We start from the raw sequence: 114,318 nt of genomic DNA, 5'->3' as shown, positions 1-114,318 counted from the left end.
TCCGCTGGAAGAGGCCGAACGGCTCGGCGACGTGCGCATAGAAGGGTGGCACCGCTAAAGCAATTCCAGGAAACGTGTGTACGGTTTTGCGTCCGGAATTGCGTGATGGCCCCAGCAGCGGTGAGTGGGTTTCACGGCAGACCACCCGAAGTTTGGAGCGCAGGCCGCGGCCTGATAAATCTGCTGCCGTGATTCGCACGACTCGGAACCATGCATGAACCGCCTGGCCGGCCGGATAATTCTGTTTTGGGGTTGGCGGCGTGCGCTCGTGGCGTTCCTCGCGGGCGCCCTGGCGGTGCTTGGCCAGGCGCCGTATGATTTCTTTGCCGCTTGTTTCATTTCGTTTCCGCTGCTGGTCTGGCTGCTCGACGGGGCGACCGGTGAGGCCTCGGGCAGCCTGTTTGCGCGGCTGCGGCCGGCCTTTGCCGTCGGCTGGTGGTTCGGCTTCGGCTATTTCCTCGCCGGTCTGTGGTGGATCGGCTCGGCGCTGCTTGTAGAGGCCGACAGTTTCGCCTGGGCGCTGCCCTTCGCGGTGGTCGGCATCCCCTTTGCATTGGCCTTCTTCTATGGCTTTGCGGCCATGGTCGCCCGGCTCCTGTGGAGCAACGACATCGGCCGCATCGCGGCGCTGGCCGCCGCCTTTGGGCTGGCCGAATGGCTTCGCGGCTTCCTGTTCACCGGCTTTCCCTGGAATGCGATCGGCTACGCGGCGATGCCGGTGCCCCTGCTGATGCAGAGCGTCTCGGTCACCGGCATGGTCGGCATGAACGTGCTCGCCGTGTTCGTCTTCTCGCTGCCGGCGCTGCTGGCGGCGCGCACCCATCTTCGTCTTGGCGTCGCGCTGCTTGTCGTGCTCGTCGCCGCTCATGCCGGCTTCGGCTATCACAGGCTCAACGCTCCGGCCGCGCCTGCGGCCCGCACCATCGATGTGCGCATCGTCCAGCCCGCCGTCGACCTCTCGGAAAAGTGGGACGCCTCGGTACGCGACCGCATCTTCGCCACCCTGATAGGCCTGTCGGCCAAGGCGCCGGACCCCGGCCATGAAAAGCCGAAACTGATCCTGTGGCCCGAAACCTCGGTCCCGTTCCTCCTCACCGAGCGGCCGGACGCTTTGACCGCACTGGGCGACATGCTGGACGCCGGCCAGATGCTGATCGCCGGCGTCGTGCGCGAGGAAGGCGGTCCGGCGGCCGGTGCCGGCAGCCGCTACTACAACTCCGTGGTGGCGATCAACGACAGGGGCGAAATCGCTGACGCCGTCGACAAGGTCCATCTGGTGCCGTTCGGCGAATACCTGCCTTTCGCCGACCTGCTCGACCGTTTCGACATCGAACAACTGGTCGCTGGCCCGGTGACCTTCACGGCAGGCAATGAGCGGCATGCGATCACGCTGCCGGACGGCGTCCGCGCCTTGCCCTTCATCTGTTACGAAGTGATCTTTCCCGAACTGGTGGCGGTTGACGCAACGTCAGCGCAGCTTATTGTCAACGTTACCAACGATGCGTGGTTCGGCGATACGCCGGGTCCTTATCAGCATTTCAGGCAGGCTCAGATTCGCGCAGTGGAGAACGGGTTGCCCTTGTTGCGTGCGGCCAACAACGGCATCTCGGCGGTTGTCGACCCACGCGGGCGCATCATCGATGCGCTGGCCATCGACGCGCGCGGGGCCATCGACGTCCGTGTGCCAATCTCGCGGCAAGCGGTCGTGTCCGCCAGCCAGCTGCGCATTAACGGAATGCTGATCATGTTGCTGTTTGCCCTGGCTGCCGTCCTGTTCAATGTAAGGCAAAGGCTACGGGTGAATTGACAGTCGACACATTAGAAACTCATACTGTAACGCCTGAAAATTTCTCGAAGTCGGTGGATCGTTCTGTTGGGGCAGTCGCCTCCGGCTTTGTTTGGGTAGGAAAAAAATCACAAAGCCGAAAAAATTCGGCGAGGAAAAAATGACAGAAGATAACAAGAAGAAACCGAATCCGATCGACATCCATGTTGGAAGTCGCATCCGGCTTCGCCGCAATATGTTGGGAATGAGCCAGGAAAAACTGGGCGAGAACCTCGGCATCACATTTCAGCAGATACAGAAATATGAAAAGGGCACCAACCGTGTCGGCGCAAGCCGCCTGCAGGCGATAGCATCCATACTCGGCGTGCCTGTCGCCTTCTTTTTCGAGGATGCGCCGGGCCAGGAGAGCCCGGCCGGCCGCGGATTCGCGGAGGATGCTTCGATGGCTTTCGCCGTGGAATTCTGCGGCAGCCCGGAGGGCCTTCAGCTCAACCGGGCCTTCGTCAAGATCGCCGACGTCAAGGTGCGTCGCAGGATCATAGACCTGGTGAAGTCGCTGGCGTCCGAAGATTCCGACTGATCCGCAACAGGACTCGAACCGGCGGCATTCCGGCCGCTGGTGGTACAAAATATCGACATCGACATTCATGCCAGAAGGGCGGCGCCGCTTGACGAGCGGCGCTTCGCCCCGCTAACACGTGGCGCGCCAAATCGGCAGCCTGCCGATCGTTTTTTCAAGAGGGGACACCCGTGACGCGGCAGAACTACTTCTTTACCTCGGAATCCGTTGCCGAGGGCCATCCCGACAAAGTCTGTGACCGGATCTCCGACGAGATCGTCGACCTGGTCTACCGTGAGGCCAAGAAGACGGGCATGGACCCGTGGAAAGTCCGCGTCGCCTGCGAGACGCTGGCGACCACCAACCGCGTCGTCATCGCCGGCGAGGTGCGCGTTCCCGAGACGCTGCTGAAGAAGGACAAGGAAGGCAACATCCTCAGGGATGCCGCCGGCCATCCGATCGTCAACCCGGCGAAGTTCAAGTCGGTCGCCCGCAAGGCGATCCGCGAGATCGGCTATGAGCAGGCCGGCTTCCACTGGAAAAAGGCCAAGATCGACGTTCTGCTACATGGCCAGTCGCCCGACATCGGCCAAGGCGTCGACAATGCCTCCGACCGCCAGGGCGAGGAGGGTGCCGGCGACCAGGGCATCATGTTTGGCTATGCCTGCCGCGAGACTCCGGACCTGATGCCGGCGCCGATCTACTACAGCCACAAGATCCTCGAACTTCTGGCCGCCGCCCGCCACCAGAACAACGGCGATGCCGGCAAGCTCGGGCCGGACGCCAAGAGCCAGGTTACCGTCCGCTATATCGACGGCAAGGCCGCCGAAGCGACGCAGATCGTGCTGTCGACCCAGCACCTCGATGCGAGCTGGGATTCCAAGAAGGTGCGCAAGGTCGTCGAGCCCTATATCCGCGAGGCATTGGGTGACCTCAAGATTGCCGACGATTGCATGTGGTACATCAATCCGACCGGCAAGTTCGTCATCGGCGGGCCTGATGGCGACGCCGGGCTGACCGGCCGCAAGATCATCGTCGACACCTATGGCGGCGCCGCACCCCATGGCGGCGGCGCCTTCTCGGGCAAGGACACCACCAAGGTCGACCGTTCGGCCGCTTATGCGGCGCGCTACCTGGCCAAGAACGTCGTGGCGGCGAAGCTCGCGGACCGCTGCACCATCCAGCTTTCCTACGCCATCGGCGTCGCCCAGCCGCTGTCGGTCTATGTCGACCTGCACGGCACCGGCAAGGTCGACGAGGCAAGGCTCGAGGAGGCGCTGCGCAGCGTGATGGACCTGTCGCCGTCCGGCATCCGCCGCCACCTCGACCTCAACAAGCCGATCTACGCCAAGACCTCGTCCTACGGTCATTTCGGCCGCAAGGCCGGCCGCGATGGGTCCTTTTCCTGGGAAAAGACCGATCTCGCCAAGGCACTCAAGGATGCTGTCGCTGCCTGAGGGCGGCGACAGGACCTGATCAGCCGATGAGTTCCGGGGGCAGGCCAAGCCGCGCGACAGAAGCCTTCTTCGGCCGTCGGCGCGGCAAGCCGGTTCGCCCGCAGCAGGCGGCGGCCCTGGAAAGCGGCCTCGACACCTATCGGCTCGATCTGACGACCGAGACGCCGTCGGATCTGCGGGCTCTGTTCGAAGCCGATGTTTCCGCCTTTCGCCTCGAAATCGGCTTTGGCGGCGGCGAGCATCTCCTGCATCGCGCGACCGAAGCGCCGATGACCGGCTTTATCGGCGTCGAGCCCTTCGTCAACGGCATGGCCAAGATGATGATGGCGGTGCGGGAAAAGCCGCTGGCCAACCTCAGGGTCTACGACGACGACGCCACGCGGCTGCTCGACTGGCTGCCGCAGGCCTCGCTCGATGGCATCGACCTGCTCTATCCCGATCCGTGGCCGAAGAAGAAGCACTGGAAGCGCCGTTTCGTCAGCCCGGTCAATCTCGAGCGTTTCGCACGCGTTGTGAAGCGTGGCGGCGAATTCCGTTTCACTTCCGACATCGACACCTATGTGAACTGGACCCTGTTGCATTGCCGCGCGCATGGCGGTTTCGCCTGGCAGGCTTCAGAGGCCGCCGACTGGCATCGCCCCTACGATGGCTGGCCAGGCACCCGCTACGAGGCGAAAGCCGTCCGCGAGGGCAGGCGGCCGGCCTATCTTACCTTCATCAGGACCTAGGCATCGGGATTTGGGCGCCCCTCGTGTGTGGGCGATCTTCAATTGTTGCGGGGACACAGAACTCGAATGTCGCCCGTTGGCCGGAGTTCAGAAACGGCTGATCTTGTCGAAAGCCGTCGGATCCATGCCGAGCCTGCGCAGATCGTGGGCGCGCGGCTTGCGGCCGGCTTCCACCGCCCGCGACGCGGCTACGGCGCTGCCGAATGTGGTGAAGAGATCGCCTATGGCGGAAAAAACCTTGCGGCTGTTCATTGTCATGTCCTTTCGCGTGCGGTGACGCGCTATCGCTATCGTTTTGTGCAATGCAACGTAGATAGGAGCGCGGCTTGAGAACCAACAAGGGCCGTTGCCGCATGGATGGCATGCACCTGGCGCAAGCCCAATGCACCGGACATGCGCGCAGTTGGGACGGCGGGCTTGAAACACCGTGCCGGATCGTTTATATCAGCCTCAAATTCTTGGTCGGTATGACGAAGAGTGGGTCCACCCGGTCCCGCTCTTTTTTATTACCTGCCGACGGCTAGAGAATGATCGACAGGAATCGAATGACGTCAACGGCAAGCGAGAGCGACGATCGCATCATCCGCGAAAGCGGCATCGATGCGCGCATCGCGCTGATCATCCAGCCGGTGCTGCGCGGCATCGGCTTTCGCCTTGTACGCGTGCATCTGTCCGGTCAGAACGGGCTGACGCTGCAGATCATGGCTGAGCGCGAGGACGGCACCATGACCGTCGAGGATTGCGAAGAGGTGAGCCGTGCGGTGTCGCCGGCGCTCGACGTCGACGATCCCATCGAGAAGGCGTATCATCTCGAAGTCTCATCGCCCGGCATTGACCGGCCGCTGGTGCGCAAATCGGATTTCGTGACCTGGACCGGTCATCTGGTGAAGATGGAAACATCGGTCGTTGTCGCGGATCGCAAGCGCTTCAAGGGCAAGATCGCCGAAGCCGGTGAGAACGATGTGCTGATCGAGCGCGACAAGGCGGCCTACGGTGAGGAGCCGACAGTGCGCGTGCCCTACGACGCCATTGCCGAAGCCCGGCTGATCCTGACCGACGACCTCATCCGTGATGCGTTGTCGAAGGACAACAGGGCGCGCAAGGAAGCCAAGAAACGCCGCGGCGAACCGGACGACGACGTACCGGAGGGTACGGAATCGGGCGCTACGGAAGAACACGAACAGGAAAGTTGATTGAGCTGCCAGGCCCCAGGGCCGGCAAACAGGCTCGGGAGAAAAAACATGGTTGTAAGCGCCAACAGACTTGAACTGCTGCAGATTGCCGACGCGGTCGCGCGCGAAAAGTCGATCGACAAGTCGATCGTCATCGCCGCCATGGCCGATGCGATCCAGAAGGCGGCACGCTCGCGTTATGGCCAGGAGACCAACATCCGCGCCGACATCAACCCCAACACCGGTGAGATGAAGCTGCAGCGACTGATGGAAGTGGTCGAGAAGGTCGACGACTACGCCACGCAGATTGCCATTTCCTCGGCGCGCGAGCGCAATCCCGACGCCCAGCTCGGCGACTTCATCGCCGAACAGCTGCCGCCGATGGATTTCGGCCGTATCGCCGCCCAGTCGGCCAAGCAGGTCATCGTGCAGAAGGTGCGCGAGGCCGAGCGCGACCGCCAGTATGATGAATACAAGGACCGCATCGGCGAGATCGTCAACGGAACCGTCAAGCGCGTCGAATACGGCAATGTCATCGTCGATCTCGGCCGTGGCGAAGCGATCATCCGCCGCGATGAGCTGATCCCGCGCGAAAACTACAAATATGGCGATCGCGTCCGCGCCTATGTCTACGACGTGCGCCGTGAGCAGCGCGGCCCGCAGATCTTCCTGTCGCGCACCCATCCGCAGTTCATGGCCAAGCTCTTCACCATGGAAGTGCCGGAAATCTATGACGGCATCATCGAGATCAAGTCGGTCGCCCGCGATCCCGGTTCGCGCGCCAAGATCGCCGTCATCTCGCGCGACAGCTCGATCGATCCGGTCGGCGCCTGCGTCGGCATGCGCGGCAGCCGCGTCCAGGCGGTCGTCGCCGAATTGCAGGGCGAGAAGATCGACATCATTCCGTGGTCCCCCTCGGCCGCATCCTTCATCGTCAACGCGCTGCAGCCGGCGGAAGTCGCCAAGGTCGTGCTCGACGAGGACGCCGAGCGCATCGAAGTGGTGGTGCCGGACGACCAGCTCTCGCTGGCCATCGGCCGCCGCGGCCAGAATGTGCGCCTCGCTTCGCAGCTCACCGGCTGGGATATCGACATCCTGACCGAGGCCGAGGAATCCGAGCGCCGCCAGAAGGAATTCGTCGAGCGCTCGGCGCTGTTCATGGAAGCTCTCGACGTCGACGAGATGGTCGGCCAGGTGCTTGCCTCCGAAGGCTTCACCAGCGTCGAGGAAGTCGCCTATGTCGATGCCGGCGAAATCGCCTCGATCGACGGCTTCGATGAGGATACCGCCTCGGAGATTCAGACCCGGGCCCGCGAATATCTGGAGAAGATCGAAGCCGAGCACGACGAAAAGCGCAGGGCGCTGGGCGTCAAGGACGAGCTGCGCGAAATCCCGGGCATCACCACCGCCATGATGGTGACGCTTGGCGAGGACGGCGTGAAGACGATCGAGGATTTCGCCGGCTATGCCGCCGACGACCTCACCGGCTGGAAGGAACGCAAGGACGGCGAGACCAAGGTGTATCCGGGCGTGCTGGCCGATCATGGCGTTTCGCGCGCCGATGCCGAGCAGATGGTGCTCGCGGCCCGTCTCAAGGCCGGCTGGATTTCCGAAGACGAGCTTGCAGCCGAAGAAGCGCCGGCTGACGAAGCCGTTGGTGCGTGAGGTGAAACCGCATCGCACAGAACCCGCCCTTGGACGAGATGAACGATCGCACCTGCATCGTCACCCGCAAGCAGGCCGAACCGGATGAACTGATCCGGTTTGTCATCGGCCCGGATTCGGCCGTCGTTCCGGATCTCAAGAGAAATCTGCCCGGCCGTGGTTGCTGGGTGAGCGCCGACCGCCTACATATCGACAAGGCGGCGGCGAAGAACCTCTTCGCCCGCGCCTTCAAGGCACAGGTGGTCGTGCCGCCCGACCTCGGCGGCATGGTCGATGGGCTGCTTTCCAGATCCGCCCTTGGCATGCTGGGTCTCGCTCGCAAGGCAGGGGCGATCGCGCTGGGCGCCACCAAGGTGGAGAGCGCGGTGCGCGGTGGATTGGCGCTTTTCGTGCTCCACGCGACCGAAGCCTCAGACGATGGTGTGCGCAAGATCAGCCAGGCGCGGCGGGCGACCGTCCATATTGGCGGCCCCTCCATCCTTGCCTACAAACTTTTCTCCGAGGCTGAGTTGAGCTTGGCATTGGGGGGTACAAATGTGATACATGCTGCCGTCCTCGCGGGAGACGCGGGTAAGGCGGTCCAGAAGCGCATGGTTGCGCTCGACCGATATCGGGGCGGTACCCCGGACGATCTGGCAATGCTTGCGGCCGTTGCTGACGAAGATGAGGCCGCAGAGGATATGGAATGAGCGATACGAAATCGGGCGACGACAAGACGTTGAGTGTTACGCCGAAGAAGACCTTGACGCTGAAGCGCCCCGGCATGGAACAGGGCACAGTGCGCCAGAACTTCTCGCACGGCCGCACCAAGTCGGTCGTGGTCGAGACCAAGAAGCGCAAATTCTCGCTGCCCGGCGACAAGCCGGAGCCGGCGGTGGTGGCCCCCGTGTTCACCCCGAAGCCGGCGGTCGCGGCGGCTCCCGTCGTGCAGGAGGCACCCAAGGCACCGCCTCCACCTCCGCCGGCACCGGTCGAGCGTAGCGGCATGGTGTTGAACGAGCTGTCGCGCAGCGAAATGGAAGCGCGCCGCAGGGCGCTCGAAGGCTCCAAGGCGCGCGAGGTCGAGGACCGCCAGCGCGCCGTCGAGGAAGCCAAGCGCCGCGCCGAGGATGAGGAGCGCCGCAAGCGCGAGCGCGAGGAATCCGCACGCCGCCAGGCCGAGGAAGAAGCGCGGTTGCAGGCCGAGGCCGAATCCCGCCGCCGCGCCGAGGAAGAGGCACGCCGCCGCGCGCCCCAGGCCGCCGAACTGGCGACCGCCGACGAGGAAGAAGAGGTCAAGCCGAAGCGGACTGGCGCCGGTGCGCCGGTGCGCCGTCTGGTGACGCCCGAAGTGGCGCGTCCGGCCAAGCCGACCAAGGGCGAGGAAGACCGCCGTCGCGGCAAGCTGACTTTGAACTCCGCGCTTTCCGACGAGGATGCGCGGGCCCGTTCGCTGTCGTCGATGCGCCGCCGCCAGGAAAAGTTCAAGCGCGCGATGCACAATGAGCCGCGCGAGAAGGTTATGCGCGAAGTGATCCTGCCCGAAACCATCACTATCCAGGAACTGGCGCAGCGCATGTCCGAGCGCGCTGTCGATGTGGTCAAGTTCTTCATGAAGCAGGGTCAGATCCTGAAGCCGGGCGACGTCATCGACGCCGACACGGCGGAACTGGTCGCCACCGAATTCGGCCACACGGTCCGCCGCGTCGCCGAGTCCGACATCGAGGAAGGCCTGTTCAACATCGCCGACCGTCCGGAAGACCTGGTGTCGCGGCCGCCTGTCGTGACCATCATGGGCCATGTCGACCACGGCAAGACCTCGCTGCTCGACGCGATCCGCAACGCCAATGTCGTCTCCGGCGAGGCCGGCGGCATCACCCAGCATATCGGCGCCTATCAGGTCGAGAAGAACGGCCAGAAGATCACCTTCATCGACACGCCCGGCCACGCCGCCTTCACGGCCATGCGCGCCCGCGGCGCCCAGGCCACCGACATTGCCATCCTGGTGGTGGCGGCCGACGACAGCGTGATGCCGCAGACGATCGAATCGATCAGCCATGCCAAGGCGGCCGGCGTTCCGATCATCGTGGCGATCAACAAGATCGACAAGCATGACGCCGATCCGCAGAAAGTGCGCTCCGAGCTGTTGCGCCACGAGGTGTTCGTGGAATCGATGGGCGGCGAGGTGCTGGACGTCGAAGTGTCGGCGACCAAGGGCACCAATCTCGACAAGCTGCTCGAAGCGATCCTGCTGCAGGCCGAAATCCTCGACCTCAAGGCCAATCCGGACCGCACCGCCGAGGGCGTCGTCATCGAGGCGCAGCTCGACAAGGGCCGTGGCCCCGTCGCCACCGTGCTGGTGCAGACCGGCACGCTGATGCCGGGCGACATCCTTGTCGCCGGCAATGAATGGGGCCGTGTGCGCGCGCTGGTCGATGATCGTGGCGAACACGTCAAGGAAGCGCCGCCGGCGATGCCGGTCGAGGTGCTGGGCCTCCAGGGCACGCCGCAGGCCGGCGACCGCTTCGCGGTGGTCAACAACGAGGCCCGCGCCCGCGAGATCACCGAATATCGCCAGCGTCTGGCCCGCGAGAAGGCGGTTGCCCGCCATGCCGGCCAGCGCGGTTCGCTCGAACAGATGATGTCGCAGCTGCAGACGAGCGGACTGAAGGAGTTCCCGCTGGTCATCAAGGGCGACGTGCAGGGTTCGATCGAGGCGATCAACGCGGCGCTCGACAAGCTCGGCACCGACGAGGTGCGTGCGCGCATCGTCCATGCCGGCGCCGGCGCCATCACCGAAAGCGACGTGTCGCTGGCGGAGACGTCGGGTGCGGCGATCATCGGTTTCAACGTCCGCGCCAATGTGCAGGCACGCGCCGCCGCCGCGGCCGCGGGCATCGAGATCCGCTACTACTCGATCATCTACAACCTCGTTGATGACGTGAAGGCGGCTCTGTCAGGTATGCTCTCGCCGGAGCGTCGCGAGACCTTCATCGGCAATGCGCAGATCCTCGAGATCTTCGACATCACCAAGGTCGGCAAGATCGCCGGCTGCCGTGTCACCGAAGGCAAGGTCGAGCGTGGCGCGGGCGTGCGCCTGATCCGCGACAACGTCGTCATCCACGAAGGCACGCTGAAGACGCTGAAGCGCTTCAAGGACGAGGTTTCGGAAGTCCCGGGCGGCCAGGAATGCGGCATGGCCTTCCAGAACTACGAGGACATGCGCGTCGGCGACATCATCGAGTGCTTCCGCGTCGAGATGGTAACCCGCACGCTCTGAGTTCGTATGACGTCCGTCATGCCAGGCGGTGGCCGAGAGGCCGCCGCCTGGCTAATATTTGAGACATGAGGCACGGTCCTATCCCGTGCCCCACGCTTTCAGGATCGAGAAAAATGCCCCGTTCGACCACATCAGGCCCATCCCAGCGCATGCTGCGCGTCGGCGAGCAGGTGCGCCATGCGCTGTCTGAAACCTTGCAGCGCGGCGAGATCATCGATCCGCTGGTCGAGAATGCCGTGGTTTCGGTCTCGGAAGTGCGTATGTCGCCCGACCTCAAGATCGCAACCGCCTTCATCTCGCCGCTCGGCGCCACGGACGCCGGCGCGGTGGTCGAGGCGCTCAACAAGCATGCCAAGTTCATCCGCGGCCGTGTCTCCGGCGCGCTGCGGCAGATGAAGTACATGCCCGAGTTTCGCTTCCGGCTCGACACCTCCTTCGATAATTTCGCCAGGATCAACGATCTCTTGAAATCGCCGGAAGTGTCGCGCGATCTGGATGCGGACGACGACGATAAGGACAGCGAATAATGGCGCGCCGCGGCAAGAAGAAGGGCCGGCCGGTCTCGGGCTGGGTGGTGCTGGACAAGCCGGTCGGCATGGGCTCGACCGAGGCCGTCTCCAAGATCAAGTGGCTGTTCCAGGCGGAGAAGGCCGGCCACGCCGGCACACTCGATCCGCTCGCTTCCGGCATGCTGCCGATCGCGCTCGGTGAAGCCACCAAGACCGTGCCCTACGTTCAGGACGGCGCCAAGATCTACCGCTTCACTGTCGCCTGGGGGCAGGAGCGCTCGACCGACGACCTCGAGGGTCCGGTGACGAGGGACTCCGATCGGCGTCCCGCGGAGGCCGAAGTGCGGGCGCTGCTATCGAAATACACCGGCGTCATCATGCAGACGCCGCCGCAATTCTCGGCCATCAAGATCGCGGGCGAACGCGCCTATGATCTCGCCCGCGACGGCGAGACGGTCGATATTCCCGCGCGCGAGATCGAAATCGGCCGCCTCGACATCGTCGAGCAAGGGGCCGATCATACGGTTTTCGAGGTCGAATGCGGCAAGGGCACCTATGTGCGCTCGCTGGCCCGCGATATGGGCCGCGATCTCGGCTGCTTCGGCCATATTTCTGAACTGCGCCGGATCGAGGTCGAGCCGTTCACTGCCGAGGATTTCGTCACCGTCGCCGAACTGGAGGCGGCGCGCTTCGGCGAGCAGGGTCATGGCACACAGGAACCGTCCCCCGATACGATAGAAGCGGCGATCGATTTTGGCGCGATCGATGCACTGCTTGTCGACACCTCGGCAGCACTCGACTGCCTGCCGCAGATCGCCATCAGCGACGATGCGGCGACGAAGATCCGCCTCGGCAACCCCGTCATCATCCGCGGCCGCGACGCGCCGGTGGAGGCCGAAGAAGCCTGCGCGACCGCGCGCGGCAAGCTGGTGGCCATCGGCGCCGTCGAGCAGGGCATGTTCAAGCCCAAACGGGTTTTTGCCGGGTGAGAACCCCTCATCTGATCTCTATGCGATATCTATCCGAGGGACCGCATGGCAAAGGTTGAGGCGATCAAGACACGGGCGCCGTTCAGGACCAGGCGGCCGCCGGTAGGCGCATCTCCCGGCACGCTGATCGCCGATCCCGCGGCGCGACGCTCGGAACTGCGGCTCACCCTGATCTCGCCGCAAAAGTCCAAAACGATCGACAATGCCAGCATCGACGACGTCAATGCCAATTGCGAAAAGTGGCCAGTCATCTGGCTGGACTGCACCGGCCTCGCCAATATCGAGCTGATCGAGGAGATCGGCCGCATCTTCAACCTGCATCCGCTGGCGCTGGAAGACGTCGTCAACACAGGCCAGCGGCCGAAGGTGGATTTCTTCGAAGATCACGCTTTCGTGGTCATGCGGGTGATCGACGACGTCGCCTCGCACCGCTACGAGCAGATCGCCGTCTTCCTTGGCAAGAATTTCGTCGTCACCTTCCAGGAGCGTGAAGGCGATCCGTTCGATCCGGTGCGCAAGCGCATCGAAAGCTCGGCGCCGAACCGGCTGCGCGCCCGTGGCGCCGACTATCTCGCCTATGCGCTGATCGACGCCATCGTCGACAGCTACTTTCCGCCGATCGAGGCGGCCGGCGAACTCGTCGACAGCATCGAGGACCAGATGCTGCACGCGCCGCACAAGCATCAGATGCAGCAGCTTCATGGATTGCGGCACGACGCCAATGTGCTGAAGGGGGTGCTGTGGCCGATGCGCGACGCGCTGGCGACGCTGATCCGCAACGACGTGTCCTATGTGAAGGCTGAAACCAAGGTTTTCCTGAATGATACGCTCGACCACGCGCTGCGGCTGATCGAGTTGGTCGAGAACCAGCGCGACATGCTGACCGGCCTGATCGAGATGCATCTGTCGCTGAGCCAGGCACGCACCAACGAGGTCATCTCCTATCTGACGATCGTGTCGGTCATCTTCATGCCGCTCACGTTTCTGGTCGGCGTCTGGGGCATGAATTTCGATCCGGAGACGTCGCCCTGGAACATGCCGGAGCTGAAGGCCTATTACGGCTATCCCTTGTCGCTGTTGTTCATGGCCGTGGTCGCGATTGGGCTGATTGCCTTCTTCAAATGGAAGAAATGGCTTTGACGGCGATAACTTGCCGTTTTGGCGTGAAAAGCCGGCTTCGTGAATTGGGCTGGTGTTTTCTTGGGAATTGCACTATATGCGCCGCAGCTTAGCGCTATGACGCTCTGCTTTGCACCGGCCCCTGCTGGACGACATCCCGGCTGAGGGCGACCCGTTTCCTCGAACAGATAAGGAAAAACACGATGTCGATCACTGCCGAGCGCAAACAGGAATTGATGACTGAATTCGCAACCGCCAAGGGCGACACCGGGTCTCCGGAAGTTCAGGTGGCCATCCTTTCCGAGCGCATCAAGAACCTGACCGACCATTTCAAGGACCACAAGAAGGATAACCATTCCCGCCGTGGTCTGCTCGCTCTCGTCTCCCAGCGCCGCAGCCTGCTTGATTATCTCAAGCGCAAGGACGACACGCGCTACCAGACGCTGATCGAGAAGCTCGGCCTGCGCCGTTGACGAATTGACCGGCGGGCCCTCGCAAGGGCCCGCCGGTCGCGCATTTGAGCACCGGACCAATCCGATCTCGAATGCAGGTACTGGAGCGCCGCGCACCCATCCGGATGCCGGACGGACGCTCCAACAAGTTGAGTTTGCGCGTGACGCATTCCGCAAGCCGCTGCTTGTGGGGTCATGCGCAGGGCCAGTCGGATCGATTGGCCAAATCCGGTTTCGAGCGTGCAGAGGGCCCCCTCGAAGCCACCCCATGGACGGTCATGGGGCAGGATTGCAGGACGCTCGTGCGGCCATCCGGCCGACATGGATCGAGCTTCCCGTTGTCTTGCCCGTGGCTGCCCGAGAAAGGAAGCCAGGGGAAAGGGCACCCGCGCACGCTGAAACGGCGCGGCCTTTTCCTCATATGAAGGACAAGACATGTTCAATCACCACAAAGTGGAAATCGAATGGGGCGGTCGCCCGCTCATCCTCGAAACCGGCAAGATCGCGCGCCAGGCCGACGGCGCCGTGCTCGCCACCTACGGCGAGACCAAGGTTCTCGCCACGGTCGTTTCGATGAAGGAGCCCAAGCCGGGCCTCGACTTCTTTCCGCTGACCGTCAATTACCAGGAAAAGACCTACGCCGCCGGCAAGATCCCAGGCGGCTATTTCAAGCGTGAAGGCCGTCCGAGCGAAAAGGAAACGCTGGTTTCGCGCCTCATCGACCGCCCGATCCGCCCACTCTTTGCCGACGGCTACAAGAACGACACGCAGATCGTCGTCACCGTCGTCCAGCATGATCTCGAGAACGATCCGGACATCCTGTCGATCGTCGCCACCTCGGCGGCCCTGACCCTGTCGGGTGTGCCCTTCATGGGCCCGATCGGCGGCGCCCGCGTCGGCTACATCAACGGCGAATACGTGCTCAACCCGCATGTCGACGAGATGCAGGAATCCAAGCTCGACCTCGTCGTCGCCGGCACCGCCGACGCCGTGCTGATGGTCGAGTCCGAAGCCAAGGAACTCGGCGAAGACCTGATGCTCGGCGCGGTCATGTTCGGCCATCGCGGTTTCCAACCGGTGATCGACGCGATCATCAAGCTGGCCGAGGTCGCCGCCAAGGACCCGCGCGACTTCACCGCGCCGGACTATTCCGCTCTCGAAGCCGAGATGCTGAAGATCGTCGGCGACGAGCTTCGCGACGCGTACAAGATCACCGACAAGCAAAAGCGCTATGCCGCCGTGGACGCCGTCAAGGCCAAGGTCAAGGCGGCCTTCGCTCCGGCCGAAGGCGAAGAGCCGAAATATTCCTCCGAGCAGATCGGCAGCGTATTCAAGGAGCTCCAGGCCAAGGTCGTGCGCTGGAACATTCTCGACACCGGTTCGCGCATCGACGGCCGTGACCTGAAGACCGTGCGCAAGATCGTGTCCGAGGTCGGCGTCCTGCCGCGCACCCACGGTTCGGCGCTGTTCACCCGCGGCGAGACCCAGGCGCTGGTCGTCGCCACGCTGGGCACCGGCGAGGACGAGCAGTATGTCGATTCCCTGACCGGCATGTACAAGGAGAAGTTCCTCCTCCACTACAACTTCCCTCCCTATTCCGTCGGCGAGACCGGCCGCATGGGCTCGCCCGGCCGCCGCGAGATCGGCCACGGCAAGCTCGCCTGGCGCGCCATCCGCCCGATGCTGCCGACATCAGACCAGTTCCCCTACACGCTGCGCGTCGTCTCGGAGATCACCGAGTCCAACGGCTCGTCGTCGATGGCAACCGTCTGCGGCACCTCGTTGGCGCTGATGGACGCCGGCGTGCCGCTGGCAAAGCCCGTCGCGGGTATCGCCATGGGTCTGATCAAGGAAGGTGAGCGCTTCGCCGTGCTCTCCGACATCCTGGGCGACGAGGATCACCTCGGCGACATGGATTTCAAGGTCGCCGGCACCACCAACGGCATCACCTCCTTGCAGATGGACATCAAGATCGAAGGCATCACCGAGGAGATCATGAAGATCGCTCTCGACCAGGCCAAGGACGGTCGCCAGCATATTCTCGGCGAAATGGGCCACGCGCTGTCCGGCGCGCGCGCCGAGCTCGGCGAGTTCGCGCCGCGCATCGAGGTCATGCACATCCCGACCGACAAGATCCGCGACGTGATCGGTTCCGGCGGCAAGGTCATCCGCGAGATCGTCGAGAAGACCGGCGCCAAGATCAATATCGAGGATGACGGCACGGTCAAGATCGCTTCGGCGAACGCCAAGGAGATCGAGGCGGCGAAGAAATGGATCCACACCATCGTCGCCGAGCCGGAAGTCGGCGAAATCTACGAAGGCACGGTCGTCAAGACCGCCGACTTCGGCGCCTTCGTCAACTTCTTCGGCCCGCGTGACGGCCTCGTCCACATCTCGCAGCTTGCCAACGACCGGGTCGCCAAGACTTCGGACGTCGTCAAGGAAGGCGACAAGGTGTGGGTCAAGCTGATGGGCTTCGACGAGCGCGGCAAGGTCCGCCTGTCGATGAAGGTCGTCGACCAGGCTACCGGCAAGGAAATCGTTCGCGACAAGAAGGCCGAGAGCGAAGAAAACGCCGCCTGAACGGGCTGACGGAAAAATCGAAGCGGGCGCGGCTCATGTCGCGCCCGCTTTCGTTTATGGAGCAAAGGCATGTCCGCTGAAGCGCTGAAGACGCTGTTCCATCCATTCGAGGCCGAGGCGGTCGCCTTGCCGCGAAAGGGCGAGCGCATGCTTTTTCTCGGGGCCGAATCCGGCTTGCGGACACCGCGGGACTTCGACGCCGAGCTGCACGTGGTGCAAGGCTTCCGGCCACACTTTCGCGCGCTGCAAGCTGCGGGGTTCGCCGTGACCGCGCAACCGGAGGGTGATGGCTTTGACGCCGCGCTGGTGCTCGCGGGCCGCCATCGCGGCCAGAACGAGCTGCGCATCGCGGAAGCGCTGGAGCGCGTCGCCGAGTGCGGATTGATCGTCATTGCCGGCGGCAAGGATGACGGCATCGCCAGTCTGCGCAAGCGCATGGACGAGCTTGTGCCGCTCGAAGGCCATCTGCCCAAATATCACGGCATCGCCTTCTGGCTTCGCCGGCCGGCCGGGACGGAGGCGGCGGCAGCGCTGCGTGCCGCCAATCCCGCCGGGCTGGTCGACGGCCGCTTCAGCACGGCGCCCGGCATGTTTTCCTTCGATCGTGTCGATGCCGGTTCGAAGTTGCTGGCGGACCATCTTCCGGCAGACCTGCGCGGCCATGTCGCCGATTTCTGCGCCGGCTGGGGCTATCTGGCGGCGGAGATGGAAGCGCGTTCGCCCGGCATCTCGGCACTTGATCTCTATGAGGCGGATTTCGCTTCGCTCGAAGCCGCCAAAGCCAATCTTGCCACGGCCAGCCAGTCGGTTGCGAAAGGTTTCTTCTGGACGGACCTGCAGGGCGAGCCGGTCGAGCGTCGCTACGACGCGGTCGTCATGAACCCGCCCTTTCATCGCAGCCGCGCGGCTGAACCGGAGATCGGCGCCGGCCTGATCCGGGCAGCGGCAAAGGCGCTGAAGCCGGGAGCACGGCTGTACATGGTGGCGAACCGCCAGCTACCTTACGAGCACGTGCTGGCCGCTGCCTTCTCCAGCCATGCCGAGCTCGCCCGTGACGGCATGTTCAAGGTTCTTTCCGCGCATCGCTGACACGCAACGGCTTGGCACTCAGTGCAGATTGGCGACGCGCCTCGAATCCTCGACGACATGTCCCTCGCCGGCCATGACTGCAAGCGGCGCGGGCCGGCCGAACAGATAGCCTTGCACCACCTCGCAACCGGCAGCCCTGAGCAGTGTCGCCTGGTCCTCTGTCTCGACACCCTCGGCAATGATACTGACGCCGAGTGCTCGCGAGAGGCCGACAATGGTCGATACGACGGCGCCGGAGCTCGAATCCGTATCGATGCGGCTGACGAAGGAGCGGTCGATCTTCAGCTTGCCGAAGGAGAAATCGATCAGGTAGCTGAGATTGGAATAGCCGGTCCCGAAATCGTCGACTGCAACCGAGATGCCCATGTCGGCAAGCTCTTTCAGGATGGCGGCGGCGCGGTCGCGGTCCTGCATCATGGCCGTCTCGGTGACTTCCAGCTCCAGCCGCGACGGCTTGATGCCGGTGGTCCGCATCGTGTCGCGCACGAGGCCGATGAAGTCCTTGGTCATGAACTGGACCGGCGAGATGTTGACGGCGACGAAGCAGTCGTCGGGCAAATGGCGGGCGTCGCTGCATGCTTTGCGCAGAACCCATTCGCCGATCGGATTGATCATGCCGGTTTCCTCGGCGATCTGGATGAACTCCAGAGGCGGGATCATGCCGCGTTCTGGATGGTTCCAGCGGATCAGCGCTTCATAGCCGACGATGCGGCCGCTCGGCAGGTCCAACTGCGGCTGATAGTGAAGGTCGAAATCACCGCGCTCGAATGCGATGTGCAGCTCGGATTCGACCCATTGGCGATGATCGGCGACCCGCCCCATCTCGGTATCGAAGACCGACCAGTTGCCGACTCCCCTGGCGCGCGCATTTTGCAGCGCCAGGTTGGAGCGGCGCAGGATGAGGACTGGGTCGATACCGTCCTTGGGCATCGCCACGATGCCCACCGACAGGCTCACCGATTGCTGGTGGCTGCTTAGCTCATAGGGCTCCATCATCTCGTCGATGAGCCTCTCCACCATAGCTTCCATCGTGCCGTGGATCTGATGATCCGGAAGCAGCACCGCGAACTCGCCGGCGCCGATGCGCCCGATCAGCACGCGCTCGGGCACGCAGGCCTGCAGCCTCTTGGTGAAGGCGCGGATCAGTTCGTCGCCCTGGCTGTAGCCGATCGCGTCGTTGATCTGCTTGAACCGGTCGATGTCGATGTCGATGAGGAACATCGGGGCCCCGGTGCGGCTCGTCGCGCAGGCTGCCTCGGCGATTTTGCCGACCATTGCCGGACGCGCCAGCAATCCGGTCAGCTTGTCGAACTGGGTTTCGTTGAAGACGAAATCAGCCGATTCATCGACGCCGGCGAAGAAAGACATCGCGGCTCCCGCCGCCGCCAGCGCGCAAAGGGCAGCCATGATCGCCACCATCACGTCCGCCGGCATGCCGGCAAAGCCGTCGCCAAGCGCGTGCTTCAGGCCCCAGATGCCGAGGATGAAACTGCCAATGCCCGAACTGGCTATGGTGATCAGCCGGAACACCGGTGTGCGGTTCGGGTTGCTGACGGCAGGCATTGAAAGTCCCCAAATTGCGGGACTTTGTAGCGGATAGGCCCTTAAAATGAGTTTCCGCGAATGCATCCAATTTTATTGGAAGGGAATTATTTCTTCACAGGAGAAAAGACCATTTCGCGAAATGGCCTATTCGCTCGCGCGATCCGTCTGCTTCAGCTCCTCGAGCGTCGGCATGGAAACGATATGATAGCCTGAATCGACATAGTGGATTTCGCCGGTGACGCCGGAAGCGAGGTCGGATAGGAGATAGAGAGCCGAGCCGCCGACCTCGTCAATGGTCACGGTGCGGCGCAGCGGAGAATTGCGCTGCTGGTAAGAGAACATGTGGCGCGCATCGGAAATCCCGGCGCCGGCAAGCGTTCGCACCGGTCCCGCCGATATGCCGTTCACCCTGATGCCGCGCGGGCCGTAATCGTTGGCGAGATAGCGCACGCTCGCCTCGAGGCCGGCCTTGGCGACGCCCATGACGTTGTAGTTCGGCATGACGCGCACCGAACCGGCATAGGTCAGGGTGATCATCGATCCGCCATCCTGCATCAGGGCCGCGGCGTGGCGCGCGACCTCGGTGAAGGAGTAGCAGGAGATGACCATGGTGCGGACGAAATTGTCTCGGCTGGTGTCGGCGTAGAGGCCCTTGAGCTCATTCTTGTCTGAAAACCCGATGGCATGGACCACGAAGTCGAGCCCACCCCAGGCCTTGCCCAAAGTCTCGAAGGTGGCGCGGACCGAGGCGCTGTCCTCGACGTCGCAGGGAACCACCAGCGCCGCGCCGAGCTTGTCGGCGAGCGGTTTGACTCGGCGGCCGAAGGCGTCACCCTGGTAGGTGAAGGCAAGTTCGGCCCCATGTTCGGACAGTTTCCGGGCTATGCCCCAGGCGATCGAATGATCGTTGGCGACGCCCATGACAAGCCCGCGCTTGCCCTTCATCAATCCGTCCATGATCGCCAATCCTCGTGGAAAAAACGTGGCCTTATGCGGAATAGCGCTGGAAAACCAGCGTTGCGTTGGTGCCACCAAAGCCGAAGGAATTGGACAAAACGGTGTCGATCCTGGCGTTGTCGATGCGCTTTCGCACCACCGGCATGCCCTCGAATTCGGGGTCGAGAGTCTCGATATGGGCGCTTTCGCCGATGAAGCCGCCTTGCATCATCAGGATCGAATAGATGGATTCCTGCACGCCGGCGGCGCCCAGCGAATGGCCCGTCAGCGATTTGGTCGAGGTAATGAAGGGCATCTTCTCGCCGAACACCTCGCGGATCGCGCCCATTTCGCGGGAATCCCCCACCGGCGTCGAGGTGCCGTGGGTGTTGATGTAGTCGACCGGGGTGGTGACGGTCGCAAGCGCCTGCCGCATGCAGCGGACGGCGCCTTCGCCCGAGGGCGCAACCATGTCGAAGCCGTCCGAGGTGGCGCCGTAGCCGACGATCTCTGCATAGATCTTGGCGCCACGCGCCTTGGCATGCTCCAGTTCCTCGAGCACCAGCACGCCGGCGCCGCCGGCGATGACGAAGCCGTCGCGATCGACGTCGTATGCGCGGGAAGCGGCCGATGCCCTGTCATTGTACTTCGACGACATGGCGCCCATGGCGTCGAACAGGTCCGACATCGTCCAGTCGAGATCTTCGTGGCCGCCGGCGAACACCATGTCCTGCTTGCCCCACTGGATCAGTTCGTAGCCGTTGCCGATGCAATGCGCCGAGGTCGAACAGGCCGACGAGATCGAATAGTTGACGCCGTGGATCTTGAACCACGTGGCGAGCGTCGCCGACGCGGTCGACGACATCGCCTTCGGCACGGCGAACGGGCCGATACGCTTGGGGCTGCCGTTCTTGAGCGTGGTTTCGGCCGCCTCGACGATGGTGCGGGTGGAGGGCCCGCCCGAGCCCATGACGATGCCGGTGCGCTCATTGGTGATGTCGCTCTCGCCAAGGCCGGCATCGGCGATCGCCTGGTCCATGGCGACATGGTTCCAGGCCGCACCCTGGCTCAGGAAGCGCATTGCGCGGCGATCGATCATGGCGCTGGGATCGAGCGTCGGCGCGCCCCAGACCTGGCAGCGGAAACCGTGCTCGGCGAAGGAGTCGGAGAAGCTGATGCCGGATTTGGCGTCATGCAACGAGGCTTGCACCTCGTTGGCATTGTTGCCGATCGACGACACGATGCCGAGGCCTGTGACTACGACACGTCTCATTCGCAACTCCTTCCAGGAATGCTGGCCACGAGGTCAGGGCGACGGTCAAGCGACCGCCGACTGCTTAGACAGACCGACTTTCAGGTCCGTTGCCGCGTATATGGGTTCGCCGTCCGCCTTTAGCCAACCATCGGCGATGCCCAGCACCAGCCGGCCACGCATCACACGTTTGAATTCCACGCCATACTCGACCTTTTTAACCGAGGGCGTGACCATTCCCTTGAACTTGACCTCGCCGGTCGACAGCGCCATGCCTTTGCCGGGTTCGCCCAACCAGCCGAGATAGAAACCCGTCAGCTGCCACAGGGCATCGAGGCCCAGGCATCCAGGCATGATGGGATTGCCGATGAAATGGCAGGCAAAGAACCACAGGTCCGGCTTGATGTCGAATTCGGCGCGGATGAAGCCCTTGTCGAAAGCCCCGCCCGTTTCGCTGATCTCGGTGATGCGGTCGAACATCAGCATCGGCGGGTAGGGCAACTGGGCATTGCCCGGTCCGAACAGCTCGCCGCGGGCGCAGGCCAGCAATTCTTCGTAGTCGTAGCTGGATTTCGAACCCGCCATCAATCTCGTTCCCATATGTCCCGGGCGCTGGCGCGCCCTTGTCGTTGGTGTCCTAACACAATCTGTTTCAGGCCGGAAACCGGCGTTTGCGCTTAACCCGCCAGTCTTGCCGGGTCAATGCGCGCTATTGATCGCATCCGGACGACAGAATATATGTCGGAAGGGGTCCGGTTTCGGCAGACATCCGTTTTTTTGCCATTCTGGACGTGTCTTGAGGCGGAACTGTGAGCTTGGACGACCAGATGGACCGGGGCTGCCGGAAGGAAAATGTCGCTGTGGACAAGCGGGTTCGTGAAGCCGGCCTGAGGCCGACACGGCAGCGCATTGCGCTTGCAGACCTGCTTTTCGCCAAGGGCGACCGCCATCTGTCGGCCGAGGAACTGCACGAGGAGGCCGTCGCCGCCGGCGTGCCGGTGTCGCTGGCCACCGTCTACAACGCCCTTCACCAGTTCACCCAGGCGGGACTGCTGCGTATTCTCGCTGTCGAGGGCGCCAAAACCTATTTCGACACCAACACCTCCGATCATCATCATTTCTACATCGAAGGCGAAAACCGGATTTTCGACATCGCCAACGGTCCGGTAACCGTCACCAACCTACCCGAACCACCCGAGGGGATGGAGATCGCCAATGTCGACATCGTGGTGAGGCTGCGCCCCAAACGCGCCGAATGACCGAGGGCCAGGCACCTATGAACGGCCGGGCACGTATCAACGGCTGGGAATGAAACCCCTCGATCTGGCTATCCGGTTGGAATGGTCCGCTGTCGCGGTGTCCGCTATCGTCTTTTATGCACTCGCCGGTGCGTCCTGGTGGTTGTTCGCCTTGTTGATCCTGGCGCCTGATCTGTCCATGTTCGGCTATCTCGCCGGGCCGCGCGTCGGCGCCGCCTGCTACAATGCCTTCCACATCTTGGTCCCACCGGTGTTTTTGGTGCTTGCCGGCAGCCTGTTCGGCAATGCAACCGCTATAGCGATTGCATTGATCTGGATCGCCCACATCGCCATCGATCGTGCGCTGGGCTACGGCTTGAAGCTGTCGAGCAGCTTTCAGGATACCCATCTCGGCCGCATCGGCCGCTAAACGGTCCGGCCTGCGGTTCAAACGAATCGGGGCAAGGCCAAAAATCAGTCCTTGACCCGTTCGCCGGGATAGGCGCCCCAGACGACGGATTGGGCGAGCCAGCCGGTATGGCCATCGAGCGTCATTTCGCACCACTGGCCGTCGCAGGATTTGATCGTGCCCATGACGCCCGGCTCGACGATCGCCACCACGCTGGCGTCCTTTTCGGGGCTCCTGAGGAGATTGATCTGGGCGCCCTTGCCGCGCTGCCACGGCGCCACGATCGCCGTGCGCCGGCCCGAAAGCAGCGACTGGTTGATCCAACCTTCCGAGCCGTCGGCGTCGCGCACGCGGCGCCATGTGTCGAATTCCTGGATGATCTCCATCGGCAAGCCTGCCTTCAGGTACATCCAGTCGACCGAGTAGTTGGCGCCCGGCCCGACACGCGAATTGACGCGGCCGGATTTCAGGCTGACGAATCGTGGCAGCGGCAGGCCGCTCGGCCCGAGCGTGACGACGCTCTGGGCGGGGGCCGCTGCACCTTGCGCGCACAGTTGGGGTGAATAGAGCAGAGCGCCGAGAAATGCTGCGCTGAGGGTCAGGCGAAGCGACGCGAAACCAGACACTTTCGTTCCTTTCGGCGCTGGCCTGCCGGCCCCGGCGCCCCTTTTTCTTTGTCTTCGGCGGCACCGCTTGGTACATGGGTAAATCGGCTACCGCGACCGGCTTCCAGTTTCGCCGGTCTTGGTTAAAGAGGTCTCAACGAGGGAAACAATGGCAGGCAAAAAGAAGCCTCTCGTGGTCATCACGCGAAAACTGCCCGACCCTGTCGAGACCCGCATGCGCGAGCTGTTCGACGCAAGGCTGAACGTCGAGGACAGGCCGATGACGCAGCCGGAACTGGTCGCGGCGGTCAAGGAGGCCGACGTGCTGGTGCCGACGGTGACCGACCGCATCGACGCGGCATTGATCGCCCAGGCCGGCGAAAACCTCAAGCTGATCGCCAATTTCGGCAATGGCGTCGACAAGATCGACGTCGCGGCCGCGGCCAAGAAAGGCATCACCGTCACCAACACGCCCAACGTGCTGACCGAGGATACGGCCGACATGACGATGGCGCTGATGCTGGCGGTGCCGCGCCGGCTGGCGGAGGGCGCCAATGTACTCACCGGCGACAAGAAATGGGCCGGCTGGTCGCCGACATGGATGCTTGGCCGGCGCATCTGGGGCAAACGGCTCGGCATTGTCGGCATGGGGCGTATCGGCACCGCCGTTGCCAGACGTGCCAAGGCCTTCGGCCTCTCCATCCACTATCACAACCGCCATCGCGTGCTGCAGGCGGTTGAGGACGGGCTGGAGGCGACCTATTGGGAAAGCCTCGATCAGATGCTGGCCCGCATGGACATCATCTCGGTCAACTGCCCGTCGACGCCGGCGACGTTCCATCTGCTTTCGGCGCGGCGGCTGGCACTGCTCCAGCCCACCGCCTATATCGTCAACACCGCGCGCGGTGACATCATCGACGAGGAGGCGCTGGTCAAGCTGATCCAGGATGGCAGGATCGCCGGCGCAGGCCTCGACGTCTACGAGCACGAGCCCGCATTGAACGGAAAACTGCTCAAGCTCGCGACCAAGGGCAAGGTCGTGCTTTTGCCGCATATGGGGTCGGCGACCCTCGAGGGCCGCATCGACATGGGCGAGAAGGTGATCATCAACATCCGCGCCTTCGTCGACGGCCACCGACCGCCGGATCGCGTGCTGCCGCTCAGGACCTGAGCGGCTTCGCAACTGAATGTAAGTAAAATCTTACGAAAAAGTCTTGCGCATGGTGACCGAAGTCGGCCGCGCATACCCTTCATGCGCCGTTCTCACGATCTCGCGAAAACCGAGCCGGGCAAAGGCTGCCTGGTTCCCAGCCAGCTCGATTCGCGTCTGCAGCTCGATTGCGGCCTTGCCGCGGCTGCGGGCAAAATCCTGGACGGCTTGCATCAACAACCTGCCGATGCCCTGGCCCTGACAGTCCGGCGTGACGGCGAGCTTGCCGACATAGAGGTGGTCGGTTCGTTCCAGGGCGAAGATGCAGCCGACGATCCTGTTGCCGCTGAGCGCCAGCAGGCCGGTCTCGCGGCGGGCTTTGTCGCGCAAAGTTTCCGCGGTGAGCAGGTGCGCCGAGGACGGCGGGTCGATGATGCCGTCCATGAAGGCGAATGCGCGCAGGATCAGGGCGAGCACTTCGTTCCAGCCGTCGAAATCGGCCGGAATCCGGGTGATGATGATATCGGCAGTGCGCTTCAACGTCAGTTTCGTCTCTTGTAGCGGATGGTCTCGAAACGCGCGGCCAGCGCGTCATAGAGCAGCAGTCGTCCGATCAGCGGCTCGCCAATGCCGGTGATCAGCTTGATGGCTTCCATGGCCTGCAACGTGCCGATCACCCCAGTCAGCACGCCAAGCACCCCGGCCTCGGCACAGGACGGCACCAGACCCGGCGGTGGGGCCTCCGGGAAGAGGTCGCGGTAGCCGGGGTTGGAGGCGCCGTCCCTATCGGCTTGGAACGGCATCAGCACGGTCACGGAGCCATCGAAACGACCCACGGCGGCGTGCACCAGCGGCTTGCCCTCCGCCGCGCAGGCATCGGCCACGACATAGCGCGTCTCGAAATTGTCGGACCCGTCGACGACCACGTCGTAACGGGCGACGAGGGCTTGGGCATTGTCCGCGGCGAGGCGCAATGTGTGGGTTTCGACAGCGGTGTTGGGATTGATGCGGGCGATTGCCGCCTTGGCGCTGTGGGTTTTCAGCATGCCGACAGTGTCGGTGCCGTGAATCACCTGCCGCTGCAGGTTGGAGAGCGAAACCGTGTCGTCGTCAATCACGCCGAGCGTGCCGACGCCGGCTGCGGCAAGATATTCAAGCACTGGTGCACCCAATCCGCCGGCGCCGATGACCAGCACCCGCGCTCGCTTCAGGCGCTGCTGGCCGGCGCCGCCAATTTCGGGCAGCACGATGTGGCGGGCGTAGCGTTCGAGTTCTTCGTCGGTGAGGGCGGTGGCGATCATGGCTCGACCATATAACGGGAGAAAAACCTTGTCAGGTGTTCACACAGCCATCGGCGCGACCGTGCCGTGATCCACGGTCAGGAACTGCGCCCGGCCCCCCAGGCTGGAAAACAGCGCCGCATCGGTTCCCGTCATGAAAGCCTGGCAGTTCAATTCCTCGAGGATCGAGAACAGCGCCGCACGCCGGCCGCCATCGAGATGTGCCGCGATCTCGTCGAGCAGCAGGATTGGCGTCAAGCCGGACATCTCGCCGGTCAATCTGGCATGCGACAGGACAATGCCGACAAGCAAGGCTTTCTGTTCGCCGGTCGAACACAGCGCCGCCGGCATCGCCTTGGGTCGGTGCCGGACCACGAGATCGGAGCGGTGCGGGCCGTCGAGCGTGCGCCCGGCAGCGCGGTCGCGGTCGCGGCCCCCGGCGAGCGTGCGGCGGAACCACTCCTCGACGTCGACAGCCGGCGTGGTGGCGATCTCGGCTTCCAGATCGCCCGACAGGCCGATATCGGCCTGCGGAAACGGGCCGCTGTCGGGCAGCCTGTCGATCATGGCGGCCAGAAGGCGCACCATTTCGGCGCGCGCCGCGGCGATCGCCACGCCTGTCTCGGCCATCTGCGTCTCGATCGCCTCGAACCAGCTCAAATCCCGCGAACCTTCCGTCAGCAACCGGTTACGGCCGCGCATCGCCTTTTCATAGTCGAGGGCGCGCTGTCCGTGGCCGGGATCGATCGCCAGCACCAGCCGGTCGAGAAAGCGCCGGCGGTCCGCGGCCGGTCCGGTGAACAGAGCATCCATGGCCGGCGTCAGCCACGTGACGCGCAGCCATTCCAGCATGTCCTCGGCGGATCGCGCCGTGGCGCCGTTGATGCGCACCCGCCTGCCGCCCTCGCCAAGACTGTCGCCACCCGAAATGCCCGTCCCTATCTCGACTTGGCCGTCAGGTCCGTCGAGCCGTGCGTGCAGCGCAAAGCCGCCGTCGCCGCCCTCCCGCGCGACGTCCGCGTAAGGCGCGCGGCGCAGGCCGCGGCCCGGCGTCAACAGGGAAATCGCTTCCAACAGATTGGTTTTGCCGGCGCCATTGTCACCGGAAAACACCACCGCGCCAGGCTCAAGCTCGATCGACAGCGCCGCATAGTTGCGGAAATTGGTAAGTGTAAGCTTACTTATATGGGTTTGTGCCGGCAACCGCTGCTGCTCTACACCCGCATCGGCATCAGCACGTAAAGCGCGGTTTCATCGGCCATGTCGTGGATCAGCGTTGGCGAACCGGCGTCGGCCAACATGAATCGGGCCTCTGAACCGGTCAATTGTGCGGCAACGTCGAGCAGGTACTTGGCGTTGAAGCCGATCTCGATCGGGTCGGCCGAATAGTCGGCGGCCAGCTCCTCGGTGGCGCTGCCCGAATCCGGATTGTTGACCGCAAGCGTCACCTGGCCCTCACTGATCGAAAGCTTCACCGCGCGGCCGCGTTCGGAGGAGATGGTCGAGACGCGGTCGACGGCGGCCGCGAAGCTCTGGCGGTCGATGATCAGCTTCTTGTCGTTGCCGGTGGGAATGACCCGCTGATAATCGGGGAAGGTGCCGTCGATCAGCTTGGAAGTCAGGATGACGCTGCCGATGGTGAAGCGGATCTTGGTGTCCGACAGTTCGGTGGTGACCGCCACGTCGGGATCATCGACCAGCTTCTGCAATTCGCTTACGGTCTTGCGCGGGATGATGATGCCCGGCATGCCTTCGGAACCCGCCGGCGCGTCGATCTCGGCGCGCGCCAGGCGATGGCCGTCAGTCGCCACCGAGCGCAGCTTCAGCTTGCCGCCGACCTCATGTGTGTGAAGATAGATGCCGTTGAGATAATAGCGCGTCTCCTCGGTGGAGATGGCGAACTGGGTCTTCTCGATCAGCCCCTTGAGCGCGACCGAGTCGAGCCGGAAGATATGCGAGAAGGATCCGGCCGAAAGCTCGGGGAAGTCCGATTGCGGCAGGCATTGCAGGCGGAAGCTCGAGCGGCCGGAGGTCACCGTCATGGCGTTGCCGTCCTCGTCCGTCTTCAGCATCACCTCGGCACCGTCGGAAAGCTTGCGCACGATGTCGTAGAGCAGATGCGCCGGAACCGTCGTCGCGCCACCCCGCTCGACCTTGGCGGGCGTCGCTTCCGTCACCTCCAGGTCGAGGTCGGTGGCCTTCATTTCCAGGCTGGCGCCTTCGGCGCTGAGCAGCACGTTGGACAGGATCGGTATGGTGTTGCGCCGTTCGACCACGCGGTGGACGTGGTTGAGCGACTTCAGGAGATTTGACCGTTCCAGGATAACACGCATGACGAACCAGGCTCGCTTGAATGAATGAGCGGGTCTCCGGCTGGCGGCGTCCCGCGAAAGGTCTGAACAGGCTTCAGAATCTGCGTAAACTGACAGGAAAAAACCAGCAAACGCAAGCCCGCGCGACCGGTTCGGGCCGGCTACGCGGGCTTTCTGGGGATAAAGGCGGCGAAGCACGCCGCCAGGCGTTTTCGAACGGCTCAGGCCTGGTCGTTGATCAACCGTCTCAACAATTCCAGTTCCTGCGCCAGCGTGTTGTCGCCGCCGGAAAGATCCTCGATCTTGCGCACGGCGTGCAGCACCGTTGTGTGATCGCGGCCGCCGAAGCGCCGCCCGATCTCGGGCAGCGAGCGCGGTGTCATCACCTTGGACAGATACATGGCGACCTGCCTCGGCTTGACGATAGTGCGCGTGCGTCTGTTGGACAGCAACTCGGTCTTCGACACATTGTAGTGCCGCGCGACGATGCGCTGAATATCCTCGATACGGACCCGCTTCGGCTCGCCGGTGCGGTAGATATGGCCGAGGATCTCGTCGATGCGATCGATGGTGATCTGCGGCTCGAAAGACTGGCGGAACAGGAGTTGATTGAAGGCGCCTTCCAGCTCGCGGCCGCTGCCGGTCACCGTGCGGGCGACGTGATTGAGGATCTCGTCGGAGATGTCGAGGGAAGCGTCGTCGTGCCTGGCGGTGGCGAGGCGCAGCTTGAGCATGCCCAGGCGCATGGCGAAATCGGGGGCCGACATTTCGAGCGCGACGCCGCCATTGAGGCGCGAGCGGACCCGCGGTTCGAGGGATTCCAGTTCTGACGGGGGCCGGTCGGCGGCGACGACGACCTGCTTGGCGCTGTCGAGCAGCATGTTGATCAGGTGGCAGAATTCGTGCTGGATCGACTTGCCCTGCAGGAATTGCATGTCGTCGATGATGAGCAGGTCGATGTCGCGAAGCTGTTCCTTGAGCGTCAAGGCATTGTTGTCGCGGATCGCGGTGGCGAAGCGCCACATGAAATATTCCGCCGTCAGGTAGACGACGCGCGATTTCGGGTTCTGCTTCAGCGATTCCGCGGCGATAGCCTGCAACAAATGGGTCTTGCCGAGGCCGACCGTCGCGTGAAGGAAGAGCGGGTTGAAGCGCACCGCGCTCGACTGCGATTCCGCCACGGCCTTGGCCGCGGCGAAGGCCACCCGGTTCGACGGCCCTTCGATGAAAGAGGCGAACGTGTAACGCGGATCGAGCGGCGATCCCAGCACATTGTGGCGGAACTCGCTCTCGGCCGGCATGCCCGGGCGCGGCGCCGGAGCCCGCTCCAGCCTGCTGGGGCTTACGGTGCCGGCGGCCAGCGCCGTCTGCGTTTGTCGCGTCATCTTGCGCGCCGGCGCCAATTCCGGTTCGGCATGGCTGCGTCCCTGGCGGGTGGCTGTGCGCACGATGATCTCGATCTTGAGGATCTCGGGATCCTCGTGCTTCCAAAGCTCGCAGATAAGATCGAGATAATGGCCGTTGATCCACGAGCGCAGGAAGGCAGTGGGCACCGAAATGCGAACGATGCCCTTTGAAGCCTCCGCGACCTTCATGCGCCCGAACCAGCTCGAATAGACCTCGGTTCCCAAGCGCGCCTTCAACTGGGCCTTGACCCGGTCGAACTTCTGTTCCGCGTCGCTGGAAGCCGCCATCTCATCAGCTCCGATCAGATTTCCTGAAAATGGGATGTCATTGGTAAGCTCCCTTTCGACGCCGCTCTGCATGATCGAGTTCCTTGTCTCTGTACCTGTTTTTCCGCCGGGGATGCGCCTCCTGCATCCGTGTTCCAGCGACTGCGCTTTGCTACGACGCCCGCTGCCGCCGCCGGCAGATGAACGTCGCCCATTATCCAGGGAACCGGTGCCGGCCCATGGAAGCCAGTCCGTGTTGGGTATGTCAGGGCAATGCAACACCGTCCGGCGAAAATCGCCGGCGCTGTCGACCTGCCATGTATAGTTACGCCAGTCCCCTACCGTATCGAAAAAGAGCAAACCAAACCTGTCCGCGGACTTGATCCGCGTCACAAACCCCGCCAATTTAAGCTGGCCCATTCAGGCTGGGTCAGGGCCACCCGGCCCATCCCTTTCGATGGACCGACATTACCGAAATCGCTGTGGATAGGGCAAGGCCACGTCTAACGGATTTTTAAGGAATCTGGTTAGGTCCGGCGCGCCGAAGCGCCATGCGGCAGCACTATAGTTTGACAAAGCCATTGTGATTCAAACCCTTTTCCGGCGAATATGAAAAAGCCGGGCTGGCGCGAAATTTTGTGAAATAAATCGCTTGACAGCCAGTTGTTCTCCTGGCGCCTCGCCACGTTGTGGACAACGTGTGGATGACTATCTGTAACTAGCTGGGAAATATTGATTATTTCTGCGGAGGGGGAATTTTTTAGCCGACACTTTTCAAGTATCTGGACCATCAGCCGGCACGCATATGCCGGCAAAGCATTTCGGACCGCGGCCCCCGCTTTCGATGCCGTTTCCGAGTATTCTTTTTAAGTGCTTGCCGGCAAACGAAAAAACCCGGCACTATCGGCCGGGTTCTCAGAAGATCAGTCCGGAAAGGGACGTCAGGCCGACAGCACCTTGAGGCGCTGGGCCAGCCGCGAAACCTTGCGGGCCGCGGTGTTCTTGTGGATCACGCCCTTTGTCGCAGCGCGCATCAATTCCGGCTCGGCGGCCTTGAACGCTGCCTGCGCGGCGGCCTTGTCGCCGGAGGCGAGCGCCTCCTCGACCTGGCGCACATAAGTGCGGACGCGCGAGCGGCGGTTTTTGTTGATCGCCGCGCGGCGGACGATCTTGCGCGTTGCCTTTTTGGCCGAGGATGTATTGGCCATGATGCCTCTCTTCTGATCTGGTCGGCGCATGCGGCATGCCGCAGGGCACAAAAAACAAACGGGCAGCCACAGGGCCGCCTCGGTTGGTGCGGCTTATAGTTCAGCTTTCCCGGCGCGTCAACGCTGGCTGGCGTTCTTTTTGGCTGTCGTCGCGCCGGAGCATTTTTTCAGCCACACCGAAGCACTTGGCGCCCCGGAGGTGCGCTGTCAGCGATTGGTGAAATTCGGCTTGCGCTTCTCGGCGAAGGCCGCCATGCCTTCCTTCTGGTCGTCGAGCGCAAACAGCGAATGGAACAGCCGGCGCTCGAACCGCAGCCCCTCGGCGAGCGTCGTTTCATAGGCTCGGTTGACGGCTTCCTTTGCCATCATCACCGACGGCAGCGAAAAATCGGCGATCTTGGCCGCTGCCTTGACGGCCTCCTCGACAAGCTCGCCGGCAGGCACGACGCGCGAGACCAGACCGGAACGCTCGGCCTCCGCGGCATCCATCATCCGCCCGGTCAGGCACATGTCCATCGCCTTCGACTTGCCGACGAACCGGGTCAGGCGTTGCGAGCCGCCCATGCCGGGAATGACGCCGAGCGTGATTTCGGGCTGGCCGAATTTTGCCGTGTCGGCGGCGATGATGAAGTCGCACATCATCGCCAGTTCGCAGCCGCCGCCCAGCGCATAGCCGGCCACCGCCGCGATGATCGGCTTGCGCGCCCGGGTCAACTCTTCCCAGCCGACGAAAAAGTCCTTGATGTAGGCATCGACGTAGGAAATCGACTGCATTTCCTTGATGTCGGCGCCTGCGGCGAAGGCCTTCTCGGAACCGGTGACGACCATCGCGCCGATGCCGTCATCTGCCCCGAACACGTTTACCGCGGCCACCAATTCCGCCATGACTTGGGAATTCAGCGCATTGAGCGCCTTCGGCCGGTTCAAGGTGATCAGCCCGACCTTGCCCCTGGTTTCAACGACGATCGTTTCATAGGCCATGGCTTCGGCTCCTCTTCCAGGCAATTGAAGATCGATCTAGCTCACCGCTGACAGGTCCGGCAATAGAAGGTCGAGCGGCCGCTCTGCGTGATGCGCTCGATATGGCCGCCGCAGCCAGGCTTGGAACAGGGTTCGCCCTCCCGGTCATATACCGCGAAGGAATGCTGGAAATAGCCCAGCGAACCGTCGGTGTGCATGTAGTCGCGCAGCGACGATCCGCCGGCCGCAATGGCATCTGCGATGACCGAGCGGACCGCCACGGCAAGTTCCCGGCTTTGCTCACCCGCTTTCTTGCCGGCTTTGGCGATCGTGCCGGCCTCGCGCAGCGGCGACAGCCCGGCGCGCCATAGCGCCTCCGAGACATAGATGTTGCCGAGCCCGGCTATCAGTCTCTGGTCGAGAAGAGCGGCCTTCAGCGGCGATTTCCGGCCCTTCAGCAGCGAGGCCAGCAGCACTCCGTCAAGCGCATTGCCGGTGGGTTCGACGCCGAGCCCCGCCAGCATCGGATGGGTGTCCGGCGGCCCTTCGCAAAACAGCATGAAGCCGAAGCGGCGTGGATCATTGAAAACCACGCGCGAGCGGGTGCCGTCCCGAGAGGCGACGTCGAAGATGACATGGTCGTGCGTCGAACTCTTCGACCGCTCGTGATGGAACACGCCGGGCATTTCGGCGGCGTCGGCCGTCTCGATGCGAAACGAGCCCGACATACCGAGATGGCAGATCAGGGCGGGACCGCCTTCGAGATCCATCGTCAGATATTTGGCCCGGCGTCCGAGCGCCGTGATCGCCTTGCCGGTCAGCCGCTCGGCGAATTTTTCGGGGAATGGAAAACGCAGGTCCGGCCGGCGTGCCTCGGCGCGGATGATGCGGGCACCTTCCAGAACCGGCTCCAGCCCGCGCCGGACCGTCTCGACCTCGGGCAATTCAGGCATGGCCGCCCATATCCGGGTAAAAGGAAGTGCCGTAGCGGCCGTGCGCCAACCCGAGATGTTCGGCCACGGTTTCACCAATGTCGCAGAATGTCGTTCTCAGCCCGATGTCGCCGCCCGTCAGACCCGGTCCGATGCCGATCACCGGAATGCGTTCGCGTGTGTGGTCGGTGCCGCGCCAGGTCGGGTCGTTGCCGTGGTCGGCCGTCAGGATCAGCAGATCGCCCTGTCGCAATCTCGCGAATGCTTCCGGCAATCGCCGGTCGAAGGCCTCGAGCGCGGCGGCATAACCTGCAACATCGCGGCGATGGCCGAACTCGGTGTCGAAATCGACGAAATTGGCGAAGACGAGATCGCCGTCGCGGGCCGCATCCATTGCATCAAGCGCCTGGTCGAACATGGCCATGTTGCCCGCGGCCTTGCGCACTTCCGAAATCCCCCGATGGGCAAAGATGTCGCCGATCTTGCCGACGGCGATGACACGGCTGCCACGCGCCGTCAGCCGGTCGAGCAATGTCGGCTCGGGTGGCGGCACGGCGTAGTCGTGTCGGTTGTAGGTCCGCTCGAAAGTGGCTGCCGTCTCGCCGACGAACGGTCGCGCGATCACCCTTCCGATCCTCAACGGATCAACCAGGCGACGCACCACCTTGCAGAATTCGTAGAGCCGCTCCAGGCCGAAATGGACCTCGTGCGCGGCGACTTGCAGGACTGAGTCCACGGAGGTGTAGCAGATCGGCTTGCCCGTGCGGATGTGCTCCTCGCCGAACCGTTCGATGATCTCGGTGCCAGGCGCGTGGCAGTTACCGAGAATGCCTGGTACCTTGCCTTCGCGGATGATGGCCTCGGTCAGTTCGGCGGGAAAGGCCGGGATCGTATCGGGAAAGTAGCCCCAGTCGAAACGCACCGGCAGGCCTGCTATCTCCCAATGGCCGGATGGCGTGTCCTTGCCGCTCGAAACCTCCTGGGCGGCACCGTGGAAGGTATTGGCGACGAGATCCGTCCCGAAAGCGGCAAAGCCCAGCCCCGTCGCGGTCTCGGCAGCCTTGCCAAGTCCGAGCGACGCCATGTTGGGAACAAACAACGGTCCCTGGCGAAGTCCTTCGCGATCGGCGCGGCCTTCCGCACAGGCCTCGGTGATATGGGCGAAGGTGTTGGCACCGGCATCGCCGTAGCGTTCGGCGTCGGCGGCGCCGCCTATGCCGAAGGAATCCAGGACGAAGAGGAAAGCACGCGCCATGAGGTCATTGTTGCCGGTTTGAGCATCCAGACATAGGGTTCCACGGCGGCATTGGCAATTCGGAAACCAAACGGCAACCGCTCGGCGCGATAGTCCGGAACCAATTCACTGACGGATCGCAGGACCGGGTCTCCCATGAAAGCTGCCCTGAAGACATGCGCTGCTCTCATCATCGCGCAAGGCGCGGTCTGGTCCGGCTCGGCGCGCGCCGACTGGCGCGACGATATCGGCACGTTTCGCATCGGCATCGTCGCCGAACCCGGCGCAGGCAATACCGTTCCAGGCCTGGCGCGGTTGACCGAGGCCTTTACCAACGCGCTGGGCATGAAGGTGGAGTTCGTCGTTGCCCGGGACTATGCCGCGTTGATCGATGCGCAGGCCAATGCCCGCATCGAATATGCCGTCTACTCGGCGACCGCCTATGCAACGGCGTCAAGACGCTGCGAGTGCGTCGAACCGCTTGTGGCACCGGTCGATTCAGATGGCGCGGTCGGCATCCGCGCCGTGCTGCTGACGAAGGATGGCAAGGTGCCCAGCCTGGCGGCGATGGAAACCCACCGGATCGCCATGCCGCCGGCGGACAGCATTGGTTCTCTTTTGCCATTGGCGGGACTGGCCGCCGAGCACGTCAAGATCGCAGAGGACGCATCGTTTCTGGTTCACGCCGGTTCCGCCTCGGCCGCGGAAGGAATGCTGGTCGATGGCCAGGCCGATGCCTTGTTCGGCTGGGCGACGGCGGCGGCCGACGGCGAGCCAAGACTATCGGGCACGCAGGCAAGGCTCGAAGCCGCCGGGCTTTCGGCGACCGCCCTTCAAGTCGTATGGACGTCGGGCTTGCTGAGATACGGTCCCCATGTGGTGCGCAGGGATCTCGACCCGGAAGCCAAGCGCCGGTTGACCGTCTTCCTGACCAATCTCAAATCGACGACGCCCGATCTCTACGATTTGCTGGAATCGAAGCATTCCGGCGGTTTCGCCACCGTGGTTCCCAAGGATTACGAGATGGCGCACGCCTTCGTCCGCCTGGTGTCGGACGATGGCGTGCGGCGATAGATCTCGTCAGCAGTCGCCGCAGGGGATCGTCAGGCTTCTGCGCGGACGCAGATAATAGGTCTCGCCCATCGATATATTGTTGAAGACCGTCGTCAATCCGGCCGTCTGTGAGCTGTCTGCGGACCAGGTGATGATCGGTTTGTAACCAAGTTTGCTTTCGACCCGGATGAGAAAGGTGCCTGCGACCCTGAGCGTTGCCGGAACCGTAGTGGTTGCGGGCAGGGCGGTGCCGATGCTGTAGACGCCATTGACCACCTTGCGCGACCACACCACGTTCACCCTGGGCGGCGTGTCGGTTGTGACCTGTATTGCCGTGATGGTGATATCCGGCGTCGAGCGATTGTAGGGCTGCAAGGTGGAGGTGCCGATTTTCATGATGGCATCCAGGTCCGCCTTGACGATGGTCGGCTGCTGCGTGACCAAATCCGCGACCATGCTGCCGATGCGGCTGACCTTCTTGCTGGTCTCGATGGCTTGGGAGGCCTCCATTGTGATGAAATACATGATCAGCAGGATGGGAACGATAAGGGCGAACTCGACCGCCGCGATGCCGCGGCGATCGCGTATGAGACCGACCCACTTCCCCCAGCGTCCTGCCATTCCTGGATGTGCCCCCGCACGCATCATGCCCGTTGCCCTTTTTCTTGGCTTTTTGCTTCCGCCACGAACTCAGTTGTCGAATGGCTCGTTCTGCCAGGTCACCGATGCAAAATGCAGTGTCTTGTTGCCCCCCATCGACTGAGCCAGAAGATCGGTCATGACGGGCCATTTGTAGAAGACCCGCAGCATGTTCTTCGATTCCGCCAAGCCTGGCGTGGTCGCGAAGGGCTGCGAGTTGGTGCCTTGCATCAAAATGATGTTGCCGTTGTCGATCTTGAAGCTAGCCGTGGCCGCGTCGGCGAACGTCGGATATTCGCGAAGGTCCACGTCCAGTTGATTGGGGCAATCCTGCGAGACGATGATCTCCAGCCTGTCGCAGATCATGGTCTTCAACTTGTCCCCGGCGACGTCGGCCGGCCTCAACTGCCCGGTGCGCAATTTGCGCGCGATGTCGTCGGTGATGTTGGCCATCACTTCCTGGCCGGCAAATGAGATGCAGCTTTCAAGGATGGCGAAGACAAGAACCGCGAACGGCAATGCGAGCAGCGCGAACTCCAGTGCCGTACTGCCGCGGCGATCGCCGGCGAAGCGTGCGAAAAACCGTGCCCGTCTTGCCTTGCGATCGCCTGTCGAGACGAATTCGTTGCTCATGCTCTGATCCTGCCCATCCCCAGACGGTCTCGGCAGGTGTATTAGTGCAAACCAATTGAAGTCCGGTTTGAATGATCGTTAAAGTCGCCGCGGGCGTCTTAACCACCCGCTAACCCGGACCGCGTGCCTACCGGCTGACGCTCATCTCGGCTTCTGAGGATTTTTCGGCTTCGCTCTTGTAGGAGCTTTCGCAATAGGGCGTGCAGGACATGGTCTGAACTTCAGCGCGCCGGTAGATGCGCACCGACGAGGCCGCCTGCCGCACGACGGTGATCTGTTCATCGATGATCGGGCTGCCATCCTGGTCGAGGACGACGAGGTTGGTGACGCCGAAGCCCTTGCCAGTCAGCACGATCGTCGAGGCGTCCTGCACGGACGCGTCGGCGATTGCCGGGTTACCGACCACGATCGTGTCGGCAGGGCGCGACAGTTTGACGATCTTGGCCTGGTTCATGGTGACCTCGATGCCGGTGTCGGCCCTGGCGGGCATGACAAAGCTCACGGCGGCAAGAAGCACGGCAATCAGGATCGACGATTTCGGCTCGGCCATTGAGGCGCTCCAGGCGGGCGGACTGTTCAACGGAACATGAACGAGATTGGTGAACCAACGGTTAAGCAGGCCCGGGCGCCATGTGCCGCGATCGTCATACGCGCCGGCCACACCCGGTTCCTGTCGCGGATTGTGGTCGCGGAGCTATTTCTTTTGCGGCTGCTTGACTGGGAATTGCGCCTCGGCCGGCGCTTAGCCCATAGTTAACCACGCAATATGTTCCAACCGCGAAAGGAATCGGTAAGGCTGTTTATTAAGTCGATCGAAAGAGCTTCTCCCTAGGTTGGCAGCATCCGATCAACCATCACAGAAGTTGACGGAAGTGCTGTAACACGTGGAGTAGGAGCTCTCGAATGTCTAATCTCATTGCACGTTTCGTAAAGGACGAATCCGGCGCGACCGCTATCGAATATGGTCTGATCGCCGCCCTCATCGCGCTTGCCATCATCGTCGGCGCCGGCGCGCTTGGCAACGCAATCAACGCCAAGTTCGAAGCTATCGGAACATCCCTGAACAACGTCCCGACGCCCTGAACGACGTCAAGTATATTGAGCGCTCGGATTGCGTTCTGGACAAGGGCCGCCACCTGGCGGCCCTTGTTCTATTCAATGTCTTTTTGCTCTGAGCCTCATCAATCGTTAATCGAACATGCTTAGATTGAGTGCGGCTTAATCCGATAATAGGCACAGCGCCGATGCTTGAAGCCCTGATCTTCGTCGTCTTCCCGTTCTGCATGCTGTTCGCCGCTATCTCCGACATGCTGTCGATGACGATCGCCAATCGCGTGCCGGTGCTGCTCATCGTCGTCTTCGCACTGGTTGCGCCGCTGACCGGCATGGAATGGGCGGCCTATGGCTGGCATTTCGCCGCCGGCGCTCTGGTTCTTGCCGTAACGTTCGGCCTCTTCGCGATGGGCGGCATGGGCGGCGGTGATGCCAAGCTGCTGGCCGCGACCGCCGTGTGGATGGGACTCAACATCCAGCTCGTCGAGTATCTCGTGGTCTCGACCTTTATAGGCGGCCTGCTGACGTTTGCCATTCTCGTCTACCGGAAGTCGCCGCTTGCGGTTTTTACCGGCCGCAATCCGTTCCTGCGTCACTTCGCGGATGAGACAACCGGGGTTCCCTACGGCATCGCACTCGGTTTGGGCGGATTGCTGACCTACCCGGATTCGCCCCTGATGGTCTGGGCGCTGGCCAGGCTTGCGGCCTGACCTTACCGATCATTCCTTGGCTGTGTTGCGGGCTGGCTCTGCGGAGCCGGCTGGCTGTTTGTCGCTGACCGCGCAATACAGCTAATTTATGTAAACCTTAAATTAATCACGATCGTAAGCATTACATTAACCTTGTTTTGACGATTGCCGCTGCAAAGTCCGGCCTGGCTAGGTGGTTTGCCAAGGCGAGGGTTCGGACAGATGCCAGCATCCCGATTGATTATTCTGAGCGTGGCGGTCGCCGCGGCGGGTGGTGCTGGCTATGTCGCGAAGAACATGGTCGCCGCGCCGCCACCGCAGATCGTCGAGTCCGGTCCAGCGGCTCCCGCCGTGGCATTGCAGGACGTGCTTGTCCTGTCGGGCGATGTCACCATGGGCAGCCAGCTCGAGAACAACATTGCCTGGCAATCCTGGCCGGCTGACGGCATCAACGCCAATTTCATCACCAAGGCCACTGCTCCCGATGCCCTGGAGAAACTGAAGGGGTCCATAGCCCGTGTGCCGATGTATGCGGGCGAGCCGGTGCGGCGTTCCAAGCTGATCGGCGAGGGGCAAAGCTTCATGTCGTCGATCCTGCCTTCCGGCATGCGGGCGGTCGCCACGACGATATCGGCCGACACCTCTGCCGGCGGCTTCATCCTTCCGAATGATTTCGTCGACGTCATCATGACCCGCCGTGCCGATGCCAACAGCGGCGGCTCCGGCTTCAACACCGAAACCATCCTCAAGAACATCCGCGTCCTGGCGATCGACCAGACCATCCAGGAGGACGAGGAAGGCAAGAAGACCAGGGTGGGTCAGACCGCCACGCTGGAACTGACGCCCAAGCAGGCGGAGATCATCACCGTCGCCCAGCAGATGGCGGATCGCCTGACGCTCGCGCTGCGGGCGATCACGGACACCCAGGAAAAGAATGTGGATGAGGCCGACTATCTCGTTTCCGGCAATGGCCGCAAGGGAACGGTGAGGCTGATCAAGTCGGGCGAAGTTTCCGAAGTGGGGGCAAGAAAATGAGGCTAAGCGGTAAACTGCCGGCGATCATGGCAGCGGCTTTCGGCCTGCTGCTCATTGGGACAAACGTGCAGAGCGTGGTCGAGGCCAAGAGTGCCCAGGTTTCGGCTTCGGCGGCCACCCAGCGCGTCAAGCTCGGCCTCAACAAGTCGGTGGTCATCGACCTGCCGAGTGATGCCTACGACATTCTTGTCGCCAATCCGACCGTCGCCGACGCGGTGACCCGTACCGCGAGACGCATCTACCTGTTCGGCAAGGCGGTTGGCGAGACCAACATCTTTGTGTTCGGGCCGAATGGCGAACAGATCGTCAGCCTCGATCTGGCCGTCGAACGCGACGTCGCAGGCCTGGAGGATTATATCAAGCGCTTCATCCCGACATCAGCCATCAAGGTCGAACTGCTGAACGACAACGTCGTCTTGACGGGAACCGTCGACACGCCGCTGGACGCCAAACGCGCCGTCGACCTGGCGACGATCTTCGTCTCGGGCGGTGAAGCGACGACGGGACAATATTCGCAGACCGCGGCCGGCGGCTCGGCCCAGAGTGGTGTCGACATCAACAATCCGGACCAGGAACGCCGCGTCTCCAAGATCGTCAATCTTTTGCAGATCATCGGCGACGACCAGGTCACGCTCAAGGTGACGGTCGCCGAAGTCAGCCGCTCCGTGATGAAGCAGCTTGGCGTCAACATGGTGGGCAGCGGCGGTAGCAACGGTATCAGCTACGACGCGATGAGCACCCCGGCATACGGGCTTGGGAAACCGCTGTCGCAATTCTCGGGAGCTTCGATCGGCACCTCGGCGCTTCAGGCTTATCTAAACGCAATGGAGCAAGGCGGCGTCATGAAGACGCTGGCGGAGCCGACCCTCACCGCCGTCTCGGGTGAGAAGGCAACATTCAAGGTCGGTGGCGAGTTCAATCTCATCACCAGCCGTACGAACAATGTTTCAGACGACAACAAGACAGGGCAGGTCACATACACCAACGATAAACTCGAATACGGCATCGGCCTGGAGTTCCAGCCGGTTGTGCTGTCGGCCGGTCGGATCAGCCTCAAGGTCCGGACGTCCGTGTCGGAGCCTACTGCCGAAGGCGCCACCACGCTGGAAGCGGCAGGCAGGTTGCCCGGAACCACGCTGTTGTCCATCCGCAAGAGACTTGCCGACACCACCGTCGAATTGCCGTCAGGTGGTTCGATGATGATCGCCGGCCTCGTCCGCGATGACGTCAGGCAGGCTGTCGCCGGCCTGCCCGGGCTGACAAAGATCCCGGTGCTCGGCACACTGTTCCGAAGCAGAGACTTCGTGCGCAACGAGACCGAGCTGGTGATCATCATCACCCCCTATCTGGTGAAACCGGTGGCACGGAACGACCTTGCCAAACCTGACGACAATTTCAACGCCGCCAGCGATGGCGCCGGTATGTTCCTGGGCCGAGTCAATCGTGTCTACGGCACAATGCAGACGGACAAGCCCAGCGGCCGTTATCACGGCGTCGTCGGCTTCATCTACAAGTGAACGGGGAAGCGGACATGTCTCAGTCAGCATTGCAGGCAAGGACCATCGCCATGACCACGCGCTCCGGCCGTTCGCGAATTCTCCAGCGCGCCATTCCTGCCCTGGCGGTGGCGATGGCGGCGTTGCTGGGCGGCTGCGCCCAGCGCGACAGTGTCACCGTCGGCGCCATTCCAGACGACTACCGCACCAACCATCCGATCGTGATCGCCGAGAAGAACCAAAAGATAGACCTACCTGTCGGCGCGGGTGACCGCGGCATGACCGGCTCGCAGCGCGACACGCTCCTGGGTTTCCTCGACGGCTATGACAAGAGTGCTGCCCCGACGCTGACGATCCAGGTTCCGAGCGGCTCGGCCAACGAGGTCGCCGCCGCCGCCGCAGCGCGCGATTTCGCCCGGCTCGCGGTTGCCGCCGGCGTCAAGCGCAGCCGGATCGTGGTCGTCTCGTATCAGGCTGCCTCGAGCGAGACATCCGCCCCGATCCGGGTCGCCTATATCGCGGTGAAGGCCCAGACCGACAAATGCGGACGATGGCCAGATGACCTGCTGGAGACGTCCGAGAACAAACACTATGCCGATTTCGGCTGCTCCTATCAAAACAATCTCGCCGCCCAGATGGCCAATCCGGCCGACCTGATCGGGCCGCGCAAGCAGACCACCATCGACGCGGAAAATCGTGGCGCGGTGATCGATGTCTACCGCAGCAGGGATATTTCGGACGAGTTCCTCGGCAATTCTGAAGTGACGTACTGAGCCGCGCCCTAAGGAAAAGAGAAGTCACGGAAAGATGACCATGAGCAACCTTGCCTATGACGCCCCCATGGACGGCGGTGAGACCTCGCCGCAGGACATCGCCGCGATGCAGGCGCTGCGGCCGGTTCCGCGTATCTCGATCCAGGCATTCTGCGAGACCGAGGGTGTCGCCAATCCAGTCGAGCGCGCCGGCGAGGACCGCCGCATGACCAAGGCCCATCTCAAGGTCCATATGGGCGGCGTTCCCACCGCCATAGAATTCTACCAGTCGGCGCCGACGCCGAACCTGATCCTGCTGGAGTCGCGCAGCGAACCCAAGCAGTTGCTGGAACAACTCGCGCAGCTCTCGGAATATTGCGACCCGTCCTCCAAAGTGGTGGTAATCGGCCACTACAACGATGTCGGCCTCTATCGCGAACTCATCCGCTCCGGCATTTCCGAATATGTCATCGCGCCGGTGTCGATGGCCGACGTCGTCAGCGTCATATCGTCGATCTTTGTCGATCCGGAAGCCGAGCCGCTCGGCCGCTCGATCGCCTTCGTCGGTGCCAAAGGTGGCGTCGGCTCTTCCACCATCGCCCACAACGTGGCTTGGGCGATGTCCTCCCTGTTCAAATCCGAGGTGGTCGTCGCAGACCTCGACCTCGCTTTCGGCACGGCCAACATCAATTTCGACCAGGATCCCGCGCAAGGCATCGCCGAAGCGGTATTTTCGCCCGAGCGCATCGATGAAGTCTATCTCGACCGGCTGCTGACCCAGTGCGCCGAACACCTTTCGCTGCTCGCCGCGCCCTCGACGCTCGAACGCGTCTATGATTTCGATCCCGACGCCTTTACGCAGCTTGTCGACACCGCGCAGCGCACCGTGCCGCTCCTGGTGCTCGACGTTCCCCATGTCTGGACGGGTTGGACCAAGAACACACTGATCAAGGCCGATGAAATCGTCATCACGGCGACGCCGGAACTGGCCAATTTGCGCAACACCAAGAATTTGGTCGACATGCTCAAACGGCTTCGTCCCAACGACTCGCCGCCCAAACTGATCATCAATCAGGCCGGCGTGCCCAAGCGTCCGGAGATTTCCCCGTCCGATTTCGCCGAGCCGCTCGGCTTGGCCGCGATGGCGATCATTGGCTTTGACCCGCTGCTGTTCGGCAACGCCGCCAACAATGGGCGCATGCTGGGCGAAATGGATGCCAAGAACCCGGTTGTCGCCACGATCAACGAAATTGCCCATGTGCTGACCGGCCGCAGCGAAATCCGGGTGAAAAAGAAAGCGGGTCTCGGAAACCTGCTCGGCAAACTTTCGCGCAACAAGAAATGATGCTTCTTCAGTGGAATCGGTAGTCGATCATGTTTGGTAAGAGAGGCAGCGACGACGGCAACCGGTTCAAGCCGGAATTCCGCCAGCCGGCACCGGCGCCGACCGCGCCAGCCGTCGCGGATTCGGCCGATACGGCGGTTCTTGCGAGGCCGGCGGCCGCACCTGCGTCGAGCACTCCTGTTGCACCGCCGGCCCGCCGCGCGGTCGAGGCGCCGCCGATAGCTCCGGAGCCGAAGCGGGCGACGCGCGAAAAGAGCGAAACCTACTACGACACCAAGAGCCAGGTCTTTGCCGCCCTGATCGACACGATCGACCTGTCGCAACTCGCCAAGCTTGATCCCGAAAGCGCGCGCGAGGAAATCCGCGACATTGTCAACGACATCATCGCGATCAAGAATTTCGCGATGTCGATCGCCGAGCAGGAAGAACTGCTCGAGGATATCTGCAACGACGTGCTTGGCTATGGACCGCTCGAGCCATTGCTCGCCCGCGACGACATCGCCGACATCATGGTCAACGGCTCCAAGAACGTCTACATCGAGGTCAACGGCAAGGTCGAACAGACCGGCATTCGTTTTCGTGACAACCAGCAGCTTCTCAACATCTGCCAGCGCATCGTCAGCCAGGTCGGCCGCCGCGTCGATGAATCCAGCCCGATCTGCGATGCGCGTCTTCCCGACGGTTCCCGCGTCAACGTCATCGCGCCGCCGCTCGCCATCGACGGCACCGCGCTCACCATCCGCAAATTCAAAAAGGACAAGCTGACGCTCGATCAGCTGGTGAAGTTCGGCGCCATCTCGCCGCAAGGAGCCGAGGTTCTCAAGATCATCGGCCGTGTTCGCTGCAACATCGTCATCTCCGGCGGCACCGGCTCGGGCAAGACGACGCTGCTCAACTGCCTGACCAACTACATCGACCGCGAGGAACGCGTCATCACCTGCGAGGACTCGGCCGAACTGCAACTACAGCAGCCGCATGTCGTCCGTCTGGAAACCCGCCCGCCCAACCTCGAAGGCGAAGGCGAGGTGACGATGCGGGATCTGGTCAAGAACTGCCTGCGCATGAGGCCCGAGCGCATCATCGTCGGCGAAGTGCGCGGACCCGAGGTGTTCGACCTTCTGCAGGCGATGAACACCGGCCATGACGGTTCGATGGGAACGATCCACTCGAACAGCCCGCGCGAATGCCTGAATCGTATCGAATCCATGATCGCAATGGGCGGGTTTTCGCTGCCGCAGAAGACCGTGCGCGAAATCGTCGTCGGCTCCATCGACGTGATTATCCAGGCTGCACGCCTGCGCGACGGCTCGCGCCGCATCACTCACATCACCGAGGTGATTGGAATGGAAGGCGACGTCATCATCACGCAGGACATCGTCCTCTACAACATCAAGGGCGAGGACGCGAATGGGCGGCTGCTGGGAGAGCATGTTTCGACCGGCATCGGTCGCCCCCATTTCTGGGACCGCGCCCGTTACTATGGCGAGGAGCAGCGCCTCGCAATAGCGCTTGAGGCGATGGAGAAACGCGCTGACTGACGCTGCTGCAGGCGTAAGGGTTCTGACCGATGTTTGGAATTGACGGCACCGTATTGGCGTTTGTCGTGCTCGCCGGCTTCAGCGCCGGCGCGGTCGCCTATGCATTCCTGTTCACCCGGATCACCAACGAAAAGCAGGCCGGCAAGCGGCTGGAAACGATCAAGACCGCGGAGACGGATCGCTCCGTCGTCAAGGCCTCGCGCGATCGCGTGGCGGAGGCGGCCAAAAGACGCAAGTCGGTCCAGGATTCGTTGAAGGAACTCGACGAGAAGCAGAAATCCAAGGACAGTGCGGTCAAGAAACCGCCGCTGAAAGCCCAACTGCGCCAAGCCGGCCTGAAGGTTTCCATCGAACGCTTCTATATCTATTCCGCCATTTGCGGCCTAGCCCTGACGATCATCGCCTTTGTGGTGGGGGCGCCGCTTTTTGTTTTGCCTGGCGTGCTGCTGGCCGGTGCGCTCGGCCTGCCGCGCTGGTTCGTCTCATTTCGCCGCGCGCGGCGGGTCAAGGCATTCCTCAATGAATTTCCCAACGCGCTCGACATCATCGTGCGCGCGGTCAAATCCGGCCTGCCGCTGAACGATGCGGTGCGCCTGATCGCCAATGAATCCCCGGAGCCCGTCAAGGCCGAGTTTCGCCGCATCGTCGATTCGCAGCAGATGGGCCTGTCGATCCCGGATGCCACCTTGCGCATGCCCGAAACCATGCCATGCACCGAGGCGAGCTTTTTCGGCATCGTCATTCAGATCCAGTCGCAGGCCGGCGGCAATCTCTCCGAGGCGCTGGGCAATCTTTCGCGCGTGCTTCGCGACCGCAAGAAGATGAAGGCCAAGGTCCAGGCACTGTCGATGGAAGCCAAGGCGTCCGCCGCCATCATCGGCGCGCTGCCTTTCATCGTCGCGTTTCTCGTCTATCTCTCCAGCCCCAACTACCTGATGCCGCTGTTCACCACGAGCATCGGTAACCTGATCCTGGGGGTTTCGGCCGTCTGGATGTCGATCGGCATCTTCGTGATGCGCAAAATGATGAACTTTGAAGTCTAGGGCCGCGGCATGACCGAACAAGTCGTCAAATCACTGACGGATCCCGGCCTCCTGATCGCGCTGCTGGTCGGCATCGCCGTGTTCGCGACGGTCTTCACCTTGCTGCCGGCATTTGGCGGAAACCAGCTCAAGGCGCGCATGAAGTCGGTCGCGCTGGAACGCGACGAATTGCGCGCCAAGCAGCGCGCGCGGCTTGCAAGCGAGGCGGATCGCCGCCGCAAGGGCCTGCGCGAGGAACAGTCGATCGGCATGCGCAACATCGTCGACCGGCTCGACCTGCGGCGCGCCCTCGCCGACGAGGGTACCTTGCAGAAGCTCAAGGTTGCCGGCTTTCGTGGGCAGAACCCGCTGACGCGGTTCCTCTTCTTCCGCCTCGTGCTTCCGTTTGTCGGCTTCGCACTTGGCGTGATCTACATATTCGTGCTCGGAGGACTGCCGCAGCAGCCGCTGTTCATCCGGCTGTTCGTCTGCGTCCTCGTTGCCTATGGCGGCTTCTACGCACCGGTCGTCTACGTCAACAACCGCGCCACCAAGCGCAAGCAATCGATCCAGATGGCATGGCCGGACGCGCTTGACCTGATGCTGATATGCGTCGAGTCTGGTATGTCGGTGGAAGCTGCACTTCGCAAGGTCGCCGACGAGATCGGCGCCCAATCGGTGGCCCTGGCGGAAGAATTCATCCTGACGAACGCCGAGCTTTCCTATCTGCAGGAGCGCAAGCAGGCCTATGAGAACCTCGCCAGCCGCACCGGCCTGGAATCCGTCAAGTCGGTGTCGCAGGCACTTGTCCAGGCCGAGCGTTATGGCACCCCTGTGGCGCATGCGTTGCGCGTGCTCGCGGGTGAAAGCCGGGACCAGCGCATGAACGCCGCCGAGAAGAAGGCCGCCGCCTTGCCGCCCAAGCTCACCGTGCCGATGATCCTGTTTTTCCTGCCGGTGCTGTTCGCCATCATCCTCGGCCCTGCCGGGATCCAGGTCAGCCAGCGCGGCATCTTCGGCCAGGCGCACGAAACCAGCAGCCAGTAGGTTAATCTGGCCGATCCAAAGAAAAACCGCGCGGCTGACGCAGCGCGATTCTCTTATGCATGGTTCGGTGGCGGGGTGTCGCTCAGTTGGTCGCGGCTTTCGCCTTGTCCTGGTCCTTGAGCTGGCTCCAGGCATTTTGCTGAGCCAGCATCTGCCTGAGATAAGCGACATTGGCCTGCGCCTGTTCGGGTGACAGCTCCTGCGAGGCGATCTTCTCGGCTTCGTCGAAGCGGCCCTGCAGGCCGACGACCAGCGCCAGGTTCTGGCGCACGCGGCTGTCGGCATTCGGCTGCTGTGCGGCCGAGCGCATATAGGTTTCGGCGGTGCGCAGATCGCCTCCCAGCACATAGGACATGCCAAGGTTGGATAGCACCGAAGGTTCGTTCGGCTTGAGCTCCAGCGCCTTGCGGTAGAGTTGGCGCGCGTCGTCCTTCTGGCCGAGCTGGTCGAGGATGGCCGCTTCCGCCGACACCAGCTTCCAGTCGGGATATTCCGGCGTCTGCGCCCGGCGCACGGCGTCAAGCGCCGCCTCGAACTGGCCGTTGGCGGCCAGCGCCTTGCCGTAGGCGGCAAGCACGTCGCGATCCTTGGGATAGGCGATCGCCAGCTTGCGCATCACGGCAAGCGACTGGTCGGCATCGCCGTCCATCTGCAGCGCCGCGGCGAAGTTGGTCGCTATCCGCTTGTCGTTGGGATTCCTGGAATAGGACTGGCCAAGCGCTGCCGTCGCATTGTGCAATTCTCCCGCCGACATGGTCTCCAGCGGCTTGCCGCTGGTGCGTCCGATCGAGCCTGTGCTGATCTTGTCGGTTCCGCAGCCGGCAACGCCTGCGGCCAACGCGAGCATGAAGGCCGTGGTGATGAGCCGCCTTCCGGTGGTGTTCATCGTGCGGTTCGTCGGCATCGGCACCCTGGGCCTCCATTCATGCGCGCGGCCATTGCGTGGCCATCTTCCCTCTCGAAGAAATATTCTGTTAACCCTAACGGACAGTTAAGAAGCGCCGAATCGACGGACGTCGGCAGGAGAACATCGAATGTCAGTGGAACTGGTCGAGAACAAGCTGAACAACCCGCTTCCTGTCCACCTGGTGGCCAAGGACGGTCTGGAGACGGCCGGCCTGGCGTCATCTGCCGTGGCGTGGGCCAGGGCCAACGGCTTCTCCGGCGAAGCGGGCAAGACGCTCATCGTGCCTGCAGAAAACGGCGCGCTCGGCGGTGCCTTGTTCGGTATTGGCGACGGCGAGGGCGCGCTGGCCGTTGGCGCGCTGGCGAAAAGCCTGGCGGAGGGCGACTGGCATTTCGCCTCCTCGCCGGCCCGGCCGGAACTGGCGGCAATCGCGCTGGCCCTCGGCGGCTATGTCTTTACCCGCTATGGCAAGAAACCGGGCAAGGCGCTGCGCTTCGAATTGCCGGCCGGCGTAGAGGCAAAACGCGTTCGCCGCATCGTCGAAGGCGTCTTCCTGACGCGCGACCTTGTCAACACGCCGACCAGCGACATGGGGCCGGACGAGCTGGAGAAGGCGGTTCGAGCCCTGGCCGAAATTCACAAGGCCGAAGTGTCGGTTATCAAGGGCGACGACCTCATCAAGCAGAATTTCCCGATGATCCATGCCGTCGGCCGGGCTTCGTCCAGTGCGCCGCGCCTTATCGACATGGGCTGGGGGCCAAGGAGCGCGCCGAAAGTGACGTTGGTCGGCAAGGGCGTCTGTTTCGACACTGGCGGTCTCGACATCAAGCCGTCGTCCGGCATGCTGTTGATGAAAAAAGACATGGGGGGTGCCGCGAATGTGCTGGGTCTGGCCTCGATGATCATGGCCTCCGGATTGAACGTGCGGCTGCGCGTGCTGATCCCGGCCGTCGAGAATTCGATCGCCGGCAACGCCTTCAGGCCTGGCGACGTGTTGGCGAGCCGCAAGGGCATGTCAGTCGAGATCGGCAACACCGATGCCGAGGGAAGACTGGTTCTGGGCGATGCGCTGGCGCTGGCCGACGAGGAGGAGCCGCAATTGCTTGTCGACATGGCGACACTGACCGGCGCTGCTCGTGTCGCGCTCGGTCCGGACCTGCCGCCCTTCTACACCGGCGACGAGGCATTGGCCTCGGAACTGGCGGCCGCCTCGCTGGCGGTCGAGGATCCGCTGTGGCGCATGCCGCTGTGGCGGCCCTATGATGCGAAGCTGTCGTCGAAGATCGCCGACATCAACAATGTCACCACGGATGGGTTCGCCGGTTCCATCACCGCGGCGCTGTTTCTCAAGCGCTTTGTCGAGAAGACGGCAAGCTGGGCGCATTTCGACATCTTCGCCTGGAACCCCTCCGATCGTCCGCACGGACCTGCCGGCGGCGAGGCGCAAGGCATCCGGGCACTGGAGCACGTCATCTCGAAGCGTTTTGGCTGATGTGGCGGCGACTTTCAGGGCGGCAGATTGCCGAAACTGAAACGGAACCGAAACAATTTGCCGTCATTCTCGTGCGATGTCGATTTCGATGCGCCCGAGCCAGGCCTTGCGATTGTGGCAGCAGGTGATGCTGTCGCAGGTGCGCGACGACGCGCCCGACCTCACCATGCGCCAGACGGCTATCCTGTTCACCATCTATCTCGATCCGCCGCCGCACACGGTGCGCGGGCTGGCGGCCCGTCTCAACGTCACCAAGCCGGTCATCACCAGGGCGCTCGACACGATGGGCGCGCTCAAACTGGTGTCGCGCCATCGTGACGAGCTCGACAAGCGCAACGTGCTGATCAAGCGCACGGTCGAAGGTGCGCTCTTTGTCGAGCGCTTCGGTGATGGTATCATCGCCAAGGCACAAGAGCTGCCTATCTGACGACCAGCCGCTTCAATGGATAACTGATTTGACCGCCAGGGATGCCCGCCTCCACGCCTTTCGGCCCGATCTTGCCGATGCGAGATTAAAAGGAGAGGTCGCTGCCGACCGCTTTGTCGCCGGCCGGCCTGCGCGGATTTCGATCCCGGTTGCCAATATCCGCAAGGCTCCGCGTCCAGACGCTGGTGTCAACACGCAAGCCCTATTCGGCGATGACGTGCTCGTTTTCGAGGACAGAGAGGGCTGGGCCTGGATCCAGGCCGAACGGGACGGTTATGTCGGCTATGTCGCCGACACCATGTTGGGCGGGCGGGATCATGCGCTCACCCATATCGTCTCCGTGCCCCGAACTTTCCTCTATCCCGGCCCGGATCTGCGCCTTCCGATCACGGGACAGCTGTCGATGGGGTCCACCGTCACGGTGACGGGGTCCGCCGAAACGCGCGGCACCCACTATGCTGTCCTGCCCTCCGGTGAGGCAATCATAGCGGGTCACCTGCGACCGCTCAGTAATGTGGCCGCCGACTATGTTTCGGTGGCCGAGACCTTTCTCGGCACGCCCTATCTCTGGGGTGGTGTCTCCGGCTTCGGCATCGATTGCTCCGGCCTCGTGCAACTGGCGATGCGCATGGCCGGCGCCGATGTCCTGCGCGATTCCGACATGCAGGCGCAGAGCATCGGCGAGCCGCTCGATCCGGGCCTGGATTATTCCGGCCTGCGCCGCGGCGATCTGGTTTTCTGGAAAGGCCATGTCGCCATCATGACCAATGCCGAGACCATGATCCACGCCAACGGCCACACCATGCTGGTGTCGCGCGAAGGCCTGAAGGAAGCCGTCGCCCGCATCGGTTATCTCTACGGCGGGCCGACGGGGTTCCGGCGGCCGTAGCGCCGATCCTCCCTTCCCCCCGGGGAAAGGAGACTGCTCGATCACCTTTTGTTCCGATTGTTCTTGGCGTTCGCGCGCCGTCGCGCTACCTCTGACGCGTGACAGAGAAGCCGCGCCTTGCCGACCAGAATGCCGCCGTCGTCCTGCCCGAGCCATTCCTCAGATGGTTTGGCGAGAAGGGCTGGGCGCCGCGCGCGCACCAGATCGAATTGCTGACGGGGGCTCAAGCAGGGCAGTCGGTACTGCTGATCGCACCGACCGGCGCCGGCAAGACGCTGGCCGGGTTCCTGCCTTCGCTGACTGAACTGGCCGTCAGGGCCAGGCGAAAGCCGGGGCAGGCCCATCGCGGCATCCACACGCTCTACATCTCGCCCCTGAAGGCGCTGGCTGTCGACATCGAGCGCAACCTCGGCAAGCCGGTGGAAGAGATCGGGCTCTCCCTCACCATCGAGACCCGCACCGGCGACACGCCGGCGCACAAGCGCCAGCGGCAGAAGCTGGTGCCGCCCGACATCCTGCTCACCACGCCCGAGCAGCTTGCGCTGCTGATCGCGGCACCCGATGCCAGGCGTTTCTTCGAGGACCTGCGCTATGTCGTGCTTGACGAGTTGCATTCGCTGGTGATTTCGAAGCGGGGTCATCTCCTGGCGCTTGGTCTGGCGCGGCTGCGCCAGTTCATGCCCGAGCTTCAGACCATCGGACTTTCCGCCACTGTGGCCGAACCGGACGAATTGCGCCGCTGGCTGGTCGGCCAGAATCCACCCGGCGATATGGCCGAACTGATCGTCGTTACCGGCGGCGCAAAGCCCGAAATATCCATCCTTGACTCGGAAGAGCGCGTGCCCTGGGCCGGGCATTCGGCCCGCTACGCGACGCCCGAGATCTACCGCGAGATCAAGCGCCACAAGACGACCCTGCTGTTCGTCAATACGCGCAGCCAGGCGGAGTTGCTGTTCCAGGAATTGTGGCGCGTCAACGAAGATACCTTGCCGATCGCGCTGCATCACGGATCGCTCGATGTCGCGCAGCGGCGGCGGGTCGAGAAGGCGATGGGCGACAATGCGCTGCGCGCCATCGTCGCCACCTCGACGCTCGACCTCGGCATCGACTGGGGCGACGTCGACCTCGTCGTGCATGTCGGCGCACCGAAAGGAGCGAGCCGGCTGGCACAGCGCATCGGCCGCGCCAACCACCGCATGGACGAACCGTCCAAAGCCATCCTCATTCCGGCCAACCGCTTCGAGGTGCTCGAATGCCGGGCAGCGCTGGACGCCAACTATCTCGGCGCGCAGGATACGCCTCCACTGGTCGATGGCGGGCTCGACGTGCTGGCGCAACATGTCCTTGGCTGCGCTTGCGGCGCGCCGTTCCGCGCGGACGATCTTTACGAGGAGGTGCGGTCGGCCGCTCCCTATGCCGGCCTCGATCGGCCGACATTCGACCGCGTCGTCGATTTCGTCGCCACGGGTGGCTATGCCTTGAAGAGCTACGAACGATACGCCCGCATCCGCCTCAACAAGGATGGGTTGTGGCGGGTATCCAATCCGCGCGTGGCCCAGCAATACAGGCTGAATGTCGGCACCATCATCGAGGTGCCGGCGCTCAACGTGCGTTATGTCCAGGCCGGCAACAAGGGTTCCGCGTCGCGCGGCGGCCGGGTTTTAGGCAAGATCGAAGAGGCTTTTCTCGAGACGCTGACGCATGGCGATACGTTCATGTTTGCCGGCAAAGTTCTTCGCTTCGAAGGCATTCGCGAGAATGAGTGCTTCGTCTCTAACGCGCCCGGCAGCGACGCGAAGGTGCCTTATTATGGCGGCGGCAAGTTCCCGCTTTCGACCTATCTCGCCGAACAGGTCCGCGCCATGCTGGACGATCCGCAGCGATGGAAGAAACTGCCCGAGCAGGTGGCCGATTGGTTGCGCTTCCAGGCCGACAAATCGGTGCTGCCCAAACGCGACGATCTGCTGATCGAGACCTTTCCGCGCGGCAACCGCCATTATCTGGTGGCCTATCCCTTCGAGGGCAGGCTGGCCCACCAGACGCTCGGCATGCTGCTTACCCGCCGTCTCGACAGGGTCGGCGCCAGGCCGCTTGGCTTCGTCGCCACCGATTATGCCTTGGCCATTTGGTCGCTGGGCGACATGGGCGCGATGTTCAAAGCCGGAAAACCCTCGCTCGGCGCGCTTTTCGACCAGGACATGCTGGGCGACGATCTGGAAGCCTGGCTGGCCGACAGCTGGCTTCTCAAGCGCACCTTCCGCAATTGCGCGCTGATTTCGGGGCTGATCGAAAAGCGTCATCCCGGCAAGGAGAAAAGCGGTCGTCAGGTAACCGTATCGACGGATCTCATTTATGACGTCCTGCGCAGCCATGAGCCGGACCACATACTGCTTCAGGCGACGCGAGCGGATGCGGCGGCGGGCCTGCTCGATGTCAGCAGACTTGCGGACATGCTCTCGCGCATTCAAGGTCGAATCATGCATAAGAACCTCGAACAGATATCGCCGCTCGCCGTGCCGATCATGCTCGAGATCGGCAAGATGCCGGTTCACGGCGAAGCCGACGAGACGCTGCTGATGGACGCGGCGACGCTGGTTGAGGAAGCCATGGGGCCGGAGATGGCTGAAGAATGAATTTTTCGCTGGCACGCGCATCGTTGATCGGCGAGGCCGATCTGGTCGGCATCGCCGGCGAAGGTGCGGTCTGCGATCCGCGCGGCGTGCTCTATTTTCCCGAGCTCAAGCTTCTGGCCGTTTCCGATCTGCATCTGGAAAAAGGCTCATCGCTGGCAAGGCGCGGCACGCTGCTCCCGCCCTATGACACCGGCGCGACCTTGCTGCGATTGCAGGCCGTCATCTCGGACTACCAGCCGGCAATCGTGATCAGCCTGGGCGATTCCTTCCACGATGGCGGCGGCGCCGAGCGCATGCATCGAAGTTTCCGCGAACGGCTGCAGGCGCTGATGGCCGGCCGCGACTGGTTCTGGGTGGCCGGCAACCATGACCCGGAGGCGCCGGCCGACCTGCCGGGCGAAACGGTGCGCGAACTCGCCATAGGCTCGCTGCTGTTCCGGCACGAGCCGTCGAAGCTGCGCGTCGAGGGCGAGATATCGGGCCATCTCCATCCCTGCGCCCGCATCGTGCAGCAGGGCCGTTCCGTGCGGCGGCGCTGCTTCGCGGGCGATGGCGGCCGCATGATCATGCCCGCCTTCGGCGCCTATACCGGCTCGCTCAACGTGCTCGACCGCGCCTATGCCGGCCTGTTCCGCCTGGAATCGCTGATGGCCTATATGCTCGGCACGGACCGCATCTTTGCGATTTCGGGCTCGATGCTGAGGCCGGGCTGAAGCCGCTATTTCCCGTAGTAGAGAGTGACCGTGTGCTTCGCTTCGGCGAAGAACAGCCAACGCTCGACCAGCATGCCGGCAAACTGTGTGACCGCGGCGAACGCCGATGCGAGCGCCGCGAAAGGTGACGGCAAGGCGAAGGCCGCAATCAGCAGCAAGGCGGGCAGCGCGAAGCCCAGGAGCTGGGTGATCCGCCGCAGCTTCGCGCTGTGCTTGCGCGCGATGCGAAAACCCATTTCCTTGAGCAAATAATTTTCCTCGGTATGCGGCCATTCCAGCGACCTAACCGTCCCCCCGGCAAGCCCGGTTGCGGTGTTGGCGTTGGTGGGGATTTCCAATTGGTCGTTGTACCGCAAGGTCGCAAGCTTCCAGGCCCAACCGAGCAGGGTCAGCAGTACGCAGGCCGCCAGAAGCATTTTAGAACCGACGGCAAAGCCTTGGCATAGCGCGGCCAGAAGCACGCTGCCGCTCATCGCCGAAAAGATGAGATAGCCGGGCAAGGTGTAAGGGCTGTGCCACTGAGCGATGGGTTTCAGCGAGGCATAGATCATGCCGGTCATGCAGACGGTGATGATGGCGCCAATCGTTGCCAGAAGTCCGGCGGCGGAGACCCAGCCATCGGTGCGGCCAAGAATGACCCAGCCAATGCCGAACAATCCCGCCGGGACGAAGGTGGCGACCGAGGCGACGCCCTCGCGCGACAACCAGGAACTACGCCATTGCGAGAAGGCACGCCAGGCGCGTTCGGGGCGGCCGAGATGGCCGGTCGACGACAACAGGCCGGCGGTGATCAGGCCGAGCGCCAGTCCCATGCTGATGAAGCCCAGCCAGAAATCGGGTGCGATGACGCCAAGTGGCACCAGCACGCCGAGCAGCGCCAGCAGGCCGTAGCCGGCCCCGGTCGCGGAGGTGAAGAAGACGACGGAGAAGGCTGGATGCATGGTGGTCAGTTCGAAAGCATGTGATCGACCCAGCCGAGGAACCCACCCTCGGCCCGCACCGGCTCCAGGGTTGGCGCAGAAACCTTTGCGGCGCGTTGGGTATGCGCGCGCGGCGGCAGGTATTTGTTGGTCGGGCGGTAGCCGAGTTCCGGCATCAGGTCGATACCGCCACGCTCCTCAACCAGCTGCGACACTGCCGAGGCGGGGTCGCCGAGATCGCCGAAATGCCGGGCGCTGGTCGGACAGGCGGCGACGCAGGCCGGCACGCGGTCCTCCTCGGCCAGATTGTCATTGTAGATGCGGTCGATACAGAGCGTGCATTTCTTCATCACGCCGACATCGGTGTCGAACTCGCGCGCACCATAGGGGCAGGCCCAACTGCACAGTTTGCAGCCGATGCACTTGTCCTCGTCGACCAGCACGATGCCGTCGGAGGCCCGTTTGTAGGAAGCCCCGGTCGGACACACGGTGACGCAGGCCGGCGTCTCGCAATGCAGGCAGGAGCGCGGGAAGTTCACCGTGCGGCCGCCCATCGCGGTGGTGTGCTCGTAGCTGTGCACACGATTGAACCAGACCCCGTCGACATGGCCGCCATAGGGATCGATGTCGGTCAGAGGCGCCATGTGACCGCCGGTGTTCCATTCCTTGCAGGCGGTGACGCAGGCCTGACAGCCCACGCAGGTGTCGAGGTCGATGACTAGGCCCAGTTTTTTGCCCGTATGGGCGGGGACGCAGGTCATTTGGCGGCTACCCTGTTCATGCGGAATTCGGCGCCAAAGCGAAGTGTGTCCGGCGATGGCTGGAATTGCGGCGGCTGGTGGAAGCGCTCGAATTGCGGCTCGGTGAACCCGGCCTCCTCCGCCGCGCATTTGACGATGCGCACGCGCAGGTCGAACCACGCCGCCTGGCCGGTCACCGGATCGGAATTCGAATACCGCCTGCCGTTGGTGTCTGCCGTGGTCTGGTCGCCGATGATGTGGTTGAGCAGGAAGCCGCGATTGCTCTCGGCGGCATCGTCCTTCAGCCCCCAGCTGCCGCGCCTTTTGCCGATGGCGTTCCAGGTCCAGACCGTGCTTTCGTTCACGCCGTCGACCAGCTTGATCTGTCCCTTGACCTTGCCATTGGTGCTTTCGATCCACACCCAGTCGTCGTCGGCGAGGCCGAGACCTGCGGCGGTCTTCTCATGCACGAACAGCCGGTTCTGGCTGGTGATTTGCCTCAACCACGCATTCTGCGAACCCCAGGAGTGGTACATATGCATCGGCCGCTGCGTCAGCGCATGCAGCGGATATTTTTCGGTGTCGACGGCCGCTTCTTCGAACGGCACGTACCAGAAGGGTAGCGGGTCCATGTAAGTCTCGATGCGCTGGCGTTCGCTCTCGGGCGGCACGGCCCGACCATGGCCGCGGGCGGCGAGACGAAAGCGCTGCAAGGGTTCGGAATAGAGCTGAAAGACGACTGGTTCGGCCTTCGGGATGAAGCCCATCTGCACCGCGAAATCGAGATAGGACCGGTTGGCCATCTTGTAATAGCGCTGGTCCTCGGCGAAATCGTGGTGCCAGAAGCCGCCATTGCCGATGTAGCGCTGCAACTGGTCCGGATTTGGCTCGCCCTTGCCGGTCGAATTGCCGTCCTTGCCGCGCCAGCCGGCAAGCGGGCCGATACCGGGCGTGCGCTCGTGATTGACGACGTAGTCGGCGTAGTCGGCATATTTGGCCGCCCCGTCTTCCCTGACGAAACCCGGCAGGCCGAGGCGCGCGCCGAGTTCGATCAGCACCGATTGGAACGGGCGCACGTCCCGGTCCGGCTCGACCACGGGATGGCGTATGGCATCGCCCGGTCCGTCGGCATGGCTGATCGGCCGGTCGAGCAGGCTGATGCAGTCGTGCCGTTCGAGATAGGTTGTGTCGGGCAGCACGAGGTCAGCGAACGGCACGGTCTCGGAATAATAGGCGTCGGAATAGATGATGAAAGGGATCTTGTAGTTGCCCGCCTCGTCGAGGTCGGTCAGCATACGAATCGTCTCGACGGTGTTCATCGAGGAATTCCAGGCCATGTTCGACATGTACATCATCAGCGTGTCGATCTTGTATGGATCGCCGGCCCAGGCGTTGCGGATGACGGTGTGCATCAATCCGTGCGCAGCGAGCGGCGCCTCCCAGGAATAGGCCTTGTCGATGCGGATCGGCACCCCTGCCTCATCGACCAGAAGGTCGTCAGGCCCGCAGACGAAGCCGAGCGGCATGCCGTCCAGTGGCGTCATCGGCCGGACGTTCTTGCCGGCAGGCTTCGGTCCTGGCGGCGCGCAACGCGGATAGGGCGGTTTGAAGCGGAAGCCGCCCGGGACGTCCACCGTACCGAGCAGCACCTGCAGAAGATGAATGGCGCGGCAAGAATGAAAACCGTTGGAATGGGCTGAGATGCCGCGCATCGCGTGCATCGACACGGGCCGCCCTTTGATTGTCTCGTGGCGGCGGCCGGCCCAGTCGGTCCACGCCACCGGCAGTTCGATCGTCTGCTCAAAGGCGACATGAGCGAGCTCGGCGGCGATCCTGCGGATCGTGTCGGCGGCAATGCCGCAGCGCTCCGCGACCGCATCGGGCGAATAGCTCTCATCGAGATATCGATCGGCGATCAGCTGGAACACCGGAACGCAGCGACGACCGTCGACGGTGAAGCTGCCGGTCAATGCCGCTTTCGCGTTGGCGTCGGCGGCGCGGACAGGCACTTTCGCCACCCTGTCCCAGGCGAGCAGGTTGCCGGCGCTGTCGCGGACAAACAGCCCGTCATCGGCCGCACCCGGATCCTGGATGACGAGCACATGGGCGTTGGTGTAGCGCAGGAGATAGTCGAGATCGACGCGGCCGGCCTTCAAGAGCTCGTGGATGAGGGCAAACACGAACAGGCCGTCGGTGCCCGGCCGGATGCCGATCCAGTCGTCGGCGATGGCGTTGTAGCCGGTGCGGCATGGATTGACCGACACCACCTTGGCGCCGCGCGCCTTGAGCTTGCCGAGGCCGATCTTGATCGGGTTGGAATCATGGTCCTCGGCGACGCCGAAAAGCATGAAATATCGGGTGTTGTCCCAGTCGGGCTCGCCGAACTCCCAGAACGAGCCGCCGATCGTATAAAGCCCGCCTGCGGCCATGTTCACCGAACAGAAGCCGCCATGCGCGGCGAAGTTCGGGGTGCCGAACTGGCTTGCCCACCAGCCGGTCAGGGACTGCGACTGATCGCGGCCGGTAAAGAAGGCGAGTTTCTTCGGGTCGCTGCGGCGGATATTCGACAGCCGCTCGGTCGCGATCGAAAAGGCCTCCTCCCACTCGATCTGGCGGAATTCTCCCGAGCCGCGCGGGCCGGTGCGCAGCAGGGGCTTTTTCAGCCGGGCAGGGCTGTAATGCTGCATGATGCCGGAGCTGCCCTTACCGCAGATCACGCCGCGATTGACGGGATGATCCCTGTTGCCGTTGATGTAGCGGACCTTGCCGTCCTTGATGTGCACGTCGATGCCGCAGCGGCAGGCGCACATATAGCAGGTCGTCTTGGCGACGCGGTCGGAGACGGCGGGCGAGGTGTCGACGCCATCGTCCTCGTCGGGCGCGTTCGTGTCGGCGAGCGGGCGTTGGGACGGGGCGGAATTCGCGCCGCGCAGGGGTCCTTGGGTCATGATTCCCGAGCGCTTTTGCGGTTCGTGGCTTTGGCCCTTGTTTTCGGCCCGGGACCGCGCATGTAATGCTCTTCCGGATGATAGCGATCGCCGGCCAGCCGCCGCCGCAGACCGCGGGTCCAATGCGCGAACAGGGACTTGAACCGCCCGATCATTTCATTCTCTGTCAATCGGTAGCGAATTTTTGCTAATGTCGATTGAAAACTTAGAATAAAGCTATCAACCCGTCTAATCAATTGTTCTTGTAAATTCGATCGATATTGGTTCTTAATGCCTTATGACACTTGACCAGTTGCGGATATTTGTCGCCGTCGCCGAGCGCGGCCACATGACCAAGGCGGCGGAGCTGTTGGGCATCTCCCAATCGGCCGCGTCGGCCGCCATCCGCGCGCTTGAGGAACAGCATGGCGTCCATCTGTTCAACCGCGTCGGCCGCAACATCGAACTTGCCCAGACCGGTCACCGGTTCCTGCCAGAAGCCAAGGCTGTACTGGAACGAGCCGCCGCAGCACGCAATGTGCTGGAACATGTCTCGCAGACGGTTGCCGGCAGCCTTTCCATCGCCGCCAGCCTGACGATCGCCAGCTATTGGCTGCCGCGCCGGCTGGCGTCCTTCCACGAAGCCTATCCTGCGGTCAGGCTGAGCGTCAGCATCGGCAACACCCGGCAGGTCGAAGCCAGCGTGCTGGATGGAACCGCCGATCTCGGCCTGGTCGAGGGGCGTACCGAGTCCGACTTATTGCGCCGCGCCAAGGTCGATATCGACCGCCTGATGCTGGTGGTTGCTAGTTCTCATCCCGAGATCGCCGAAAACGCGCCGGGCCGCCCCGACATAAAAGGGCTGCGCTGGATCATCCGCGAGGGCGGTTCCGGCACGCGCGAGGTGCTGGAGGATCTGGCGCGCCGCGAAGGGATTTCGCTTGACGATCTGCAGATATTTCTGGTGCTGCCGAGCAACGAGGCGGTTCGCCAGGCGGTCGAGGCCGGTGCCGGAGCCACCATCATTTCGGAGCTCGTCGTCGGACGCGCCATCGCCGAAGGCAGCCTGCGGTCCGTGCCGCTCGAATTGCCGAGACGCGACTTCGCCATGATCACACATCGCGACCGCCAGGCAAGCCTGGCCCAGATGGCGCTCAAGACGCATTTGGGGGCCGACGAAAAGGCGTCCCCGCGTTCGTGAATTGTCCGGATATCAGCCGAACTTTCGCTGCGCGTCCAGCGCAAGGCCAAGGCCGACCGAGCCGAACATGTCGCCCTCGATGATCGAAGCCTGAGGCACCAGCGACAGGATTTTTTGTCTCGCCAGCGGGATCGCGGTGGATCCTCCGGTCAGGAACACGGCGGTGATGTCGGACGGCCTGACCCCGGCGTCGCCGATGGTCTGGCCGACCGTGGCGGCAACGCGCTCGATGTCCCTGGCGATCGTGGCGTCCAGCGCCTCCCGGGTGATCTCGGCGGCGAACTGGACTTTCGGCAGCTTCACCTCGACATCGGCCGAGAGCTTGTCGGTCAGCTCGATCTTGGCCCTTTCGACAAGAGCGGCCAACGCGTGCCCGTACCGGTGCTCGACGATATGGATGAAGCGGTCGACGAGATCGGCGCGCTCGGCCTCGTAGCGGATCTGGCGCAGATGCGTCATCGCCTTGGCCGTGTAGACCAGGTTGATGCGTTGCCATGTCGCAAGATCGATGAAGTAGCTGGCCGGCAGGTTGCGCTTGCCGTCCTTGGTCGGGCTGAGGTGGCCGAGTTCCGGCATCACATGCGCGATGCTGAGCAATCGGTCGAAGTCGGTGCCGCCGATATGGATGCCGCGGCTGGCCAGGATATCGTCCTTGCGGTCAAGCGAGCGGGCACGCTGCGGCGAGACCCTTACGATCGAGAAGTCCGACGTGCCGCCACCCATGTCGATGATCAGCGCCAGTTCCTCGCGCGTCACCTTCTGCTCGTAGTCGAGGGCCGCCGCGATCGGTTCGAACTGGAAGGCGATATGCTTGAAACCCTGGGCGCGGGCGGCTCCTTCGAGCTCGCTTTGTGCCCTGGCATCGGCCTCGGCATCGTCGTCGACGAACTGCACCGGCCGGCCGAGCACCACGCTCTCGACGGCGCCGCCGGCATCCTCCTCCAGCCTTTTTCGCAGATGGCCGAGGAACAGGCCGACGATCTCCATGAAGCCGATCGATCGCGCCTTGATGCGGGTCTTTTCCTGCGCGAGCGCGCTGCCGAGCACGCTCTTCAGCGAGCGCATCAGCCGGCCTTCGACGCTGTCGGTGTAGTTGGCGATGGCCTGGCGGCCGAAACAGGTACGGTTGTCCTCGAAGTTGAAGAACACGGCGCTTGGCAGCATGACCTCGCCGCCTTCCAGCGCGACGAGGTGCGGCTGACCGCCCCTGACCACGCCCACGGTGGAGTTGGAAGTGCCAAAATCGATGCCGGCGAATGCTGGTCGCATCGCAGCCTCCTGTCATCTCTGCCTAGGCAGTGGTTCGGCGCCGCCTGTGAAGCGTGCGCTCTCCGTCGTCCGGGATGGCCGGACCGCTCTGCCGAATTGAATTGTGCGTGTTGCCCGGGGGGCCGGGAGGTGGCGGTCTATAGCATGATCCGGGAAAGGGAAACCCCTTTGCAGGAGCCTTAGTCCTTGCGGAAGATCAACCTTCCGAGCCAGCCCGTCACCATGGCCAGCGATATGGCGAAAACGCCATAGAGGAAGGAATAGTCGTGGGCGGCACGGAAGATCGACTGTTCGAAACCGGATTTGCGGATTTCGAGCTGGGCCGAGCTCTCCTTGATGAACAGGCCGCTCTTGAACAGGAACGCGCGCGCCTTGTGGGTGCCGACCGGAACGTTCGGCGCCAGCCGCACCGTGGCGCGGAACAGGTTCTGTGACAGGAACTGGACGCCGCCGACATTCTCGCTGTAGAGACCGGTCGCGGCCTTACGTTCGCGCAACGCCGCGGTGAATTCCTCGATCGTGGCCGGGCTGTCGCCGGCATCGGCCGGCTGCATGTAGAGATTGGAGGCGCCGAGCGACAATTGCCTGTAGCTGTTCGGCTCGGTGATGTCCTGCAACGGCCGCGTCGTCGCCACCGAATAGGACACCGGCACGTTTTCGAAGGTCTCGGATTCCAGGTTGACCCAGACGCCGAGCACCCGGTCCTTGCGGCGCACCACCACCGGCTTGGGTGGACCTTCGAGCACGACGATGATGTCGTAGCGGCCTTGGCGCGCCACCAGCGGATCAGGATTTTCCAGCGAGCCGAAAATGGTCAGGTCGGCCCCGGAAAAGCCGGCGGTGATCGAGACTTTGTCGGTGGAAAGGCCGATCTGGATGCTTTCGGTCGGCGGCGTCTGCGCGTTCGCGGGTGCAGCGGCGATCAATGATAGAAGAGCGGCGGTTGCGAGCGCTTTCAGGCCATTCATCAGTTGAAGCCCGCGCCGGACAGCGAATAAAGATTGGGCGGCGTGACGAAGAGGTCGATGGCAAGCCTTATCGCCACCGCCAGCACCAGCATCGCCAGCAGCGCTCTCAACTGCTCGCCGCGCAGCCGCTGGCCGGCCTTGGCGCCATATTGCGCGCCGGCGACACCACCGGCCATCAAAAGAAAGGCCAGCATCACGTCGACCGTCTGGTTGGTGGTGGCGTGGACCAGAGTGGTGTAGGCCGAGGTAAAGATGATCTGGAACAGCGAGGTGCCGATGACGACGTTGGTCGGCACTTTCAGGAGATAGATCAGAGCCGGCACCATGATGAAGCCGCCGCCGACACCCATGATAGACGACAGGAAGCCGATGGCCGCGCCCAGCCCAAGCACGGGGATGACGCTGACAAACAGCTTCGAGGCCCTGAACCGCATCTTCAGCGGCAGGCGGTGGATCCAGTTGTGCTGGCCGGATTTCTTCAGCACCGGTGCCGCGCCGCTGCGCGTGGCGCGTAGTGCGTTGATGCTTTCGACCAGCATCAGCCCGCCGACGGTGCCCAGAAGCACGACATAGAGCAGCGAGATGAACAGGTCGAGCTGTCCCAGCCTGCGCAGGAAAGCGAAGACGTAGATGCCGCCGGTGGAGCCGACGATGCCGCCGGCAAGCAGCACCCCGCCGAGCTTGAAGTCGAGCGTGCCGCGCTTCATATGCGACAGCGCGCCGGAGAAGGATGAGGCGATGACCTGGTTGGCGCCCGTCGCCACCGCGATTGCCGGTGGGATGTTGTAGAAGATCAGGAGCGGCGTGATGAGAAAACCGCCGCCGACGCCGAACATGCCCGACAGAAAGCCCACCGCAGCGCCCATGGCCAGCAGCACGAAGACGTTGACGGAAATTTCCGCAATCGGGAGATAGATGCCCACCCGTCGGTCTCGATCAGTTTGTCAGTCGGCGAATACAGCCGTTGCGGAGAGTATCGCACCGAAAAGCCAATTTTTCCTTGCGCCGAAGCGGGGGCGGGGTCAAAACCCCGCCGCCGCGCCGAAACAAAAAACATCTCAATCAGTTAACAGGCAAATGTGTGGCGGGAGCGTCGCGGATACGACGCTTCTGCCGCTATTTGCGCGCCAGCAACGCCTTGACCAGCTTTTCGTCGACCGTACCGGTCGCGGGGAGCTTGTTGTCGGTCTGGAACGCGACGATCGCGTTCTTGGTCTTCGCGCCCATCACGCCGTCGGCGCCGCCGGCGTCGTAGCCGTTCTTGTTGAGGATGAGCTGGATGTTCTTGACCGCCTTCTTCATATCGATGCTGGCCGTCGTCTGCGGTGTGCCGTCTTGCCAGGATTCGGGAATGTCGGCCGAATTGGCAGCCTGATCGAGCGGCTTGGCCTTCCACAATTCGGTGGCGGCGCGGGCACGCTCGAGTTGCTCGGGCCGCAGCGCGTTGGCGATCTCGTCGCGCTTGGCGGCAGCGTCCTTGTCGCCGGTCTTGGCGACGAGCGCGAACCATTTGTAGGATTCCTCCAGGTTCTGCTTCATGCCGACGCCCTTGGCGGCGAGGATGCCGAGATTGAACTGGCTGTCCTTCACGCCGAGATCGGCGGCCTCCTGGAACCAGTGCGCGGCCGATTCATTGTCGGTCACGCCGTCAGCGGCCATGGCGAACAGCACGGCCAGATTGTGCATGGCGCTGGCGTTGCCCTGCTCGGCGGCGAGCTGGTACCAGGTCTTCGACTTCTTGATGTCGCGCGGAACGCCGATGCCCTTCTCGTAGAAATTGCCGATGCGATACTCGGCCGGAGCGAAGCCGAGTTCCGCGGACTTTTCATACCATTTGGCCGCGGCCGCCATGTCTTCCTTGACGCCGCGCGCCTCGGAATAGCGCGAGCCGATCTCGAACAGCGCCTTGGCGTCGCCGGTGGCTGCGGCGTCGCGCAGGGCGACCGGGCCTGCGTCGGCGGGAATATCGAATTTGGCCGTGGCCGCGGGAGCGCCGGCGGGCACGACGGCGCCGGTGGTGTCCTTGGCCATGGCCGGTGCAGCCACTGTCGGTTGGATACCGTTCTCCGCATCCCTCGTTTGCGCCCCGCCGGCGGCAGCGGAAGGTGCCGGAGAAGAAGGAGCCGCAGCAACGGGATCGGCGGAAGCCATCGCGTCGGGGCCTGCCGCACCGGCGCCGGCAGGCATGACGGGAGCCGTCGCCGGAGCCGGTTCCGCCGTCGGGCCGGCGTTCGTCGGCCCATCGCCATCCGACGGCATGGCGAGCGCGGTCTGCGCCACCATGTCGTCCTTGACCGTCGGAGCGGAGGGCTCGGCCTGCCTGACCTCACGGGCCGGTTCGCTGTTCGCTGCCGCCAACTGGGTTTCCGGCCTGGGCGGGCTCGCGGCGTCGACGGATGCGGTTTGCAGCGGCTGCGAGGCAACGGCCGACGCGTCATTGTTTGCTACCTGGGCGGGATCGGCGAGGAACGCCTTGCCAAGCTGCAGGCCGGCAAGCGCCAGCATGATCGCGGCGGCCGCCATCAGAATCGGCTTGCGCCGCGCCTTGAGCAGGTCGCCGATCCTGAGCGCCTTCACCGGTCCCTTCATCGTCGACTGGCGTTTCAAGGCGTCGGCCTCGGCGGCGGCGGCCTGCGCCGCGCGGCGGGCAGCCGCGATGAAGTCCGATTTCGCGGCATCGCTGTCGCTGAGCTTTGCCGGCTGCCCGCGCTCATCGCGTACGCGCTTCATGATGGCGTTGAGGTCGGGCGCGCCGGAGCCGGGCTCCAGTGGCCGGTTGGCCATTTTCGGGTCGAGCGGCTCGTCGAGATCGACGTTCGGGATTTCCGGGCCCGGCACCGAGCCCGCCAGCGGCGGAACGTCTGCTTCCTTCTTGCCCTTGAAGGCGCGCGCCAGGCCGCCCAACATCGATTTGCGGCGGCCTGCCGGCTCGCCCTTCCCGGCGATCGGATCGGAACCAAGCGCGGCCATGGCGGCGGCGGCCGCCGCCTCCGCGGGCGAGCGCGCACCCGGCCCGCGTGGCGAAGCAGGCTGGCCACGCATGATCGCGGCTGCGCGGCCATCGAGATCGGCCATGTCCCCGGTCAGCGGCATGGGTTCGTCGATATCCATCGACGGAGCATCCACGGCCATCTTGCCGGCTCGCGCACGGCGCCTGCCGATTGCTTCATCCGGGCGCGCGTCCAGGAGCTCGCTCACAGCCTCGGACGGTTCGCTGGTTTCCAGCGAACCCAGCCTGTCGACAATCTTGAGCAGCGTGTCGTGGATGGCCTCGAACGTTCTCGAGTTACGCTCGTCGGAACGGCGCGTCAGCGTTTCGAGCGTCTTCAGATCCTGGGCAAGGCCGGAAACCGCCGACGTGTCGGCGCCTGAGCCGGCCAGCGAGCGGACCGCATTCTCGGCCGCCTCGCGCGCCGCGCCAAGGATGGAATCGCGCGTTCCCGCCAGCGCCTTCTCGATTTCATTGAGGCGTGGGCTGATGTCCTCGAACTCCGGCAGCGGTGCGCTGGGCCTGGACAGGTGGGCGGACAGGCTGGCGACTTGCGCCTCCAGGCTGCGGATCAGCGCCGGATCGATGCCGGCGACTTGCGCGGCGGACGAGTCCAGCCGGCTCGAAATGTCTTCGAGCCGGCTTTCCAGGCCACGGATCGCGGCCTCACCGGCAGGATCGGGAATGCGTGTTTCCATGCGCTTGGCTAGCGCCGTGAAGCGGGCATCGATGGCTTCCATGATGCCGGCGCCGTCGACTTGCGGCATGCGCTGGTCGAGCCGGTCGGCGACCTCGTCCAGCCGGCGCTCAAGGTCGCGGAACAGCATGTTGCCCTGTTCGATGGCGTCGCCCTGGCGCCGTTCCATCATCGACGACAGCACGTCGAAGCGTTGCTCCAGCCCGTGGAAGATATAGTCGGCGTCGGGCATGGCCGGCGCCTGGTCGATCTTGTCGGCGATGAGCGCGATCTGCTTGGCCAGCCGTTCCATTGCCTGCTCGGGCAGGGCGGCGCGGCCGGCGAGTTCGTCGACTCGGCTCGACAGCGTGTTCAGCCGGTCGACGACGGCGTTGCCGGGGTGGTCCTGCGCCACTTCCTCGATCTGCCGGGCAAGCGAATCGATCCGCTTCTCGATGCGCTCGAAGGCTTCATGGTCGAGCGAATTGGCCTGTGCCGCGACGGTCGAGGCGACGATGGCACGGGAGATCTCGTCCAGCCGCTCATCGATCATGGCCAGCGTACTGCCGCCGCGATTGTCCTGCTGGCTGGCGAAATGATCCACGGCGCTGGCCAGCGTGCGGACCTTTTCCTCCAGCGAGCGCAGGGATAACGATTCCGGCAGGTTGTTGACGGCATTGCTGATCTGCTCCAGCCGATCGGTCAGGCCCGAAATGGCGGGGTCCGGTGAGCGGTTGCGCTGGTCGGCGTCGACGCGGTCCTCGAAGGCCGTCCAGCGCCGATCGAAATCGTCCCAGCGGCGGTCGACCTTCTGCACGCTCTCCTCGCGCGCCAGCGTGTCGAGCGCGGCTTTGACCTGTTCGAGTTCGAGCCGCAGCATGTTGACGCTTCTGTCGTCGCTTTTTTCCGACAACGTCTTGATGGCGCCGGAAAGCCGCTCGAATTCGAGGCCAAGTTCGGCGCTGCCTTTGCCCGAAGCGCCTGACTTGGCGTTTGCCAGCAGCGCGCGGTCGATGTCCTTGCGCAGCGCCTCGAATTCGCTCTGCAGCCCGGCAGTCATCTGGTGGCGCAATTCCTCACGCATGCCGCGCAGCTCGCCGGCGATCTTGCCGACCATGGCAACGCTGTCTTCCTGGCCGCGGATGCGGTCGATATCGCGGGCAAGGTTCTGGTAGTTCTGGCCGACGGCCGGCGCCGGCATTGGAGCCTGCGGGTGCAGCGCGGGCTGCGGATCCTGGTACCAGCGCGGCTGAGCCGAAGGCTGTGCGGCGGGATAGCGCGGTTCGGCGCCATAGTGGCGGGGATCGGGACGTCCCATCGTGTCCTCGCGCGTCCTCTCCAGGCGCTGTTCCAGCGTCTCCAGCGAGCGGTTCAACTGCTCGAGCGTGGTCTGAGGCCTGCGCTGCCTGCCGGCGTTGAGTGTATCGAGGTAGGACCGCTTGCTGTTCATCGGTGCGTCCGTCTTTCAGATTGGCCGGTTTGCGACCAGCTCCCCAAATCCTCGCCGGAACGAAGGCGACCGCACCACGGTGGAAGACAAGCTTCCCGGGTTTCACCCGCGCTCCGAAAAACCGTGAAAAAATCGATACAGGATAAACACGGGTAGCCGACATGCGCACAATTCGCCCAACGTGGTAAACAACGCGTTAACCAAGCTTAAGAAGTTGCGACGAAGTTCGCGGTGAACCGCCCGCTGCGGCATAAAGCGCCGCCCGCACAACGCCCTTGCGTCATGAGAGGGCTATCGGTATAGAATTGACGTAAACGTAAAAGGCGCATCAAGCGTGCTGTTTGCGATTTGTTTGTCGAAACCACGGCTGGAAGCACGCCCCCGCTTTCAGTCAGGCATCGCTTGGTCCAGGACCGCGACGCCACAGACGGGGAAAGCCAGTGACCATGAAGCTTATCTCGGCCGGCGAGACCGCGGCCAATACCAACACTATATCCGTTGACTCGGGCGAGGACCTCGTCCGCATCGGCGAAATGGCCAAGAAATACGGCGTGACGCTGCGCACGCTGCGTTTCTACGAAGACAAGGGCCTGCTCAACCCACAGCGCGACGGTTCAACCCGCCTCTACACGCGCCGCGACAGGGTTCGGCTGAAACTGATCCTGCTCGGCCGCAAGGTCGGGTTCTCGTTGCGCGACGTCAAGCAGATGATGGATCTCTATGATCCCACCGGCTCCAACACCAAGCAGTTGCGGCTGGCATTGGACAAGTCGGAGAAGCAGCTTGCCCGCCTCCAGAAGCAGCGCACGCTCATCGATGACGCCATTAGCGAGTTGAGCACCTCCATGGCTGCCGTCCGGCAGATGCTGGTCGAGCGCTCGGCGCCGCAGGCGAGCGTCGCCGGCTGATTTGGCCTCGCCGCCTTGCGGCGCAACATCCGTGATCGACAAAAGCCGTGTGGCGAGCGCCACGCGGCTTTTTCATTGAGGGTCCTCCACATGAACTGCATCGCGTCCCGTTTGCTGCGGTGCAGGAGAAATTTTGTCGCATTGGCTGAATTGACGTTTACGCAAACGTCAATTTTTGTTATCTCCCGCTGCAACATGGGTCCGCATGCCGCCCTGACATGAATTTGGGGGTTTCGGATCAGGTTCCGCAGGGTGGAGGAAGAGCATGCCGATCTACAGGGCGCCGGTGCAGGATACGCTGTTCGTGCTCAACGAGGTGCTGGGCTACCAGCGCTATTCCAATCTCCCCGGCTTTTCCGATGCAACGCCCGACGTGCTGGAAGCGATCCTCGCCGAGGGCGCCAAGCTCGCGGAAAACGTCATGCATCCGCTCAACCGTGTCGGCGACATGGAGGGCTGTGTGCGCCATGACGACGGCTCGGTGACGACGCCGAAGGGCTTCAAGGAAGCCTTCGACCAGTATCGCGACGGCGGCTGGATGGGGTTGGCGGCGCCCGTCGAGTTCGGCGGCCAAGGCCTGCCCTATGCCGTGCATACCGCCGTGGCCGAGTATATGGTGTCGGCCAATATGTCGCTGATGATGTATCCGGGCCTGACGCAGGGCGCGATCGCGGCGATCATCACCCATGGCACCGACGAGCAGAAAGCCAAATGGCTGCCGAAGATGGTCGAGGGTGCCTGGACCGGCACCATGAACCTGACCGAGCCGCATTGCGGCACCGATCTGGGCCTGCTGCGCACCAAGGCCGTGCCGAATGGCGACGGCACTTACAAGATCTCGGGCCAGAAGATATTCATCTCGGCCGGCGAGCACGACATGGCGGACAACATCGTCCACCTGGTGCTGGCCCGCATCGAGGGGGCCCCCGAAGGGGTGAAGGGCATCTCGCTGTTCATCGTGCCGAAGCTCAAGCTCGATGCTTCTGGCAATCCCGATGAGAGGAACACCGTCTCCTGCGGTTCGATCGAGGAGAAGATGGGCATCCACGGCAATTCGACCTGCGTCATGAATTATGACGAGGCGCAAGGCACGCTGCTGGGTGAGGCCAATGGCGGTCTCAGGGCGATGTTCACGATGATGAACGAGGCGCGGCTCGGGGTCGGCCTGCAGGGGCTGTCGCTGTCCGAGATTGCCTACCAGAACGCCGTCGCCTACGCCAAGGACCGCTTGCAGGGCCGCTCGCTGTCGGGGCCGAAGGCGCCGGACAAGAAGGCCGATCCTATCATCGTCCATCCCGACATCCGCCGCAGCCTGATGACCATGAGGGCCTTCAATGAGGCCGGCCGCGCGCTGGCGCTGTGGACGGCGATCAAGTCGGACATCGCCCATCGCTCCGCCGACGACAAGGACCGCCAGGCGGCCGACGACTACACAGGGCTGATGACGCCGGTGGTCAAGGGCGTGCTCACCGACAAGGGCTTCGATCACGCCGTGATGGCGCAGCAGGTGTTCGGCGGCCATGGCTACATCGAAGAGCACGGCATGAGCCAGTTCGTGCGCGATGCCCGCATCGCCATGATCTATGAAGGCGCCAACGGCATCCAGGCGCTCGACCTCGTCGGCCGCAAACTGGGTCTGAACGGCGGCCGCGCCGTGCAGGCCTTCTTCAAGGAAGTCGGCGAGTTCTGCGAAGAGAACCGCGCCGACGAGAAGATGGCCCCCTTCACCAAGGCATTGAAGAAGAGCCTCAACGATCTTCAGGCGGCGACCATGTGGCTGCTGCAGAACGGCATGGCCAAGCCCGACAACGCCGGCGCCGCCTCGACCGACTACATGCATCTCTTCGGCCTCGTGGCGCTCGGCTATATGTGGGCGCAGATGGCGAGGGCCGCTCAAGGTAAGGCGGGCGCCAACGGCGTGTCGTCCTTCTACGACAACAAGCTGGTGACGGCGCGCTTCTTCATGGAGCGGATCATGCCGGAAACCGCGACGCGTCTCGCCCGCATCTCCAGTGGCGCCGATACGTTGATGGCACTGCCGGCGGAAGCGTTCTAGAAATAGTCCCTCTCGCTTGAGGGGAGGGCGGTCCAAAGGGCCGGGAGGGGTCGCCGCGACAGTGCGCGGATTTCAATTTCGATGGCAGACCTTGGGAGGAAGATCATCGCATGACCAACCCAGCCGAAATCCTTGGCCTGCCGAAGCCCGCCTGGGCGGCGGACGAGGTCGGCATGCTCTACGACATGGCGCACCGCTTTATGTCCGAAGAGATCGCGCCGCGTTACGACGAGTTCGAGAAGAACGAAATGGTCGACCGCGAGAGCTGGCTGAAGGCCGGTGCCGCCGGCCTGCTCTGCGCCTCCATGCCGGAGGAATATGGCGGATCGGGCGGCACCTTCGCCCATGAGAGCGCCATCATCGAGGCCATCGGCCATGTCGGCGTCGACGGCTTCGGCATCGGCCTGCACAATTCGATCGTCGCCCCCTACATCCTCCACTACGGCTCGGAGGAGCAAAAGAAGAAATGGCTGCCGAAGCTCGCCACCGGCGAACTGATCGGCGCCATCGCCATGACGGAGCCCGGCGCCGGCTCCGACCTGCAAGGCGTCAAGACGCGGGCCGAGAGGGACGGCAACCAATACAAGATCAATGGCTCCAAGACCTTCATCACCAATGGCCAGCTCGCCAATTTCATCATCGTCGTCACCAAGACCGATCCGGACAAGGGCGCCAAGGGGACTTCGCTGATCGTCGTCGAGACCGACGAGGTCGACGGCTTCGAGCGCGGCCGCAACCTCGACAAGATCGGCCTGAAGGCCAATGACACGTCCGAACTGTTCTTCAACGATGCGCGTGTGCCGACCTCCAACCTGCTCGGCCACGAGGAGGGACAGGGCTTCATCCAGCTCATGCAGCAATTGCCGCAGGAGCGTTTGCAGATCGGCACCGGCGCGATTGCCATGGTTGAGCGCGCGCTGGCGCTGACCATCGATTACGTCAAGGAGCGCAAGGCGTTCGGCAAGGCGGTCATCGATTTCCAGAACACCCAGTTCAAGCTGGCCGAACTGAAGACCGAGGCCACGATCGGTCGCGTCTTCTACAATGATTGCGTGGCGCGCCACATCGATGGCGGTCTCGATCCGGTGACCGCGTCGATGGCCAAGTACTGGCTTTCCGACCTGCAAGGCAAAGTCGTCGACGAATGCCTTCAATTGCATGGCGGCTATGGCTACATGAATGAATATCCGATCGCCCGCATGTTCCGCGACGCCCGCGTCCAGCGCATTTATGGCGGCACCAACGAGATCATGAAATTGCTGATCGGCCGCTCGCTCTGAGCATCGATCGGCAAACCCAAGGAGCAGGAAAATGGCCGAAGCTTACGTCTATGACGCCGTTCGCACGCCGCGCGGCAGGGGCAAGAAGGATGGCTCGCTGCACGAAGTGCCGGCAGTGAGGCTCGCCGCCAGGACGCTGGAGGCGTTGCGCGACCGCAACGGGCTCGACACCGGAAATGTCGATGACATCATCTTCGGTTGTGTCGACCCGGTCGGCGAGGCGGGGTCGGTCATTCCGCGCGCCGCGGCCTTCGAGGCCGGCTACGCGACCTCGGCGCCCGGCATGCAGATCTCGCGCTTCTGCGCCTCCGGCCTCGACGCTATCAATTTCGGCGCCGCCAAGATCGCCCAGGGCGCCGACGAGATCGTCATTGCCGGCGGTGTCGAATCGATGTCGCGTGTCGGCATGGGCGCCTCGGGTGGCGCCTGGTTCATGGACCCTTCGGTCGGCCTGCCCGGCTGGTTCGTGCCGCAAGGCATTTCGGCCGACCTGATAGCCACCAAATACGGCTTCAGCCGGGATGATGTCGACGCCTATGCCGTCGAGAGCCAGAAGCGCGCGGCAAAATCCTGGGCCGATGGCCGCTTCAAGAATTCGGTGATCCCGATCAAGGACCAGAATGGCCTCACCATCCTCGATCACGACGAGCACATGCGCCCGTCGACCGACATGCAGTCACTGGCCTCGCTCAATCCCTCCTTCGTCATGCCCGGCGAAATGGGCGGCTTCGACGCTGTCGCGGTTCAGAAGCATCCCGAGGTCGAAGAGGTCAACCACGTCCACCATGCCGGCAATTCGTCCGGCATCGTCGACGGCGCGGCGGCCGTGCTGCTCGGTTCGAAGAAGGCCGGCAAGGCCATGGGCCTGAAGCCGCGCGCCCGCATCCGCGCCTTCGCCAACATCGGCTCCGAGCCGGTGCTGATGTTGACCGGCCCCGTTGACGTGACCGAGAAGCTGTTGAAGCGCGCCAAGATGAAGCTGTCGGACATCGATCTGTTCGAACTCAACGAGGCCTTCGCCTCCGTGGTGCTGCGCTACATGCAGGCCTTCGATATCGAGCACGACAGGATCAACGTCAATGGCGGCGCCATCGCCATGGGCCATCCGCTGGGCGCCACCGGCGCGATGATCTTCGGCACCGTGCTGGACGAGCTCGAGCGCCGCGATTTGAACACCGCGCTGGTGACGCTGTGCATCGGCGCCGGCATGGGCACCGCAACCATCATCGAACGCGTCTGACGGGGAGAGAAACGATGAGCTACACCAATTTCGCCCTGGACATCGACGCCGACGGCATTGCACTGGTCACATGGAACATGCCGGACCGCTCGATGAACGTCTTCACCGAGGAGGTGATGCGCGAGCTGAACGCCATTATCGACAAGGTGGCGGGCGACGCCGCCATCAAGGGCGCGGTCATCACCTCCGGCAAGGATACGTTCTCAGGCGGCGCCGACATCACCATGCTCCAGAAGATGCTGACGACCTTCGCGGCTGAAAAGGGCAAGGATGTCGAGAAGGCCACCAAGGCGCTGTTCGAAAACGCCGGCACCATGACCGGCCTGTTCCGGAAGCTGGAAACATCGGGCAAGCCGTGGGTTTCGGCAATCAACGGCACCTGCATGGGCGGTGCATTCGAAATGTCGCTGGCCTGCCATGGCCGCGTCGCCGCCGATTCCGACAAGGTGAAGATGGCGCTCCCCGAGGTGAAGATCGGTATTTTCCCGGGCGCCGGCGGCACCCAGCGGGTGCCGCGTCTCACCGACCAGCAGCAGGCGCTGCAAATGCTGACCTCCGGCCAGAACCTGTCGCCGCAGAAGGCGAAGTCGATGGGCCTGATCCACGAGGTCGCCGAGCCGGCCAAGCTGGTCGAGACTGCGAAGGCCATGATCAGGAACGGCCTCAAGCCGGTAGCGCCGTGGGACGAGAAGGGGTTCAAGCTGCCCGGCGGTCCGGTCTATTCGGCGGCGGGCGCCAATCTGTGGCCGCCGGCCATCGCCATCCTGCGCCGCGAGACCTATGGCAATTATCCGGCCGCCGCGGCGGTCCTGAAATGCGTCTATGAGGGCCTGCTGGTGCCGTTCGACACCGCGCTCAGGATCGAACAGCGCTATTTCACGGAGATCATGCAGACCAAGGAAGCGGCGGCGATGATCCGCTCGCTGTTCGTGTCGTTGCAGGAACTCAACAAGGGCGCGCGCCGCCCGGCCGGCGTGCCGCAAACCAGGTTCAAGAAGATCGGCATTCTCGGCGCGGGCTTCATGGGTGCCGGTATCGCCTATGTCACGGCCAAAGTCGGCATCCCGGTCGTGCTGCTCGACCGCGACATGGAGTCCGCCGAGAAGGGCAAGGCCCATTCGGATGGCCTGATCTCGGATCAGGTGAAAAAGGGTCGTGCCAAGCCCGAGGACAAGGACAGGCTCCTGTCGCTGATCACGCCGACATCGGATTATGCCGACCTTGCCGGCTGCGATCTCGTGGTCGAGGCGGTGTTCGAGGATTCCGCGGTGAAGAAAAGCGCCACCGAACAGGCGGAAGCGGCGCTGAAGTCGTCGGCGATCTTCGCGTCGAACACCTCGACCATTCCGATCACCGCCCTGGCCAAGAATTCGGCGCGGCCGAAGAATTTCATCGGCATCCATTTCTTCTCGCCGGTCGACAGGATGATGCTGGTCGAAATCATCCTTGGCAAGAAGACCGGTGACAAGGCGCTGGCCACCGCGATCGACTTCGTGCGCGCCATCAAGAAGACGCCGATCGTCGTCAACGACACGCGCGGTTTCTACGTTAACCGCTGCGTGCTGCGCTATATGTCGGAAGCCTACAAGATGTTGATCGAGGGCGTTCCGGCGCCGATGATCGAGAACGCCGCCAAGGCCGCCGGCATGCCGGTCGGCCCGCTGGCGTTGACCGACGAGACGGCCATCGACCTCGCCCAGAAGATCATGAAGCAGACCATCAGGGATCTCGGCGACAAGGCGGTCGACCCGAAGCAGATGGCGCTGATCAACACCATGGTCGACGACCACGGCCGCTTCGGCCGCAAGAACGGCAAGGGCTTCTACGACTATCCGGCCAAGCCGGCCAAGAAGAAGCTGTGGCCGGGCCTCAAGGAGCTCTATCCGCAGCTCAAGCCGGAGAAGGTCGACTATGCGGAATTGCAGCAGCGCCTGCTGGTTACCATCGCGTTGGAAGCGGCTCGGGTGATGGAGGAGGGCATCGTCACCGATCCGCGCGAGGCCGATGTCGGCTCGATCCTGGCCTTCGGCTTCGCGCCCTATACGGGCGGCGCGCTGTCCTACATTGACGGCATCGGCGCCGGGCAGTTCGTCAAGATCGCAAAGGGCTTGCAGAAGAAATACGGGGCCGAGTTCAAGGCCCCCAAGTTGCTGCTCGACATGGCAGAGAAGGGCGAGACTTTCTACCAGCGCTTCGACCCCCACGCGAAGGGCGACGTGAAGCAGGCGGCCTAAGCGTGGCCGGAATCAAAGGTGTCGCGACGCGTCCGAAAAGACGCGCCGCGCCCTAATGTATGTCTGGGGGCGCCTTGCGCGAATGATGGCCACGGCGCGCAGCCGTGGCTCTTACCAGATGGGTGACGAAAGCCGGTTGGCCTTTCGCTGCCTGCCGACGGACATCGATTTCAACCGCCATCTCAACAATGCCCGCTATATGATGCTGGCGGACCTTGGCCGCATCGATATCTTCATCCGCGCCGGCCTCATCACGCTGGCGAGAACGAATGGCTGGGCGCCGATGATCGGCGGACTGCAATCGGCCTATGTGCGTGAAATCAGACTGTGGCGGCGTTTCGAAGTGGTGTCTTCGATCGAGACCTGGCAAGGCAGCCAGGTCATCGGCAAGCACCGTTTCGTCCTCGACAATGGCGAGACCGCCGCATTGATCATGACGACGGCCGGCGTCTACGACCGCAACGCCCGGCGCTTTCTCGATATTGACGAGGTCGTCGCCGCGCTTGGCCGCTCCGCCCAGCCGCGTCCGCCCAGCGAAGCCGAGCGGGCGTTCATGGCCTCGCATCAAAACCTGCGCGATCAGGCCAAGCGGACCGGTTGACCTGGAAGCCGGAATTGGCGCGGCCAGCAAAGATGTGGTGCGATGGCACAGCCGGTGGACAAACCTTCATTCGAAGACTAGAAAGGAAAGGCATTTTTTCCTTTTTGCAAGGAGAGCGGAATTGCTCTCGCATGACCGTGTTTGGGCCGCCATCGACGCTCTGGCCGAGCGGTATTCGCTCTCGGCTTCCGGCCTGGCGAAGCGGGCCGGCCTTGATTCGACTGCCTTCAACAAGTCGAAGCGACTGTCGTCGGACGGCAGGCCACGCTGGCCCTCGACCGAATCGCTGGCCAAGATCATCGAGGCGACGGGCGCTTCGCTCGACGAATTCACCGGGCTGATAGAAGGTCGGGCCGGCCACGGCGCGATGCCCGCCCGCGGGCGTGCCGTTCCGCTGCTCGGCTTTGCCCAGGCCGGCGCCGGCGGTTTTTTCGACGATGCCGGCTTCCCGGCCGGTCAAGGCTGGGATCTGGTGGAACTGCCGGCGCAATCGACCGAGAGTTCCTATGCGCTTCAGGTGCAAGGCGATTCCATGCTGCCGCTCTACCGCAATGGCGACGTGCTCATCGTCGAGCCGGCAGCCCTCATCCGCAAGGGCGATCGCGTCGTCGTCAAGACGACGGGCGGCGAGGTGATGGCCAAGGTGCTCGATCGCCAGACCGCCAGGTCGATCGCACTGGTTTCGCTCAATCCCGATCATCCCGACCGCGACATTCCCATGCGCGAGGTTGAATGGGTGGCGCGGATCGTCTGGGCAAGCCAATAGGGTGCGGGCGGGTGCGGCTTCCTCATCTTGTCCTTGCGGTTCTGATGATCGCGGTGATGGCCACCCTGGTGGTCGCCGGCGGCCGCGCGCTGAAGGGCGGCGAAACTGCCGTCGCGGTGGAACAGATCGATCCGAGCGCCGATACGGTCTCCGAGCCAGGCACCGACGGCGTGCCGGAGGAGCCGGCCACATCGGCCATTGCCGCTCCGCCGCCGTCTGCCGCTAGGCCGCACTCGCGTGCGATCGATCCCCAAGTCGTCGCGCCGCCGGAGCTTCCCGGCAAGGAACTGGAGCGGGTGGAGCCGCGTGCGCCGTTGAGCAAGCTGGCGCTGGCCATGCCGCCCAAGCCGAAAATGCCGGACGACTGGAAAGGGACGAAGCTGTTCCAGCCGGTCGCGCCCGCCGCCGGACTGATCGAGGCGAAGGGCTATTCGGTCGCGGTTTCCGGCATCGAGATCATCGGGCAGGACGAGACCTGCACCTCGGACGGTAAATCCTGGCCCTGCGGTGTCCGTGCGCGCACGGCGTTCCGCGCCTTCCTGCGCGGCCGGGCGGTGGTCTGCGCCGTGCCGCCGGAAGGCGGCCGCGACCTGATCGCGGCCGACTGCCGGATCGGCAAGCAGGATGTCGGCCAATGGCTGGTCGAGAACGGCTGGGCGCGCGCCGCCAAAGGCGGCCCTTACGTCGAAGCCGGGGAAAAGGCGCGCAGCGAAAGGAAAGGCATTTTCGGATCGGCGCCAAGCCTTTCAGGCGTGCCTTCGATGCCGGCCGTGCCCGCCCAGGCCCCGCAAGCGCCGGGCTCGATCCTGGAAGAGGTCGGCGGCATTCTCAAGCCAGCTGACCAGCCAACGCCTTCTGAATGAGCCCGCGCGTCTCGGCGATGCCGTAGAGTGCCGCGAACGAGCCGAAGCGCGGTCCGCGCTCCTGGCCGATCAGCACCTGGTAGATCATCTGGAAGAAGGCGCCCGAAACGCCGGGACCACCTTCGGGGCTCTTCTTGGAATGATCCTGATAGCGTTCCACCTTGCGGGCGACATTGAGCGCGGCGTTCTGGATCGCCTCGCCGTCCGAGCCCGCCGGCAGCGCGCCAAGCGCCTGATCCAACGCTTCCAGCGCCTGCCGCTCGACGTCGTCGGGCGCGCGGAAGGTCTTCGTCGGCTTCACGAAATCGTCGAAATAGCGGATTGCATAACCCGTCAGCCTGTCGAGCTCAGGGTGGGTCGCCGGCGTCACGCCCCGCACATGGCGCGAGATGAAGCCCCACAGCACGTCCTTGTTCTGCGCATTGGAGGCGCTGACCAGGTTGAGCAGCAGCGAGAACGGAACGGGCATGTCGATGGCGGGCGGATTGCCGTCGTGCATGTGCCAGACCGGGTTGCCCAGCCGTTCCTTCCAGTCCTGCCTCCGATAGGCTGAAAGGAAGGTGTAATATTCGTCCACGGCCCGCGGGATGACGTCGAAATAGAGTTTCTTGGCCTGCCGCGGCCGCTGGTACATATAGAGGCCCAGGCTCTCCGTCGGCGCATAAGTCAGCCACTCGTCGATGGTCAGCCCGTTGCCCTTGGATTTGGAGATCTTCTGGCCGTTCTCATCCAGGAACAGCTCGTAGACGAAATGCTCCGGCGCGTGCCCGCCCAGGATGTTGCAGATGCGGTCATAGACCACCGCATTGGTCTGATGGTCCTTGCCGAACATCTCGAAATCGACCCCAAGGGCCGCCCAGCGCATGCCGAAATCGGGCTTCCATTGCAGCTTCACCTTGCCGCCGGTAACCGGCAGCGTGGTCTCGGTACCGTCATCGTCGAAGGTGATGGTGCCCGCCTTGGCATCGACATGCTTCATGGGAACGTAGAGCACGCGGCCGCTCCTCGGCGAAATCGGCAGGAACGGGCTGTAGGTCGCCTGCCGCTCCTCGCCCAGCGTCGGCAGCATCACCGCCATGATCTGGTCGTAGCGTTCGGCCGCGCGCAAGAGCATCGCGTCGAAGCGGCCGGTCTTGTAGTACTGCGTCGCGCTGGCGAACTCGTAGTCGAAGCCGAACGTGTCGAGGAAGCGGCAGAGCATCGCGTTGTTGTGGTCGGCGAAACTCGCATAATCGCCGCCGAAAGGGTTGGGTACCGAAGACAGCGGCTTGTGCAGATGCGGCTCCAGCGCCGCGCGATCCGGCACGCTGTCGGGTATCTTGCGCATGCCGTCCATGTCGTCGGAAAAGCACAGCAGCTTGGTGGCGACCTTGTCCTGCGTGATGACGCGGAAGGCATGCCGCACCATCGAGGTGCGTGCCACCTCGCCGAACGTGCCGATATGCGGCAGGCCGGACGGGCCATATCCGGTTTCGAAGAGCACCGTCTGCGGGAGTTCGCGACCCTTGTAGCGCTCGATGATCTTGCGGGCCTCCTCGAACGGCCACGCCTTGCTTTCGGCGGCCGCCGTCAGCACTTCGGGATTGAGATCGATGATGTTTGATCCCGCCATGTCACTGTTTTCCAAAATTAGACGCCGGCAAAGCCGCAAATGAGGATTTTCAACCGGTCTCTATGCGCGCCTGACCGGAGCGTCAACGAGCGCGGCGCTTTTTCCTTGCAGCGCAGGGAACGCGTTCCTACCTTCGCAGCCCGTATCGAGGAGTTGTTGAATGCCGACCCCGCATGAAGCGCTGATCTACCTGATGGTCATCACCTCCGCCTCCGACCGCGACATGACGGATGTCGAGCTGGCGCGGATCGGCGAGGTCGTCCGCTCATGGCCGGTGTTCGAGGATTTCGACCACGACCGCCTGGTTGGCGTCGCCCAGGCCTGCCAGAAGAAGCTGCATGAAAAGGGCGGGCTGGAGGGTGTCCTGGCAGGCGTGGCCGAGGCCCTGCCGGAGCGCCTGCGCGACACCGCCTATGCGGCCGCCTTCGAGGTCGCGGCCGTCGATCTCGAAATGCGGATGGAGGAGGTGCGGGTGCTCCAGCTCATTCGCCTCAAGCTCGATCTCGACACGCTGACCGTCGCGGCGATCGCCCGCGCGGCCAAGGCGCGCTTGCGCACGTTGACCTGAGGGGCGACATTCAACCCGACCGGAAGAAACTGATCGGGACCGGATCAGAAAAAGCTGACCGGGACCGGATCAGAAGAAACTGACCGGGAAATAGCGCAGGTAGAACTCGGCGAACGTGCCTTTCAGCGAAATCTCCTGCAGCGCGTAGTCGAGAGCGGCGGCCAGCGCCGGGTCATCGGATCGGGCGGCGATGGCCATGCCTGAACCCAGATATTCCGGCGCCAGATAGGGTCCGCCGGCAAAACGGCAACAGCCGGCAGCATCCGAACCGCCCAGCCAGAATGCGAAACGCATGCCATCGCCGAAGGCGGCATCGATCTTGCCGGCCTTGAGGTTGGCGTAGAGGTCTTCCGGCCTGTCGAAGGTGACGACCTGAACGGTGTTGAAATAGTCGCGCAGCATGCGCTCATGCGCCGAGCCTGATATCACGCCGACACGCTTGCCGCGCAGCTTGGCGAACAGCGGCTCGGTCAGCGCCTCGCCCCTCGGCATGATGAAGCGCGCCGGAAATTGCAGGTAGGAGCGCGAGAAGGCGTATGTCTGGCGTGACTGCGGCGTCGCGGCGATGCCGGCGATGATCGCTTCGCCTTCGCCTTTCTCAAGTGCTCCTTCGAGCTCGGCCCACGGCAATGCCTGGATCTGACATTTGTCGACGATGCCGAGCTCGGCGCAGATGGCGCGCGCCAGGTCGATGTGGAAACCGGACAGTTTTCCCGCGCCGTCCAGGAAGTTGAAGGGCGGGAAATCGGTTGTGGTCAGGAACCGCAGCCGCGGCAGTGCGGAGAGATCCGGTTTCGGCAGCCGCTCCTTGGCATCCCACAGCACCGGCACCTGCGGCTCGGCCGCGCGCGCGTCCTCACCCGACGCCAGCGACGCGATCAGCATCGACGCAAGGACGAGGGACCTCCGCTGGAACGCCATGATAAATTTCCACCGCACCTGTGTTCGCATCGGTTCTGGTACGAAAATAGTACAGGCACAATGCTTTTTGATTTCAACGCGCCGATTTCAGGATATGCTTTAGCAGGTTTGCAAACAGCAGTGGCTGCCCTGGTGGGGGACCAGGGTCGAGAACCACAACCACAAGGGAGCGCTTTGCAATCCATGGTCGGTGGCGAAGTGCCAACAAGGCACGGATCATCGATCTCAACGAGGCAACATGGGGTTTGATGTTGCGATGGGTCAGTTCGATCGCACGTTGGAATACATAGATCACCTGCAGCATGCCGGAACGGCGGCTGCGGTTTGCGAGAGGCTGTTGGGCATAACGTCGGATTTTGGCCTGACCGCTCTGATGGCGGGCACCGTGCCGCAGCCGGGCACGCCGACCGGCCAGCAAAAGCAGCATGTGCTGCTTTGCGACTGGCCTGTCGAATGGCTGGAGCGCTACGTGGCGCGCAACTATGTCGATCACGACCCGATCGTCAGCCACATGAAACAGTTGCAGGCGCCGTTCCAATGGCGGGAAGCGGCCCAGGGCGTTAGCATCGACAGAAGCAGCGGCGAAGTGATGGGCGACGCCGTCGTGTTCAAGCTGCGCGACGGGCTGGCCTTTCCGCTGATCACGCTCGATGGCCAGATCGTCATGGTATCGCTGGGCGGCGAGGCCGTGGAACTGTCCGCCGCCGAGTTCGGCCTGGTGTCGCTGGTGTCGACCTATGCGGTGGGCCGCGCCATGCAGCTTCACACGAAGGCCAGCAAGACCATTGATAATGTCGAGCTGACGCCGCGCGAACGCGAATGCCTGCAATGGGCCGCCGTCGGCAAGTCTGAATGGGAGATTTCGCAAATCCTCGGCATCTCCGAACACACGTCGGAGAAACACCTCCTTAACGCCAAAAGCAAACTCGGCGCCGTCAACCGCGTACAGGCAGTCGCTGAAGCGATAAGGCGCGGCTACATTAGTTAGGTCGGCCGGGTCGGCCTAGAAATTCCTGCCTACGTGATCGCGTAATTTTCTTGCGAGGGCACGGCCGTATCTTCCTCTTGAACAGGAGACGGCAAAATGATTTTTTCCCTTACAACAAAAGAACTGATGGAACATCCCGATCTGTGGGAGGCCGTGCATCGGCTGCGCTACAGGATCTTTGTCGAGGAAATGGGGTGGGAGGACCTGCGGCGCCCCGATGGCTTCGAGATCGACCAGTTCGATCATGACGAAGCGGTGCATCAGATCGTCATCAGAGGCAACGAGGTCGCGGGCTATCAGAGGATGTTGCCGACCACGCGGCCACATCTCTTGACCGAGGTGCTGGCCGATCTTTCCGTGGGAACGCCGCCCTCGGGTCCGAACATCTGGGAACTGACCCGCTATGCGGTGGCCCCCGGCTTTCGCGACGGCCGCCGAGGCGTCTCGACCGTCGGCACCGAGCTTATTGCCGGCTTCGTCGAGTGGGGTCTGAAGCGCGGCGTCGACAAGGTGATCATCGAGTTCGAGCCAATGTGGGTGCTGCGTGCGCTGCAGCTGCATTTCCTGGCCACGCCGCTGGGCTATCAGCGCACCTATGGCAACCAGCAGGTCGTCGCGACGCTGCTCACCTTCAACGAGCACACGCTGGATGTGGTGCGTTCGCGTCGCAATCACCACGCTCCCGTTCTGGCCAGGGGATATCCCGATATGTTCGGGCAAAGGCGGGCGTCATGAGATCGGAAACGGCCATGAACGCGCACCCGCAACCCGAACTGCGCAACCACACGCTGATCGTCACCGTATCGTCGACCGACGGCCGGCCGGTGCTCGACAGAAGGGCCTATGAAAGCCTGGCAAGGACGTTCCACGAAGCCGCCGACAATGACGACGTTCGTGTCGTCGTGCTGCGCGGCCTGGCGGGCTGCTTCTGCCTCGGCGGCGATTTTTCCGAATTCCTCGACGCTACCAAGCACCAGAAGCTGATCGCCGCCGTCACCGACATGTTCCGCACGCTGGCGACGTTCCCCAAACCCATACTGGCCTGTGTCGACGGCGATGCGGTCGGCGTCGGCTGCACCATCCTGTTCCATTGCGACATGGTGATCGCGTCCGCCGAAAGCACGTTCCGGGTGCCGTTCGTCGATTTCGGCCTGGTGCCGGATGCCGCGACCAGCATTCTGGCGCCGCAGAAGCTCGGCTATGCCGGCGCCTTCCGCTTTTTCTGCCTCGGCGACACGCTGCGCGCCGACGACGCCAGGGCGCTCGGCCTAGTCGCCGAGATCGTTTCCGAAGGCAGCGTCGAGGAGGCAACGCTCGGCCGGGCAAGGCAGCTCGCCAGGAAGCCGGTCGCCGCCCTGCTGCAGACGCGCGGCCTGCTCAAGGGGAACCCCGCGGAACTTTGCGAACGCATCGATCAGGAGATTTCGCTGTTCCAGCAGGCGCTGCAGGACGACACCACGCTGCGGCGGCTGCAGCGGATTGCCCGGTTGGCAGCCTGAGCGTCGCGCCGAAGGCGTTGCGCCACGCGGTCCAGTGCCGCGTGGCGCAGGCACCGTCAGTCCTGTTTTGCCAGGAATGACGGCCCTTCGCCGATGATTTTCTTGTCTTCCTTGCCGATGATGTCGAGGTCGCGGCCGTCATAAGGCAGCGACAGGAGGATGCGCCGCATCACCGCCAGCCGCGCGCGGCGCTTGTCGTTGGCACGCACGATGATCCAGGGAGCGAATTCCTTGTGGGTGCGCTCGAACATGGTATCGCGCGCCCTGGTGTAATCGTCCCACTTGGTAATGCCGGCAATGTCGATCGGCGAAAACTTCCAGCTCTTCAGCGGACTGTGGCGGCGATCGTGAAATCGCTCGAGCTGCGTTTCCCGGCCGATGTTCAGCCAGAATTTGAAGAAGTGGATGCCGTCATTGACGATCATCCTTTCGAAGTGCGGCGTCTCGTCGAGAAACTTCTCGTGCTGTTCGGGCGTGCAGAAGCCCATCACCGGTTCGACGCCGGCGCGGTTGTACCAGGAACGGTCGAACGTGACGAATTCGCCCGCGGTCGGGAAGTGGTCTGCATAACGCTGGTAGTACCATTGCCCCAGCTCGGTCGGCGTCGGCTTGGTCAGCGCCACGTTGCGTGCCGTGCGCGGGTTGAGGTACTGGCGCAGGACGAAAATCGTGCCGCCCTTGCCGGCCGCGTCGCGGCCCTCGAACAGCGCCATCATCCGCTTGCCTGTCGACAGCAGCCACGCCTGCGCCTTGACCAGCTCGATCTGCAATGCCTCGAGCGTCTCGTCATACTCGTCGCTTTTCATCTTCTTGTCGTAGGGATAGCCGCCCGCGGTCAGCTTACGCTCCTCGACCCAGTCCGGCAGTGCCGGATTCTCGATGTCGAACTCCCGCTCCTTGCCGTTGATCCTGAGCTTCAGCGGCCCCGGGGTCGGCGCGGCGGTGTTTTCCTTGGCTTTTTTCATCGAGACGAACCTTTCCAGCTTACGGACTCGTGCTATTGAGCCATTGCAGTGCCGCGCGCCGCTTCAGACGCAAGGGGCGCTGCACTTTTGGATTTTGCGCATGATCCTTTCCGAAAATCGATTCTGATTTTTCGGCGTCATGCGCCAGGCCGGTCCAGCGAAATTGCCGGACCGGGAGCGGGGCGCAGGCGCGAATGGCGGACCAGGGCGCAGACGAGAAGGGTATGGCGCAAGCGCTTGCCGCGCGGCTGTGGAACAGCCGATGGCTGCTCGTCGCCGGTCTTGTCGCGGTCATGGCGGTTTATGCCTTTGCGGGCATTTCCGCCTATGTGCTGCTGCCGGCGCTGGCTTTGCTGCTGGTGGCGGCGATGATACCGGCTGGAGCCACGCGCCAGCCCGGCGAAAGCGGCGCGGCGATCGAGGCCATCGGCCTGCAACGCCTGTCCGGCGAATATCTGGCGGCGGCCGTCGCCGACCCCTTGATCATCTTCGACCATGCCGCGGCCATCGTTCATGCCAACGCCGCCGCCTTCGCCGCCTTCGGCGGCATCGCGCCTGGCGTATCGCTGTCGCTGAAATTCCGGGCGCCGGAAATGCAGGCTCTTCTGGACGGCGTGCTGTCGGGCGAGGTCGCGTCGGATGTCATCGACTACACCGAGAGGCTGCCGGTCGAGCGGACGTACCGGGTCAGTGCCTCCTCGGTCGGTCACGGCACCGATCTCTATGTAATGGTGTTCAAGGACCAGAGCGAAGCGCGCCGCATCGACCGCATGCGCGCAGATTTCATCGCCAATGCCAGCCACGAATTGCGCACGCCGCTCGCCTCGATATCCGGTTTCATCGAAACGCTGCGCGGGCCGGCCCGCAACGATCCGGCGGCGCGCGAGCAGTTCCTGCAGATCATGCAGAACCAGACCGGCCGCATGGCACGCCTGATCGATGACCTTTTGTCGCTGTCGCGGCTGGAGATGAAGCCTTATCTGCGGCCGGGGACGGAGGTCGATCTGCGCCAGACCGTCGACAGCGTTATCGATTCGCTGGCCCCGCTGGCGCGCGAAAACGGCGTCGTCATCGAGCGGGATTTCGCCGGCGGCCCTCTCGAAGTGCCGGGCGACCGCGACGAACTGTTCCAGGTCTTCGAGAACCTTCTGGAAAACGCCTGCAAATATGGGCAGTCGGGCGGCCGCGTGGTGGTGTCGATCGCGCGCCGCGACCCCGAGGGCGAAGCGGGCATCGACGTGACGATCAGGGATTTTGGCCCCGGCATTCCCGAGGAGCACATTCCGCGCATCACGGAACGCTTCTATCGCGTCGACGTCGAGAGCAGTCGAACCCAGAAGGGCACAGGCCTTGGCCTGTCGATCGTCAAGCATATCCTGACGCGCCACAACGCCAGGCTCTCGATCAAGTCCGAAGTCGGCAAGGGTGCCGCCTTCTCGGTTCATTTGCCGGCGGCCTGAGCCGCCCTAGTTTTCAGGGTGCCATTTCTTTTTTCTGTCATCCGGTTAGCGTATCAGCGGGGATTCGAGGAAACGACTCAAAATCAGATCATCCGTGGGAAGGCATTCGGTCATGCAGTCCGTGCACATAGTCAGCGCCTATGACGAGGAGCTGAAAGATCTGTCGAAGCGCATCGCCGCCATGGGCGGACATGCCGAACGCATGGTCGAACAGGCGATCTCCGCTCTGGTCAACGCCGATCCCGGCCTTGCCCAGAAGGTGATCCGCGACGACGCCGTCCTCGACGAAGGCCAGCGCGAAATCGACGACAGGGCAATCATCATCATCGCCAGGCGCCAGCCGATGGCGACGGACTTGCGCGAGATCGTCGGCGCAATCCGCATCTCGGCCGATCTCGAGCGGGTCGGCGATCTTGGCAAGAATGTCGCCAAGCGTGTGGTGGCGGTTGCCGACGGGCGCCAGCCGACCAGCCTGTTCCGCGGCCTCGAAGCCTTGGCCGACCTGGCGTTGACCCAACTCAAGGAAGTGCTCGACGTCTACGCCTCGCGCTCGGTCGAAAGGATCGGCTTCGTACGTGACCGCGACGACCAGATCGACGCCATGTACACGTCGCTGTTTCGCGAATTGCTGACCTACATGATGGAAGATCCGCGCAACATCACGCCTTGCACGCATCTGCTGTTCTGCGCCAAGAACATCGAACGCATCGGTGATCATGCCACCAACATTGCCGAGACGATCTACTATATCGTCACCGGCGACCAGATGCCGAGCGAGCGGCCGAAGGGCGACAAGACGGACAAGATCGGCCTTTCCGCAACGCAGCCGGTCAAGTGAACGCACTTTCTCTCGAACGCTTGGTCGTATTGCGCTAGACTATCCCCAGGCAAGCCTGCTGTTCCCCAGGGAAGGCAGTGCTTCGGGAGGCTGCGATGGAATATGTCCGGGATTTCAAGCCCGCGCCGCCGACATCGGCCGTCATCGCCTCCAGCGTCTACACAGCCGGGCGCCGCATCGCCGACATCCCGATCGAGGAAGCCGGCGAGTGGGCCAGGAAAGCGGGCCACGTCGTATGGATCGGGCTGCTTGAACCCGATCGCGAGCTCTTGTTGCGCGTCCAGGCTCAATTTCATCTGCATGAGCTAGCAATCGAGGATGCGGAGCATCCGCACCAGCGGCCGAAGATCGAGCAGTATGGCGATGCGCTGTTCATCGTCGCCCGCACCGCGCAGCTGATCGAGGGCCGCGTCACCTTCGGCGAGACGCATCTGTTCGTGGGCAGCGGCTACATCGTCAGCGTCAGGCACGGCCCTTCGACATCCTATGCTGCGGTGCGCCAGCACTGGGAAAGCTGCCCGCATTCACTGGCCAAGGGCGAGGATTTCGTCCTCTATGCCATTCTCGATTTCATCGTCGACAACTACATGCCGGTGCTCGAGCAGATCGAGGATGAGGTCGAGGCGATCGAGGACCGGGTCCTGCTGAAGCCGATGAGCGGCCCCGATATCGAACGCCTTTATATGCTGCGCCGCGATCTGTTGCGGCTGCGCAATGCCGCACTGCCGCTGGTGGAGGTCTGCCGACGGCTGACCAGCGCCGACCTGCCGCAGATCCATTCAGCCATGCACCCGCTGTTTCGCGACGTGACCGACCATATCCGCACCGTCCAGGAAAAGATCGACAGCTTGCGAGAAGTGCTGGCCTTCGCCTTCGAGGCGAGCCTGCTGGTGGGCCAGAGCCAGGAAACGGCGATCTCGAAAAAGCTCGCCTCATGGGCGGCAATCCTGGCTGTGCCGACAGCCTTCGCGGGCATATACGGCATGAATTTCAGCGACATGCCGGAACTGAAAATGGAATGTGGCTACCCGATGGTGCTGCTGGCGATCGCGCTGATCTGCAGCTTCCTCTACTGGCGGTTTCGCAAGAATGGATGGCTGTGAGAGTAGGGCAGTAGGGCAGTAGGGCAGTAGGGCAGTAGGGCAGTAGGGCAGTAGGTTAAGAGAACGCTCGGGAGCGGAAATTCAAAACATACTGCCCTACTGCCCTACTGCCTTAGCCCCTTATCGATTGCGCCTCCGCTCCGCGGCCGGCTGGAACGCCACGCGGGCATGGTATTTACAATAGGGGCCGGTTTCGGCGGCTTCGTTGCCGCAGAAATTGAAGTCCTCCGACAGCGGATCGCCGTTCGGCCATTTGCAGGTGCGCTCGGTGAGTTCGGTGAGCTGGAGGTGCCGCGAGATCGGCACCACCACATTCTCGACCGGCCGGATATAGTGGCGGGCCACCGGCTCGGCATCGAACTGCGCCTGCAGCGCCGTTGCTCCGATCGACGTCGTGACGTGGCGGGTCGCACTCGCGGCGCGCGGCACCGATTTCTGCGCGCCCGACCCTTGCGCCGTCTTCTTCTGGCGTGCCGGCGCCGCCGTGGCGCGCCCGCGGCCCGACAATTTCAGCCGGTGCACCTTGCCGATGACGGCATTGCGGCTGACCCCTCCAAGCTGGGCAGCAATCTGGCTTGCGCTCAGACCCTCCGACCACAGTTTTCTCAAGAGTTCGACCCGCTCGTCAGTCCAATTCATGACCGCGCTCCTGCTAAGCGTACGGCAATCAGAATCCCTTCCCGGCCCAGCACCACTGCTGGGGCAGACACCACATATATCTGGTGATTAGGTCCGCCGCACGAAATCTAGTTATTTCCCGACTACAACTACCTTATGCGCTGACTCGGTGACAAGAGTCCGAAGTGCAACACGAATCGGTTTTTTCGGTTTTCCCCAACTTGCCAGCTCACTTATGAGCCGGCGTCCCGTCGGGAGGCTTGCCGCGCGCCACTACGCGACGTTTTCGTTGACTTCATGGCTGAAAAACCCGATAAGCCGCAAAGGCCGCCGCTTTGGCGGCTTTTTTGATTTTCCGGTTCCGGAGACGCATATAATGAGCGGTTCGGCGCTTTTCGAGACCTTTGCTCGCGCACCCCTGGCCTTCGACCATGGGGAAGGCACCTGGCTGGTTACCGACAAGGGCGAGCGATATCTCGATTTTGCCGGCGGCATAGCCGTCAATTCGCTGGGCCACGGCCATCCGCATCTGGTTGCGGCGCTCACCGAGCAGGCTGCCAAGCTCTGGCACGTCTCCAATCTCTACGAGATCCCGGGGCAGAGCCGACTTGGCGAGCGGCTGGCCGACGCCACCTTCGCCGACAAGGTGTTCTTCACCAATTCGGGCGCCGAGGCGCTGGAATGCGCGATAAAGACGGCGCGGCGCTACCATTTCGTCAAGGGGCATCCCGAGCGCTTCCGCGTCATCACTTTCGAAGGCGCCTTCCATGGCCGCACGCTGGCGACCATCGCCGCCGGCGGCCAGTACAAATATCTCGAAGGTTTCGGCCCCAAGGTCGAGGGTTTCGATCAGGTCGGCTTCGACGATATCGACGCCGCCGAAAAGGCGATCACGCCGGAGACCGCGGCGATCCTGATCGAACCGGTGCAGGGCGAGGGCGGTATCCGCCCGGTGCCGACACAATCGCTGAAGCGGCTGCGGCAGCTCTGCGACCAGCACGGCCTGCTGTTGATCTACGATGAAGTCCAGTGCGGCATCGGCCGCACCGGCAAGCTGTTCGCTCATGAATGGTCGGGGGTCGCTCCAGACATCATGGCCATCGCCAAAGGCATTGGCGGTGGCTTCCCGATGGGCGCCTGCCTTGCCACCGACGAGGCGGCTGTCGGCATGACCGCGGGTGTCCACGGCACTACGTTCGGCGGCAACCCGCTGGCCATGGCGGTCGGCAATGCCGTGCTCGACGTGGTGCTGGAGGAGGGCTTCCTGGCGGATGTGCAGCGCAAGGCGCTGTTGTTGAAGCAAGGGCTGGCAGGGGTGGCCGACGAATTCCCCGAGGTCATCGAGGGCATCAGGGGCACGGGGCTGATGCTGGGCCTCAAATGCGCCATGCCCAACGGCAAGGTGAACATGGCGCTGCGCGACCAGCATCTGCTCGCGGTTCCGGCTGGCGACAACGTCATTCGCCTGCTGCCGCCGCTCACCGTCACGGACAGCGAGATCCATGAAGCGCTCGAGCGCATTCGCGCCGGCGCCAAGACCCTGTCCGAGGCCATCGCCGCTGAAGCCGCGAAGTAATTCGAAAGCTCCTGATGTCACTTCGTCATTTCACCGACCTCTCCGCCGTTTCCGAAGGCGACCTGCGCTCCATGCTGACCGACGCAGTGGAGCGCAAGGCGCGCCTCAAGGCGGGCGAGCGGTCGAAACCGCTCGAAGGCAAGGTGCTGGCGATGATCTTCGACAAGCCGTCGACGCGCACGCGCGTCTCCTTCGATGTCGGCATGCGTCAGCTTGGCGGCGAGACCATCATGCTGACCGGCACCGAGATGCAGCTCGGCCGCTCCGAGACCATCGCCGACACAGCCAAGGTTCTGTCGCGCTATGTCGATGCCATAATGATCCGCACCACCTCGCATGAGCGGCTGCTGGAGCTGACCGAGAATGCGACCATCCCGGTGATCAACGGGCTCACCGACGATACCCATCCTTGCCAGCTGATGGCCGACATCATGACCTTCGAGGAGCATCGCGGTCCGGTCGCCGGCAAGACCATCGCCTGGACTGGCGACGGCAACAACGTGCTGCATTCGCTGCTGGAAGCCTCGGCGCGGTTCCGCTTCAACCTCAACGTCGCGGTGCCCGAAGGCAGCGAGCCGGCGCAGAAGCACGTCGACTGGTCAACCGCACATGGCGGCAAGCTCTCCTTTACCCGCTCGCCAGAGGAAGCCGTCGACCAGGCCGACTGCGTCGTCACCGACTGCTGGGTGTCGATGGGCCAGGAGCACCGCGCCCGCGGCCACAACGTGTTTTCGCCCTACCAGGTCAACGCCAAGCTGATGGCCAAGGCAAAGCCCGACGCGCTGTTCATGCACTGCCTGCCGGCGCATCGCGGCGAGGAAGTGACCGATGAGGTCATCGACGGTCCGCATTCGGTGGTCTTCGACGAGGCCGAGAACCGGCTCCACGCCCAGAAGGCCGTGCTTGCCTGGTGTCTTGGGGCCTGAAGTGGACTTGAAGTGTCTTGGCGCTCGACGTGCCGGGGAACTTGATCTCCGGAGGCGCGATGCCTATCTGCGCGGCATCACGCAAATCAAGCGCGTTTAGACGCATGCTCCCCAAAGGGCGGCATGGCCGCGCCCTGGAGCTTTGTCATGCTGGAAACCCATCAAGTGGCTGAACATCACCCCAAACTCGGCGAATTCGGTTACGCTGGCGATGATCACGTCGTGCCCTTCGAGGTCGGTCCGCTCGATGTGCGCGGCCGCACCGTGCAGCTCGGGCCGATGCTCGATGCGATCCTTGGCCGCCATGACTATCCCGAGCCGGTTGCCCGGCTGCTGGCGGAAGCCTGTGTGCTGACGGTGCTGCTAGGCACCTCGCTCAAGTTCGAGGGCAAGTTCATCCTGCAGACCCGCACCGACGGGCCTGTCGACATGCTGGTCGCGGATTTTTCCACGCCCTCGGCGCTGCGTGCCTATGCGCGCTTCGATGCCGACCGGCTGGAGGCGCTGATTGCGGCCGGCGAGACCTCGCAGCAAACGCTGCTCGGCAACGGTGTGCTGGCGCTGACCATCGACCAAGGTGCCCACACGCAGCGCTACCAGGGCATCGTCCAGCTCGACGGCGAGACCCTGGAAGAGGCCGCGCGCACCTATTTCCGCCAGTCGGAGCAGATCCCGACCGATCTCCGGCTTTCCGTCGCCAAGCTTTTGACGCCCGGCCCCGGCGGCGCGCGCGAGCAGTGGCGGGCGGGCGGCATCCTGGCGCAGTTCCTGCCGCAGGCCTCCGAGCGCATGCGCGTTCCTGACCTGCCCGGCAGGGATGGCGATCCGCGCGAGGAGATCCACGATCCCACAGACAATTCCTGGCAGGAATTGCTGGCGCTGCTCGGCACCATCGAGCCGACCGAACTGATCGATCCGACCATCGGCGCCGAGCGGCTGCTCTATCGTCTGTTCCACGAGCATGGCGTGCGCGTCTTCGGCGGCGTTCCCGTCGCCGATCAGTGCTCATGCTCCCGCGACAAGATCCGCGGCATCCTCGAGGGCTTCTCCGCGCAGGAGATCAAGGACAGCACCGAGGACGGCGGCATCCACGTCGCCTGCGAGTTCTGTTCGACGCAATATGACTTCGACCCGGCCGAGTTTGCGGCGCAGTGAAGTGCTTCGTTCTCCTCGTCACTATACGGGGAGAAGGTGCCGGCAGGCGGATGAGGGGCAGCGCTGAGTTCGGCGTTAGGGCAGTCTTCATTCGGTGCGCGAGATAGATCTCCAGAGTCGGCGCCGCCCCTCATTGTCCTGCCGGACATTTCTCCCCCGTATAGTGACGGGGAGAAAGAGGCTGTCGCCGCCGCTTTCGCTAATTCACCGTTCGCCTCGTCCCTGGCAGATCCAGCGAAAACGCGGGGATAGCGATGTCGAATGTCTCGCCCCGCTCGTTGCGCATGGTGTAGTGGCCGACCATGATCCCCGACGGCGTCGAGAGCGGACAGCCCGACGTGTATTGGTAGCTGTCGCCGGGATTGAGTTCGGGCTGATCGCCGACCACGCCGGCGCCTCGCACTTCCTCGACCCGGCCGGCGCCGTCGGTTATGTGCCAATAGCGCGATAACAGCTGCACGAATTCGTCGGACTGGTTGTCGATCGTTATCTGGTAGCCCCAGACGTAGCGGTTTTCCGTAGGATCCGAGCGGTCCTCGAGATAGAACGGCCTGACCTGCACTTCGATGTTGCGCGTGACGGCGCGGTACATGAGCGGCTCCAAAACAAATCCGGTGTGGAACATTCGGCGCTCTTTGCGGTTCGATCAACCGTGCGCGTCCGAGTTGCCACCTCGAGGGGGCAAGTGCCGACAAACAATGTCATTTGAGTGACACATGACAATGATGGTGTGCACCAGCAATGCCGGGCGACTCGGGCGCTCTGTCGAACTGTCGAAAACGGCCGCCAGGCGGGCCGGTTTTTCTGGAGTGACCGGATATCGATGGAACTCGCTCTCATAACCGGCTCGCTTTCGATCGCTCTCATCGCCTCAAATCTCGCCAGCATCCTGCTCGCCTGTTCGCGCCTGAAACGGCGCGCCGCCATCGCGCCGCCGGCCGGCAAGCCGCTGCCTGTGTCGATCGTCATCCCGGCGCGCGGCGTCGAGCCGTTTACCCATGAGACGCTTGAGCGCGCTTTCTCGCTCGACTGGCCGCGCTACGAACTGATCTTCTGTGTCGCCCATGCCGACGACCCCGCGGTCAAGCCGATCCGCGCCGCCATCGCCCGCTTTCCAGCCGTGCCGGCCCGCCTGCTTACCGGCGACGACCGCATCAGCGCCAACCCGAAACTGAACAATTGCGTCAAGGGCTGGGAGGCTGCGCGCCACGACTGGGTCATTCTCGCCGATTCCAACGTGCTGATGCCGAAAGACTACGTCCAGCACCTGATGGCGGCATGGCGGCGGGACACCGGCCTGGTTTGCTCGACGCCGATCGGTTCGCGGCCCGACGGCTTCTGGGCAGAAGTCGAATGCGCCTTCCTCAACACGCTGCAGGCGCGCTGGCAATATGCCGGCGAGGCGCTTGGCCTCGGCTTTGCCCAGGGCAAGAGCATGTTGTGGAACAAGCAGATGCTCGACGCCAATGGCGGCATCCGTGCGCTCGCCGCCGAGATCGCGGAGGATGCCGCGTCGACCAAACTGGTCAACAGGCTGGGCCTGCGCGTCAATCTCGTCGCTTCGCCTTTCGAGCAGCCGCTCGGGCAGCGCATGCCGGGCGAGATCTGGTCGCGCCAGGCCCGCTGGGCGCGCCTGCGCCGCGTCACCTTTCCGCTGTTCTTCGCACCCGAGATCCTGACCGGCGTGGCGGCTCCGCTCGTGCTGGCGCTGATCGCCGCAGCCAGCGCCGGCGTCAGCCTGCCCATGACAGCGCTCTGCGTGCTGGCGCTCGCCTACCTGCCGGAATGCATGCTCGCCTCGGCAAAGGGCTGGTATCTGTCGCCGCGCATCGTCACCGCGATGATCGCACGAGACCTGATGTTGCCCGCCATCTGGGCGCGCGGCTGGCTGGGTCGTGCGGTCGACTGGCGCGGCAACGCCATGACCATCGGCACCAAGGCGGCTGAACTGGAAGAGACGCCATCGCGCGCCTGATCGACGCGGACGACGATGCCTCGACCGGCCTTATTTGGCGGCCTCAAGCGCCTGCGCGATGTCTTCCAGCAGATCGTCGGTATCCTCCAGCCCGACCGACAGCCTGAGCGTGCCGGGTCCGATGCCGAGCTCGGCGCGCGCTTCGTCGCTGAGGTTCTTGTGCGTCGTCGTCGCCGGATGGGTGATCAGGCTTTTGGCGTCGCCGAGATTGTTCGAGATCAGGACGATGTCGAGCGCGTTCTGCAGGGCGAAGGCACCCTGCTTGCCGCCCTTGACGTCAAAGCAGATCAGGGTGGAGCCGCCCGACATCTGCTTCTTGACGATATCGGCCTGCGGATGGTCGGCGCGGCCGGGATAGATGACGCGGGCGATCTCCGGCTGCTCGGCCAGGAAATCGGCGATCTTGCCGGCGCTCTCCGTCTGCTGGCGCACGCGCAGCGGCAGCGTTTCCAGGCCCTTCAGCAGCGTCCAGGCGTTGAACGGCGACAGGCTGGGGCCGGTATGGCGGAAATAATCGTGCAGGTTTTCGTCGATCCATTTCTTGTCCGACAGGATGACGCCGCCGAGACAACGGCCCTGGCCATCGATGTGCTTGGTCGCCGAATAGACCACGACATGCGCGCCGAGCTGCAACGGCTTCTGCTGCAGCGGCGTGGCGAAGACATTGTCCACGACCAGCCGCGCGCCGATCGAATTGGCAAGCGAAGCGACGGCTGATATGTCCACCACCTCAAGCGTCGGGTTGGTCGGGCTTTCCAGGAAAAACAGCTTGGTGTTGGGCCGAACCGCCTTTTCCCAGTTGGCAATGTCGGTGCCGTCGACCAGCGTCGCCTCGATGCCGTAACGCGGCGCCAGCGTCTCGACCACCCAGCGGCAGGAGCCGAACAGGGCGCGCGCCGCAACGATATGATCGCCGGCCTTGACGCTGCACAGGAGGGCTGCCGTCACCGCCGCCATGCCGGACGCGGTGGCGCGCGCGTCCTCGGCGCCTTCGAGCGCGCACATGCGCTTCTCGAACATGTCGACGGTCGGATTGGCATAGCGTGAATAGATGAAGCCCGGTTCCTCGCCCTTGAAGCGGGCTTCGGCGGCTTGGGCCGTCTCATAGACATAGCCCTGGGTCAGGTATATCGCCTCGGAAGTTTCACCGAAGCCGGAACGCAGGGTCCCGCCATGCACGAGTGCGGTCTGAGGCTTCCAGTTGCGCGTCTTGCTCGTCATCGTCCTATCCAAACACAAAAAAACCGGCCGCGAAAAAGTCGCAACCGGTCCATACGGCCTTGCGGCCCGACGGTCCTTTAGCGACTTGTTTAACGTGGCTGCAAGCCGACCGGCCAAATCACCACGGGATAACGACCCTTTAGACCCGCGCCACGCTTGCGTCAATTGCCGGCTTCATTAAGAGACTTGTACCAGCAGAGCGGAGCCAGACTTTGCGGCAGACAGGAATTCTTCCCGATCAGGACATTGCGGCGCTGTTCCAGTCCGGCGCGCTGAAGTCGTCGCGTGCGCTCGACGCCGACCAGATCCAGCCGGCCAGCCTTGATCTGAGGCTCGGCCAAAAGGCGTGGCGGGTGCGCGCGTCCTTCCTGCCGGGTCCCAACCACAAGGTCAGTGAAAAACTCGACCGGCTGAAGCTGCACGAGATCAGCCTGGCCGACGGCGCCGTTTTGGAAACCGGCTGCGTCTACATCGTGCCCCTGCTCGAAAGCCTGGCGCTGCCGGCGGAAATTTCGGCGTCCGCCAATCCCAAGAGCTCGACCGGGCGGCTCGATATCTTCACCCGCGTGATGACCGATCGCGGCCACGAGTTCGACAAGATCGCCGCCGGCTATCATGGTCCGCTCTATCTCGAAGTCAGTCCACGCACCTTCCCGATCGTCGTGCGCGCCGGCTCGCGCCTTTCGCAGATACGCTTCCGCACCGGCAATGCGCTGCTCTCGGAAGCAGAGTTGCATCAATTGCACCGGGCCGAAATGCTGGTCGCCACCGAACCGCCGAACATTTCCGGCGGCGGCATCGCATTGTCGATCGATCTCAACGGCGACAGTGACGGGCTGGTCGGCTATCGCGGCAAGCACCATACCGGCCTCGTCGATGTCGACAAGCGCGCGGCGCAGGAGATCGTCGACTTCTGGGAGCCGATCCACAAGAGCGGCGCCGGCGAGCTGGTGCTCGATCCGGACGAGTTCTACATCCTCGTCAGCCAGGAAGCGGTGCATGTGCCGCCGCTCTACGCGGCCGAAATGACGCCCTTCGATCCACTGGTGGGCGAGTTCCGTGTCCACTATGCCGGCTTCTTCGATCCGGGCTTCGGCCATTCGGCGGCCGGCGGCACCGGCAGCCGCGCCGTGCTCGAAGTGCGCAGCCATGAGGTGCCGTTCATCCTCGATCATGGCCAGATCGTCGGCCGGCTGGTCTACGAGCATATGCTGAAGCGGCCGCAGGCGCTTTACGGCACCGAGCTCGGCTCGAACTACCAGGCGCAGGGCCTGAAGCTGTCCAAGCACTTTCGCGCCGCGCCCTGAACGCTCATCACCGTCAGGCAAGATACTTGCCTGCGCCGGCTCGCCATGCTTGGCTGCCTCGCCGGCCGCCGACGTGGCGGCGCTCAAGGGGAATGAAAATGCAGATTTCGAAATGGATCATATCGGCGGCGGCCGCCGCCATGCTGACGCTTGGTGCTGGCGCCCTGTCGGCGCATGCGGCGGAGAAAATCAAGATCGGCACCGAGGGCGCCTATCCGCCGTTCAACACCATCACGCCCGACGGCAAGGTCGAGGGCTTCGACATCGACATCGCCAACGCCTTGTGCGCGCAGATGAAGGTCGAATGCGAGATCGTCACCCAGGACTGGGACGGCATCATCCCGGCGCTGCAGGCCAAGAAATTCGACGCCATCATCGCTTCGATGAGCATCACCGAGGAGCGCAAGAAGCAGGTCGCGTTCACCCACAAATACTATACGACGCCGCTGTCGCTCGTCGCCCTCAAGGACAGCGACATCGCCTCGACCGAATCGGCGGCACTCGCCGGCAAGACGGTCGGCGCCCAGGCGGCGACCACGCAGGCTAACTACGCCCAGGACGTCTATGGCAAGGCCGGCGCCGAAGCGAAGCTCTATCCGACCCAGGAAGAGGCAATCACAGATCTCCAGAACGGCCGCCTCGATGCCGTCCTTTCCGACAAGTTCGTGCTGATGGACTGGATGAAGAAGGCGAGCGACGGTTGCTGCAAGATGGTCGGCGACGTCAAGGGCACCGAGACCGAAGCCGGCATTGCCGTGCGTCTCGAGGATACGGCGCTGCGCGACAAGCTCAACGCAGCCATCGACGCCATCGTCGCCGACGGCACCTACAAGAAGATCCAGGACAAGTATTTCGATTTCGATATTTATTGAGATCTGAGACGCTTCTTACCTTCTCCCCTTGTGGGAGAAGGCGGCCTCGCGAAGCGAGGTCGGATGAGGGGTGTTCCAGGGAACGCCAACGCCTCACTCCGGCCAGCACCCCTCAACCGTCTCGGCGCTGCGCGCTGGTCCACTGCCCTGGGGCGAGCCACGGGTCTCGCCCCTCCCTTCGGACCCCACAGGGGAGAAGGAAGTGATGTCCACCCTCACAGCGCCTTCACCGCCACCTTCACCGGCTGCTCGATTTCGAGCGGATTGCGCAGCGGCAGGCCGAAATCGCCGGCCTCGATCTCGAACACGTCGCCGGCCTCGGTCTTGATTCCGTCGGCGAAGGACAGGGTCGCGGTGCCGAACATGTGCACATGCACGTCGCCCGGCTGGCGGAAAGCCGAATATTTGAAATGGTGGTGTTCGAGATTGGCGATGGTGTGCGACATGTTCGCTTCGCCCGACAGGAACGGCTTTTCCCACATCAGCTTGCTGTCGCGCCAGATGCGTGAGGAGCCCCTGATGTCGGCGGGCAGGTCGCCGACTAGGATCTCCGGTCCGAAGGAGGCGTTGCGCAGCTTGGAATGGGCGAGGAAGAGGTAGTTCACGCGTTCGGTCACATGGTCGGAGAATTCGTTCGACAGCGTGAAGCCGACCCGGAACGGCGCGCCGTCGTCGCCGATGACATAGATGCCGGCCACCTCGGGCTCCTCGCCGGCGTCCTTGGCGAAGGCCGGCGACATCAACGCGGCACCCGGCGCCACGGCCATCGTGCCGTTGCCCTTGTAGAACCATTCTGGCTGCACCCCGATCTGGCCTTTCGCGGGTTTGCCGCCTTCCAGCCCCATGCGGAACATCTTCATGGAATCGGTGAGCTGCTCCTCGCCGTCGGTGCTGAGCTTCTTGTGCATGGAATCGCGCGTCGCTGCCGAGCCGAGATGCGTTAGCCCCGTGCCGGTCAGATGCAGATGCGCCGGATCGGGATGATTGATCGGCGACAGCAGCCGCCCCTTCTTGTAGGCGGCGTCGAGATCGACGGTCTCGCCGAGCCCCTTGCGTTCGATCAGCGCGGCAAGGCCGACGCCGGTACGAGCGGCTTCCATCGCCAGCGAATAGACGCTGCGCGCGCCGTTGATGATCCGGGTCTTGCCGCCCGTGCGGGCAACGACACGGATGGTCTCGGCGTCGTCGAGAATCTGCGAGATCAGCATGATCAGTCCTCTCTCATATGTCTTGGCATGGCTGCCTTCTGGCAAACCCTGACCTGCGCGGCTCGGACTGGCCGTGCCACGGGTTGAACTCTTCGTCCGGATTGCGCTCGCGAGCCCGGTCCCTGAAGGACTTCTTCAAGCCGGCGAATTGCCGGCAGCGCCGCGACCGTATGCCTCCTGCTTGCCTCGCCTGAAATCTGTTCAGGCCTTGTTCTTGTTGTAGACGTCGAAGATAACGGCGCCGAGCAGCACCAGGCCCTTGACCACTTGCTGCCAGTCGACATTGACGCCCATGATCGACATGCCGTTGTTCATCACGCCCATGATGAAGCCGCCGACCACCGCGCCGATGACCTGACCGACGCCGCCCATCGCCGAGGCGCCGCCGATGAACACCGCGGCGATGACGTCGAGCTCGCTGCCGAGGCCTGCCGCCGGCACGGCCTGGCCAAGGCGCGCCGCGATGATCAGGCCGCCAAGCGCCGACAGCACGCCCATATTGACGAACACGTAAAGCGTCAGGCGCTCGGTCTTGATGCCCGACAACTGCGCGGCCTTGGCATTGCCGCCCATCGCATAGATGCGACGGCCGATCGTCATGCGCTTGGTGACGAAGACGAACAGCGAGATCAGCAAGCCCATGACGAGCAGCACCACCGGCAGGCCTCGATAGCTGGCGAACTGGTAGACCAGGAACAGCGCCAGCGCGCTGCCGACCAGCGTCTTGATGACGAACAGGGTAAAGGGCTCGGCCTCATAGCCGTGGCGTTCGCGTTTGCGTCGCGTCCGCAGCCCGAAATAGGCATAGGCCAGCACGGCGATCAGGCCCAGCACGATCGTCGTCATGTGCAACGTCAGACCGCTGCCCATAATCGTCTTGCCGGCTGCATTCACCGTTGGCGGGATCAGCGTCAGCGGTCCGATGACATCTGGAATGAAGCCGGAGCTGAGCGCCTTGAACTCGGGCGGCAGCGGTCCGACCGAAGATCCGCCGCCGAGCAGCGCCTGGCAGATGCCGCGGAAGATCAGCATGCCGGCCAGCGTCACGATGAAGCTCGGTATTCGGTGATAGGCGATCCAGTAGCCTTGCGCCGCGCCGATCAGCCCGCCCACGATCAGGCAGACGATGGAAACCACCAGCGGGTTACTGAATATGCCGAGAGGCCAGATCACCATCATCATCGCCGCCAGCGCGCCGATGAAGCCGGCCACGGACCCCACGCTGAGGTCGATATGGCCCGATACGATGACCAGCAGCATGCCGAGCGCCATCACGATGATGAAGGAGTTCTGCTGCACCAGATTGCTCAGGTTCACCGGCTTGAACAGCGTTCCCGAGGTGGTGAACTGGAAGAACACCATGATGGCGATCAGCGCCAGGATCAGGCCGTATTCGCGCAGGTTCGTCGCCAGCGCCGATACGGCGATGCGCGGACGCTGCCCTACATCTTCGGCGACGTTGCTTTGCGGGGCGGGGGCGCTTTCCGTGCTCATGCTGCTTTTCCTTCTCCCCGAACGATGGCGCGCATTATTCTTTCTTGGCTTGCGTCCGCCGCGGGCATTTCGCCGACGATGCGGCCTTCGTTCATGACATAGATGCGGTCGGTGATGCCGAGCAGTTCTGGCATTTCCGACGAGATGACCACGATCGCCTTACCTTCGGCGGCGAGGCGCGCGATGATCGTATAGATTTCATATTTGGCGCCGACATCGATGCCGCGCGTCGGCTCGTCCAGGATCAGCACTTCCGGGTCGGCGAACAGCCATTTCGACAGCACCACCTTCTGCTGGTTGCCGCCGGAAAGATTGCCGGTCATCTGATAGACGCTGGAAGCGCGGATGTTGGTCTGCTTGCGATAGTCGTTGGCGACCGCAAGCTCGCGCAAATCGTCGATCACGCTGTGGCGCGACACGCCGCCGAGATTGGCCAGCGTAATGTTGTGCTTGATGTGGTCGATGAGATTGAGGCCGTAGGTCTTGCGATCCTCGGTCACATAGGCAATGCCGTGTTCGACCGCCCTGCTCACCGAGGAGACGTCGATCGGTTTACCCTTGAGCAGCACCTCGCCGGTGATGCGGCGCCCATAGGAGCGGCCGAACAGGCTCATGGCGAATTCGGTTCGCCCGGCGCCCATCAGCCCGGCAATGCCGACCACCTCGCCCTTGCGCACATTGATGTCGATGCCCTTGATCACCTGCCGCTCGGCATGGAGCGGGTGATAGACCGACCAGTTCTTCACCTCGAACACGACCTCGCCGATATCAGGCTCGCGCGGCGGATAGCGGTCGTCTAGCGAACGGCCGACCATCGAGGTGATGATGCGGTCTTCCGAAATGTCCTTCCTGGACAGCGTCTCGATGGTTCGCCCGTCGCGGATGACGGTCACCTTGTCGGCGACCCGGTTCACCTCGTTGAGCTTGTGCGAGATCAGGATCGAGGTCATGCCTTGCCGCTTGAATTCGAGCAGAAGGTCGAGCAGCGCCTGGCTGTCCTTTTCGCTGAGCGACGCCGTCGGCTCGTCGAGGATCAGGAGCTTGACCTCCTTGCTCAGCGCCTTGGCGATCTCGACCAGCTGCTGCTTGCCGACACCGATATTGGTGATCAGCGTCTTGGGGTCCTCCTTGAGGCCCACCTTCTTCAGCAGGGCGCTGGTGCGGGCCTCATTGGCGTTCCAGTCGATGATGCCGTATCGGGCGTGTTCGTTGCCCAGGAAGATGTTTTCGGCGATCGACAGCATCGGCACCAGCGCAAGCTCCTGGTGGATGATGACGATGCCCTTGCGTTCGCTGTCATGAATGCCTTTGAACTGGCATTCCTGGCCCTGAAAGATGATCTGGCCGTCATAGGTGCCGGAGGGATAGACGCCCGACAGCACCTTCATCAGCGTCGATTTGCCGGCGCCGTTCTCGCCGACCACGGCGTGGATCTCGCCTTCCTCGACCCGAAGGTTGACGTTCGACAGCGCCTTGACGCCGGGAAACGTCTTGGTGATGTCCTGCATCTCCAAAATCGTCGAGGCCATGATAAAAGTGCTCCTGCGAGACCCGCAACAATACCGGGGTCGCTGGTGAACGAAAAGGGGCCCTGCGTTGCGCAGGACCCCTGGTTATGCAACCGAATTTACTTCAGTTCGTCGGCCTTGATGTAGCCGGAGTCGACGACCAGAGCCTGGTAGTTCGACTTGTCGACCTCATGCGGCGTCAGCAGGATCGAGGGAACGACCTTGACGTCGTTGTTGTAGGTCTTGGTGTCGAGGCCTTCCGGCTTGCCGCCCGAGAGCACCTTGTCGACGAGCTCGACGGTGGCCTTGGCCAGTTCGCGGGTGTCCTTGAACACGGTCGAGTACTGCTCGCCCGAGATGATCAGCTTGACCGAGGCGGTCTCGGCGTCCTGGCCGGTCACGATCGGCCACGGCTGGGCTTCCGTGCCGTAACCGACGGCGCGCAGCGAGGCGGTGATGCCGCGCGACAGGCCGTCATAGGGCGACAGAACGCCGTCGACGCGGCTGCCGTCCGAGTAGTTGGCCGACAGCAGATTGTCCATGCGCGCCTGGGCGGTGGCGGCGAGCCAGCGCAGCGTGCCGACCTTGTCCATGCCGGTCTGGCCGGACTTGATCTTGATCGAACCGTCGTCGATCAGCGGCTGCAGGACGGAAATCGCGCCATTGTAGAAGAAGAAGGCGTTGTTGTCGTCGGGTGAGCCGCCGAACAGTTCGACGTTCCACGGCTTGGTATTCGGGAAGCGCTCCTTGAGGCCCTTGACCAGCGAATTCGCCTGGATCACGCCGACGCCGAAATTGTCGAAAGTGGTGTAGTAGTCGACATTAGGCGTCTTCTTGATCAGGCGGTCATAGGCGACGACGACGACGCCGGCGTCAGCGGCCTTCTGCAGCGCATCCGACAGGGTGGTGCCGTCGATCGAGGCGATGATCAGCGCCTTCGGACCCTTGGTGATTTCGTTTTCCAGCTGGCTGAGCTGGTTGGGGATGTCGTCCTGCGCATATTGCAGGTCGACCGTATAGCCCAAAGCTTCGAGCTGGGACTTGACGGCGTCGCCGTCGTTGATCCAGCGCTGCGAGGTCTTGGTGGGCATCAGCACGCCGACGAGACCCTTGTCGGCGGCGTGCGCCGAATAGGTCATGGCAGCGATGCCAAGGGCCGCGACGGCGGCCAGCGTCTTGATGATCTTCACAATTACTCTCCCTGGTTGATGGACGCGACACCTCGGGGCTTCGCGGGCCGCGCAGGCGAGCAGGAGCGCAAGCGCCGCTGTCGTCTATCGATCTCCGGTATCCTCCCAATCGGCCCTGGGACTGATTTCAATCGACACGATTTTCCTCGTCATCGACTGGCACGCCCCAGGACGCGCGAAGGGTGTGTCCCTTTGCCATAACTGTCAAATGCGATCTTTGATGATTGCTATACCGAAACTGGTATACGTTGACGCTGAACTCAAGGGCATTGGGAGCGTAGGGAAATCCATGGCAACGTTGCGCAATCCTGGCGGGATTTCAGAAGGTTACGAGGTGCTCCCCGGTGACGGCGAGACCCTGCTGCGCAGCGGCCTCAGCCTGCGCCATATGCGCATGATCGTAGCACTGGACGATCACGGCCGGGTCAGCTCCGCCGCCCAGGTCATGAATATCTCACAGCCGGCGGCCTCGCGCATGATCGCCGAGATGGAAGCCGTGCTGGACGTCACGCTCTGCGAAAGGCTGCCGCGCGGCGTCACCTTGACGCCCTATGGCAAGGCGTTGGCCAGGCGCGCGCGCTCCATCCTTTTGGAGATGCGCGAGGTCGATCGCGAGATCTCCGAACTCAAGGCGGGCAAGGGCGGCTCGGTGTTCCTTGGTGCGGTGACGGCGCCCGCGATCGAGCTCGCGGTGCCGGCGATCCGCGAAATCCGCCGCATCTACCCGCGCATCGAGATCACCATGCAGGTCGAGACCTCCAACGTGCTGGCGCGCGAGTTGATCGCATCGCGCCATGACTTCATCATCGCGCGCATCCCCGACGATCTCAACCCGCGGCTGTTCGAGTCCCGTGTGATCGGCGTCGAGAAAGCCTGCCTGATCGTGCGCCGGGGCCATCCGCTGACCGAGGGCAAGGCGGTGCGGTTGGAGGAGACCGCGGCCTATGACTGGGTTTTCCAGTCCGGCGGCTCGCCGCTGCGCCAGGCCATGGAGAGCAATTTCCTGAACCGCAACATCGCGCTGCCGGACCGCATCCTCAACACCAGCTCGCTGCTCCTGACCCTGGTCATGGTCGCGCACTCCGACGCCATCGCGCCGGTCTCGGTCCAGGTGGCGAAATTCATCCAGAATCCCGAAGGGCTGGCCGGCGCCATCGATGTCGTCCAGACAGAATTCGACATCGAGGTCCGGCCTTACAGCCTGATCACGGTGAAGAACCGCGCGCTGTCGCCGGCGGCGAAGATGCTGCATGACTTCATCCTGCGCGAGGTTGGGTGACCGGAACAAAAACCAGGTAAGTGCGTTCAAACGCCAGTCGGCGTTGGCGCCGGAGCTCGTTTTGAGCCGGGGAACGATACGCCGATGGCAAACAACTCGGGAGATTTTGATGGAACGTCGGTTGTTTCTTACTGGAATGCTTGGCGTCGCGGGGGCAGTTGCTTTTGCAGGCCTGGCCAGGCCCGGCAGAGCAGTTGCCGGGGTCCCGAACGGCAACGGAATCCTTGACGAGCTCGACAAGGACGACCTCGACAGGGCGGATGCGGCCGTCTTCGAAGGAGACGATCAAGCCGAGGTGGAGCAGATCTCGCATCGCCGGTGGCATCGTCCCTATGGACGGCGTAGGCGTCGCCGCGTCTGGCGCAGGGTCTGCCGCAGCTATTGGCGTCGCGGCCGCCGTCGTGTCCGCTGCTGGCGCAGGCGCGTCTGGGTCTGGCTCTGAAGCCATGCCGGGAAAACGGCTTGAGCGGTTTTCCCGGAATTGCGCACGAACACGATAGTTGAAGCGGCTTGGCAAGGGCGCAAGCCCCTTGCACCACAAGCTGGAGCGGGTAGCGGGAATCGAACCCGCGCGTTCAGCTTGGGAAGCTGACAGGCTACCATTACATCATACCCGCGCAGCAGGTTCGTTACCATGAGGGCTGGCCATCGGGCAATCGCAAAGCGGCTTACTTTCCACACGGTACCGTCCCCGCGACCAGCGCGCCGCATGCCGGTTCCATCGGCTATTTCACTTTCGCGATCTCGGTGCCGGCGGCAAAGCTCGGCCAGTATTTCGAGATGGCGAGTGCTGCGCCCGCGGAGGAGAAGTGACCATAGTCGAAATAGAGAAATTGCTTGTTGCCGGCATCGGCATACGAGCAGCCTGTGGCGTCGCACAGATAGGTCAGCGGGTCTATGAAGTCAGCGCCTTTGACGAAGGGCAGCACCCGCTTGTTGATGTCCGGGTCCATGGCCATCGGCCAGGACATGTTCGCGGTATCTCCCCGTCTTGCGAAGAAGGCGATTTTCTGGACGTCGGCGATGAATTCGGGCGACTGGCCGATGACGTAGACCTTGACGCCCATCTGGCGAAGCCGGTCGATCGTCTTCTGGAGACCGCCGAAGCCCCTGACCTGGTAGTCGGTCCATCGGCCACTAAGGATCACCGCCTGAATGTTGGCTTCGCGGATGATCGACAGGGCCCGTTCGTTGAAGCTGGTACAGGCAGGTCGGGCGTAGGAAAAATAGGTCAGGTCCGGAGGGCAGCCGGCATAGGTATATTGGATGACGTTGGCCTGGATTTTCTGGGCGTTGGCTTCAAGTCCCGAGACATAATGGGCGGCGAAGGAATCGCCCCACAACAGCACATTGGTGGCAAAGCCGCGCGTTCGGGTGCAGGCGGCAACATTCCAGTCCTCGATCCGGTTCGAGCCTTCGTTGAAACAGATGCCGTTGCGCCAGTCGCCAACCTGGATACGTTCCGTTGAAAAGTCCGGGAAGCGTTGCGGAAAACCGTTGCCGAGCGCCCCGGCCACGCCGCCGACGCACAGCAGGACGATCGCCGTCGCGGAAAAGGCGAAGATGGGCAGCGGCGCGGTGTAGGCCCGTTTCCGCCGAAACGGCTGCTCGACATATTTCCACGAGAACGTCGCCAGGGCGAAGCTCGCCACGGTCATGGCGATGATCGTCGGCACGCCGATGGCTTTCAGCGAAACGTAATGGACGAAGGAATTGATCGGCCAGTGAACGAGGTAGAGCGAATAGGAAATAAGGCCGATCCAGACCAGCGGCGGAAACTGCAACACCCGCGTGGCGATGGTTGCCGGCCGCTGTTCGCCCGCCCTGTCGTGGCCGGCATAGATGAGCAGGGCGGTGCCGATGCAGGGGAACAAGGCATTGTAGCCCGGAAACGGGTCGCTCTCCGAAATCGTGACGAAGCCGAAGGCGATCATGGCGAAGCCGGCGAGGCCGATCAGTTCCATTGCCGGCCGGCTGGCAAGTGCCGGCGGCTTTCTCAGCATCAGCATGGCTCCCAGCGCCAGTTCCCAGATGCGCGTCGGCAACAGGTAGAAACCCGCCGTGGGCGCCATCGAGGTCGCCATGACCGCCAGGGCGAAACTGCCGATCGCGATCGGCAGCAATATCGTCAGCCAGCGTTTCGAGGCATAGCGATAGATCAGGTACACCAGTATCGGCGCGAAGATGTAATATTGCTCTTCGACCGAGAGCGACCATGTGTGCAGCAGCGGCCGCAGCGCGGCATCGATCGAGAAATAGTTCGTCGTCTTCCAGAAATAGATGTTCGACCAGAAAGTCGAGGCAGCGATGACGCTGAGGCTGAATTCGTTGAGGTCCGACGGCAAAAGGATGAACCAGGCGGCAATGCTTGCTAGCACGATGACGAAGGTCAGCGCCGGCAGGATGCGCCGCGCGCGGCGCCAATAGAAGCGGCCGATCGAGAACTGGCCGCGTTCGAGATCGTCGAGCAGGCTGCCGCTGATCAGATAGCCTGATATGACGAAGAAGATGTCGACGCCGGTGAAGCCGCCTGGGATGGCGGACAAGCCGAAATGAAAGAGGACGACAGGCAGCACCGCTATGGCCCGCAGGCCGTCGATGTCGCGTCTGTAGTTCATGCGATCGGTTCGAGCGCCGTGGCCGGCGACAGTCGTGGCGCATCCGGTTCACCGGCCCATGCGGCGGCATTGCGGCGATGCGAGAAAGCCTTGGTTCTCGGTCCCACTTTGTTCGTCCTCTCCGGTGCAATTTGCTGCACCGCAACATCGGTGTCAAGGCGAATGCTGGAGGGCCGAAGCCGGTTTGGGCCGGCGCCGCAGATCAGGCACCGGGCAGGTAGATCACGGCGTATTCGTCCGCGTAGGCCCGCTTCCAGCCCAATTGCTCGAAGAAGGGAATGCGGGCGTCGCCGGCCGCCAGCAGCGCCCAGCCTATGGCGTATTTCTTCAGCCGGGCCTCGAGCAGTGGTTTGCCGTCACTGTGTCCGGTCGCGTCGTCGGTTTTCGTGAACCCGTCCAGGAACAGCTGGTCCGTCCTGCCGTCGATGTAGGTCTTGATCCCGTGGAAGATCAGCGTGCCGCCGAAATTGTAGGAATTCAGCACGTTGCCGGACAGGTGCTGATCCCTAGCGAAGGCGAGTGCTCCGCTGGCGGACGTCTTCGGGCTCGGCGCGATCTGTTGGACACTGCCGAGGACCGAGACCGCGCCGATCAGCAGGACGGCCACCGCGCCTGAGATGGCGTAGTAATGCCTGGCGAGGACTTTTTCCAATCCGTCGCGCTTTTGCGCTAGCCAGGTCGCGGCTGAAAGTGCGGGATATTGCTGTGCGATCTCAACCATGATCACCAGCGGAACCAGCAGGAAGAACAGATACATGAACCGCTGGTGGCTGAGATAGGCATGCAAGGTGAAGACGATGAATAGCGCCTTGGCCCAGCCGATCCGCAGCCGTGACACCAACAACCCGAAAAGCGCCAGCAGCATCACAGCTTCCTTGATGAGCTCTTCCTGAGCGTTGAAGGGCCGCCACTCCAGGATAAGCGGCACCGCCTCGTTGCCATAGGCGACGGTAAGCGTCGCCAGGATGGCCTTGACGCCATAGGGATGGACCAGGCTGACCACCGGGCAAAGCAGGCCGAACGCGATCCATTTCGCCAGGAGAACCGGTTTCGACAGGCCTGTGCGCGACAGGAGATACAGACCGGCAAAGCCGGCGATGACGAAGCTCAAGGTGAATGTGGCATGCAGGTTCGCCCACAACACAACGAGCGCGAGCAGCCACGGTGATGGCGCTCTTTCCTCCTGCGCCGCGCGAAACAGCATTGCCGTCCAAATGACGATGATCGGCAAAGTGAAGACGTGGGGGCGCGCCGTATAGATCGGGGCGACAAGGAAAGCCGCGACGAAAGCCAGCACTACCGCCAATACCGGCTTCAGCCATGCGCTGAGGAACCATCCCATCAGGAAGACTGTCAGGCCGATCGTGGCGATGATCAGCGTGACGACGCCATTCCAGCCTCCGGCGCCATAGGCGAGGGCCAGAAGCACCTGCCCCAGCCATTCCTTGGCGATCCAGGGCTGGCCGGCGAAGGTATACGAATAGGGGTCGACGGTCGGAAATGTCCGGTTCGCCAGGAAATCCAGCCCTACCTTCACCTGCCACCAGCTGTCAGGATCCAGAAGGAGGGAGTTGGCATGCCTCATCAGCACGTAGGCAACGGTGCAGGTGCAGAAAAGACAGAACAATAGTCTGCTGCGCTGTGCGTCTTCGAGCGACGGCGCAGCCATCGCGATTGCCGTGGCCTGATTCATGTCGCGGCTCCCGGCCATTTTCGCGTTCGTTCCGGTCGAGAGGTCCCGTTGCGGCCGGTCGGTCGTCGCCTTAGCCACGCGCGGCTCTCTTCACCATTTCCTGGAGGCGGTGGACAGGCAGGTCCTGGTTTTCGACGGCCACATCGCTTCGCGAAACGATCTCGTTGACGAAATAGAGCGGCCGCCGCTTCGTCTCCATGTACATCCGGCCGAGATATTCGCCGAATATGCCGAGCACCAGAAGCTGAACACTGCCCAGGATCAGCATGATCGCGGCAAGGCTGGTCCAGCCCGGCAGCACGTTTCCCAGCGACCATTCGAGCAGCGTATAGCCGAGCACGACCATCCCCAGCACGCCGGAAAGCATCCCCAGAAGCGAGGCGAACCGCAACGGCGCGATGGAAAAGCTGGTCATTGCGTCGACAGCCAGAAGAACCATCTTCTTCAGCGGATAGTGGGTGGCGCCGGCGAAACGCCGTTGCCGTTCATAGGAGAAGGCGGCCTGTCTCAGCCCGATCCAGCTCACCATGCCGCGAATGAACCTGTAGCGCTCCGGCATGGCGTTCAGATGGTCGAGGGCGCGGCGGCTCATCAGCCTGAAATCACCGGTATCCGGCGCGATCTCGACGTCGACCATCCGGCGCAGCAGCCGGTAGAACATCGACGCGGAAGCCAGCTTGAACCAGCCTTCGCCATCACGCTTGACCCTTTGACCGTAAACGACGTCGAAGCCTTCATCCATCTTCGCCATCATCGCGCCGAGCAGTTCAGGCGGATCCTGGAGATCGGCATCGAGAATGAGGATGCGCTGGCCCCGGCAGAACTCCAGCCCCGCGCTCAGCGCGATCTGGTGGCCATAGTTGCGGGCAAGGTCGATGGCGACGACATGGTCGTCCTTTTGCGCCAGTTCGAAAACGGCCTCGCGGGTGCCGTCGGTCGCCCCGTCGATGACGAGCACGATCTCGTAGGAAGGGTTTTGCGCCAGGCAAGCGGCGGTGACGCGTCGGTGAAGCTCAGCCACGCCGTCCCGCTCGTTGTAGCACGGCACGACAACCGAAAGCATGACCGCGCGGCGCGCGCCGATTTTTTCCGCTTCCATCAAAGCCTGGCTCCCGCTCCAGGAATGGCAATAGCGGCAATTGGTTAGAAAACAGATAAGCCAGCCGCGATCAGCCGCCGCCGCCGGCCCGCTCGCCTGCCATGCGCCTGTGGTCGCCGGCTTGGTACCAAGGCACGATCCGCGTTAACGGGTTCCTTCGGAGCTTTCGACGGCGTGCTGTTGACGGAGCCTTGAATGGAAAAACCCGCCTGTGCGGCGGGCCCTTGGCGCAACTCAGCACCATAACCGAATATCTACCATAGTTGCCTTCACCCCGTCAAGGAAAAAATTCCTACCATGAAAAGCTGCCGGCACAGTCGGGCCGGCCCTCACAGGGTTTGTCAGCCAAGGTTCGGCGCCTCGGCCCGCCCGGCTTGAAGCGGGGCGGCCAAGTGCGTATTTCTGATCCTGTCGCCGAATCGGGCGATCAGAGCCGGAGACAGGTCTTGTCCGCATTGACGCGCTTTCTCGGCGACACCCCGCTCAGGGTACTCCTGAAGTTGCTGGTGGTGTCGTTCCTCGTCGGCCTCGTCATGACCGCCTTCGGCTGGTCGCCGATGGACGTGCTCTACGGCATCCGCAAATTCTTCCTGGATCTCTGGAATCTGGGCTTCCATGCCATCGACCGCTTCCTGGGTTATATTCTGCTGGGTGCGGCGATCGTGGTTCCGGCGTTCATCCTGCTCAGAATCGCCAACTACAGGAAATAGCGGTCAGGCGTAGTCCGCCGCCGCCTCGAACAGAATGGCATGGCGCGCCGCGAGCGCGGCTACGTCGGTCGAATAGCCGCCGCCGATGACGCCGCATAGCGCGATGCCGCGCGAGCGGAAGTGACCGATCACCATGGCGTCGCGGGCACGAAGCCCGTCGTTTGAAAGCGCCAGCCTGCCGAGCCGGTCCTCGGCATGGACGTCGACACCGGCATTGTAGAAAACGATGTCCCAGCGCGCATGGGCGGACAGCTCCGGCAAGATGGCGGCCAGCCTTTCGAGATAGGCGCCATCGCCCGTGCCGTCGGGCAGTGCGACATCGAGATCGGAGGCGATCTTGCGCGCGGGATAGTTGCGCTCGCCATGCATGGAGAAGGTGAACACGCGCGGATCGGCCGCCAGGATATCCGCCGTGCCGTCGCCCTGATGCACATCCAGATCGACCACGAGTATGTTCCGCGCCGCGCCTTCGGCAAGCAGCACCAGGGAAGCGACGGCGACATCGTTGAAGGTGCAGAAGCCCGCGCCTTGCGCGCGGCGCGCATGATGGCTGCCGCCGGCTGTGTTGCAGGCAATGCCGTGGCGCAAGGCCAGCCGGGCCGCCAGTACGGTGCCGCCGGTGGCGAGTTGGGCGCGCGACGAGACGCGCGGGCCGACCGGAAAGCCGATCTCGCGTTCGATCTTTTCCGGCACCGAACAACTGATGACCTGGTCGACATAGTCTGCCGCATGGGCAAGCCTCAGCCACAGCGCCGGCGCCGCTTCCGGCATGCTGAGCGCCCCCTGCACGGCCAGTCCGCGTACGCGCAAAGCCTCCATCAGCAGCGGATATTTGCTCATCGGAAAGCGATGGTTGACGGCGAAGCCGGCGTCGTAGTCGGGGTGATGGACGATCTGGAGGGGCATGAACCGGATCCGGCGGCTCGCGCCAGACCGGAATTTCGGTTGGCCGCCATGGCAAGGATGGATTGCGCGGTGGCCGGAAAATGGGGCACACCGGCTGTTCGATCAAGCCGCAATCAGCAAGGCAGCAGTTCTTTGGACAAGGGTGCAATCCCAGCCGATGCCAGCTCTTTTGTCGTCACCAACCGCACGGTTCTCGTCATCGCCGTGCCGATGACGCTCGCCTACCTGACGACGCCGCTGCTCGGCATGGTCGATACGGCTGTTGTCGGACAGCTCGGTGACGCCGCCTTGCTTGGCGGCCTGGCGGCAGGCGCGCTGGTCTTCGACGTCGTCTTCACCACCTTCAATTTCCTGCGCTCCGGCACCACCGGTCTGGTCGCCCAGGCTTTCGGGCGCAACGACGCGCTGGAGGAACAGGCGGTCTTCTGGCGCGCCGTGCTGATCGCTGTCGTCGCCGGCATCGTGCTGGCGGCGCTTTCGCCGCTGATCGCGGCCGGCGGGCGGTGGTTCATGGATGCCGGGCCGCGCGTCAGCGAGGCGATGGGCGTCTATATCGGCATCAGATTGCTCGCGGCACCTTTCTCGCTGATCAACTACGCCATTCTCGGCTATGTCCTCGGCCGAGGCGAGGGCGGGCTCGGGTTGGTGCTGCAGCTGGTGCTGAACGGCATCAACATCGCGCTCTGCATCCTGCTTGGCCTGGAGCTTGGCTGGGGTGTCGCCGGCGTCGCCTGGGCAACCGTCACCGGCGAATTCCTTGTCATGCTGCTTGGCCTCGCCATCGTCGTCAGGCGGTTCAGGGCAAGCCCGCCCGTGCCACGCCAACGCCTGCTCGACATGAGCGCGTTCCTGCGCATGCTGTCGCTCAACCGCGATATCATGATCCGCTCGTTCTCGCTGCTTGCCGCCTTTGCGCTGTTCACCCGCCAGGGTGCGCAATTCGGCACGGTTACGCTGGCCGCCAACGCCGTGCTGATGAATTTTTTTCTCGTCGCAGGCTATTTCCTCGACGGTTTCGCCACCGCCGCGGAACAACTCGCCGGCCGCGCCGTCGGTGCGCGGGCTGAGCACCCGTTCCGGCGCGCGGTGCGGTTGACCTTGTTCTGGGGGTTCGGATTGGCGGGCGCCGCAACCTTGGTGCTTCTGCTGGCCGGTGTCAATCTGGTTGCCGTCGTTACAACGTCGCAGGAAGTCCGCTCGGTGGCCGACACCTATCTGCCCTGGGCGGCCTTCACCGCGCTGAGCGGCGTGCTGGCTTTCCAGATGGACGGCATCTTCATCGGCGCGACCTGGTCGCGCGACATGCGCAACATGATGCTTTTGTCTTTCCTGGCCTTCGCCGCCGCGCTGATTACGCTGGCGCCCGCTTTCGGCAATCATGGCCTGTGGGCGGCATTGCATGTCTTCCTGCTGGTGCGTGGCCTCAGCTTGGCTGCCATCCTGCGGCTGCGGCTGCGGACGGCGTTCAGTTGAGCGGCCTTGAAGCCCATTGGTCGAGATGGCGGTCGCGCAAGTCGCTGATGGAGTTGAGCCGTTCCGTGTCGGCGAAACGCGCCATGCCGGCGACGATGCGCCCCGGCAGCGCCGGCCCGGCATAGATCATGCAGGTGTAAAGCTGGACGAGATCGGCGCCTGCGCGGATCTTCTCGAGCGCCGCCTCGGCGGAGTTGACCCCACCCACGCCGATGATGGCCATGTCCGGCCCCAGCAGCCTGCGCATACGGGCCAGCACGATGGTCGAGCGCTCGAACAGCGGCCGGCCGGAAAGCCCGCCGGTCTCGCTTGCCGCGCCGCTGGAGCGTAGCGCCGGGCGAGAAATGGTGGTGTTGGAGACGATGATGCCGTCTATGGCCTTATGGGTGACCTCGGCGGCGATGTCTTCCAGCTCGGCTTCGACCAGGTCCGGCGCAATCTTGAGAAACACAGGCGGCTGCCTTGCCGCCACCGCGCGCGCGGCCATGACGCGCGACAAGAGCTCGCCAAGCTGTTCGCGCGCCTGCATGGTGCGCAGGCCGGGCGTGTTGGGCGAGGAAATATTGACGGTGAGATAGCTGGCGTAAGGCGCGAAGCGGATGACGCCGCGCTCATAGTCGCCGACACGGTCGGCGCTGTCCTTGTTGGCGCCGATGTTGATGCCGACGATGCCGGAGCGCCCCTTGCGGCCGACCAGGCGTTTCTCGGCGGCCGCATGGCCTTCATTATTGAAGCCGAGCCGGTTGATCACCGCTTCATCCGCCGGAAGCCGGAAGATGCGCGGCTTCGGATTGCCAGGCTGCGGCAGCGGCGTCACCGTGCCGACCTCGGCAAAGCCGAAGCCGAGGCCGAGCAGCGCATCGGGCACCTCGGCGTTCTTGTCGTAACCGGCAGCCATGCCTAGCGGATTGGGGAAATCGAGGCCGCAGAGGCTGACCTTCAGCCGCGCATCGCGCGCCGTCCGTGCGCCGACCGGCAAGCCACAGCGCAACGCCGCGATCGACAGGCCATGCGCGGTTTCCGGGTCGAACGTGAACAGCAGCTTCTGGCCAATCCGGTCGAGCACGCTCATTCGGCCTCCAGCGCCGGGAACTGGTGGGTGCCGTCGGCGCCGAGCGGCAGCGGCCGGACCCACAGCACGGCTTTCAGGTCGAGCACGCCGTAGAGGTGCGGAAACAGCGCGCCGCCGCGCGAGGCCTCGTATTTTAGCGCGTCGCCCAGGCTGGCCCCGTCTATGGCGGCCAGCAGAAGCCCCGCCTGGCCGGCAAAATGCTTCGCCGCCGTCTCCTTGACCTGTGCCGCCGTGGAGAAATGGATGAAGCCATCGGCGACATCGATCGGCGCTCCGGTGAAGCGGCCCTTCGCTTCGGCCTCGCGCCAGGGCGCTTGCGGGGTTATTTTGTAGATAATCTGAGACATGGTTGCGCTATAATCCGAACCAGCCGTGCGGGGAAGGCCATGCCAAGGATCTTCCCCATTTCCGGCGCAAACATGCGATATCTCAGCCCTGGCCATGGAGGACAACATGCGTCTGCAGCACATCTTGATCCCCGCCGCGCTCGTTTCGCTGGTCGCGGCGTCCGCCTTTTCCGAGGAGACCGACCGCTACCGTCTGGAGAAATCCGCCAACGGCTATGTCCGCATGGACACGCAGACGGGCGCGATGTCGATCTGTGAGGAGCGCTCCGGCCAGCTCGTCTGCAAGGTGGCGGCCGACGAACGCGCTGCCTTCCAGGACGAAATCGACCGCCTGCAAACCTCGATGAAGGCGATGGACGAACGCGTCACAAAGCTCGAGAATTCACTCTCCGCCCGCCTCGAATCGCAATTGCCGAGCGAGGAGGATTTCAACAAGACGATGAGCTACATGGAACGCTTCCTGCGCGGCTTCATGGGCATCGTCAAGGATATGGACAAGGATAGCGGCGACGGCGCCAAGCCCAACGCCCAGAAGACCTGAAGACAGGCTTCTTGGGGAAAATCCGGTGCGCCGGCTTTGCCGCTTGAAAACAGCGGCAAGCGCCGCATAATCGCCCGACTGGTCCCAAGAAAACAGAAGACCATCAAGGGGATCCGGGGAGGGATATTTGCCGTCAGGCTATTCTTTCGTCATCGCCGACGATCATCCGCTGTTTCGCGGTGCGCTGCGCGAAGCGCTTGCCGGCATTGGCAATGTCGCCGCCATCCACGAAGCCGGCGATTTCGAAAGCGCCAAGGCGCTACTCGTGGCCAACGAGGATGTCGATCTGGTGCTGCTCGACCTGTCGATGCCGGGCGCAAGCGGCCTCTCCGGCCTGATCTCGCTGCGCGGCATCCATCCGGCGGCGCCGCTGGTGGTGGTCTCCGCCCATGACGACCCGGCGACCATCCGGCGCGCGCTCGACCTCGGCGCGTCCGGTTTCATCTCCAAATCGGCCAGCATGGAGGAAATCCGCGACGCCGTGCGATCGGTCCTTGCGGGCGACATCGCCGCACCTGCCGGCATCGATCTCGGTGTCGAGCGCGATCCCGAAATATCGGACCTGATCAAGCGCCTGCAGGCGCTCACGCCGCAGCAAACCCGCGTGCTCGGCATGCTGGCGGAAGGCCTTCTCAACAAGCAGATCGCCTACGAGCTCGGCGTCTCCGAGGCGACCATCAAGGCCCATGTCTCGGCGGTACTACAGAAGCTCGGCGTCGACAGCCGCACCCAGGCGGTGATCCTGCTGTCCAAGATCGGCAGCGATCCGCTGCAGCCGGTGAGCTGAGCGCCCGAGCCTGGCGGATGGTTATTCGGATGTCGACCCGGCGACCAGTTTTTCGGAAAAGCCTCGCCCATCAGCAGAGATAGGCGCCATGATGCGATGGCCGAGATGTTTTGCGCCTATCTCCAAGCCTGGGCGCCGTCGGCGGGCCGAAATGAAATGAAATCTGACAACTACTCCGCCGCCGGCGCCAGCGGCCTGACCCTGGCCATCATCGAGCGCAGCACGGCCGGTTTGAGC

At 63.4% G+C, this 114,318-nt stretch carries 103 protein-coding genes, 1 tRNA gene and 1 riboswitch (2 of these 105 running past the window's edge); of the genes, 60 read left to right on the top strand and 44 right to left on the bottom strand.

The window, feature by feature from the left end; translation table 11 throughout:
- The 5 genes from LB532_RS15725 to trmB form a co-directional block, all read left to right on the top strand.
- Positions 1-58: the 3' portion of a VOC family protein gene (locus tag LB532_RS15725; RefSeq protein WP_140639970.1), read on the top strand. The gene continues 410 nt to the left of window position 1, outside the view; 58 of the gene's 468 nt are visible here — the last part of the coding sequence; the start codon falls outside the window, past its left edge; the stop codon is at positions 56-58.
- Between the two features lie 156 nt (positions 59-214).
- Positions 215-1,807 (top strand): apolipoprotein N-acyltransferase, encoded by a 1,593-nt coding sequence (gene lnt, locus LB532_RS15720; protein WP_140639969.1) that lies wholly within the window; start codon positions 215-217, stop codon positions 1,805-1,807.
- 139 nt (positions 1,808-1,946) lie between these two features.
- Positions 1,947-2,366, top strand: a complete 420-nt coding sequence (locus LB532_RS15715) for a helix-turn-helix domain-containing protein (RefSeq protein ID WP_140496800.1) — start codon at positions 1,947-1,949, stop codon at positions 2,364-2,366.
- Between the two features lie 170 nt (positions 2,367-2,536).
- A complete protein-coding gene (gene metK, locus LB532_RS15710; protein WP_140639968.1) occupies positions 2,537-3,802 on the top strand; it encodes a methionine adenosyltransferase in 1,266 nt (421 codons plus the stop codon).
- 26 nt (positions 3,803-3,828) lie between these two features.
- Positions 3,829-4,530: a tRNA (guanine(46)-N(7))-methyltransferase TrmB gene (gene trmB / locus LB532_RS15705; protein ID WP_140639967.1), complete on the top strand. Its 702-nt coding sequence runs from the start codon at positions 3,829-3,831 to the stop codon at positions 4,528-4,530.
- A gap of 87 nt (positions 4,531-4,617) precedes the next feature.
- On the opposite strand, the gene LB532_RS15700 is transcribed toward trmB, so the two are convergent.
- Entirely contained in the window at positions 4,618-4,782 is a 165-nt protein-coding gene (locus LB532_RS15700; protein WP_140639966.1) for a hypothetical protein, read from the bottom strand.
- A gap of 293 nt (positions 4,783-5,075) precedes the next feature.
- On the opposite strand from LB532_RS15700, the gene rimP reads away from it, so the two are divergent.
- From rimP to LB532_RS15650, 10 genes are all read left to right on the top strand, one after another.
- Positions 5,076-5,723, top strand: coding sequence for a ribosome maturation factor RimP (gene rimP, locus LB532_RS15695; RefSeq protein ID WP_140639965.1), 648 nt, complete (start codon positions 5,076-5,078; stop codon positions 5,721-5,723).
- A gap of 48 nt (positions 5,724-5,771) precedes the next feature.
- Positions 5,772-7,367, top strand: a complete 1,596-nt coding sequence (gene nusA, locus LB532_RS15690; RefSeq protein ID WP_140639964.1) for a transcription termination factor NusA — start codon at positions 5,772-5,774, stop codon at positions 7,365-7,367.
- 38 nt (positions 7,368-7,405) lie between these two features.
- Positions 7,406-8,056: an RNA-binding protein gene (locus LB532_RS15685; RefSeq protein WP_140640180.1), complete on the top strand. Its 651-nt coding sequence runs from the start codon at positions 7,406-7,408 to the stop codon at positions 8,054-8,056.
- Positions 8,053-10,626 (top strand): translation initiation factor IF-2, encoded by a 2,574-nt coding sequence (infB, locus tag LB532_RS15680; protein WP_140639963.1) that lies wholly within the window; start codon positions 8,053-8,055, stop codon positions 10,624-10,626. The genes LB532_RS15685 and infB overlap by 4 nt, the downstream gene beginning before the upstream one ends.
- Positions 10,627-10,739: 113 nt before the next feature.
- Positions 10,740-11,153 (top strand): 30S ribosome-binding factor RbfA, encoded by a 414-nt coding sequence (gene rbfA, locus LB532_RS15675; RefSeq protein WP_140639962.1) that lies wholly within the window; start codon positions 10,740-10,742, stop codon positions 11,151-11,153.
- The gene (gene truB / locus LB532_RS15670) at positions 11,153-12,124 is read left to right on the top strand and encodes a tRNA pseudouridine(55) synthase TruB (RefSeq protein ID WP_140639961.1); all 972 of its coding nucleotides are present in this window, start codon (positions 11,153-11,155) and stop codon (positions 12,122-12,124) included. Before rbfA ends, truB begins: the two co-directional genes overlap by 1 nt.
- A gap of 45 nt (positions 12,125-12,169) precedes the next feature.
- A complete protein-coding gene (corA, locus tag LB532_RS15665) occupies positions 12,170-13,264 on the top strand; it encodes a magnesium/cobalt transporter CorA (RefSeq protein WP_140639960.1) in 1,095 nt (364 codons plus the stop codon).
- Positions 13,265-13,446: 182 nt separating this feature from the next.
- The gene (rpsO, locus tag LB532_RS15660) at positions 13,447-13,716 is read left to right on the top strand and encodes a 30S ribosomal protein S15 (protein ID WP_140496780.1); all 270 of its coding nucleotides are present in this window, start codon (positions 13,447-13,449) and stop codon (positions 13,714-13,716) included.
- Between the two features lie 414 nt (positions 13,717-14,130).
- Positions 14,131-16,278 (top strand): polyribonucleotide nucleotidyltransferase, encoded by a 2,148-nt coding sequence (gene pnp, locus LB532_RS15655; protein ID WP_140550084.1) that lies wholly within the window; start codon positions 14,131-14,133, stop codon positions 16,276-16,278.
- A 69-nt stretch (positions 16,279-16,347) separates the two neighbouring features.
- The gene (locus LB532_RS15650) at positions 16,348-17,367 is read left to right on the top strand and encodes a class I SAM-dependent methyltransferase (RefSeq protein ID WP_140639959.1); all 1,020 of its coding nucleotides are present in this window, start codon (positions 16,348-16,350) and stop codon (positions 17,365-17,367) included.
- Between the two features lie 18 nt (positions 17,368-17,385).
- On the opposite strand, the gene LB532_RS15645 is transcribed toward LB532_RS15650, so the two are convergent.
- The 4 genes from LB532_RS15645 to fabA all read right to left on the bottom strand — a co-directional run bounded on the left by LB532_RS15645 (position 17,386) and on the right by fabA (position 21,685).
- Positions 17,386-18,930: a putative bifunctional diguanylate cyclase/phosphodiesterase gene (locus tag LB532_RS15645; protein ID WP_140639958.1), complete on the bottom strand. Its 1,545-nt coding sequence runs from the start codon at positions 18,928-18,930 to the stop codon at positions 17,386-17,388.
- Between the two features lie 126 nt (positions 18,931-19,056).
- Positions 19,057-19,869 (bottom strand): enoyl-ACP reductase FabI, encoded by an 813-nt coding sequence (gene fabI, locus LB532_RS15640; protein ID WP_140624823.1) that lies wholly within the window; start codon positions 19,867-19,869, stop codon positions 19,057-19,059.
- A 31-nt stretch (positions 19,870-19,900) separates the two neighbouring features.
- Positions 19,901-21,121 carry a beta-ketoacyl-ACP synthase I gene (gene fabB, locus LB532_RS15635; protein WP_140496770.1) on the bottom strand — a complete coding sequence of 407 codons (1,221 nt, stop codon included), beginning with the start codon at positions 21,119-21,121 and terminating at the stop codon, positions 19,901-19,903.
- 45 nt (positions 21,122-21,166) lie between these two features.
- Complete coding sequence (fabA, locus tag LB532_RS15630; protein WP_140496768.1) at positions 21,167-21,685, bottom strand: 3-hydroxyacyl-[acyl-carrier-protein] dehydratase FabA; 519 nt, start codon at positions 21,683-21,685, stop codon at positions 21,167-21,169.
- A gap of 242 nt (positions 21,686-21,927) precedes the next feature.
- Between fabA and irrA the strand changes: the two genes are divergently transcribed.
- The gene (gene irrA, locus LB532_RS15625) at positions 21,928-22,359 is read left to right on the top strand and encodes an iron response transcriptional regulator IrrA (protein WP_181165297.1); all 432 of its coding nucleotides are present in this window, start codon (positions 21,928-21,930) and stop codon (positions 22,357-22,359) included.
- Positions 22,360-22,408: 49 nt separating this feature from the next.
- Positions 22,409-22,768, top strand: coding sequence for a DUF4260 domain-containing protein (locus LB532_RS15620; protein ID WP_140639957.1), 360 nt, complete (start codon positions 22,409-22,411; stop codon positions 22,766-22,768).
- 44 nt (positions 22,769-22,812) lie between these two features.
- On the opposite strand, the gene LB532_RS15615 is transcribed toward LB532_RS15620, so the two are convergent.
- The gene (locus LB532_RS15615; RefSeq protein WP_140496762.1) at positions 22,813-23,373 is read right to left on the bottom strand and encodes an SH3 domain-containing protein; all 561 of its coding nucleotides are present in this window, start codon (positions 23,371-23,373) and stop codon (positions 22,813-22,815) included.
- A gap of 148 nt (positions 23,374-23,521) precedes the next feature.
- Between LB532_RS15615 and LB532_RS15610 the strand changes: the two genes are divergently transcribed.
- The gene (locus LB532_RS15610; protein ID WP_140496760.1) at positions 23,522-24,523 is read left to right on the top strand and encodes a 2-hydroxyacid dehydrogenase; all 1,002 of its coding nucleotides are present in this window, start codon (positions 23,522-23,524) and stop codon (positions 24,521-24,523) included.
- 30 nt (positions 24,524-24,553) lie between these two features.
- Here the strand turns inward: LB532_RS15610 and LB532_RS15605 are convergent, their stop codons facing one another.
- From LB532_RS15605 to LB532_RS15565, 9 genes are all read right to left on the bottom strand, one after another.
- Positions 24,554-25,042, bottom strand: coding sequence for a GNAT family N-acetyltransferase (locus LB532_RS15605; protein WP_224556961.1), 489 nt, complete (start codon positions 25,040-25,042; stop codon positions 24,554-24,556).
- A gap of 2 nt (positions 25,043-25,044) precedes the next feature.
- On the bottom strand, positions 25,045-25,803 hold the full coding sequence (locus LB532_RS15600) for a molybdopterin-synthase adenylyltransferase MoeB (RefSeq protein WP_140639956.1): 759 nt from the start codon (positions 25,801-25,803) through the stop codon (positions 25,045-25,047).
- Between the two features lie 39 nt (positions 25,804-25,842).
- The gene (gene recF, locus LB532_RS15595; protein ID WP_140639955.1) at positions 25,843-26,985 is read right to left on the bottom strand and encodes a DNA replication/repair protein RecF; all 1,143 of its coding nucleotides are present in this window, start codon (positions 26,983-26,985) and stop codon (positions 25,843-25,845) included.
- An 11-nt stretch (positions 26,986-26,996) separates the two neighbouring features.
- Positions 26,997-28,115 (bottom strand): DNA polymerase III subunit beta, encoded by a 1,119-nt coding sequence (gene dnaN, locus LB532_RS15590; protein ID WP_140496751.1) that lies wholly within the window; start codon positions 28,113-28,115, stop codon positions 26,997-26,999.
- A 200-nt stretch (positions 28,116-28,315) separates the two neighbouring features.
- Positions 28,316-29,860: a chromosomal replication initiator protein DnaA gene (gene dnaA, locus LB532_RS15585; protein WP_140639954.1), complete on the bottom strand. Its 1,545-nt coding sequence runs from the start codon at positions 29,858-29,860 to the stop codon at positions 28,316-28,318.
- Between the two features lie 848 nt (positions 29,861-30,708).
- A complete protein-coding gene (gene rpsT, locus LB532_RS15580; RefSeq protein WP_140496747.1) occupies positions 30,709-30,975 on the bottom strand; it encodes a 30S ribosomal protein S20 in 267 nt (88 codons plus the stop codon).
- 207 nt (positions 30,976-31,182) lie between these two features.
- Positions 31,183-31,956, bottom strand: a complete 774-nt coding sequence (locus LB532_RS15575; RefSeq protein WP_140496745.1) for an enoyl-CoA hydratase — start codon at positions 31,954-31,956, stop codon at positions 31,183-31,185.
- Between the two features lie 41 nt (positions 31,957-31,997).
- The gene (mutM, locus tag LB532_RS15570) at positions 31,998-32,888 is read right to left on the bottom strand and encodes a bifunctional DNA-formamidopyrimidine glycosylase/DNA-(apurinic or apyrimidinic site) lyase (RefSeq protein ID WP_140639953.1); all 891 of its coding nucleotides are present in this window, start codon (positions 32,886-32,888) and stop codon (positions 31,998-32,000) included.
- On the bottom strand, positions 32,881-34,122 hold the full coding sequence (locus LB532_RS15565) for a phosphopentomutase (protein WP_140639952.1): 1,242 nt from the start codon (positions 34,120-34,122) through the stop codon (positions 32,881-32,883). The genes mutM and LB532_RS15565 overlap by 8 nt, the downstream gene beginning before the upstream one ends.
- A 135-nt stretch (positions 34,123-34,257) precedes the next feature.
- On the opposite strand from LB532_RS15565, the gene LB532_RS15560 reads away from it, so the two are divergent.
- A complete protein-coding gene (locus tag LB532_RS15560) occupies positions 34,258-35,175 on the top strand; it encodes a phosphate/phosphite/phosphonate ABC transporter substrate-binding protein (RefSeq protein WP_140639951.1) in 918 nt (305 codons plus the stop codon).
- 6 nt (positions 35,176-35,181) lie between these two features.
- Here the strand turns inward: LB532_RS15560 and LB532_RS15555 are convergent, their stop codons facing one another.
- The 3 genes from LB532_RS15555 to LB532_RS15545 all read right to left on the bottom strand — a co-directional run bounded on the left by LB532_RS15555 (position 35,182) and on the right by LB532_RS15545 (position 36,976).
- The gene (locus LB532_RS15555; RefSeq protein ID WP_140639950.1) at positions 35,182-35,802 is read right to left on the bottom strand and encodes a TadE/TadG family type IV pilus assembly protein; all 621 of its coding nucleotides are present in this window, start codon (positions 35,800-35,802) and stop codon (positions 35,182-35,184) included.
- A gap of 42 nt (positions 35,803-35,844) precedes the next feature.
- On the bottom strand, positions 35,845-36,426 hold the full coding sequence (locus LB532_RS15550) for a TadE/TadG family type IV pilus assembly protein (protein WP_140639949.1): 582 nt from the start codon (positions 36,424-36,426) through the stop codon (positions 35,845-35,847).
- Positions 36,427-36,553: 127 nt separating this feature from the next.
- Positions 36,554-36,976, bottom strand: a complete 423-nt coding sequence (locus LB532_RS15545; protein WP_140496732.1) for a pilus assembly protein N-terminal domain-containing protein — start codon at positions 36,974-36,976, stop codon at positions 36,554-36,556.
- 353 nt (positions 36,977-37,329) lie between these two features.
- On the opposite strand from LB532_RS15545, the gene LB532_RS15540 reads away from it, so the two are divergent.
- The 9 genes from LB532_RS15540 (at position 37,330) to LB532_RS15500 (ending at position 46,403) form a co-directional block, all read left to right on the top strand.
- Complete coding sequence (locus LB532_RS15540) at positions 37,330-37,509, top strand: Flp family type IVb pilin (protein WP_140496730.1); 180 nt, start codon at positions 37,330-37,332, stop codon at positions 37,507-37,509.
- 161 nt (positions 37,510-37,670) lie between these two features.
- On the top strand, positions 37,671-38,189 hold the full coding sequence (locus LB532_RS15535) for a prepilin peptidase (RefSeq protein ID WP_140639948.1): 519 nt from the start codon (positions 37,671-37,673) through the stop codon (positions 38,187-38,189).
- Between the two features lie 201 nt (positions 38,190-38,390).
- Positions 38,391-39,203, top strand: a complete 813-nt coding sequence (gene cpaB / locus LB532_RS15530; RefSeq protein ID WP_140639947.1) for a Flp pilus assembly protein CpaB — start codon at positions 38,391-38,393, stop codon at positions 39,201-39,203.
- Positions 39,200-40,720, top strand: coding sequence for a type II and III secretion system protein family protein (locus LB532_RS15525; protein ID WP_140639946.1), 1,521 nt, complete (start codon positions 39,200-39,202; stop codon positions 40,718-40,720). The genes cpaB and LB532_RS15525 overlap by 4 nt, the downstream gene beginning before the upstream one ends.
- A 14-nt stretch (positions 40,721-40,734) precedes the next feature.
- Positions 40,735-41,472, top strand: a complete 738-nt coding sequence (locus LB532_RS15520; RefSeq protein ID WP_140639945.1) for a CpaD family pilus assembly protein — start codon at positions 40,735-40,737, stop codon at positions 41,470-41,472.
- 40 nt (positions 41,473-41,512) lie between these two features.
- Complete coding sequence (locus LB532_RS15515; RefSeq protein WP_411908880.1) at positions 41,513-42,796, top strand: AAA family ATPase; 1,284 nt, start codon at positions 41,513-41,515, stop codon at positions 42,794-42,796.
- Between the two features lie 29 nt (positions 42,797-42,825).
- Positions 42,826-44,334, top strand: a complete 1,509-nt coding sequence (locus LB532_RS15510) for a CpaF family protein (protein ID WP_140639943.1) — start codon at positions 42,826-42,828, stop codon at positions 44,332-44,334.
- Positions 44,335-44,363: 29 nt separating this feature from the next.
- The gene (locus LB532_RS15505) at positions 44,364-45,377 is read left to right on the top strand and encodes a type II secretion system F family protein (RefSeq protein ID WP_140639942.1); all 1,014 of its coding nucleotides are present in this window, start codon (positions 44,364-44,366) and stop codon (positions 45,375-45,377) included.
- A gap of 9 nt (positions 45,378-45,386) precedes the next feature.
- Positions 45,387-46,403 (top strand): type II secretion system F family protein, encoded by a 1,017-nt coding sequence (locus LB532_RS15500; protein ID WP_140496706.1) that lies wholly within the window; start codon positions 45,387-45,389, stop codon positions 46,401-46,403.
- 82 nt (positions 46,404-46,485) lie between these two features.
- On the opposite strand, the gene LB532_RS15495 is transcribed toward LB532_RS15500, so the two are convergent.
- Entirely contained in the window at positions 46,486-47,307 is an 822-nt protein-coding gene (locus LB532_RS15495) for a tetratricopeptide repeat protein (protein WP_140640178.1), read from the bottom strand.
- Positions 47,308-47,437: 130 nt separating this feature from the next.
- Between LB532_RS15495 and LB532_RS15490 the strand changes: the two genes are divergently transcribed.
- The 5 genes from LB532_RS15490 (at position 47,438) to pdeM (ending at position 53,464) form a co-directional block, all read left to right on the top strand.
- The gene (locus tag LB532_RS15490; protein WP_140639941.1) at positions 47,438-48,802 is read left to right on the top strand and encodes a leucyl aminopeptidase family protein; all 1,365 of its coding nucleotides are present in this window, start codon (positions 47,438-47,440) and stop codon (positions 48,800-48,802) included.
- Between the two features lie 76 nt (positions 48,803-48,878).
- Entirely contained in the window at positions 48,879-49,229 is a 351-nt protein-coding gene (locus LB532_RS15485; RefSeq protein ID WP_140513216.1) for a MarR family winged helix-turn-helix transcriptional regulator, read from the top strand.
- Between the two features lie 28 nt (positions 49,230-49,257).
- Positions 49,258-50,118 (top strand): NlpC/P60 family protein, encoded by an 861-nt coding sequence (locus LB532_RS15480; RefSeq protein WP_224556959.1) that lies wholly within the window; start codon positions 49,258-49,260, stop codon positions 50,116-50,118.
- A gap of 98 nt (positions 50,119-50,216) precedes the next feature.
- Positions 50,217-52,751 (top strand): ligase-associated DNA damage response DEXH box helicase, encoded by a 2,535-nt coding sequence (locus tag LB532_RS15475; RefSeq protein WP_140639940.1) that lies wholly within the window; start codon positions 50,217-50,219, stop codon positions 52,749-52,751.
- The gene (pdeM, locus tag LB532_RS15470) at positions 52,748-53,464 is read left to right on the top strand and encodes a ligase-associated DNA damage response endonuclease PdeM (RefSeq protein WP_140639939.1); all 717 of its coding nucleotides are present in this window, start codon (positions 52,748-52,750) and stop codon (positions 53,462-53,464) included. The genes LB532_RS15475 and pdeM overlap by 4 nt, the downstream gene beginning before the upstream one ends.
- 5 nt (positions 53,465-53,469) lie before the next feature.
- On the opposite strand, the gene LB532_RS15465 is transcribed toward pdeM, so the two are convergent.
- Genes LB532_RS15465 through LB532_RS15455 form a run of 3 tightly spaced genes read right to left on the bottom strand, consistent with a single transcriptional unit; the run spans position 53,470 to position 58,072 of the window.
- Positions 53,470-54,405, bottom strand: a complete 936-nt coding sequence (locus LB532_RS15465; RefSeq protein WP_140639938.1) for a dimethyl sulfoxide reductase anchor subunit family protein — start codon at positions 54,403-54,405, stop codon at positions 53,470-53,472.
- 5 nt (positions 54,406-54,410) lie between these two features.
- Positions 54,411-55,145 (bottom strand): 4Fe-4S dicluster domain-containing protein, encoded by a 735-nt coding sequence (locus tag LB532_RS15460; protein ID WP_140639937.1) that lies wholly within the window; start codon positions 55,143-55,145, stop codon positions 54,411-54,413.
- A complete protein-coding gene (locus LB532_RS15455) occupies positions 55,142-58,072 on the bottom strand; it encodes a molybdopterin oxidoreductase family protein (protein ID WP_140639936.1) in 2,931 nt (976 codons plus the stop codon). The genes LB532_RS15460 and LB532_RS15455 overlap by 4 nt, the downstream gene beginning before the upstream one ends.
- A gap of 277 nt (positions 58,073-58,349) precedes the next feature.
- Here LB532_RS15455 and LB532_RS15450 point away from each other — a divergent pair, with 277 nt between their 5' ends.
- The gene (locus LB532_RS15450; RefSeq protein ID WP_140639934.1) at positions 58,350-59,252 is read left to right on the top strand and encodes a LysR family transcriptional regulator; all 903 of its coding nucleotides are present in this window, start codon (positions 58,350-58,352) and stop codon (positions 59,250-59,252) included.
- Positions 59,253-59,264: 12 nt separating this feature from the next.
- Here LB532_RS15450 and LB532_RS15445 read toward each other — a convergent pair whose 3' ends face one another.
- The 4 genes from LB532_RS15445 to LB532_RS15430 all read right to left on the bottom strand — a co-directional run bounded on the left by LB532_RS15445 (position 59,265) and on the right by LB532_RS15430 (position 66,604).
- On the bottom strand, positions 59,265-60,521 hold the full coding sequence (locus tag LB532_RS15445; RefSeq protein WP_140639933.1) for an Hsp70 family protein: 1,257 nt from the start codon (positions 60,519-60,521) through the stop codon (positions 59,265-59,267).
- A 179-nt stretch (positions 60,522-60,700) separates the two neighbouring features.
- Positions 60,701-61,489, bottom strand: a complete 789-nt coding sequence (locus tag LB532_RS15440; RefSeq protein WP_140639932.1) for a TIGR02186 family protein — start codon at positions 61,487-61,489, stop codon at positions 60,701-60,703.
- The gene (locus LB532_RS15435) at positions 61,489-62,412 is read right to left on the bottom strand and encodes a sulfite exporter TauE/SafE family protein (protein WP_140496679.1); all 924 of its coding nucleotides are present in this window, start codon (positions 62,410-62,412) and stop codon (positions 61,489-61,491) included. Before LB532_RS15435 ends, LB532_RS15440 begins: the two co-directional genes overlap by 1 nt.
- 193 nt (positions 62,413-62,605) lie before the next feature.
- Positions 62,606-66,604 carry a peptidoglycan-binding protein gene (locus LB532_RS15430; RefSeq protein WP_140639931.1) on the bottom strand — a complete coding sequence of 1,333 codons (3,999 nt, stop codon included), beginning with the start codon at positions 66,602-66,604 and terminating at the stop codon, positions 62,606-62,608.
- A gap of 446 nt (positions 66,605-67,050) precedes the next feature.
- On the opposite strand from LB532_RS15430, the gene LB532_RS15425 reads away from it, so the two are divergent.
- The 8 genes from LB532_RS15425 to LB532_RS15390 all read left to right on the top strand — a co-directional run bounded on the left by LB532_RS15425 (position 67,051) and on the right by LB532_RS15390 (position 76,552).
- A complete protein-coding gene (locus tag LB532_RS15425) occupies positions 67,051-67,512 on the top strand; it encodes a MerR family transcriptional regulator (protein ID WP_140497287.1) in 462 nt (153 codons plus the stop codon).
- 265 nt (positions 67,513-67,777) lie between these two features.
- On the top strand, positions 67,778-69,568 hold the full coding sequence (locus LB532_RS15420; protein WP_140639930.1) for an acyl-CoA dehydrogenase: 1,791 nt from the start codon (positions 67,778-67,780) through the stop codon (positions 69,566-69,568).
- Between the two features lie 110 nt (positions 69,569-69,678).
- Positions 69,679-70,848, top strand: coding sequence for an acyl-CoA dehydrogenase family protein (locus LB532_RS15415; RefSeq protein WP_140639929.1), 1,170 nt, complete (start codon positions 69,679-69,681; stop codon positions 70,846-70,848).
- Positions 70,849-70,879: 31 nt separating this feature from the next.
- Positions 70,880-72,088 carry an acetyl-CoA C-acetyltransferase gene (locus tag LB532_RS15410; protein WP_140639928.1) on the top strand — a complete coding sequence of 403 codons (1,209 nt, stop codon included), beginning with the start codon at positions 70,880-70,882 and terminating at the stop codon, positions 72,086-72,088.
- A 14-nt stretch (positions 72,089-72,102) separates the two neighbouring features.
- Positions 72,103-74,322 carry a 3-hydroxyacyl-CoA dehydrogenase NAD-binding domain-containing protein gene (locus LB532_RS15405; RefSeq protein WP_224556956.1) on the top strand — a complete coding sequence of 740 codons (2,220 nt, stop codon included), beginning with the start codon at positions 72,103-72,105 and terminating at the stop codon, positions 74,320-74,322.
- Positions 74,323-74,377: 55 nt separating this feature from the next.
- Positions 74,378-74,923, top strand: coding sequence for a thioesterase family protein (locus LB532_RS15400; RefSeq protein WP_140639926.1), 546 nt, complete (start codon positions 74,378-74,380; stop codon positions 74,921-74,923).
- Between the two features lie 121 nt (positions 74,924-75,044).
- Positions 75,045-75,689, top strand: a complete 645-nt coding sequence (locus tag LB532_RS15395) for a helix-turn-helix transcriptional regulator (protein WP_140496665.1) — start codon at positions 75,045-75,047, stop codon at positions 75,687-75,689.
- An 11-nt stretch (positions 75,690-75,700) separates the two neighbouring features.
- Positions 75,701-76,552: a thermonuclease family protein gene (locus tag LB532_RS15390; protein WP_348641692.1), complete on the top strand. Its 852-nt coding sequence runs from the start codon at positions 75,701-75,703 to the stop codon at positions 76,550-76,552.
- Here the strand turns inward: LB532_RS15390 and LB532_RS15385 are convergent.
- Positions 76,518-78,164: a lysine--tRNA ligase gene (locus LB532_RS15385; protein ID WP_140639925.1), complete on the bottom strand. Its 1,647-nt coding sequence runs from the start codon at positions 78,162-78,164 to the stop codon at positions 76,518-76,520. The two genes, LB532_RS15390 and LB532_RS15385, sit on opposite strands and share 35 nt — an antisense overlap.
- Positions 78,165-78,324: 160 nt before the next feature.
- On the opposite strand from LB532_RS15385, the gene LB532_RS15380 reads away from it, so the two are divergent.
- Entirely contained in the window at positions 78,325-78,732 is a 408-nt protein-coding gene (locus LB532_RS15380; RefSeq protein WP_140550041.1) for a tellurite resistance TerB family protein, read from the top strand.
- Between the two features lie 69 nt (positions 78,733-78,801).
- On the opposite strand, the gene LB532_RS15375 is transcribed toward LB532_RS15380, so the two are convergent.
- Positions 78,802-79,653 (bottom strand): transporter substrate-binding domain-containing protein, encoded by an 852-nt coding sequence (locus LB532_RS15375; protein ID WP_140639924.1) that lies wholly within the window; start codon positions 79,651-79,653, stop codon positions 78,802-78,804.
- Between the two features lie 238 nt (positions 79,654-79,891).
- On the opposite strand from LB532_RS15375, the gene LB532_RS15370 reads away from it, so the two are divergent.
- The 3 genes from LB532_RS15370 (at position 79,892) to LB532_RS15360 (ending at position 82,140) form a co-directional block, all read left to right on the top strand.
- Positions 79,892-80,641 carry a helix-turn-helix transcriptional regulator gene (locus tag LB532_RS15370; protein ID WP_224518984.1) on the top strand — a complete coding sequence of 250 codons (750 nt, stop codon included), beginning with the start codon at positions 79,892-79,894 and terminating at the stop codon, positions 80,639-80,641.
- A gap of 96 nt (positions 80,642-80,737) precedes the next feature.
- A complete protein-coding gene (locus LB532_RS15365) occupies positions 80,738-81,376 on the top strand; it encodes an acyl-homoserine-lactone synthase (protein WP_140496654.1) in 639 nt (212 codons plus the stop codon).
- A 14-nt stretch (positions 81,377-81,390) separates the two neighbouring features.
- Entirely contained in the window at positions 81,391-82,140 is a 750-nt protein-coding gene (locus LB532_RS15360) for an enoyl-CoA hydratase-related protein (RefSeq protein WP_140496652.1), read from the top strand.
- A gap of 56 nt (positions 82,141-82,196) precedes the next feature.
- Here LB532_RS15360 and ppk2 read toward each other — a convergent pair whose 3' ends face one another.
- Positions 82,197-83,105, bottom strand: coding sequence for a polyphosphate kinase 2 (gene ppk2, locus LB532_RS15355; RefSeq protein WP_140639923.1), 909 nt, complete (start codon positions 83,103-83,105; stop codon positions 82,197-82,199).
- A 194-nt stretch (positions 83,106-83,299) separates the two neighbouring features.
- Here ppk2 and LB532_RS15350 point away from each other — a divergent pair, with 194 nt between their 5' ends.
- The 3 genes from LB532_RS15350 (at position 83,300) to LB532_RS15340 (ending at position 86,506) form a co-directional block, all read left to right on the top strand.
- On the top strand, positions 83,300-84,565 hold the full coding sequence (locus tag LB532_RS15350; RefSeq protein ID WP_140639922.1) for a sensor histidine kinase: 1,266 nt from the start codon (positions 83,300-83,302) through the stop codon (positions 84,563-84,565).
- A gap of 112 nt (positions 84,566-84,677) precedes the next feature.
- Positions 84,678-85,403, top strand: a complete 726-nt coding sequence (phoU, locus tag LB532_RS15345) for a phosphate signaling complex protein PhoU (protein WP_140513249.1) — start codon at positions 84,678-84,680, stop codon at positions 85,401-85,403.
- A gap of 95 nt (positions 85,404-85,498) precedes the next feature.
- Entirely contained in the window at positions 85,499-86,506 is a 1,008-nt protein-coding gene (locus tag LB532_RS15340) for a magnesium and cobalt transport protein CorA (protein ID WP_140639921.1), read from the top strand.
- Positions 86,507-86,626: 120 nt separating this feature from the next.
- Here the strand turns inward: LB532_RS15340 and LB532_RS15335 are convergent, their stop codons facing one another.
- Positions 86,627-87,145 carry a GcrA family cell cycle regulator gene (locus LB532_RS15335; protein ID WP_140639920.1) on the bottom strand — a complete coding sequence of 173 codons (519 nt, stop codon included), beginning with the start codon at positions 87,143-87,145 and terminating at the stop codon, positions 86,627-86,629.
- 355 nt (positions 87,146-87,500) lie between these two features.
- Between LB532_RS15335 and LB532_RS15330 the strand changes: the two genes are divergently transcribed.
- The 3 genes from LB532_RS15330 to LB532_RS15320 all read left to right on the top strand — a co-directional run bounded on the left by LB532_RS15330 (position 87,501) and on the right by LB532_RS15320 (position 90,781).
- Positions 87,501-88,700, top strand: a complete 1,200-nt coding sequence (locus LB532_RS15330; RefSeq protein WP_140639919.1) for an aspartate aminotransferase family protein — start codon at positions 87,501-87,503, stop codon at positions 88,698-88,700.
- A 14-nt stretch (positions 88,701-88,714) separates the two neighbouring features.
- The gene (gene argF, locus LB532_RS15325; RefSeq protein ID WP_140580389.1) at positions 88,715-89,626 is read left to right on the top strand and encodes an ornithine carbamoyltransferase; all 912 of its coding nucleotides are present in this window, start codon (positions 88,715-88,717) and stop codon (positions 89,624-89,626) included.
- A gap of 123 nt (positions 89,627-89,749) precedes the next feature.
- The gene (locus LB532_RS15320) at positions 89,750-90,781 is read left to right on the top strand and encodes an Hsp33 family molecular chaperone (RefSeq protein ID WP_140639918.1); all 1,032 of its coding nucleotides are present in this window, start codon (positions 89,750-89,752) and stop codon (positions 90,779-90,781) included.
- 199 nt (positions 90,782-90,980) lie between these two features.
- Here LB532_RS15320 and apaG read toward each other — a convergent pair whose 3' ends face one another.
- Complete coding sequence (apaG, locus tag LB532_RS15315; RefSeq protein ID WP_140639917.1) at positions 90,981-91,373, bottom strand: Co2+/Mg2+ efflux protein ApaG; 393 nt, start codon at positions 91,371-91,373, stop codon at positions 90,981-90,983.
- A 231-nt stretch (positions 91,374-91,604) separates the two neighbouring features.
- On the opposite strand from apaG, the gene LB532_RS15310 reads away from it, so the two are divergent.
- A complete protein-coding gene (locus tag LB532_RS15310; protein ID WP_140639916.1) occupies positions 91,605-92,756 on the top strand; it encodes a ceramide glucosyltransferase in 1,152 nt (383 codons plus the stop codon).
- A gap of 30 nt (positions 92,757-92,786) precedes the next feature.
- Here LB532_RS15310 and LB532_RS15305 read toward each other — a convergent pair whose 3' ends face one another.
- On the bottom strand, positions 92,787-93,977 hold the full coding sequence (locus tag LB532_RS15305) for an O-succinylhomoserine sulfhydrylase (RefSeq protein WP_140639915.1): 1,191 nt from the start codon (positions 93,975-93,977) through the stop codon (positions 92,787-92,789).
- A gap of 57 nt (positions 93,978-94,034) precedes the next feature.
- Positions 94,035-94,112: riboswitch (SAM riboswitch) on the bottom strand.
- 77 nt (positions 94,113-94,189) lie between these two features.
- On the opposite strand from LB532_RS15305, the gene LB532_RS15300 reads away from it, so the two are divergent.
- Together LB532_RS15300 and LB532_RS15295 are read left to right on the top strand one after the other, a co-directional pair.
- Positions 94,190-95,284 (top strand): 2'-deoxycytidine 5'-triphosphate deaminase, encoded by a 1,095-nt coding sequence (locus LB532_RS15300; protein WP_140639914.1) that lies wholly within the window; start codon positions 94,190-94,192, stop codon positions 95,282-95,284.
- 98 nt (positions 95,285-95,382) lie between these two features.
- Positions 95,383-96,156 (top strand): ABC transporter substrate-binding protein, encoded by a 774-nt coding sequence (locus LB532_RS15295; RefSeq protein ID WP_140639913.1) that lies wholly within the window; start codon positions 95,383-95,385, stop codon positions 96,154-96,156.
- Between the two features lie 215 nt (positions 96,157-96,371).
- Here the strand turns inward: LB532_RS15295 and araD1 are convergent, their stop codons facing one another.
- The 4 genes from araD1 to chvE all read right to left on the bottom strand — a co-directional run bounded on the left by araD1 (position 96,372) and on the right by chvE (position 101,556).
- Positions 96,372-97,364: an AraD1 family protein gene (gene araD1, locus LB532_RS15290; protein ID WP_140639912.1), complete on the bottom strand. Its 993-nt coding sequence runs from the start codon at positions 97,362-97,364 to the stop codon at positions 96,372-96,374.
- Positions 97,365-97,565: 201 nt separating this feature from the next.
- Positions 97,566-98,858 carry a multiple monosaccharide ABC transporter permease gene (gene mmsB / locus LB532_RS15285; RefSeq protein WP_140496616.1) on the bottom strand — a complete coding sequence of 431 codons (1,293 nt, stop codon included), beginning with the start codon at positions 98,856-98,858 and terminating at the stop codon, positions 97,566-97,568.
- The gene (gene mmsA, locus LB532_RS15280) at positions 98,855-100,462 is read right to left on the bottom strand and encodes a multiple monosaccharide ABC transporter ATP-binding protein (RefSeq protein ID WP_411908882.1); all 1,608 of its coding nucleotides are present in this window, start codon (positions 100,460-100,462) and stop codon (positions 98,855-98,857) included. The genes mmsB and mmsA overlap by 4 nt, the downstream gene beginning before the upstream one ends.
- A 23-nt stretch (positions 100,463-100,485) precedes the next feature.
- Positions 100,486-101,556, bottom strand: coding sequence for a multiple monosaccharide ABC transporter substrate-binding protein (chvE, locus tag LB532_RS15275; RefSeq protein ID WP_140496611.1), 1,071 nt, complete (start codon positions 101,554-101,556; stop codon positions 100,486-100,488).
- 289 nt (positions 101,557-101,845) lie between these two features.
- Between chvE and LB532_RS15270 the strand changes: the two genes are divergently transcribed.
- Positions 101,846-102,835, top strand: coding sequence for a LysR family transcriptional regulator (locus tag LB532_RS15270; protein ID WP_140513261.1), 990 nt, complete (start codon positions 101,846-101,848; stop codon positions 102,833-102,835).
- A 543-nt stretch (positions 102,836-103,378) separates the two neighbouring features.
- On the opposite strand, the gene LB532_RS15265 is transcribed toward LB532_RS15270, so the two are convergent.
- The 4 genes from LB532_RS15265 to LB532_RS15250 form a co-directional block, all read right to left on the bottom strand.
- A tRNA-Gly gene (locus LB532_RS15265) sits at positions 103,379-103,452 on the bottom strand.
- 108 nt (positions 103,453-103,560) lie between these two features.
- Positions 103,561-105,453: an acyltransferase family protein gene (locus LB532_RS15260; protein WP_140639909.1), complete on the bottom strand. Its 1,893-nt coding sequence runs from the start codon at positions 105,451-105,453 to the stop codon at positions 103,561-103,563.
- Positions 105,454-105,655: 202 nt separating this feature from the next.
- A complete protein-coding gene (locus tag LB532_RS15255; protein WP_140639908.1) occupies positions 105,656-107,146 on the bottom strand; it encodes a hypothetical protein in 1,491 nt (496 codons plus the stop codon).
- Positions 107,147-107,216: 70 nt separating this feature from the next.
- Positions 107,217-108,245, bottom strand: coding sequence for a glycosyltransferase family 2 protein (locus LB532_RS15250; RefSeq protein ID WP_140639907.1), 1,029 nt, complete (start codon positions 108,243-108,245; stop codon positions 107,217-107,219).
- Positions 108,246-108,691: 446 nt separating this feature from the next.
- Between LB532_RS15250 and LB532_RS15245 the strand changes: the two genes are divergently transcribed.
- Positions 108,692-108,955, top strand: a complete 264-nt coding sequence (locus LB532_RS15245; RefSeq protein WP_140496599.1) for a DUF6460 domain-containing protein — start codon at positions 108,692-108,694, stop codon at positions 108,953-108,955.
- Between the two features lie 3 nt (positions 108,956-108,958).
- On the opposite strand, the gene LB532_RS15240 is transcribed toward LB532_RS15245, so the two are convergent.
- On the bottom strand, positions 108,959-109,861 hold the full coding sequence (locus LB532_RS15240; protein WP_140639906.1) for a histone deacetylase: 903 nt from the start codon (positions 109,859-109,861) through the stop codon (positions 108,959-108,961).
- A 132-nt stretch (positions 109,862-109,993) separates the two neighbouring features.
- Here LB532_RS15240 and LB532_RS15235 point away from each other — a divergent pair, with 132 nt between their 5' ends.
- Positions 109,994-111,334 carry an MATE family efflux transporter gene (locus LB532_RS15235; protein ID WP_140639905.1) on the top strand — a complete coding sequence of 447 codons (1,341 nt, stop codon included), beginning with the start codon at positions 109,994-109,996 and terminating at the stop codon, positions 111,332-111,334.
- Here the strand turns inward: LB532_RS15235 and LB532_RS15230 are convergent.
- The gene (locus LB532_RS15230; RefSeq protein ID WP_140639904.1) at positions 111,327-112,406 is read right to left on the bottom strand and encodes a quinone-dependent dihydroorotate dehydrogenase; all 1,080 of its coding nucleotides are present in this window, start codon (positions 112,404-112,406) and stop codon (positions 111,327-111,329) included. The genes LB532_RS15235 and LB532_RS15230 overlap by 8 nt on opposite strands.
- The gene (locus LB532_RS15225) at positions 112,403-112,753 is read right to left on the bottom strand and encodes a DUF952 domain-containing protein (protein WP_140639903.1); all 351 of its coding nucleotides are present in this window, start codon (positions 112,751-112,753) and stop codon (positions 112,403-112,405) included. The genes LB532_RS15230 and LB532_RS15225 overlap by 4 nt, the downstream gene beginning before the upstream one ends.
- A 106-nt stretch (positions 112,754-112,859) precedes the next feature.
- Here LB532_RS15225 and LB532_RS15220 point away from each other — a divergent pair, with 106 nt between their 5' ends.
- Together LB532_RS15220 and LB532_RS15215 are read left to right on the top strand one after the other, a co-directional pair.
- Entirely contained in the window at positions 112,860-113,294 is a 435-nt protein-coding gene (locus tag LB532_RS15220; protein WP_140639902.1) for a hypothetical protein, read from the top strand.
- Between the two features lie 127 nt (positions 113,295-113,421).
- Positions 113,422-114,081 (top strand): response regulator transcription factor, encoded by a 660-nt coding sequence (locus LB532_RS15215; protein WP_140639901.1) that lies wholly within the window; start codon positions 113,422-113,424, stop codon positions 114,079-114,081.
- Between the two features lie 170 nt (positions 114,082-114,251).
- On the opposite strand, the gene LB532_RS15210 is transcribed toward LB532_RS15215, so the two are convergent.
- Positions 114,252-114,318 carry the final stretch of a PAS domain-containing hybrid sensor histidine kinase/response regulator gene (locus tag LB532_RS15210; RefSeq protein ID WP_140639900.1) on the bottom strand. 3,440 nt of this gene lie beyond the right edge of the window, so only the last 67 of its 3,507 coding nucleotides appear in the window; its start codon lies off the right edge, out of view; it ends in the stop codon at positions 114,252-114,254.

The organism is Mesorhizobium sp. ESP-6-2, assembly GCF_020164675.1.
GTDB lineage: Bacteria > Pseudomonadota > Alphaproteobacteria > Rhizobiales > Rhizobiaceae > Mesorhizobium.
The sequence above is the reverse complement of the archived record's forward strand: the minus strand, read 5'-3'. Positions and strand labels throughout refer to the sequence as shown.

Excerpts from the sequence above, each read along its gene's own strand:
- LB532_RS15310 (WP_140639916.1), top strand. The coding sequence starts at position 91,605 with ATGGAACTCGCTCTCATAACCGGCTCGCTTTCGATCGCTCTCATCGCC.
- irrA (WP_181165297.1), top strand. The coding sequence starts at position 21,928 with ATGGACCGGGGCTGCCGGAAGGAAAATGTCGCTGTGGACAAGCGGGTT.
- LB532_RS15555 (WP_140639950.1), bottom strand. The coding sequence starts at position 35,802 with ATGATGCGTGCGGGGGCACATCCAGGAATGGCAGGACGCTGGGGGAAG.
- LB532_RS15490 (WP_140639941.1), top strand. The coding sequence starts at position 47,438 with ATGTCAGTGGAACTGGTCGAGAACAAGCTGAACAACCCGCTTCCTGTC.
- LB532_RS15535 (WP_140639948.1), top strand. The coding sequence starts at position 37,671 with ATGCTTGAAGCCCTGATCTTCGTCGTCTTCCCGTTCTGCATGCTGTTC.
- LB532_RS15430 (WP_140639931.1), bottom strand. The coding sequence starts at position 66,604 with ATGAACAGCAAGCGGTCCTACCTCGATACACTCAACGCCGGCAGGCAG.
- apaG (WP_140639917.1), bottom strand. The coding sequence starts at position 91,373 with ATGTACCGCGCCGTCACGCGCAACATCGAAGTGCAGGTCAGGCCGTTC.
- mutM (WP_140639953.1), bottom strand. The coding sequence starts at position 32,888 with ATGCCTGAATTGCCCGAGGTCGAGACGGTCCGGCGCGGGCTGGAGCCG.
- LB532_RS15515 (WP_411908880.1), top strand. The coding sequence starts at position 41,513 with ATGAGCAACCTTGCCTATGACGCCCCCATGGACGGCGGTGAGACCTCG.
- LB532_RS15620 (WP_140639957.1), top strand. The coding sequence starts at position 22,409 with ATGAAACCCCTCGATCTGGCTATCCGGTTGGAATGGTCCGCTGTCGCG.
- LB532_RS15560 (WP_140639951.1), top strand. The coding sequence starts at position 34,258 with ATGAAAGCTGCCCTGAAGACATGCGCTGCTCTCATCATCGCGCAAGGC.
- LB532_RS15715 (WP_140496800.1), top strand. The coding sequence starts at position 1,947 with ATGACAGAAGATAACAAGAAGAAACCGAATCCGATCGACATCCATGTT.
- argF (WP_140580389.1), top strand. The coding sequence starts at position 88,715 with ATGTCACTTCGTCATTTCACCGACCTCTCCGCCGTTTCCGAAGGCGAC.
- pdeM (WP_140639939.1), top strand. The coding sequence starts at position 52,748 with ATGAATTTTTCGCTGGCACGCGCATCGTTGATCGGCGAGGCCGATCTG.
- corA (WP_140639960.1), top strand. The coding sequence starts at position 12,170 with ATGGCAAAGGTTGAGGCGATCAAGACACGGGCGCCGTTCAGGACCAGG.
- LB532_RS15440 (WP_140639932.1), bottom strand. The coding sequence starts at position 61,489 with ATGAATGGCCTGAAAGCGCTCGCAACCGCCGCTCTTCTATCATTGATC.
- LB532_RS15410 (WP_140639928.1), top strand. The coding sequence starts at position 70,880 with ATGGCCGAAGCTTACGTCTATGACGCCGTTCGCACGCCGCGCGGCAGG.
- dnaN (WP_140496751.1), bottom strand. The coding sequence starts at position 28,115 with ATGCGTGTTATCCTGGAACGGTCAAATCTCCTGAAGTCGCTCAACCAC.
- LB532_RS15565 (WP_140639952.1), bottom strand. The coding sequence starts at position 34,122 with ATGGCGCGTGCTTTCCTCTTCGTCCTGGATTCCTTCGGCATAGGCGGC.
- LB532_RS15350 (WP_140639922.1), top strand. The coding sequence starts at position 83,300 with ATGGCGGACCAGGGCGCAGACGAGAAGGGTATGGCGCAAGCGCTTGCC.
- LB532_RS15465 (WP_140639938.1), bottom strand. The coding sequence starts at position 54,405 with ATGCATCCAGCCTTCTCCGTCGTCTTCTTCACCTCCGCGACCGGGGCC.
- LB532_RS15335 (WP_140639920.1), bottom strand. The coding sequence starts at position 87,145 with ATGAATTGGACTGACGAGCGGGTCGAACTCTTGAGAAAACTGTGGTCG.
- LB532_RS15375 (WP_140639924.1), bottom strand. The coding sequence starts at position 79,653 with ATGGCGTTCCAGCGGAGGTCCCTCGTCCTTGCGTCGATGCTGATCGCG.
- LB532_RS15650 (WP_140639959.1), top strand. The coding sequence starts at position 16,348 with ATGTCCGCTGAAGCGCTGAAGACGCTGTTCCATCCATTCGAGGCCGAG.
- nusA (WP_140639964.1), top strand. The coding sequence starts at position 5,772 with ATGGTTGTAAGCGCCAACAGACTTGAACTGCTGCAGATTGCCGACGCG.
- LB532_RS15525 (WP_140639946.1), top strand. The coding sequence starts at position 39,200 with ATGAGGCTAAGCGGTAAACTGCCGGCGATCATGGCAGCGGCTTTCGGC.
- LB532_RS15360 (WP_140496652.1), top strand. The coding sequence starts at position 81,391 with ATGAACGCGCACCCGCAACCCGAACTGCGCAACCACACGCTGATCGTC.
- infB (WP_140639963.1), top strand. The coding sequence starts at position 8,053 with ATGAGCGATACGAAATCGGGCGACGACAAGACGTTGAGTGTTACGCCG.
- LB532_RS15685 (WP_140640180.1), top strand. The coding sequence starts at position 7,406 with ATGAACGATCGCACCTGCATCGTCACCCGCAAGCAGGCCGAACCGGAT.
- LB532_RS15420 (WP_140639930.1), top strand. The coding sequence starts at position 67,778 with ATGCCGATCTACAGGGCGCCGGTGCAGGATACGCTGTTCGTGCTCAAC.
- dnaA (WP_140639954.1), bottom strand. The coding sequence starts at position 29,860 with ATGCAGAGCGGCGTCGAAAGGGAGCTTACCAATGACATCCCATTTTCA.
- LB532_RS15500 (WP_140496706.1), top strand. The coding sequence starts at position 45,387 with ATGACCGAACAAGTCGTCAAATCACTGACGGATCCCGGCCTCCTGATC.
- LB532_RS15425 (WP_140497287.1), top strand. The coding sequence starts at position 67,051 with ATGAAGCTTATCTCGGCCGGCGAGACCGCGGCCAATACCAACACTATA.
- LB532_RS15455 (WP_140639936.1), bottom strand. The coding sequence starts at position 58,072 with ATGACCCAAGGACCCCTGCGCGGCGCGAATTCCGCCCCGTCCCAACGC.
- LB532_RS15450 (WP_140639934.1), top strand. The coding sequence starts at position 58,350 with ATGACACTTGACCAGTTGCGGATATTTGTCGCCGTCGCCGAGCGCGGC.
- LB532_RS15495 (WP_140640178.1), bottom strand. The coding sequence starts at position 47,307 with ATGCCGACGAACCGCACGATGAACACCACCGGAAGGCGGCTCATCACC.
- LB532_RS15225 (WP_140639903.1), bottom strand. The coding sequence starts at position 112,753 with ATGTCTCAGATTATCTACAAAATAACCCCGCAAGCGCCCTGGCGCGAG.
- LB532_RS15270 (WP_140513261.1), top strand. The coding sequence starts at position 101,846 with ATGGCAACGTTGCGCAATCCTGGCGGGATTTCAGAAGGTTACGAGGTG.
- ppk2 (WP_140639923.1), bottom strand. The coding sequence starts at position 83,105 with ATGAAAAAAGCCAAGGAAAACACCGCCGCGCCGACCCCGGGGCCGCTG.
- LB532_RS15505 (WP_140639942.1), top strand. The coding sequence starts at position 44,364 with ATGTTTGGAATTGACGGCACCGTATTGGCGTTTGTCGTGCTCGCCGGC.
- rbfA (WP_140639962.1), top strand. The coding sequence starts at position 10,740 with ATGCCCCGTTCGACCACATCAGGCCCATCCCAGCGCATGCTGCGCGTC.
- LB532_RS15220 (WP_140639902.1), top strand. The coding sequence starts at position 112,860 with ATGCGTCTGCAGCACATCTTGATCCCCGCCGCGCTCGTTTCGCTGGTC.
- LB532_RS15295 (WP_140639913.1), top strand. The coding sequence starts at position 95,383 with ATGCAGATTTCGAAATGGATCATATCGGCGGCGGCCGCCGCCATGCTG.
- LB532_RS15370 (WP_224518984.1), top strand. The coding sequence starts at position 79,892 with ATGGGGTTTGATGTTGCGATGGGTCAGTTCGATCGCACGTTGGAATAC.
- LB532_RS15445 (WP_140639933.1), bottom strand. The coding sequence starts at position 60,521 with ATGCGACCAGCATTCGCCGGCATCGATTTTGGCACTTCCAACTCCACC.
- LB532_RS15305 (WP_140639915.1), bottom strand. The coding sequence starts at position 93,977 with ATGACGAGCAAGACGCGCAACTGGAAGCCTCAGACCGCACTCGTGCAT.
- LB532_RS15240 (WP_140639906.1), bottom strand. The coding sequence starts at position 109,861 with ATGCCCCTCCAGATCGTCCATCACCCCGACTACGACGCCGGCTTCGCC.
- LB532_RS15575 (WP_140496745.1), bottom strand. The coding sequence starts at position 31,956 with ATGGCCTATGAAACGATCGTCGTTGAAACCAGGGGCAAGGTCGGGCTG.
- fabB (WP_140496770.1), bottom strand. The coding sequence starts at position 21,121 with ATGAGACGTGTCGTAGTCACAGGCCTCGGCATCGTGTCGTCGATCGGC.
- LB532_RS15520 (WP_140639945.1), top strand. The coding sequence starts at position 40,735 with ATGTCTCAGTCAGCATTGCAGGCAAGGACCATCGCCATGACCACGCGC.
- LB532_RS15510 (WP_140639943.1), top strand. The coding sequence starts at position 42,826 with ATGTTTGGTAAGAGAGGCAGCGACGACGGCAACCGGTTCAAGCCGGAA.
- mmsB (WP_140496616.1), bottom strand. The coding sequence starts at position 98,858 with ATGAGCACGGAAAGCGCCCCCGCCCCGCAAAGCAACGTCGCCGAAGAT.
- LB532_RS15405 (WP_224556956.1), top strand. The coding sequence starts at position 72,103 with ATGAGCTACACCAATTTCGCCCTGGACATCGACGCCGACGGCATTGCA.
- LB532_RS15645 (WP_140639958.1), bottom strand. The coding sequence starts at position 18,930 with ATGCCTGCCGTCAGCAACCCGAACCGCACACCGGTGTTCCGGCTGATC.
- LB532_RS15550 (WP_140639949.1), bottom strand. The coding sequence starts at position 36,426 with ATGAGCAACGAATTCGTCTCGACAGGCGATCGCAAGGCAAGACGGGCA.
- rpsT (WP_140496747.1), bottom strand. The coding sequence starts at position 30,975 with ATGGCCAATACATCCTCGGCCAAAAAGGCAACGCGCAAGATCGTCCGC.
- LB532_RS15545 (WP_140496732.1), bottom strand. The coding sequence starts at position 36,976 with ATGGCCGAGCCGAAATCGTCGATCCTGATTGCCGTGCTTCTTGCCGCC.
- LB532_RS15610 (WP_140496760.1), top strand. The coding sequence starts at position 23,522 with ATGGCAGGCAAAAAGAAGCCTCTCGTGGTCATCACGCGAAAACTGCCC.
- lnt (WP_140639969.1), top strand. The coding sequence starts at position 215 with ATGAACCGCCTGGCCGGCCGGATAATTCTGTTTTGGGGTTGGCGGCGT.
- fabA (WP_140496768.1), bottom strand. The coding sequence starts at position 21,685 with ATGGCGGGTTCGAAATCCAGCTACGACTACGAAGAATTGCTGGCCTGC.
- araD1 (WP_140639912.1), bottom strand. The coding sequence starts at position 97,364 with ATGCTGATCTCGCAGATTCTCGACGACGCCGAGACCATCCGTGTCGTT.
- LB532_RS15255 (WP_140639908.1), bottom strand. The coding sequence starts at position 107,146 with ATGAATCAGGCCACGGCAATCGCGATGGCTGCGCCGTCGCTCGAAGAC.
- LB532_RS15330 (WP_140639919.1), top strand. The coding sequence starts at position 87,501 with ATGAGCGGTTCGGCGCTTTTCGAGACCTTTGCTCGCGCACCCCTGGCC.
- LB532_RS15485 (WP_140513216.1), top strand. The coding sequence starts at position 48,879 with ATGTCGATTTCGATGCGCCCGAGCCAGGCCTTGCGATTGTGGCAGCAG.
- LB532_RS15540 (WP_140496730.1), top strand. The coding sequence starts at position 37,330 with ATGTCTAATCTCATTGCACGTTTCGTAAAGGACGAATCCGGCGCGACC.
- LB532_RS15385 (WP_140639925.1), bottom strand. The coding sequence starts at position 78,164 with ATGGCGGGATCAAACATCATCGATCTCAATCCCGAAGTGCTGACGGCG.
- fabI (WP_140624823.1), bottom strand. The coding sequence starts at position 19,869 with ATGGACGGATTGATGAAGGGCAAGCGCGGGCTTGTCATGGGCGTCGCC.
- LB532_RS15340 (WP_140639921.1), top strand. The coding sequence starts at position 85,499 with ATGGAATATGTCCGGGATTTCAAGCCCGCGCCGCCGACATCGGCCGTC.
- pnp (WP_140550084.1), top strand. The coding sequence starts at position 14,131 with ATGTTCAATCACCACAAAGTGGAAATCGAATGGGGCGGTCGCCCGCTC.
- truB (WP_140639961.1), top strand. The coding sequence starts at position 11,153 with ATGGCGCGCCGCGGCAAGAAGAAGGGCCGGCCGGTCTCGGGCTGGGTG.
- trmB (WP_140639967.1), top strand. The coding sequence starts at position 3,829 with ATGAGTTCCGGGGGCAGGCCAAGCCGCGCGACAGAAGCCTTCTTCGGC.
- LB532_RS15260 (WP_140639909.1), bottom strand. The coding sequence starts at position 105,453 with ATGAACTACAGACGCGACATCGACGGCCTGCGGGCCATAGCGGTGCTG.
- LB532_RS15380 (WP_140550041.1), top strand. The coding sequence starts at position 78,325 with ATGCCGACCCCGCATGAAGCGCTGATCTACCTGATGGTCATCACCTCC.
- rimP (WP_140639965.1), top strand. The coding sequence starts at position 5,076 with ATGACGTCAACGGCAAGCGAGAGCGACGATCGCATCATCCGCGAAAGC.
- LB532_RS15365 (WP_140496654.1), top strand. The coding sequence starts at position 80,738 with ATGATTTTTTCCCTTACAACAAAAGAACTGATGGAACATCCCGATCTG.
- LB532_RS15400 (WP_140639926.1), top strand. The coding sequence starts at position 74,378 with ATGTATGTCTGGGGGCGCCTTGCGCGAATGATGGCCACGGCGCGCAGC.
- LB532_RS15600 (WP_140639956.1), bottom strand. The coding sequence starts at position 25,803 with ATGATCGCCACCGCCCTCACCGACGAAGAACTCGAACGCTACGCCCGC.
- LB532_RS15230 (WP_140639904.1), bottom strand. The coding sequence starts at position 112,406 with ATGAGCGTGCTCGACCGGATTGGCCAGAAGCTGCTGTTCACGTTCGAC.
- LB532_RS15250 (WP_140639907.1), bottom strand. The coding sequence starts at position 108,245 with ATGGAAGCGGAAAAAATCGGCGCGCGCCGCGCGGTCATGCTTTCGGTT.
- cpaB (WP_140639947.1), top strand. The coding sequence starts at position 38,391 with ATGCCAGCATCCCGATTGATTATTCTGAGCGTGGCGGTCGCCGCGGCG.
- rpsO (WP_140496780.1), top strand. The coding sequence starts at position 13,447 with ATGTCGATCACTGCCGAGCGCAAACAGGAATTGATGACTGAATTCGCA.
- LB532_RS15700 (WP_140639966.1), bottom strand. The coding sequence starts at position 4,782 with ATGAACAGCCGCAAGGTTTTTTCCGCCATAGGCGATCTCTTCACCACA.
- LB532_RS15320 (WP_140639918.1), top strand. The coding sequence starts at position 89,750 with ATGGCCGCGCCCTGGAGCTTTGTCATGCTGGAAACCCATCAAGTGGCT.
- LB532_RS15460 (WP_140639937.1), bottom strand. The coding sequence starts at position 55,145 with ATGACCTGCGTCCCCGCCCATACGGGCAAAAAACTGGGCCTAGTCATC.
- phoU (WP_140513249.1), top strand. The coding sequence starts at position 84,678 with ATGCAGTCCGTGCACATAGTCAGCGCCTATGACGAGGAGCTGAAAGAT.
- LB532_RS15415 (WP_140639929.1), top strand. The coding sequence starts at position 69,679 with ATGACCAACCCAGCCGAAATCCTTGGCCTGCCGAAGCCCGCCTGGGCG.